The sequence below is a fragment of the Mesorhizobium sp. 01N446 genome (assembly GCF_056399285.1).
Genome location: NZ_JBFTRA010000002.1, coordinates 780847 through 894493 on the forward strand (window position 1 = coordinate 780847; position 113647 = coordinate 894493).

The following is a 113647-nucleotide window of genomic DNA, read 5'->3' on the forward strand; positions in this document are numbered from 1 at the left end:
CGGCGCTTGGCCGGAAAATGTTCTTCGACCCGGCGCTGTCGGCTTCGGGCAAGCAGGCCTGCTCGTCCTGCCATGACCCGCACCACGCCTTCGGTCCGGCCTCTGCCTCGCCGGTCGAAATGGGCGGTCCAAACCTCGACCGGCCGGGCGTGCGCGCCGTGCCGTCGCTGCGCTATCTCCAGGCAGCGCCCGCCTTCACCGAGCATTTCCACGATTCCGAGGACGAGGGCGACGAGAGCGTCGACAATGGCCCGACCGGCGGCCTGACCTGGGACGGCCGCGCCGACCATGGCAAGGACCAGGCGAAAATCCCCCTGCTCTCGCCCTTCGAGATGGCCAACAAGGATGAGGCCGCCGTCACATCAGCCTTGCGCAAATCAGCCTATGCCGGCGAGTTCAAGGCAGCCTTCGGCGACGACGTGTTCGACCACGAGAGCGATGCCTTCGACGCCGCCGCCGAGGCGCTCGGCACGTTCGAGCAGAGTGCCGCCGACTTCTATCCCTATTCCAGCCGCTACGACGCCTTCCTCGCCGGCAAGGCTGAACTGACGGCGCAGGAACTGCGCGGCCGGGCGCTGTTCGAGGAAGCGGCCAAGGGCAATTGCGCCAGCTGCCACTTGAGCGAACCCGCCAATGACGGCGAGCCGCCGCAATTCACCGATTTCGGCCTGATCGCCATCGCGGTGCCGCGCAATGCTTCCATTCCAGCCAATGCCGATCCGGCTTATGTCGATCTCGGCCTCTGCGGCCCTCTGCGCATCGACTTCAAGGGACGGTCCGAATATTGCGGCCTGTTCAAGACCCCGACCCTGCGCAACGTCGCGCTGCGCAAGAGCTTCTTCCACAATGGCGCCTTCCACACGCTGCGCGACGCGGTCGCCTTCTACGCCAGCCGCGACACCGATCCCGGCCGCTGGTACCCCAGGAATGCCGACGGCACGGTCAGGCAATATGACGATCTGCCAAAGGCTTACTGGGGAAACTTGAATCAGGATCCACCCTTCAACGGCAAAAAGCCGGGCGACAGACCGGCGCTCAGCGATGCCGAGATCGACGATATCGTTGCCTTCCTGGGCACGCTTACCGACGCCGACCAGCAGCCGCTGCCCGCGAACTGACCTCCTCGCGCCTTGCTCGGCCCCCGGCCTGTCCGCCCGCGAAAAAAGGGTGTCTGGGTCTTGCCGGATCTGATGCGCGGCAGCGCGCGGAAGTCGTAAGAAACGACCAATTCAATTAGCGCTTCCTAAACCACCGTACGGTATCCCTTGCCACTCGAGGGTGGACGCAGATGAACGCATTCAGGCGAGCGGCCGGATTTGTTGTGATCCTGTTGACCGGCGCGGCGACGCTGGCGGCGTTGCATATCGATGCCCAGCGAAACTTCGCGCTGGCCAAGGAGCGCTATCTCGAGAATTCCCAGGCAGCTTCCAGAGCGACGGCCAAGACCGTCGAAGACGCCTTGCGGGCCGTATATGAAAATGTGCGGACCTTGACCTATCTACCAAGCGTGCGAAACCTCGACCGGTACGGCACAAATCTGGGCGCCGAGGGTCGTGCGACAATCCAGCAGATCTACAACAACCTCGCCAGCAACGTCTCCATTTCCGAGGTTTACTTCCTGCCGCTGGATTTCAACCCGGACCGCTTCGATGCGGTGACCGGCAAGCTCGAGGAGCCGATCCTCCAGTTCGACCAGTTGATCGTGAACGCCAAAGCAAGATCCGATACCGTTGGCGATGCCAAACGCGCGAAACTGGACGAGAATGCGCTGACCCGCCCTCCCGAGGAGATCGAGACCTATGAATACCACGAGTTGGCCAAACAGCTCGCCTGGTTGAAGGCGAACTATCCAAATTCGAGCGCCATCGACGGGCTCAATGTGCCGGTCATCGGCACGAAGGAGCTCATCACCTGCGACAACACCGATTTCATCCACACCGGCAATGACGCTGATCGATCAGGCTTCATCCTTTCGGTCCCGGTGTTCGGCGCGGATGGCAGCTTGCGCGGCTCCGTGTCGGCGATCATGCTTACCTCGGCGCTGCGCAAACTGTTGCCGAGCAGCGACTATGTCATCGTCAATTCAGGCTACGGGTTTGAATCCGACCAGCACAAGATGTCGACGGCAGTGGCGGCCGATTCCCGTGCCTTCACGGCGGCCGACCCCAATTTGATCTATTCCGAAGTCATCCCGCTCTCGCTCAACGACCCCAGGAGCGCATGGCGTCTCTGGGCCGGTTTCCCCAACAGCCGGTTCGACGGCAACATGGATGTCCAGTCCGTGCGTCAATTCGAACTGGCCGGTTATGCGGCGGTCGCGGTGGTCACGCTGCTGGCGCTGGCCTGCTGGTACGCGATCGGGCGGACGATGACGATGCAGGTCGAGGCTGCCGAGACCCTCGAGCGGCGGGTCGAGGAACGCACCGCACAGATCCAGCATCTCGCCACGCATGACATTCTCACCGGCCTGCCTAACCGGGGCCTCCTGGCCGAAACGATGGACGAGGCATTGAGAAGCCTCAGGGACGGCGAGAAGCTGGCTGTCCATTGCGTCGATCTCGATCGTTTCAAGCCGGTCAACGACACGCTCGGCCATCCGGTCGGCGACGAGTTGCTCGGGGCCGTGGCGAAGCGGTTGAAACAGCATGCCGGCGAAACCGCCATGGTGGCCAGAATTGGCGGGGACGAGTTCGTCATCCTTCAGCTCCTGCTTGACGGCAACGACGAGGCCGGCGTGCTGGCARGCCGCGTCATTCATGCCTTGTCCGACGAATTCTCCGTCCAGGGCCACAAGATCAACATCGGCGGCAGCATCGGCATCGCCGTCTTCCCCGACGACGGACAACGCTCGGAAACCCTTATCCGCAATGCCGACCTGGCCTTGTACAAGGCCAAGATGGAGGGCCGTGGCACCTGCAGGTCGTTCGAGCCGGGAATGGACGCGAGACTGCAGGAGCGGCGCCAACTCGAATCCGAACTGGCGCTCGGCGTGAAAAAGGAACAGTTCGTCCTGCACTATCAACCGCTGCACGACGCAAAGACCTCCAAACTCACTGGCTTCGAAGCATTGGTGCGATGGAACCATCCGCGCCTCGGCCTGCTGCCGCCGTCGGAGTTCATCCAATTGGCCGAGGAGACCGGCGTCATCGACGCGCTTGGCGAGTGGATCATGCGGCGTGCCTGCGCCGACGCCGTGAAATGGCCCCTGCCCGTCAAGGTCGCCGTCAATCTCTCGCCGGCCCAGTTCAAACAACAGGGGCTGCCGCTTCAGGTCGCCGCGGCGCTCGCGGCTTCGGACCTGCTGCCGTCACGGCTCGAGCTGGAGATCACCGAGTCGGTGCTGCTGGCGAACAACGAAAACACCCTAAACACGCTGCACAGCCTGCGCGACCTCGGCATCTCCATAGCCATGGACGATTTCGGCACCGGCTACTCCTCGCTGAGCTATCTCAGATCGTTCCCGTTCAACCGCATCAAGATCGACCGCAGCTTCGTCAGCCTGATGTGCGAGAGCAGCGAAAGCCGGGCGATCGTCAAGGCCGTCGCCGAGCTCGGCACCACGCTCGGCATGACGACGACAGCCGAAGGCGTCGAGACCGAAGACCAGTACAGGCTGGTCAGGGAGAATGGCTGCACGGATGTCCAGGGCTGGCTGTTTGGCCGGCCAATGCCGGTCTCCGAGCTTTATACGCTCTTCGAACAGCCAGAGGCCCTGACCGCGTAACCCCCATGATCGTGGGGGCCAGGAACCCAAGCCCGGTCGGCGCCTCACAGCGCCCGGATAACGCCTCCGTCCACGCGGATGTTCTGGCCAGTTATATAGCCTGCGCCTTCCGACGCCAGGAACGCAATCGTCGCCGCCACCTCCTCGCTCGTGCCGTAGCGCTGCATAGGCACGTTGTCGCGGCGCTCTTCGGTCGCCGGCAGGCTGTCGATCCAGCCGGGCAGCACATTGTTCATGCGCACATTGTCGGCCGCGTAGGTGTTGGAGAAGATCTTGGTGTAGGCGGTCAATCCGGCGCGGAACACGGCTGAGGTCGGGAACATCGCGTTCGGCTCGGCGACCCAGGCGGTCGAGATGTTGATGATGGCGCCGCCCTTCTGCTTGACCATTTGCGGCGCGACGATGCGCACCGGCCGGATGACGTTCATCAGATAGACGTCCATGCCGGTGTGCCACTGCTCGTCCGTGATCTCCAGGATCGGCGCGCGCGGCCCGTGACCGCCGCTGTTGACCAGCACGTCGATGCGGCCGAAACGCTCCAGCGTCAGGTCGGCGAGGCGCTGCAGGTCGTCATTCGACTGGTTGGAGCCGGTGACGCCGATCCCGCCCAACGCCTTGGCCAACGCCTCGCCCTTACCCGACGAGGACAGGATGGCGACCTTGAACCCATCCGCGGCCAGCCGTTTGGCCGCCGCCGCTCCCATGCCGCTGCCACCAGCCACGACAACAGCCACTTTTTCTACACTCATTGGATTTTCCTCTCAGGGTTGGCGGGCACCGCAGGCGGTGTTTTCGGGATTTGAACGGTGATATAGCTGGTTTTGCCGCTTGGTTCGAACCAGAATGCCTGAAATCAACCAGTAGAAAAACTCCTGCATGCCCGAAGCCTTTCTCAGCCTGCCGCCGCTGAATGCGCTGCGCGCCTTCGAGGCCTCGGCGCGCCATCTCAACTTCCGCATCGCCGCGGAGGAACTGAACGTCACCCAGGGTGCGGTGGCCCAGCACATTCGCGGCCTGGAGAGCCATCTCGGCACGAAACTGTTCGAGCGGCTGCCGCGCGGCCTGGCGCTGACCGATCAGGGGCGCGCCTATGTGCCCAACATCCGCCGCGCCTTCGACCTGATCTCGGAGGCGACGCTGCTGCTGCGCCCAGAGCCGGCGCGGCTGACGATCAGTGTGACGCCGAGCTTCGCCACCAAATGGCTGATCCCAAGGCTGCAGGATTTCATGGCCGACAACCCGCTGGTCGACCTGCGCGTGCTGGCCAGCGAAAGCCTGTCGAGCTTCCAGGCCGACGGCGTCGACATTGCGGTCAGGCAAGGCCGCCCGCCCTTCGGCGCCGGCCTGGTCGTCGACCTGCTGTTTCCCCAGCAGATCGTCGCCATCTGCAGCCCGGCCCTGCTGCCGGCCGGCGCAACCGAAATCGCCGCGGCCGAAATCCAGCATCACGTCCTGCTACACGACGCGCACAATCTGTGGCCGGAATTCATGGAAAAAGCCGTCGGCCTGAAGATGACGGCTGAGCTCAAACGCATGCGCTTCAACCAGACCAGCCTCGCCATCGACGCGGCCATCGCCGGCCAGGGCATAGCGCTGGCCAGCCGCTTCCTCGTCGCCGCCGACCTTGCCGCCGGCCGCCTCGTCCAGCCGGTTAGTGGCGAAATGCGCGGCACGCAGGATTTCCATGTCGTGATGCCGAGGAAGCAGCGCCATCCCGAACCGACACAGGCCGTGCGGCAATGGCTGCTGGATGCCGGGGAACGGCCGCCGGTCTAATGCATGTCGCCCAAAAGTGACCTCGGTTTTGGGGGAACGACATGCATAAAAAACAAAGATCTAAAGCGCGTCGCGTGACGCGCTTTAGATCGGCAGCAACGCGTCCGGCTTCACATTGGCGATCGAGGCGTAGGTATGCGTCTCCCTGACGCCGGGCAGCGGCAGGATCACCCGCTGCAGGAAATCCTGGAACATCGCCATGTCGGCGATGCGCGCCTTGACCAGGTAATCGAAGCCGCCAACCACCATGTGGCATTCGATGATCTCGGGCGCCCGCAGGACCGCCTCGGCGAAGCGGTCGAAGACATGCGGGGCCGTATGATCGAGCCGCACTTCGATGAAGACGAGTTGTGCCTGCCCGATCCGGGCCGGGTCGAGAACGGCCCGCACCGCCCGGATGAAGCCTTCGGAAAACAGCCGCTTGATGCGCTGCGCCGCCCCGGTCGGCGACAGGCCGACGCGGCGGGCCAGATCGAGCGTCGTGCGGCGGCCATCCTCCTGCAGCAAGCGCAACAGCGAGCGATCGATACGGTCAAGATCGTCCATTCGGAATTCACGCTTTCTGGCCACCGATAGCGCGATTATCACGCCAAAATCGTGAAAACAGCATATTTCATCACGCTGTCGAGTGGCAATACCGTTGGCGGGCAACGCAACCCGACCGAGGCAATTCCCATGACATCAGCCACACCGACCTCCCGCAATGCCCTTACCAAGGGCGACATACCTGTGCTCATCCTGAGCGAGGCCGAGGTGAAAACATGCATCGACCCGCGCCAGCTTCTCGATGCGCTGGCAGAGGGCTTCAAGGCATTGTCCGGCGGCAAGATCGTCAATCCGGCGCGGCCGCAGCTCGACATTCCCCAGGCCGGCTATTCGCTGGCGATGCCGGCCTGGATGGCGGGCATGCATTTGACGGTGAAGATCGTCAACGTCTTCGAAGGCAATATCGCCCGGGCGATCCCCAGCCATCTCGCAACCATCCATCTGTTCGACCCCGAAACGGGCATGCCGGTCTGCGTCATGGACGGCACCTACATCACCGCAGCGCGCACCTCCGGCTCGGCCGTGCTCTCGGTGCGCGAACTCGCCCGCCGCGACGCCAGGGTCGCGACGGTGGTCGGCGCCGGCGTGCAGGCCGGACAGCATTTGCACCTTTTGCCGCTGGTGCGGGACTTCACCGAAATCCGCGTCTTCTCGAAAGAATTCGCGGACGCGCAGGCACTGGCCGCACGGCATCCGGGTGTCGTCGCCGTCAGCGATGTCGAGGCCGCGGTGCGCTCGTCGGATGTCGTGTGCCTGGCAACGCATTCCTACCAGCCGGTGATTTCGGCCGAGTGGGTGCGGCCCGGCACGCATGTCTCGTCGGTGGGCGTCGCCCCGCCCGGCGGCGAATTGCCGGTAGAGCTTGTCGGCGTAGCCAGCCTGTTCGTCGAGACCAGGGACGCCTTCGCCCCGACGCCGGTCGGCTCCTGCGAACTCAATGGCATCGATCCGCAAACCGGAACCGAGCTCGGCGAGATGCTGCTTGGGCAGCGGCCGGGAAGGACCGGCCCCGGCCAGGTCACCGTCTACAAGGCCATGGGCGTCGCCATGGAGGACATGGTGGCGGCCGACCTTGCCTATCGCGAGGCAGTTCGGCGGGGATTGGGGCGGACCGTGGCCCTGTAGAAGCGGTCGCGCCGTTTGACTGGATACGAAATCATTTTTAGGAGTGCTGGATGCTTTCGAATCCTCCCCAAAAAATCGTCGTCATCGGTGGTGGCATTGCCGGTCTGTCGGTGGCCGCCGCCATGCGGGATTGGGCCTCCGTTACCGTCCTCGAGCGCGAGCCGCATCTTGGCTACCACGCTAGCGGCCGCTCCGCCGCCTTGTTCACCGAGACCTATGGAAACCGGCTGGTGCGCGCTCTGACGCTGGCCAGCCGGCAGGCGATCATCGAGGGCGGCTTTGCTGCCCATCGGCGCGGCGCGCTGCATGTCGGCTGGAAAGGCGACGGCGCCGCGATCGACAAGCTGGCCGGCGAATTGCAGGCGCTGGTGCCCAGCGTGCGCCGCCTGTCGGCGGCCGAGCTCCACGTTATGGTTCCCGTCATTGCCACTGAAGCCACTTGCGGCGGCGCCTATGAGCCGGACGCGGTGGATGTCGACACCGACAAGATGCTGGCGGCCTGTGCCTCGGCGCTAAAGGCTGGCGGCGGCCTGATCCGCACCGGCGAGGAAGTGCGCGCCATCTCGCGCGACGGCGGCGGCCTGCGGGTGGAGACGAGCGCCGGTGTCTATTCAGCCGACATCGTCGTCAACGCCGCCGGCGCCTGGGTCGATGTCGTCGCTGGCCTGGCCGGGCTTTCCGGCCTCGGCTTCCAGCCCAAGCGGCGCACCGCCTTCCTGTTCGACCCGCCTGCGGGCACCGACATTGCCGGCTGGCCGCTGGTGGTCGACTTGCACGAACAGTTCTATTTCAAACCCGACGCCGGCAGGCTGATCGGCTCGCTCGCCGACGAGACCGACTCCGAGCCTTGCGACGCGTATCCGGAAGACCTCGACGTCGCCATCGCCGTCGACCGCATCGAGCAGGCGACGTCGATGCGCATCGGCCGGCCGTCGACGCCATGGGCAGGCTTGCGCACCTTCGCGCCCGATCGCACGCCGGTCGCCGGCTTCGACCCCCGCCTGCCCGGCTTCTTCTGGCTCGGCGGTCAGGGCGGCTACGGTTTTCAGGTGTCGCTGAGCTTGGCCAGGCTGAGCGCGGCGCTGATGCGAGGCGAGCCCCTGCCGGAAGATGTCGTGGCGCTCGGCGTCACCGCCGCGGCGCTGTCGCCCGACCGTTTCCTGGTCCCGGCGATGACGCCATGAAACCCACACTGCCGCTGCTGCTCAGCCTGGGACGGGAAACCAGCTAAACAGCCTCAATCTTCGTCCGTCCAGATCAGGCGCAGCAGGCGCAGCAGCGTCGCACGCTCCTTCTTCGTCAGCCTTTGCAGAAACCTGTCTTCGTGCCGGCGAACCTGTCGCCGCCAGCCCGGCATCGCCTGCCTGGCCGCCGGCGTCAGCGTCAGCACCCGCACGCGCCTGTCCTCGGCATGGTCGTCGCGCTCGACCAGCCCGCGCTCTTCCAGCTCGGCCAGCAGCGGCGCCATGTTGGCGCTCTTCATCCCGAGCAGACGGCACAGTTCCGCGGCGCGGATGCCTGGCCGCTCATCGATCAGCGCCAGCATGCCATAGGTGACCGGGCGCAGGCCCGCATCGGTCAGCTCGACCGCGAAATCATTGAGCGCGAAGGCCGAGGCGCGCTTGAGATTGTAGCCGATCTGCGCATCGAGCCCGTCTTCGGACATCATGTCTGGCCCGGGGTGAAGCTGGGTTTCGTCCATGCCAACCGATCGCCGCGATGCCGGCCCTTGTCAAGCGAAAAAGACTATGCGACATAGCAATCGAGATAGCTATGCTCCATAGCAATTTCCAAATGGAACGGGAGGATGCCGACCATGACCGATGAGACCGTTGCCTTCGACGTCGAGAACGGCATCGCCTGGGTGCGCTTCAACCGGCCGGACAAGCGAAATTGCATGAACCCGGCGCTCAACCGGCGCATGATGGAGGTCCTCGACGAACTCGAATACCGCGCCGATGTGGGCGTGCTGGTGCTGTCGGGCGAAGGCAGCGCCTGGTCGGCGGGCATGGACCTCAAGGAGTATTTCCGCGAGACCGAAGCCAAGGGTCTCGGCGCCGTGCGCAAGGCGCAAGCGGAAGCCTATGGCTGGTGGCGGCGCCTGCGCTGGTATGGCAAGCCGACCATCGCCATGGTCAATGGCTGGTGTTTCGGCGGCGGCTATGGCCCGCTTTTCGCTTGCGACCTCGCCTTCGCCGCCGACGAGGCGCAGTTCGCTTTGTCCGAGATCAACTGGGGCATCCTGCCCGGCGGCGGCGCCACCAAGGTGGTGGTCGACCTCCTGTCGATGCGCGACGCCATGTATCACGCGCTGACCGGCGAACTCATCGACGGCCGGAAGGCCGCCGCCTGGAAGCTGGTCAATGAAAGCCTGCCGCTGGCCGAGCTGAAGGCGAGGGTCACCGAGGTCGCCAACATCCTGTTGAAGAAGAACCCGATCGCGCTGAAGGCGACCAAGGACGCCATCCGCCGCGTCGGCGAAATGACCTACGACAATGCCGAGGATTATCTGGTGCGGGCGCAGGAGGCAGCCAACTCGCACGACAATGAGGGCCGCAAGGAAGGCATCCGACAGTTCATCGACGAAAAGAGCTACAAGCCCGGCCTCGGCGCCTACGACAAGGCCAGATGACGCGATAAGCCAACGACGCGAGCCACCGACGCAATCTGGGAGGAGATGCGCATGCCGGCCTTGACGACTTCAGATCCGGTGGCCCTGCATGCCGGTGCCCAGCCGGACCGCGTTGCCTGCGTCGACCTCGCCTCCGGCCGGCGCTGGACCTATGCCGCGCTTGACGAGGCCATCCAGCGCGCTGTGCGCGTTCTCGAAAGCGGCTACGGCGTCAGGCCCGGGCAGCGGATCGCAACGCTTGCCCGCAACAGCGCCGACCTCCTGATCCTGCAGCAGGCCGCAATGCGGCTCGGCGCCATCTTCGTGCCGGTCAACTGGCGGCTCGCCGGTGCCGAACAGCAGGCGATCCTCGCCGATTGCGATCCGGCGCTGCTGCTGCATGACGCCGCCTTGCACGCGGTGTTGCCGGGGCGCTGCATCCCTGTCGATGTCGGCACCTTCGCGGCAGCGGTGGAGGCCGAGGCGCCGGCGCCGCGCCGTCCCCTGCCCGCCGACGATGCGCCCTCGATCATCCTCTACACGTCCGGCACGTCGGGCCGGCCAAAGGGGGTCATCGTCACCGAGCGCAACGCCTTTGCCACGGCGGTCAATTTCGGCGTGCTGGGCCGTGTCGGCAATGCCAGCATCTTCCTCTGCGACGCGCCGATGTTCCATGTCATCGGCCTCATCACCAATCTGCGCCCGCCGCTGCTTCACGGCGGCACGGTGCTGATCTCGCCCGGTTTCGATGCCGGCGCCACCAATCGCCGCCTCGCCGATCCGGCGCTTGGCGTTACCCACTATTTCTGTGTGCCGCAGATGGCCAGGATGCTGCGCGACCACCCCGACTTCACGCCGACGCGCTGGACCTCGCTCACCGCCATCTTCACCGGCGGCGCGCCCAACCCGGCCGCCGAGATCAACTGGTGGCTGGCGCAAGGCGTGTGCATGGCCGACGGCTTCGGCATGACCGAGGCAGGCACGGTGCTTGGCATGCCGGTCGAGGCCGGCCGCATCGCCGGCAAGGCAGGCGCGGCCGGCCTGCCGGCGCCAACGATCGGCCTGCGCATCGTCGACGATAATGGCCGCGACGTCGCGGCCGGCGAACCTGGCGAGATATGGCTGTCCGGGCCCTCGATCACGCCAGGCTACTGGAACCGGCCGGAGGAGACGGAGCGCGCCTTCACCGCCGATGGCTGGTTCCGCACCGGCGACATCGCGCGGCGCGACGAGGACGGTTTTGTCACCCTCGTCGACCGTCGCAAGGACATGTTCATTTCCGGTGGAGAAAACGTCTATCCCGTCGAAATCGAGACCGTTCTGCTCGACCATCCCGGCATCGCCGAAGCCGCCGTGATCGGCGTCGCCGACGCGCGCTGGGGCGAAGTCGGGCGCGCCTTCGTCGTGGTGAAGCCCGGATGCATCGTCGATCCGGCCGATCTGGCAAGCCATTGCGGCGCCCGCATCGCCCGCTACAAGGTGCCGAGAGAATTCCTGCTCACCGACGCGCTGCCGCGCACCGCATCCGGCAAGATCCAGAAACACATTTTGCGCACTTGGACAGCACCCGCCGGTGGGCAGGACTGAGCCCTTCAGCCGCCCGACCGGAAAATAGCGACGGCCGCGGCCACGATCTCCGCATTGTCCTTCGCCACTCTGCCATCGGCCAGCATCTTGCCGTCCTCCAGCCCGACCCTCGTCGACCAGCGCTTGCTGCGCGCCAGATCGACGAACGGCCAGACAGTGGCGTCGGCGCCGTGCAGCAGGATTGGCCGCCGCACATCGGCGCGATCGAGCACGGCGGCGATGCCGTGTGCCTCGTCGAGCGCCTTGGACAAATCCTGGATATCGATCTCGATCAGGATGCGCAGCACCTGGTTGTGGCCGGCAAGGCCGACGAACCGCTCGGCATCGGCAACGGTGGCGAGCCCGGCCTCGATGCCGACGCCGCGTTGCCGCAACAGCTCCATCACGGCGGGCGCGTCGGCCTCCGACAGGTTGACCGAGGCATAGTCGGGCAGTTCGCGCCAGCCGGCGATCGCCGCGCGGGTGCGCGCGACATCGTTCTCGATCCAGGCGCCGGTCGACACGCCTGTCAACGTGCCCGGGCAGATCAGGCGCACCGCCAGCACCGTCGCGTCGACGGCGGCCAGGCTTTCGCGCCCGTCGGCGCCACGCGGATGGATGTGCAGCTCGCCAGCACCGGCCGCGACACAGGCTGCTGCATCGCTGGCCATGGCCTTTGCATCGAGCGGCAGCTTCGGGTGGAAATCGTACGGACGCGCGCCATTGATGCAGGCCTGGACGATCATGCATGTCACCTCTGACAAGGGAGGCGGCAGTCTAGCCGTGTCGCAAGGCATGGCAAAGAGTGGGAGACTTCACTCCTGACAGCGTGGCCAGTGAAGCAGGCGATCTCCCCCCTTGTGGGGGAGATTGGCAGTCCCACCGCCGCTCCCTCTTCGGCGCCATTTCGCGGCATTTGAATAAAAACCGCCTGTGGATATTTACCCGACATTCCGCCGGGCCGGCCAAGATACATTAGGGCGGGATCATGGAGGGAACCATTGACCAGCGATTTTTCAGCCGCCCGCATCCATCTCGAACGCGCCTATCACTATCTGCGCGGCAGTGACGAGACCAGCCGTGCGGCATGCGAGGCGCTCGACCTGCTGATCGAGATGGTGGCGGAAGCACAATACAGGCGGCCCGACGCCGGGGTGCTGGACTTTCCGCAAGCGGCGGCGCGGCACTCAGCCTGATTGAAGCGCGTCGACGCGCTTCAAGTCTTTGCCTTGTGCATGTCGTTTATCCCAAAACCGCTACGCACTTTTGGGCGACATGCATCAGGACGCCTTGCGGGCTTGTGCTCCGCTTGCCGGCCCGGTCGCGCGCGCCACGATCTGCTCCAGCGGTTCGGGCCGGTGGAGCAGGAAACCCTGGCCGAAATCGACGCCCATCGCCTGCAGGATACCGAGCGTCTCGGCTTGCTCGATCTTCTCGGCCACGACGGCGCAGCCGACGCTGCGGGCAATGCCTGATATGGCCGAGACGATCTCGCGGTCGAAGCGGCTCTCGGCCATGTGCTCGATGAAGGAACCGTCGATCTTGATGGCATCGACCGGAAAGCGCCTGAGATATTCGAACGAACTCATGCCGGCGCCGAAATCGTCGAGGCTGACCTTGCAGCGCCGCTCGCGCGCCTTGCGCACGAATGTCTCGGCGGCGTCGAAATTGGTGACGGCGGCGGTTTCGGTGATCTCGAAGCCGATGCCGGAATGCGGCGCCCCGGTCTCCTCGATGATGCTGTCGACGAAGTCCCACAGTCCGGGGTCGCTCAGCGTCTGCGCCGACAGGTTGAAGCCGAGCGTGATCGCGCCGGACTTCATCGCCGCGCCATGCCGCGACAGCGCGGTGCGGATGATCCAGCGATCGAGCCTGGCGGCTATGCCGAAGCGCTCCGCCGCCGGGATGAATTCGCTGGGCGGGATCAGCTTGCCGCCGCGCCCGGCAAGACGTGCCAGCACCTCGACATGGCGGCTTTCCTGCCAGGGCCGGCCAAGCCGGTGGATCTCCTGGCCGAACAGTTTCAGCCTTCCGTCCTCCATGGCGTCGACCGTGTCGGCGGCGAGCCGCGCCGCGTTGAGTCCGCCGGAATTGGCCTCGGCCGAAAACACCGCGAAGCGGTCGCGCCCTGCGGCCTTGGCGGCATAGCAGGCGTCGTCGGCGCAGGCCAGCGCATCGGCGACCGTGGTTGCCCGGTCGTTGACGATGGCGATGCCGATGCTTGCCGCGAGCCGGCGCGCCGTCGCGGCAAGGCCGAGATCGGCGCCGCGCACGGCCGCCAGTATGGCCCCGGCCAGCCGCTCGGCCTGCGCGGCGTCGCAATGCGGCACCAAAAGGGCGAACTCGTCGCCGCCGAGCCGCGCCGCATGCGCCGAAGGCGGCAGGCAGCGGCCAATGCCCGCCGCCACGCTCTTCAGCGCCAGGTCGCCGGCGGCATGGCCGGCGAAGTCGTTGAGCGCCTTGAAGTAGTCGAGATCGACATAGAACACCGCCAGCGGCACGCCCGTGGCAATGTGGTCGGCAAGCAGCCTGTCGAAGGCGGCGCGGTTCCACAGGCCGGTCAGCGCGTCGTGGCGGGCGGCAAACGCAAGCTCCTGCTCGCGCAGCTTGTCCTCGGTGATATCGCGCACCGTGCCGAGAACCTGGCCGGCAGCACCCGCCGCGGCGACGTAACGCACCAGCGACTCGACATGGCGGATCTCGCCGTCGCGCTTGATGATGCGATATTGCGAAGCGGTGACCGCGTCCGAGCCGGGGGTCGGCAAATGCGCCCGCTCGGTGGCTTCCTTGTCGTCCGGGTGCAGAAAGCTGTGCCAAAGATCGGCGGTCACCTCGTCGGTGTCGGCAACGAGGCCGAATATGTCCCGGGTGCGAGCGTCCCAATAGCTTTTGTGGGTGGCGATGTCGTGGTGCCAGATGCCGGTGCCGCTGGCGGCGAGTGCCAGGCGGAAACGCACATTGACCTGTTCGAGCGCGGCTTCCGCCGCCTTCTGCTTCGAAATGTCGGTCTGCACGCCCATCAGCCGCAGCGGATGCCCGTCCGCGCCGCGCTCGACGATGCCGCCGCGGTCGAGCACCCAGACCCAGTGGCCCTGCTTGTGCTTCAGCCGCAATTCCGTCTCGATGGCATCGGTCAGCCCGGCAATGTGGCGGTCGCCGCTGGCCAGCGCCCGCTCGCGATCGTCTGGATGGGTAAGCCGCAGCCACAAATCGCTGGTGTTGGCGAGTTCATCCTCCTCATAGCCCAGCATTCGCGCCCAGGTCGGCGAATAGAAGCAATCGCCGGTGCGAAGATCCCAGTCCCAGACGCCAAGATGCGCGCGCTCCAGGGCCTTGGCCCAGAACGCTCCATTGCGACTTTTCTTGCCTTGACGCGCCATCGTCTGTTTTCGCCTGCTCCACCCGCGGGCAATCTGCGGCAAAACCAGAGAAGAAACAGTTACCGGGACGCGGCATGCATGCCTTCTCGCCTGCATCATTTCGGGCGCCCCGTCTTTCGATTGGCCGGCAAGAACCGGAGTTTTGCGCTCTCCCGATGGTCCTAGGGATGCCTCAGGTCACCGGCGCGACCGATGCACCGATGACCCCAGCCAAACATGAAAGGACCTCCCAATGACCAAACAGGAAGACAACAAGGCCGTCGTCGTCAGATGGTTCACCGACTTCTGGGGTGAAACCTGCGATCTGTCCGTCGTCGACGACATCGCCGCGCCCGAGATGTTGCTCAAATATTCGCTGCACGAGCCGCGCCGGGGCCGCGACGACATCAAGGCCTTCATGACCGATTTCCGCGCCGCCTTCCCGGATCTCAACTTCTGGGCCACCGATCTCATCGCCGAGGGCGATTATGTCGTCGGCCAGTGGGAGGGTGGCGGCACGCATACCGGCGCGGCTTTCGGCGATTTCCTCGTCGGTTCGCTGCCCGCCGCCACCGGCCGCGTCATGCGGTTCACCGGCACTACGGTGCTGAAGGTGATCGACGGCAGGATCGTCGAGGAGATCGGCCTCGACGACGGCGTCGCGGCGCTGACCCAGCTCGGCCTGATCAAGGCCGCCTGATCCGCGGGCCATCGCCGACCAGGCGATGGCCCGCTTCGATTACGATCGAAGCCCGGTAACCCTTCGGGTTTGGAAACCGCTCCGGCGCAGACACTACTTCTGCATTCAGCCATGACATCTTCGTCAACGAACCGTTGACGAAACAAGAGTAATTATAAACATCCAATATTTGTATTTCTCCATCCTCAAAGTGTAATTGAATAGTAATACTTCATCGGCGAAATACCCCCCGTTAATGCTTGGGCAGCTGGCGGGGTTTTCCTCAATGAGTGCGCACACCGCGCAGCGGAACGGCGAACGCCGGCCGCTTGCCGTTTTCGACCTGGACATCGCTGCGACCAGGAGCGGTTGGATGCTGACCGCCCTATGCCTGGCCTATGCGCTGGCCGCGCTTTGCATGCAGCCAAGCCGCTATCTGCACCTGGCGCAATCTTATGCCGAGCCGTTCGTCTTCTTCCTGCCCGCGCTTCTTGCCGCCGGCCTCGGCGTCGTGGCGCTGACATTTGCCAGGCATAGCCCGACAAGGTTCATGTTCGATATGCTCAGGCAGCGCTGGCTGGGCGCCGCGCCAGTTATCCTTCTGTTCTTTCTCGGCATCACCGCCTTCACCACCTTCAAGATCGCCATCCCGGAGATCGTGCCATTCTATGCCGACCGCATGCTGGCGGAACTTGATGTCGCACTGCATGGCGCCGATCCCTGGACATGGACACACCGCGTCGTTCCCCAACCCATCTCGGCCGTCATTTTCATCGGTTACGGATATGGCTGGCACTTGCAATGGTTCGGCACTTTGCTGTTCGTCGCCTTCTGGAACAACCCGGCGGCGCGTTTGCGTTATCTGTGGGCGCTCGCGCTGACCACGATCCTGTGCGGTACCGTTCTGGCCATGGCGCTGTCGTCCGCCGGCCCGATATTCCATGACCAGTTCTACGGCGGCGACCGGTTTGCCGCCTTGCAGACCTCCCTGGCGCGCAACAGCTACGCCGCGCCGGTCCATATGTATGCCAGCTATCTGCTCACAGCCTACACAAGCGGCCACCCCGAACTGGGCGGCGGCATCTCCGCCATGCCGAGCATGCATGTCGCCTTCGTCACGCTCAACGCGTTCTTCCTGAGCGGTTTCGGGCGCCGCTGGGCCGTGACCGGCTGGTCCTTCGCGGCGCTCATCCTGTTCGGCTCGGTCTACACCGGCTGGCACTATGCCGTTGACGGCTATCTTTCGATCCTTGTCGTGTCCGCGATCTGGTACCTGATCGGGCGTTTCGTTCTGCCGCAAGCGAGCCGCGACACCGCCCGGATACGCCTGCCGCTGCCCGAACCGGCGCCGCAATAACCGGGACTGCCTGAGGCCCGCCGAACCACTCCACTACCTTTCGCAAGAGGCCAGGCGGCCGTCAACGCCGCCTGGCCTCCTTGCCTACTGGCTCGGCGCCATTATGTGTTCGCACGACACTTTCGGGTTCATGTCGGCGAATGTGCCGGTCGGGTTGCCCTTCCAGGCCCAGACATGCAGCTCGTAGAATTCACCCAGGCCGTAGCGGTTGGGGGCGCTGTTGAAGTTGAACAACTGTCCATCCAGCGACGCCGGCCCCTTCGAGGTGATGTATTCGACCGCCACCAGCTTGAGCCGGCCGTCGGCCATCGGTTCGTACATCACGGCCTCGGGACGGGCGATGTCGATCTTGTCGTCCTTCAGGTACTGGCCGTTGACGTAGTGGATGCCCATGGCGCCGCCGGTGATGCCGCTGGCGCAGGGAATGGGTGCATAGCCCTCTTCTGTCGCCGCCTTGACGTCGAGAAACCGGCTGTTGGCCGCCCGCACCTTGTCGGCCAGTGGATTGGGCCCGGACGYGGCTTCGGCCGCTTCCTGATGCGCCTGTGCGAGGGGGGCGCAGACGGCCAGCATGGCCCCCGCCATGACCAGCCTGTTGCGAAGATTTGATATCATGTCCATTCCATTCTGCTTGAAAAAGCACAGCTGGCTGGCCGCCGAAAATACGGAGGCCCGGCAGGCAAGCGCTGTGACTGTTGTTGCTTGGAGATCCCGGGAACGTCGCGGCGAATGCCGGTCATCCCTTCGGCAGATACGGGATCGTTCCGGCCAGATCGGTGTCGTCGATCAGCTGGAAGCGGCTGTCGCTGCCGCCCTGACGCGCCGAAACGAAAGGCGCATAGGCCGGATCGTTGGTGAAGGCGCGCGCCGCCGCTTCCGACGGAAACGCCATCAGGGCGATCAGCGTGGTGTCGAGCGGCTTGCCTTCAAGCGTCTTCACATTGCCGCTGCGCGACAGATATTTGCCGCCATGCTTGTGGACGATGTCGTGCACCGAGGCCGCGTATTCCGGCACCCATTTCGGGTCCTTCATCTTGATGTCGGCGATTACGTAAGCAGTCATGGTCGTCTCCTGGTTGCGGCGCACAGGGGTATCCCGTGCAACCGGCCGAAGGGCTCGCATGGCCGGCCCCTCGCCAACCAGTCCGCGATCTGTACTGGGGTGGTACAGTTTCCGTACTGGCCGCTTCATTCATGAAGGCCTAATGTTCGGCCGGCTTCGAGGGAGGAGCACCAATCATGACCCAGCACGGATACAAGCAGTTCTGTCCGCTATCGATGGCCGCCGAGGTGCTGTGCACCCGCTGGACGATGGTGCTGATGCGCGAATTGGTGGCGGGTTCGACCCGCTTCAACGATCTGCGCCGCGGCGTCCCCAAAATGTCGCCGACCCTTCTGTCGCAACGGCTGAAGGAGCTGGAGCTGGCGGGGATCGTGGAGCGCAAGGAGATCCCTGGCGAGAAGGGAATCTTCGACTACCGGCTGACCGAGGCCGGCCGTGATTTGCGCCCCGTCGTCGAGGCGATGGGGTTCTGGGGGCAGAAATGGGTCGAGTCCCGGCTGTCGCTCAAGAACCTCGATCCGTCGCTGCTGATGTGGGACATGCGGCGCAATCTGAACCCCTCGCCGCTCCCCGAAGGGCGCACGGTGATACAATTCCTGTATCAGGACCTGCCGGCGTCCAAACGCTCATGGTGGCTGATCGTCGAAAAGCACGGCGAGGTCGACCTGTGCTGGTACGATCCGGGCTTCGATGTCGACCTCTACGTCTCGACCGACCTGCACACGATGACGGCAATCTGGATGGGGTTGCTGACCGTCGAGAAGGCGGGCGCGAAGGTTTCGCTGACCGGCGACCAGGCCATCGGCAGGAAGATGCAGACATGGCTCGGGCTGAGCCCGTTCGCGGTGGAACCCAAGCGCGCGGCGTAGGAGAACCAGGAATGTCGCTCCCAAAACGCGCATCGACTTTGGGTGGCATGCCGCGAAAACAAGGGCTTACAGCGAGTCTTTGAATCCGGTTGGATGCAACCCGTCGACGGGAGCGGATGCTTCGATCGGGGAGTGCTTGTTCTCGTAAGCCTCTATCAGGGTCGCGAGAACATCGAAGCGGTCACCGTCGACAGAGCCGACTTCCGGCTCATTCTCGAAATATCCGGTGATTTCGGCGATCGCCCAATCGTAATCGGCTTCGGTCTTAAGGGGTCGAATGTTTTCCATCACACCTTCTCCGGATCAATCCGGCCACATTCTTTGTTGGCAGGAAACGGGTGGCGAGGCCGGCTTCCAGCGGTTTCTATATGACCATGTTCATCACTCTGGCCAGAGACCTGAAATCCACGCCGCTGCCGGTCACCGACGATCCGCGCTGGGCGCGCATCGTGGCGCGCGACAAATCGGCGGACGGGCAATTCTGGTATTCGGTGGCGACGACCGGCGTTTACTGCCGGCCCTCCTGCCCGTCGCGGCGTGCCAATCCCGGGAATGTGCAACTGCACGACACGCTGGCTCAGGCGAAGGCGACCGGTTTTCGCGCCTGCAGGCGCTGCAACCCGGATGGTCCCTCGCTCGAGGCCGGCAACGCCGCGATGGTCGCCGACGCCTGCCGCAGGATCGAACAGAGCGAAGAGGAACCCTCGCTCGCCGAACTCGCTGATGCCGCCGGCCGCAGCGCCGGCTATTTCCACCGCGTCTTCAAGGCGATCACCGGGCTGACGCCGAAGGATTATGCCGCCGCGCACCGTGCCGCCCGGGTCCGCCAGGGTCTCGAGGACGGCGCCAGCGTGACGACGGCAATCTACGATGCCGGCTTCAATTCGAGCGGACGTTTCTACGAGAAATCCACCGGCATGCTCGGCATGACGCCGACGCGCTACCGTGCCGGCGGCGCCAATGAAGACATACGCTTTGCCGTCGGCGAATCCTCGCTCGGCGCCATACTGGTCGCGTCAAGCCGCAAGGGCGTCGCCTCGATCCTGCTCGGTGACGATCCGGACGCGCTGGTGCGCGACCTGCAGGACCGTTTCCCCAAGGCGCGGCTGATCGGCGGCGACCGCGACTACGAGGCGCTGGTCGCCCGCGTCGTCGGCTTCGTCGAGGCGCCACAGCTTGGTCTCGACCTGCCGCTCGACGTGCGCGGCACCGCCTTCCAGCAGCGCGTCTGGCAGGCCTTGCGGGGCATCCCGGTCGGTGGCACGGTTTCCTATGCCGAGATCGCCGGGCGCATCGGCGCGCCCAGGGCGACCCGCGCCATCGCCGCCGCCTGCGCCGCCAATGCGCACGCGGTCGCGATTCCCTGCCACCGCGTGATCCGCAAGGACGGCGCCCTCTCGGGTTACGCCTGGGGCGCCGAGCGCAAGCGCGCGCTGCTTGACCGCGAGGCCCAAGGGTCGACGAAGGCCTACCGGTCTTCGCGGGCCTGACGAGGACCGGCGATGCGCACGATGGCCAGGCCTTCCGCCGCCAGAGCGCAGAGCCAGAATGCCAACGGTGCCGCCATCGACGCGAAGTCACAGGTCTTGGCCGCCATCGGCGAGCTGGTTGATAGTGGCAAGGCCGAGTGGAGCCGCACCGCGACGGGCGAGGTTGAGTTGCGGCTGTTGTCGGGTGAGGTTTTCCTGTTCGGCGAGGTCGCTGTCACGCGTGTCGCCTGACATCACGCACGAAGTGCGGACGGTCCAAGTCAGCGCCGTAGGGCGCTAACCCCCGGCATCCTTCATCCTCAAGCCATGCAACTTGAATTTGAAAGCAAGCATCGGAGTGAGAGGCAGCCTGCACCCGGCTAGGGTTCAGTCACAACAAGGAGTGAAGCCAATGAACCTCATGCAAACCCATATGCCGGCGACAGCCCGCAACACCGCCGCCCTCGACACCCTCACTTACGCCATCGGCCAGTCCGCGATCGGCGCCATCCTGGCCGCGCGCAGCCCCGTCGGCGTCTGCGCCATCCTGATCGGCTCCGACGCCGACGCACTGGAACAGGACCTCGCCGACCGCTTCCCCGGCAAGATACTGGTCGAAGACAAGGTCACCCTGCGCGGCGATCTCGCGGCGATAGCCCGCTTCATCGAAACGCCCGGTACCGGCCTCGACCTGCCGCTCGACATGCGCCACGGCACGCCGTTCCAGCAGCGCGTTTGGGAAGTGCTGCGCGCCATTCCCTGCGGCGCCACCATCACCTACACCGCGCTTGCCCGGCGCCTTGGCAGGCCCACCGGCGCGCGCGCCGTGGCGACCGCCTGTGCCGCCAACGCCATCGCGCTCGGCATTCCCTGCCACCGCGTTGTCAGAGCCGACGGCACGCCGTCGGGCTACCGCTGGGGCATCGAGCGCAAGCGCGCGCTGCTCGACAAGGAGGCCGCGATATGAACGCTTACGCCAAGGTTGCCACGGCGGCGGTGGAAGCCGCCGAGACACGCATCGCCGCTTACGACTGGCCGGCGCTGGCCGCCGAACTCGACGGCTTCGGCTGCGCGGTGATGGAAAAGCTGCTCTCGCCCGAAGAGTGCCGGCAGATCGCCGGCCTCTACCCCGAGGAAAAGCATTTCCGCAGCCACATCCACATGGCCAGGCACGGCTTCGGCAAGGGCGAGTACCGCTACTTCCGCTATCCCTTGCCGGATCTGCTCGGCGGGTTGCGTAGCGCACTCTATCCCAGGCTGGCCGAGGTCGCCACCCGCTGGAACGAACGCATGGGCATCGCCCTGCGCTACCCCGCCACGCATGCCGAATTTCTCGACCAATGCCACGCCGCCGGCCAGGTCAGGCCGACGCCCCTTCTGCTGCAATATGTCCCCGGCGACTTCAACTGCCTGCACCAGGACCTCTATGGCGACCTCGCCTTTCCCCTGCAGGTGGCGATCCTGCTGTCCGAGCCGGGCGAGGATTTCACCGGTGGCGAATTCGCGCTGACCGAACAGCGGCCGCGCATGCAGAGCCGGGTCGAGGTGGTGCCTTTGCGCCAGGGCGACGCGGTGGCCTTCGCCGTACACAACCGGCCGGTGCAGGGAACCAGGGGCAACTACCGCGTCAACCTGCGCCACGGCGTCAGCCGCCTGCGCTCAGGCATGCGCCACACGGTCGGTATTATTTTTCATGATGCGAAGTGAGCGTTTCTTCCTTCTCCCCTTGCGGTAGAAGGAAATGCCGCGATTCATTCCGCGTCGGCAGCGACCATCTCCAGGATCCAGGGGCACGCATAATAGTCGGCGATGCGGTCGATGACGCCGCCATCGGCGTGGATCCGCACGAAATACGCCGGCCGCCATTCCTCGCCACGCAGCCTGTCGACGACCAGCACCGCCTCGCCTTCGATCGCATCTGGCCGCATGCGCCAGGGCTCGCCGCGCTCATATTCGACGAAATAGGGCGACTCGGAGAGCAGGCCATTGTAGCAGTCCGAAACCCGCAGCCGGGCGTCGGCGCTGGTCAGTGCCCGCACCCCGTCCCAATCCCTGGCATTGAAGAGTTCGACATAGCGGTTGAGCAGCCTTTCCAGTTCCGGGTCGTGCGCGGGCGCCGCGACCGGTTGCGCCGGCAAGGCGGCGAGCTTGGCCCGGCCGCGATTGAGCGCCGACTTGACGCCGCCCGATGTCGAGCCGACCAGCTCGGCGATCTCGTCGAGCGAATGGTCGAAGACATCCTTGAGCAGCACGCAGGCGCGCTCCTTCGGCGGCAGGTGCACCACCAGCCGCTCTATAGCGTGGCCGGCGCCCGGGCCGGCGGGCTCGACGGGCAGCACGATCTCATCCCCGGCGTATCCGGCTTCGGCCTTGAGCCGCGTGCGACGGTTGCGGATGAAGTCGATGCACCTGTTATGGGCGATGCGGAACAGCCACGGCCGCAGCGCCTGTGTGTCGTCGAGCTGCCCGATCTTGCGATAGGCCTCGAACAGCGCCTCCTGCATGATGTCTTCGCCGTCGAGGGCCGAGCCGGTCATGCGCGCGCAATAGCGGTGGAGACGGACGCGCAGATGCGAGACCGTCTCCAGGAACGCCCGGTAGCGCAGGTCGAACAGGCCTTCGGGGTCGAGGCGCGGCTCGATGCCTTGCCTCGTCTCACGGAAATTGCGGATCTGCTGGTTCATCGCGGCACGTCGCTCGGCCTCTCCGCAGCATCGCGCAGGCGCCGTGCATCCACAAGCACCAAGTGCGACCCGATCGGCCCGCCCATCCCTACGCCGCCTTGCCGCCGGCAATTTTGTCGCTGACGTCACCGGCATCCGGCAGCCCAAGCCTCGGCCGCACCCAGGCGGCGAGGCGGCCGATCGCGTCGTCGGCCTCCGGCGCCTTGCCGGCCATCATCTGGAAGGAGTGCAGCATGTCGTCGAAGACGTCGAGACGCGCCTCGACGCCAGCCTGCCGCGCGCGCTCGGCGAACATGCGGCTTTCGTCGACCAGCGTCTCGTCGGCCCCGGCCTGCAGAAAGACGGGCGGAAAGCCCCGCAAATCGGCATAGAGCGGGCTGACCTCCGGATCGAGCCGGTCGCGGTCGCCGATGAAGTTGGTCACCAGCCAGTCGACGCCCCCCTTGGCGAAGAAAGGGTCCTTTTCGCGGTTGGTTTCGTAGCTTGCGGCGGTCAGCGCCATGTCGAACCAGCCGGAGATGATCAGCGTTGCGGCCGGCAGCGGCCGCTCCTGCGCGCGCAGCCGCTGCAGGACGCCATAGGTCAGTATCGCGCCGCAGGAATCCGCGGCAAGCGCGATCCGCCTGGTGTCGACGCCCTGGTCGGCGAGCCAGTCCCAGGCTGCCATCGCCGCCTCAAGCTGGGCCGGAAACTTGCCCTGGCTCGCCAGCGGATAGCCATAAAGCAAGGCCCGGCAGCCGACGGCCTTGGCCAGGTGGCCGACCAGCTTGCGGTGGGTGTAGATCGAGCCGCCAAGGAAGCCGCCGCCATGCGCATAAAACAGCACGCGCTCCTCGTCCGCGCCCTTCGGCACGATCCATAGCGCCGGCACGCCGCCGGCATCCACCTCGATATAGTCGACGCCGCCGGGTTCACCGGTCAGCGCCGTCCAACTTGTATCGTTGAAGTCGACGAATGCCTGCGGGCTCATTTTGCCGGCATTGGCGCCGATCGTCGCGTAGTGGTTCCTGTTTGCTTCGCTCTCGATGCTCGCCATGATGCTCTCCTGGTTACCGATCGCGGACCGCGCGACCTTTCGAGAAGCAGAGACGGATGGGCTGACAAAAAGGATACGTCGCCCGCGCATGATTCTTCCCGGATCCGGCTAACCCTCGCCCCGAAACATCGCGGCGTGGCGTTGGGCGAATTCGAGGAACGGCGTCGGCCGCACGCCGAACATGTCATGCGTCTTGAGATGCACCCGCGATTTCGGCCGTCGCAACCGTTCGGCCAGCTGTTCGTCCAGCGCATCGGCGAAGATCGCCGGAATGCCGCTGGCCAGCAGGTTGCGCCGCCGCTCTTCGGGGCTGACATCGACATAGCGGACCGGCTTGCCGATCGCCTGCGATATCAGCGCCGCGATAGCGCTCATCGTCAGCGCCTGCGGCCCGGTCATATCGAGGCTCTCGCCTTCATGGCCGCCGTCGCGCAGCAGCCGGAAGGCCACCTTGGCGATATCCTCGACATCGACCGGCGACAGTTCGGTCTCGCCGAGCGCGAGATAGAATGCGCCATCGGCGGCAATGGTCGGCGCGTCGCGCAGGTAGACCTGCATGAACTGGCTGGGGCGCAGATGCGTCCATGCCATGCCGGCCCCTTCCAGATAGCGCTCGACCTCCTCATGCATGCGGGTGAAGCGGAACTTCGTCGCGTCATAGCCGATGTTGGATTCGGCGCCGGAGAATTTTATCACATGCGCGACACCGGCCTGCCTGCAGGCATCGATGAAACGGCACTGCGTTTGCGTCATGTCTTCGGCTGCGGTCGAAATCATCAGCACGCGCTCGATGCCGTCGAGTGCCGCGCCAAGTGTGTCCGCCCGGCGCATGTCGCCGGCGACCAGTTCGACGCCGGCAAGGCCGCCGAGCCCAGCCGCTGATGCCCGGCCGGGATCGCGCACCAGCGCCCTCACCTTATGCTTCTGCCGCGCGAACTCGCGCACGATCGCTTTGCCGTTCAGGCCGGCGGCCCCTGTCACCAGGATCATCGTCTTTCTCCGTCTCGGGATTGATGCGAGCCGCCCTGCCGGCGACCGCACCTTGAAGACGAAGAAACGAAGGCAAAGGATTCCGCCCAAACATCTTTTATCAGCAGGACGCTTTCGCCGTGCCGCGATCACCGCGCCGGGGCGTAGCGGTTCACCACCATGCCGCAGGCATAGGCCTTCGAGCCGAGCAGACGCAGTTTTCCAAAGCCGCCCTGGTCGAAGATGCGCAGGCCGGCGCCCAGCGCGGCCGGATTGATGAACAGCTGGAACTCGTCGACCAGCCCGGCCGCGATCAGCGACGAGGCGAAGCCCGCGCCGCCGAAGACGGCGATGTCGCCGCCCTCGCTCGCCTTCAGCGCCTCGACCTCGCGCGGCAGGTCGCCGCTCACCACCGTCGTGCGCTCCCACCGCGAGGTTTTCAGCCTGTCGCTCGGCACCACCTTCCGGGCGTCCACGATACGCTGGGCGAAGGCATAGAACGGATCACGTGGAAACTTCTTCGCCGCATTGCCCCAATGGCTGAGATAGCCCTCCTCGGCCATCTTGCGGCTGAGCAGGATGGTGTCGATACCGGTGAGGACGGCGTTGAAATCGCGCTTCAGCTCCTCGTCCCAGCCGATGTCGTCGCCCCATTCCCAGAGTTGCCAGCGATGGTCGTCATTGGCGCCGACAAAACCGTCGACCGATATCTGCATCTGAAGGATCAGCTTTTTCACGGTCGTCTCCTCGTTTGTCCGGCTCAAGCGAAATTGCTTTACTTTTGGAACCATTGACGTATGGGAAAAATGATGTCAAGAATAAAGTGATGTACAAATGGAACCATAGACATGTCGACGCGCGAAAGATCCGGCTGCCCGATCAGCCTGTCGCTGGAACAGCTTGGCGACCGCTGGACGCTGCTCATCATCCGCGACCTGGTCTTCGCCGGGAAAAAGCATTTTCGCGAGTTCCTGCAGTCGGACGAAGGCATCTCCTCACGCACGCTGGCCGAGCGGCTGCAGACGCTGCAGGATGAAGGCATCCTCACCCGCAGCGACGATCCGAGCCACGGGCTGAAGGCGATCTACCGGCTGACGGAAGCCGGCATCGACCTTCTGCCGGTGCTGGCCACGCTCGGCGCCTGGGGCAGCAAGCACCGCAAGGCCGACGACAAGCTGGCCCGCATCGCCGACGAACTAGCGGCCGGCGGCGAACCGGCGCTGGAACGGATCAAGGCAGCGCTGCGGGCCGAGCATCTGGCGAAAACATGATCGTGCCCCGAGCCGGGGCGTGCCCAACTGCGCGGCGGATCGTCAGCGATCGTCATACTGATCGTGAAGGCGGACCCAATCGCCCAGCGTATGGGATGGCCCATTTTCATTGCGGCCCATGGGAGTGAGGTCGAGATAGCTGTAGGTACCGATCAGGTTCTCGCCGCCCCGGCCCCGCACCTGGAACGTGCAGTAGATCGTGCCATCGTCATCCCTGTAGAAAACCGTCGCGCCGCCGCGATCCCTGCCCGTCATCGCGACCTCTTCGAAATTGAACAGCACCTTACCCGAACGGATCTGGTCCTCGGTGAACGACACCTGGAAGTCGAAATTGAAATCGCTCCCGTATGACGAAACCCAATCGAACTGCCAATTCATCCGCGCCTTGAAATCCATGAGCTCGGCCAGGGGCGCGCGGGCGCAGACGACCAGGGAGACATCGTGATGCCTGAGATGCTGGTTGGCGGCGTCGATGTGGTCGCAAAGGAATGAACAGCCGGTGCAGCGATAGTCCGCATTGGGCGGAAACATGAAGTGATAGACGATCAACTGGCTGCGGCCCTTGAAGAGGTCGGCCAGAGATTTCTTTCCCTGGATGGTGTCGAACGCGTAGGGCTTGTCGATCCGCAGCCACGGCAGTGCCCGCCGCTCCGCCGCGAGTTGCTGGCGCTGGCGCGTCAACGCCTTCTCTTTTTCGAGATGCGCCTTGTGCGCTTCAAACCAGTCCGAGTAAGGCGCGATGATGTGGTCGGTCATGTCGTTCTCCTTCCGCACTCAGGCGTATGATGGCAGCCTCGTTGCCTGTCTTTAAGACGTCGTCGAAGACCGCGCTCCGACAATGGCGGCGCAATTTTCGCGGGAAGAGCGCCGATGACACAGCCGGACGCGGACATGGCGCTTGACAGCCATACACGTTTTGTTCTCTATTCGTTCCAATCCATCAGCAACCATGGATATGCAGCCGGATGGAAACGACAGCCACCATCCTGCATGCCGATCTCGATGCCTTTTATGCCTCGGTCGAGCAGCTGCTCGACCCGTCGCTGCGCGGCAAGCCGATCGCTGTCGGCGGCGGTGTGGTGCTGGCGGCTTCCTATGAAGCGCGCGCCTTCGGCGTGCGCGGCGGCATGCCGGGGCGCAAGGCACGCGAGCTTTGCCCGCAGCTGATCTTCGTCGGCGGGAATTTCAGCCACTACCAGCGGCTGGGTGACGCGGCGATAAAGGTGCTCGACGATTTCACGCCGGTGGTCGAACGCATTTCCATCGACGAGGCCTTTGCCGATGTCGCCGGCTGCACGCATCTGTTCGGCTCGCCGCGGGAGATCGCCACGGCGATCCGCCGCCGGGTGCGGGCCGAACTCGGCCTGCCGATCTCGATCGGCGTGGCCCGCACCAAGCATCTGGCCAAGATCGCCTCGCAGGTCGCCAAGCCCGACGGGCTGGTGGTGGTCGATCCCGGCACCGAGCTCGCCTTCCTGCACGATCTGCCGGTCTCTCTGATGTGGGGCGTCGGCCCGGCGACCAAGGCGAGGCTGGCCGAAATCGGCATCCAGACCATCGGCGAGCTGGCGAGGACGCATAGCGGCGCCCTGACGCGGCTGCTCGGCCCCGCCGCCGGCGAAAAGCTCGCCGCTCTCGCGTGGAACCGCGACCCGCGGAAACTGGATACTAGGCGCCGGGCGCACTCGGCCGGCGCGCAATCGGCCCTCGGCCGGAAGCCCGCCGTGGCGCGGGTGATCGTGCCCACCTTGCTGCATCTTGCGGACCGCGTCGCCAGCCGGCTGCGCGCCAAGGCGCGGCCCGGCCGCACGGTGACGGTGCGCGTGCGCTTTGCCGATCTCAGCGCCGTCACGCGCTCGATCACGCTGGATCAGCCGATCTCGGCGACCACCATGCTGGCCGAGATCGCCGGCGACCTGGTGCGCGGCGTGCTCGCCGACCATCCCCGGGAAAAGACCATCTCGCTGCTGGCGATCTCGGTCTCGCACCTGGAGGAGAGCGCGGAGTTGCAGCTCGACCTGCCGCTTGGCCTCGCCGACGAGAAGCGCCGCCCCGGCAGCCAAAAAGGCCTCGCCCGCTTCGGCGCCGACCGCGCCATCGACAAGATCCGCGAACGTTTCGGCAAGCAGGCCGTCGGCTACGGCACGGTGGCGCTGGAAGCGGCACGCTCGGTGCCCGACGAATTCAGGGAACTGGCGGAAAAGGAACTGTGAGAACTACCTGCCGGTGCGCCAATAGCGATGCACCTTGACGCCGCTGCCGCTTCCCCCGTGCCAGGGTTCGCAGGCGATACCGTCCTTGTCGGCATCATGTGTCGGCCAATAGCCCGGCTGCCCCCGATATGCGGGCGCAAGCTCGACGGCGCGGGCGGCTGCACAGTTCGGGAACGCGGCGAAGTGCCTTAAGGCGGCGAGCGGCGAGTCGATCTGGATGCCGACAAAGCCATAGGCGATGTAGCCGGACAGGAGGATGAACGGCGCGAAAAGAGCCAGGTATTTCAGCCTGCCGTGGCGACGAGTTGCAGGCCAATGCAAGAATGGCAGAAGCATTCCCGAGGTGCCCCCTGCTCAGACCCCGGCACGAATCTATCTTCACCGGGCCGTCGCGACAACCGGCACGCTTGCCAAACCCCGCCGTGCCGCCCATACAGCGGCGTGGGCGGCTCGTTCTGTCCGAGAGATCCGCGCCTCTCCTATCTTTCCCGAGGATACTGTCCGATGTCAGCGACGCCGTGCCCTTGGTCGAAGCCTTGACGGCCTCCTCCCCCTCCCTCGTCAACCTTGGATGGTCGGAGTTTTTCGGCGATCAACTTGAACCGGGCGACGCAGACCTCATCCCGACCCGCATTGCCATGGTCCATCGAGACCGGCTGAGCGGCCTGTCCCTCAAAGGGCAAGTGGATCTGACGCTGCCGCCGCAAGCCACCACCGGCGACTATGCCGTCGGCGACTGGGTGCTGGTCGAGCCGCATGGGCACCTCGTGCGGCGTCGCCTGACCCGCAAGACGGTTCTGGAACGCCGCGTCCAGGGCGGCAGGGGGCCTCAGTTGGCCGCGGCCAATGTCGACACGCTGTTCATCGTCACCTCGTGCAATGCCGACTTCAACATCGCCCGGCTCGAACGCTATCTGGCGCTGGCCAACGAGGCCGGAACGACACCCGTCATCCTGTTGACCAAGGCCGATACGGCTGAGGACGCCGACGTGTACCGAAGCCAGGCCGCCGCGCTGCAGCGCGGATTGGCGGTGGTGACGCTGAACCCGCGCATAGCGGGCGCCGCGAGCGCACTCGCTGCCTGGTGCGGCACGGGGCAGACGGTGGCGCTGATCGGTTCCTCCGGCGTCGGCAAATCGACGCTGGTCAATACGCTGGCCGGATCGGCGCAGCAATCGCCGCAGCAGACTGGCGCCATCCGCGAACACGATGCCAAGGGCCGCCACACCACGACGGCGCGGTCCCTGCATGCCATTGCCGGTGGCGGCTGGGTGATCGACACGCCGGGCATGCGCACGCTGCAGGTCAGCGACGTCGCCTACGGCATCGACACGCTGTTCGCCGAAATCACCGAGTTGGCGCCGCTCTGCAAATTCCGCGACTGCACGCATGTCCACGAACCGGGCTGCGCGGTGCAGGCCGCCTTGAAGGCCGGCACGCTCGATCCGGAACGCCTTGCCCGCTGGCGCAAACTGTCCGAAGAAAACCAGAACAACACGCCGGTGCAGAGCGGCCCGCGCGGAGCCAAGTCACCCGTCGGTCGCGGCAAGAGGCGCTGAACGACCGCCCTACTGCCCTACTGCCCTACTGCCCTACTGCCCTACTGCCCTACTGCCCTACTGCCCTCAAAGCCGCGCCGTGCCGAAAATCCGGTCCCACAACAGCGACGTCACGCCGAAATTGGCGTTGTCGTCGATATGGTGGTGCACCGCGTGGCGGCGCTTGAGCGTGTAGAGGTAGCTGGGATGGGCGGGGTGCCAGTGATGGATCATGTGGTGGACGCTGATGTACCAGAGATAGCCCAGCATCAGCCCACAGGCGACCGCGCTGGCGGTCGCGAAATCCGAAACCAACCAGACGGGCAGCGCGATCAGCGCATGCACGCCAAGACTGAGCCAGGTCGGTGTGCCCACCGGGCTGCGCTCATCGTCGTGATGGCGGTCGTGCAGGTCCCTGATGTAGGGAACGTGATGAAGGACGAACCGGTGCAGGACGTATTCAATCAACGTCCACAGGCCGAGACAGATCACCACCGTACCGATCCAGTCCGGCGCGCTCTCTTCCCCGGCCTCGATCAGCCCGGCCACGCCCAGGAGGGCGATCGCCAAGGGATAGACCACGAAATCGCTGTAGTAGCCGATCAGACCGAGTTGCATTCGATGCCCCCAACTGATTTTCGACGCCGCCCCACAAAGGACGCTATCAGATTGCCGAACTCGCGGGTGAGGTGCAATCCGGATGTATCTGACATAGCGTCGCAATTTCCCGGTGCAAGTTCAGCACATAGGATCGACTGAAGAATCGGCCGACCTCGCACCGACGCCGCAAACGGACATGCAATAATGGCAAAACGCAGTGCGGGCCTGCTGATTTATCGTCGAAGCGATGGCGATATCCGCGTGCTGCTGGTTCACCCCGGCGGCCCGTTCTGGGCAAGGAAGGATGACGGCGCCTGGTCGATCCCGAAAGGCCTCGTCGATGAGAACGAGGACGAACTGGCGGCCGCGCAACGCGAGACCCAGGAAGAGCTCGGCATCACGGTCGACGGCCCCTTCGAGCGCCTCGGCGACTACAAGCAGCCGGGCGGCAAGGTCGTCATCGCCTGGTCCGTCGAGGCCGCCATCGAGATCGATGTGGCCACGATCAAGAGCAACAGCTTCACCATGGAATGGCCGCCGCGCTCCGGGTCGATGAAGGCGTTTCCGGAGGTCGACAGAGCCGGCTGGTTCAGCCTGCCCGAAGCCGAGGTAAAAATTCTACAGGGGCAGCGCCCGATGCTGTCGGATCTGGCGAAGCGGCTGGGATAGAGTGATTGCCGGTGGCAAAGCTGCAACCTCCCCCCTCGTGGGGGAGATTGGCTAACTTCCAAACCGCGCCGCCGTCCACGCCCCGCCCGCCGCGTTCGACGCCACCGCCGCGGCGACAAACTTCACGCCGCGCGCGCCGTCGACCACATCGGGCACCTGCGCCGCGCGCGCCGGATCGACCGTGCCCCCGGAGCGATGCGCGCGGATGATATCGGCGGCGTCGCGGTAGAAATTGGCGAAGGCCTCGATATAGCCTTCCGGATGCGCTGCCGGCATGCGCGACACGCGCCGGCTCTCGGCGGTCGAACCATGGCCGCCACGCACCAGCGTGCGGGTTTCCTCGCCATAGGGCGAGAAGCGCAGTTCCTCCGGCCGCCCGCCCGACYATTCGAGCCCGGCTTTGTCGCCATAGATGCGCACGGATAGATCGTTGTAGTGGCCGGGCGAGGTCTGGCTGGCCAGGATCGTGCCGCGTGCGCCATCCGTCCAGCGCACCATCACATGCGCATTGTCGTCGAGCCGGCGTCCGGGCACGGCGGTGAACAGGTCCGCCGATACCGCCTCGGCCTCGCGGCCGGAAATATAGCTTGCCAGATTGAAGGCATGCACGCCGATATCGGCCAGCACCGCCGACTGCCCAGCGCGTGCCGGATCGGTGCGCCATTCCGCCTGCTTCTGGCCTTCGGCGTCGATCGGTTTGGTCAGCCAGTCCTGGATATAGGCGCCATGCACGGAGACGATGCGGCCAAGCGCGCCAGCCATGACCATTTCGCGCGCCTGGCGGACCATGGCGTAGCCGGTGTTGTTCAGCGTGACGACGAAGCGGCGGTTTTTGGCGCGGGCCAGCGTCACCAGCGCTTCGGCGTCGCTGAGCGTGGTCGACAGCGGCTTGTCGCAGATCACGTCGATGCCGGCCTCGAGGAAGGCCGTGGCGATCGGCGCGTGCAGATGGTTGGGCGTGACGATGACCACCGCCTCGATGCCGTCAGGCCGCGCGGCTTCCGCCAACGCCATCGCATGATAATCGGCATAGCTGCGCTCCGGTGCGATGCCGATCTCGGCGGCGGAAGCGGCCGCATTTTCAGCGTCGGATGACAGCGCGCCAGCCACTAGCGCGATCTGGTCGTCAAGACGCATGGCCAGCCGATGCACCGCGCCGATGAAGGCATTGCGTCCGCCGCCGACCATGCCGACCCTCAGGCGCTTGCCCGCCGACCCATCCGATGTTGCATAGACCATGTTTTCTCCTCCGGGTAGATCATTGGCGACGCGCCAAGCCCCGGCTACCACTTTCGAACACAATTTCCAATTTCCGTATTGTAATACGATTGTGCCACGCTAGCCTGAGATGATGAGTGGGGCGGGCAAATCTTCGCGACGATCTCTCAGCGACGAAGCGGCGACGCGCAAGCGCGGGCGCTCTCTTGCCGCGTTGGGCTATATCCAGCCGCAGACCTATGAGGAACTGCGCGCCGTGCTCTCTTCCGGCACCGTGCATTTCCCCAAGCGGCTGCGTCAGGTGGCGATCTTCATGTGGCAGCATCCGAGCGACGTCGCGCTCGGCACCATCGCGCAGGTGGCCGCGCAGGCGGGCGTACAGCCCTCGACGCTGGTGCGTTTCGCCCAGATCTTCGGCTATTCCGGCTTTTCCGATTTCCAGGGCCTGTTCAAGGAGCACGTCAAGGGCTCCTGGCCGGAAGCGCGCGGCGAGCCGCGCCCCGAGGCCGAGCCCAATGCCGCCATGCATTTCCTGCACGGCATGGTCGGCGCCTCGCAGGCTTCGCTCGGCCGCATCGAGGCCGGCTTCGACGTCCAGAGCTTCGAGACGATGGTGACGCTGCTGGCGGCAGCCGACCTGATCTATGTCATCGGCTCCAAGCGCGCCTTCCCGGTCACCGCCTATCTGTCGCTGACCTTGTCTCAGCAAGGCGTGCGCAACGTGCTGGTCGACAATGTCGGCTCCTCCGCGCTCGACCAGGTCGGCTGCATCGGCGGCCGGGACGCGGTGCTGGCGGTCTCCTTCAGCCCCTACAATTCGATCACGCCCGACCTGGTCGCGGTGGCGCATGAGCGCAAGGCCCGCATCGTCACCATCACCGACAGCACCTTCAGCCCGCTCATCCCCCTGTCGGACAGCTGGCTGGAAGTGGTGGAATCCGACTTCGCCGGCTTCCGCTCGCTGGCAGCCTCGCTGGCGGTCGGCATGGCGCTGGTCCAAGGCGTTGCCGCGCGGCGCGGCACATAAGGCGCCACCGGCACAATTGACTATCGGGAATTGCCGTTCCATATTTTGAAAAATAGAAACTTTGTTCCGGGAGGAGGAATGGAGCTTCATCTCCAAGGCAAGGTCGTGCTGGTCACCGGCGCGACGCAAGGCATCGGCCGCGCCATCGCCGATGCGCTGGCGCGTTCCGGCGCCGGCGGCCTGCTGATCACCGGACGCGACGGCAAACGCGGCGACGCCGTGGCGGCGGAACTGTCGGCCGCCGGCACGCCGACCGTCTTCGTCGCCGCCGACCTCGGAGACGCGAAAACCCCTGCTTTGCTGGCGCAGGCCTGCATCGACCGCTTCGGCCGCATCGACGGCCTCGTCAACGCCGCGGGGCTGACCGACCGCGCCTCCTTCCTCGATGCCGGCCTCGACGACTGGGCGTCGCTGTTCGCGGTCAATGCGCGCGCGCCGTTCTTCCTGATGCAGGCGGCGATCGCCGACATGCGGAAGCGCGGGGAGCCCGGCGCCATCGTCAACATCCTGTCGATCAACGCCCATTGCGGCTCGCCGGAACTCGCCGTCTACTCCGCCACCAAGGGCGCGCTGGCAACGTTGACCAAGAACGCCGCCAACGCCCACCGCTTCGACCGCATCCGCGTCAACGGCATCAATGTCGGCTGGACCGACACGCCGGCCGAACGCGTCATGCAGGCCGAGACGCTGGGCCATGGCCCCGGCTGGCTCGACGCCGCCAACGCCGCGCAGCCTTTCGGCAGGCTGCTCAAGCCGGACGACATCGCCAACCTTGCGGTCTTCCTGCTTTCCGACGCGGCCGGGCCGATGACCGGCGCCGTGATCGACCAGGAACAGTCGGTGATCGGGGCGAACCGGTGAACGCTGCTTCGACATCGCCGGAAACACTGGGGCCGGCCTTGCTGGACCGGCTTCCGGCCGCGGTGCAGACGCCTGGATATGACCGGACAACCCTGGCGCCCGGCATGGCGCATCTCGGCGTCGGCGCCTTCCACCGCAGCCATCAGGCCGAATACACCGATGATTTGCTGGCGCGCCAGTTCGACCGCTGGGGCGTCGTCGGCATCAACATCCGCCCACCCACCCTTGCCGACACCCTCGGCCGCCAAGGCGGGCTCTACACAAGGCTGATCCGCGAAAACAGCCACATCGAGGCGCGTATCATCGGCAGCATCGTCCGCGTGGTGGACAGCCAGGACAGCGCCGCACCGGCGCTCGGCGTGCTCTCCTCATCCGATATCGAACTGGTGACGATGACGGTGACGGAGAAAGGCTATTGCCACATCCCGTCGAGCGGCGCGCTCGATCTCGACCATCCCGACATCGTCCATGATCTCGCCAACCCTCATGCGCCGCGCAGCGTGCCCGGCATCCTTGCGCGGGCGCTGGAAATGCGCCGGGCCACGCATGGCCGGCCGCTGACGCTGCTCTCCTGCGACAACATCCCGGCAAATGGCGTCATCCTGGAAACTGTCGTACGGAGCTTTGCCGAACGGCGCAGCAACGGTCTTGCCGACTGGATCGTGGCCAATGCCGGCTTCCCTTCCGCCATGGTCGACCGCATCGCACCGGCGGTGACGCAGGATGACATCGACAGCGTCGAACAATGGTTCGGCTACCGCGATGCGGCCGTCGCCGTCTGCGAGCCGTTCCGGCAATGGGTGATCGAGCAGAAATTCGCCGGCCGCGTGCCGCGCTGGGACCTGGTCGGCGCAACCTTCGTCGACGACGTCACGCCGTTCGAGCATCTCAAGATGCGGGTGCTGAACGGCGCCCAGACGACGCTCGCCACGCTCGGCGTGCTGGCCGGGCTGGAACATACATCGGATGCCATCGCCCACCCGCTGCTGTCGGCCTTCGTCAGGCGCATGCTGGTCGAGGAGACGCTGCCGACGCTGATGCCGGTGCCCGGCATGGACCCATCGGCCTATATCGAGCAGAGCCTCGGCCGGCTGAAGAACACGGCGATCCGCCACCGCAACCACCAGATCGCCACCGACGGTTCGCAAAAGATCGTCCAGCGCCTGCTCAACCCGATCCGCGACCGCTTGAGCCAGGGCGCCAGCATCGGCCTGCTGTCGGTGCCGGTCGCCGGCTGGATGGCCTATCTCATCCAGGCCTCTGACCGCTTCGGCAAACGCTGGCCGGTGTCGGATCCCTATGCCGGCAAGGTCGCTGATATCGCCGACGCGACCGGGCGCGATGCGCCGGCGCTGGCCTCCGGCATCCTCGCCAGCGACACGATTTTCGACCCAGGTCTCGCCGCGAACCCTGCGTTTCGCGCGGCCGTGACTTCATCGCTGGACGAGCTGCTTTCGGACGATCCGATCGCGGCTGTCCGGCACAGTCTGGAACAAGATGAGATCGCAAGGTTGAAACGATCCAAACAATCGTCATTATGAACATCGGCGGTGAAGACACGGCCAGGGGAGGCACTATGAAACTTGGACTGCTCACCGCGCCATTCGCGGAGACGCCGCTTGGCGAGGTTGCCAACTGGGCAAGCTCGGCCGGCTTCGAGGCGCTGGAAATCGCCTGCTGGCCGAAAACGTCCGGCGCGACCCGCCGCTATGCCGGCACCAGCCATATCGACGCTGCTTCCACCTCGCCCGCGCAGGCCAAGGAAATCGTCGCCTCGCTGGCGGAGAAGAAACTCACCGTTTCCGGCCTCGGATACTACCCGAACCCGCTGCATCCCGATCCGGCCCACCGCGAGGCGGTTATCGGCCATCTGAAGAAGGTGATCGTGCTGGCCGCCAATATGGGACTGCCGGTCGTCAACACCTTCTTCGGCGGCGATGCCGCGAAGCCCGTCGACGTCAACTGGCAGGACGCGCTGAAGGTCTGGCCCGAAATCGTCGCTTTTGCGCGGGGCCACGGCGTGAAGCTTGCCTTCGAGAACTGCCCGATGATCTTCAGCTATGACGAATGGCCGGGCGGGCACAACATCGCCTATTCGCCGCAGGTCTGGCGCCGCATCCTGGAGAGCTGGGGCGGCGATGTCGGCATGAATTTCGACCCCTCGCATCTGGTCTGGCAGATGATCGACCAGGCCCGCTTCATCAGGGAGTTCGGCCCCTACATGCTGCATGTCCACGCCAAGGACCTGATGATTGATCATGATGGTTTGTACGAGCGCGGAATCCTTTCGGCCGGGATAGGCTGGCAGGTGCCGCGCATGCCGGGGCTGGGCGATGTCGACTGGGGCGGCTTCTTCTCCGGCCTCTACCGCGCCGGCTATGACGGATCGGTCATCATCGAACATGAGGACAGGCGGTTTGAAGGCAGCGACGAGCAGGTCAAACGGGGTTTTCTGCTCGCCCGCGACGTTCTGCGGCCCTACGTCAAGTGAGGAAAGCATATCGCCCAAAACTGTCTCGCGGTTTTGGGGCAACGACATGCGGAGGACAACGAGTTGAGCCGCGTGTCTCTCTTTCTGAGCGACTTGGTTCAACGACTTGGAACTGAAACTGAAAAACAATGTGGAGGAAGACTGAAATGAAGAAAATTCTGACCATGGTGCCGCTGCTTGCGGGCGCAGCCTTGCTGGCCTCGGTGGGCGTCTCGTCGGCCGCCGGCAAATACACGATCGGCATTTCCAACACCGTGCAGGGCAATGGCTGGCGCGAGGAAATGGTCTGCGCCATGAAGGCGCAGGCGCTGGCTTCCGGCGAGGTGGCAAAACTCAACATCGCCCACCGCAACACCGATGCCGCCGGCCAGTTGGAGGACATCCGCAACCTGATCAGCGCCAAGGTCGACGCCATCGTCGTCAACCCGGCCGATCCGGCCGGCATCAAGGCGGGCCTGGAGGAAGCCACCAAGGCCGGCATCGTCGTCGTCGCCGTCGACCAGGCGGTCACCGAACCGTCGGCCTACATCATCTCCAACAACCAGGAGGAGTACGCCTATCTCGGCGCCAAATGGCTGTTCCAGCAGATGGGCGGCAAGGGCGAGGTGTTTTACATGCGCGGCGCGGCCGGCGCTTCGGCCGACTCTGATCGTGACAAAGGCTTCAAGAAGGCGCTGGCCGAATTCCCCGACGTGAAGGTGGCGCAGGAAGTCTTCACCGGCTGGCAGCAGGACCAGGCCAAGCAGCAGATCCTCTCCTTCCTGTCGACGGGAACGCCGATCAACGGCATCTGGACGTCCGGCATCGACAACGTCATCGTCGACGCGCTGGTGGAATCGCAGGCGCCGCTGGTGCCGATCGTCGGCGCCGACAATGCCGGCTTCGTCGGCCAGCTGAGCTCGGTCAAGGGCCTGGTGGGTGCTGCCGTCACCAACCCCGGTTCGATCGGCGGCGCGGGCGTCACGCTCGCCCTGCAGATCCTCGACGGCAAGAAGCCGGCGCAGCAGACCGTGCTGGTGCAGCCGCAGCTCTGGGAAAACGCCACCGAGGAAGGCAAGGCCAAGCTGAAGGCCGCCGCCGACCCGTCGCTCAGCCCGGAATGGCCGGTCTCGATCTCGATCCCCGACTGGACGACGTACACGAAGGAGCAGATCGTGGCGTGCAAGGGGCCCGGCGAGTAAGGGCGGGGCTTTCGCTAGCGGACCATCCGTCAGCGCCGCCCCTCACCTGCCTGCCGGCATCCTCTCCCCGTATAGTGACGGGGAGAGGGACGCTGTCGTCGCCGATTTCGCCAATCTTCAACGTTGCAGACCGGCGCCGCAACCAGCTTCTCTCTCCCCGTTTACGGGGGAGAGATGTCCGGCAGGACAGTGAGGGGCGGCGCCGACGTTCGAAATGATTTGAGCACATAAATCGAGACCCAAACCATTTGAGCACCAGCCCCCTCCTCGACGCCACCGGCGTCGCCAAGAACTACGGCGCGGTTGCAGCGCTCCGCAACGCGTCGCTTTCCGTGCTGCCCGGCGAGGTACACGCGCTGATGGGCGCCAATGGCGCGGGCAAGTCGACGCTGGTGAAGATCCTGACCGGGGCGATCTCGGCGAACTCCGGGCGCATCCTGATCCGTGGCGAGGCGCGTGACATACGCTCGCCCGCCGCCGCGCGCCGCGCTGGCCTGCTGCCCGTCTACCAGGAGCCGTCGCTGATCCCCGATCTCGACGTGCTGTCCAATCTCAGGCTGACCGGCACGCCGGTCGAGCCGTTCCGCGCCTGGGTGCGCGAGCTCGGCATTGCCGATCTCGATCTGCGCGACACCGCGCGCGACATTCCACTGGCCGTGCTGCGTGTGCTCGACCTCGCCCGCGCACTGGCCGTCGAGCCCGACGTGCTTTTGCTCGACGAGATGACGGCGGCGCTCCCCGCCAACCTCGCCGAAAAAGTGCTGGAAGTGGTGCGCCGCCAGGGCGATGCGGGGCGCGCCGTGATCTTCATTTCGCACCGTTTCGTCGAGATCTCGGCGCTCTGCGACCGCGCCACCGTGCTGCGCGACGGCGAGACCGTCGGCGTCGTCGACATCGTGCCGGGCGTCGAGGAAAAGATCGTCGAGCTGATGCTCGGCACCCGCATCGTGAAAACACATGTCGCCGCCCGCAGCGCCGCCGAGAAGGCAGCGCCCGCCCCTGCACGTCCACGTCTTTCCGTGCACAATCTGCGCGCCGGCAGCAAGCTCAACGACGTCTCCTTCGATCTCAGGGACGGCGAGGTCGCCGGCGTCGTTGCGCTCGAAGGCCAAGGCCAGGACGAGTTGTTTTCAGCCCTTGCCGGCTCGATCCGCCCTTCGGGCGGCACGATCGAGATCGACGGTTCTCAGGTGAAATTTTCGCACCCGATCGACGCCATCCGTGCCGGCATCGCCTATGTGCCGGGCGACCGTTCGGAAGCGCTCGCCATGCAGCGCTCGGTGCGCGAGAACATCGCCCTGCCCTTTAGTGCGGCGCTGCGCAACTGGGGGCCTATCCCCATGCGCCGCGAGCGCGACACGGTGCTCAGCGCTATCAAGCGCCTGCAGATCGACACCCGCGCCCAAGGCGAGGTGCAGCGCCTGTCCGGCGGCAACCAGCAGAAGGTGACGATCGCCCGCTGGATCGCGGCGGATGCCCGCACCATCCTGTGCTTCGACCCGACGCGCGGCATCGATGTCGGCACCAAGCAGGAGATCTATCATCTGATGCGCGAGCTCGCCGGCAACGGCAAGTCGGTGCTGTTCTACACTTCGGAACTGGAAGAGGTGCAGCGCGTCTGCGACCGCGTCATCGTCATCTTCGGCGGCCGCCTCGTCGACATCTTTCCGGTCGAGGAGGCCGACGAGCCGGCGCTGATGCGCGCCGCCTACGGCCTGCCGCGCGGCACCAAGGCCGATATCGGCATTCTGGCCGACCCCTCGTCGAATTCAACGAATTCGACGGAGGCGAATCCATGAACCACTTCCTGCGCCGCCAAGGCTGGGTCATCGGCCTGTTCGCCCTGCTCATCGTCCTGTTCATCGCCACCAAGATGATCCAGCCCGGCTATGGCAGCGGCGATTTCGGCTCGCTGGCGCGGGCAGTCTTGCCGTATGCCTTCGCGGTGGCAGCCCAAACGGTGGTGGTCATCGCCGGCGGCATCGACCTGTCGGTCGCCGCCATGATGGCGCTGACCAGCGTCACCGCCGCCTCGATGATGGCGGGCGCCTCGGAAGAATACGCGCTGTTCGTCGTGCCCTTCGTGCTCGCCATGGGTCTTGTCCTCGGCGCGCTCAACGGCCTGTTGATCGTCGTCACCCGCGTGCCCGACATCGTCGTGACGCTCGCCATGCTGTTCGTGCTGCAGGGCGCGGCCCTGCTGGTGCTGGACGCGCCGGGCGGTGCGGCCGCCGAATGGCTGAAGGCGCTGATCTCGGGCACGGTGCCGATTTCAGGCCTGCCCGACGCCATCGATGCCTGGGTGCCCAAGGCGCTGCTGGTGCTGATCGTCTGCCTCTGCGTGATCTGGATGCCGCTCAGGCGCTCGCGCCTTGGCCTCTCCATCTACGCCATCGGCTCCAGCGAACTGGCGGCGTTCCGCTCAGGCGTGCCGGTCAAGCGCACCCGCATCATCGCCTATGCGCTGTCTGGCCTGTTCGCCGCCTTTGGCGGCCTGGCGCTGACCATGAGCACCGGCATCGGCGCCCCCATCCCCGGCCCCTATCTGCTGGCCAGCGTCGCCGCGGTGGTGCTGGGCGGCGTCGCCCTCGGCGGCGGCAAGGGCGGCCTGCTCGGCCCCATCGTCGCCGTCTTCGTGCTGCGCCTGGTGCGCACCGACCTGACCCTGCTCGCCATCGACCCCAACGTCACCGCCATCATCGAAGGCGCCATCATGGTGGCGGTGGTGATGTTCGGCGCGTTCATCACGATGCGGGGGCGGCAATGATGGGGAGGCATCGGCGCGCCTTTCTTCCTTCTCCCCTTGTGGGGCCCGAAGGGCGGGCGAGACCGTTGGCTCGCCCCGGGGGTGGCCTCGCGAAGCGAGGTCGGATGAGGGGTGCTCCAGGGAACGCCAACGTTGCATTCCGTCACCCACCCCTCATCCGTCTCGGCGCTGCGCGCCGATCCACCTTCTCCCACAAGGGGAGAAGGGAGAGACGCCCCGCGCCACCCCAATCGCGAGCCACCCCATGAGCACGTCAGCGATCACCCCCGTCCCCTTCGGCCGCCGCATAAAGCGCTTCATGGCCGACCGGCCGCTCGTCCCGCTGATCATCCTGCTCGTCATCCTGGTGGTGAGCCTGCAATTCCTGCGGCCCGGCATCGTCAACGAGCGCTGGATCGCCAACACGATAAAGTTCGCCATTCCGCTGGCGATCCTGGCCGGCTGCCAGACCATGACCATGCTGACCGGCGGCATCGACCTCTCGGTCGGCACGGTGGCGACGATGAGCGCCTTCATCATGGCCACGCAAATCGTCAGCCAGGACCCTTCTATCGCTTTCCTGCTGGCGATGATGCCGGCGGTGCTGATCGGCCTGGTCAACGGCATCGGCGTCGGCGTCTTCCGCGTCCACCCGCTGATCATGACGCTGGGCACAAGCCTGATCGGCACCGGCTGCCTGCAGGTCTACCAGCGCACGGTGATCGCCTCGGGCGCGAAGATCCCCGACTTCCTCGCCTGGCTCGGCACCGGCGTCACCTGGGGCTTTCCCAACGCCCTGTTGCTGTTCATACCGCTGGCCGCACTGATCGTCTTCACGCTGGCCCGCACCGGCTTCGGCCGCCTGCTCTACGCCGTCGGCGACAATGAGCGCGCGACACGCCTGTCGGGCGTGCAGTACTGGCAGGTCATCACCGCGCTCTACGTCACCTCGAGCCTGCTCGCCGGCATAACCGGCCTGCTCTATATCGGCTTGATCAAGGCCCCATCGCTCTCGCTCGCCGAGCCCCTCGTCCTGCCCTCGGTCGCCGCTGCCGTCATCGGCGGCACCTCCATCTTCGGCGGCCGCGGCGGCTACACCGGCACCATCATCGGCGCCCTGATCCTGACCGTGCTGACGACGCTGCTGACGATCTTGCAGATGCCGGAGGGGGCGCGGCGGATATTGTTCGGGCTGATCGTGCTGTTCGTGACGGCGGCTTATCTGAGGATTGTGGAGGAGCGGTAGTTGATGGGTTGACCGGCCGCTTTAGGCCGTCTGCATCGAGAAGCCAGGCTCACTGCGATGTCCCTGCGGTAAGGGTGCTCGCCTGCGCCGGCGGCTTGCCCGGCAGCAATGTCTTCGCGTCAGGTTCGAGGTAGTCCTGTGACAGATCCAACGGATTCCAGTGCACGGAATCGGAGAACAACCCAAAGATATCGCCGCTGGTGAATTGCACCGGGTGGGACGTCGCGGCGAAGAGCGACTCGTCGTATTCGGACGCGATGTCGGCGGGACTGTATCCCATCAGCTCCAGCACGGTAGGAACGATCTGGAAATGGCTCGCCTTGCCGCGATTGGCCGCGGCGCCGGCCGCGAAACGCGCCCTCAGCGCCGGATCGGCGGCATAGGCCATCAACGGAACCAGACCCACGCGCGGATCGGGATTGAAGATGGTGCAGTGGGTCGATTCGCCGACTTTCAGCAGCTGCCCGTGGTCGGAAGTATAGAGCATCGCGGTATTCGAAAGATCGGCTCTCTCGAACAGTTCTTGCATGAAATAATCGACCGACCAGCGGATTGCGTTGCGGTAGGATGCCATGCGTGTCGCAACCGTATCATGGCCGGCCGACGCCACTGTGGGGCCGTAGACCGCTTCCGATGGAGGATATGACCAGTCATAGGGAAAATGCGCGCCGTTCTTGTTGGCGTAGATGAAGACGGGCTGGCTGCCGGCCAGCTCGCCGCGCAGGATCTCAATCAAACGGAGATCGGCGTGGTCCATCGCTACATCGTCTATGAGATAGGTCTTGTCGATGTCATGCTTTTCTCGCGCCGTCATGAAGTTCGTGTTCCCCAGGACGACGACTGCCTTGGCGGTCGACTGCGCGTCGATATACACCGTCCGGTATCCGGCCTTCTTGGCGTACTGCCAGATCGTCGGGTTGGTATTGACGGAATGGGCCAGGTCGCGACGCGACGCCGCGAGGCGCAGTATGGCGTTCGAATAGACGCTGCAATCGCCGCCGGACACGGCGGGACCGAAATTGACGAATTTGCCCGCGAGGGCGGCGATGCGGGGCGTGTGCGAATTGCCAGGCGTCAGATCGACGAAATCCCCGCGAACGCTTTCGTCGATCATCATGACGATGTCGCGGGGCCTGTTCTGCGCTGTGGCGTTCCATGCGACGGAGCGGCGCTCTGGAGCACCTTGTGTCATGATCCGCTCCGCGGCCATCGCGGAAAGAGCCAGCGGAGCGAATTGTTTCGGCATGCCCGAGGAGCCCCCGCCGTCCTTGGCGTAAACCACGGCGGCAATAATCAGGATCGGCAACACGGGCAGCCAGGCCATGCGCCCCATCCATCTCGATAGCCGGGCGCCTTTCGCTGCTGGCGGAACCGAAAGCGACGCCACGCCAAAGGCCATGATCGCGGCGGCGGGCCAGATCAGCCGATCGTAGAAACTGGCGGCCTCGCCGACGGAATTGCGGCTCGCCCAAAGGGAAAGAATATCGAAGACCGACAGATCGGCGTTACTTGCCTTGAAATAGAGCCAGGCTGCCGCGCTCGACAGGGCAAGCGGCACGGCCCAGAGGAGACGTGTGACGAGCCGGGGCTGAAATGCTGCAAACAACAACGCCACTATCGCCAGTCCCCAGATTGCGAGGAATGAGGCCAGCGTGGTGAAGCGCCCGTTGGCAACGAGATTCCCGACCCGATCCCAGAAGTCGAAACTGGTGATCGCCACGAAACCGGCGATCATGATCAATTTGACACATAGGGCGACCACGCCCCAGCGGCTGTGATGTTCGGCCGGAGCCTGATCGGCGCGTTCACCTGCGGCCGGCATGGCGACGCCCCGGGTCTTGGGATGAGTTGACGACAAAGATGCGGCGACCGTTACGTCGGACGTGCATCCGCCTCGAAGACGAACCGCGGACAAGCCACTCGCCCGCCCCTGGAAGAATGCCGTTCAGACGGAGGTCCGGTGACAGACCACCGCTGCGCGTCGGTGCATGGTCTGGTGACCGGTGGTGGGCGACGCGTTCGCAGGCACGGCTTGGTCCGTGCGCCGGCCACTGGCCTGGCATGCCCTGCAGTTCCTGGAACTCCAGCCCTAAAAAGCACCGCCATGTCACACCGGTCGCTTGGTGTCGCATCAGTATTTCACGAGTTCTGACGTTAGCTCTTGATCGGCTCGCAAGGTTGGTCGTCCGCTATGCCCCATTCTCCGCCAGGAAATCATGGTCTTCACCACCTGCCACATGTATGCGGTTGTCCAGCGGCTACGCTACAGGGAGTGAGCTTTGAGAAGCCTAGCCAGCCTGTGATGGCTCAAAGGCCTCTCAGCTTGCCGCTAGCATCTGCTCATATGAAATCCACGGCTTCATTCATTTGAAGGAGACCAGCGTGCATTGGTCTTCGCGATAGCGCATTGCCGGTCACCGTAATTTCTGTCGTCCGGCCCAAGTCGTGCTCACAACTGATGTGTCTCAGCCCGGGCCTGCAGCTTGTCTCCCGCAGCGAGCCAAGCGTCGGTTGATGCCCGGTCTTGCTGCAATACTGGCAGGTCATCACGGCGCTCTGCGTCACCTTGAGCCCGCTCGCCGGCGCCTGCGCGATATCGGCCTGATCAAGGTCCCGTCCTTCGCCGAACCCCTGGTCCTGCCCTCGGTAGCGGCAGCCGTCATCGGCATCTTCGGCGGCCGCGGCGGCTACACCGGCACCGGCGCCCTGACCGTGATGACGACGCTGCTGACGATCCTGCAGATGCCGGAGGGGGCAAGGCGGATTTTGTTCGGGCTGATCGTGCTGTTTGTCACGGCGGCTTATTTGAGGATTGTGGAGGAGCGGTAGAGTGTGGCTGCCTGTGTCCTGAAACGGTCTCCAAACCGTCGCGGAGTGTAGGCTCTGCGCGTGAATCTCCCGACCTACTTCAGAAAGTTTTCGGTGACGCCAATCCCGTTGTGAGCTTTACAAAAGCCTCGTTGGCAATAGGATACAAAATTTTGTATGTTTCTGAAACTCGTCGGCCTAGCTGGCTGAGCAGGGTAAGGGGATGTCGGTGAATGCAAGTTCAACTGAAACAGCTAAACGGATGCTGGAACCTAGGATACGCGCTGCACAAACACACTCTTTCAAGTGTCTATTTGGGCGACGACATATACGGGCATCCTCAGTTCGACACGACGCGGTCTGAACCAGGCGAGGCCCTCTTTAAGCTCAAGTATCGCAGTGATTGGTCGCAGGTCGGCCTGATCGCTGGGCAAATCCAAACCTCGTTGCTGCCGCTTTTCCAGAATGTCGGGCTAATCATTCCTATGCCTGCATCGACTGTCCGGGTTCGCCAGCCGGTCAATGAAATTGCCAACGAGCTCGGGCGACTCACGAATATTCCTGTCTTCGACACCATCGTCGTAAAGGCCGACCCGCCGGAGGGAAGCCCACAGCTCAAGAACATGAATACCAGGGCGGAAAAGGACGCGGCCTTGCAAGGACGGTTTTCTATAAATCCCAGCATAACAAACGAAGGCAGTTGGAACGCTTTGCTGCTCGACGACTTATTTGACACTGGCGCAACTATGGATGCTGTGTGTCAGGCCCTTCGGGCCTACCCAAAAATCGATCAAATCTACACCGCCGCCGTTACATGGAAATAAGCCCATGACCACTGTATTTATCGCAGGATCGATCGCCATCAGCAGACTTCATGAGAGGGTCAAAGCGCGGATCGAGAAAATCGTCGCATCTGACCTAAACGTTGTAGTCGGTGACGCTGACGGCGCAGATTCGTCTATCCAAGAATGCCTTCTTGGATATGGGGCCAAGCGAGTTAAGGTTTATTGCAGCGGCGATCGCCCCCGCAATAATCTTGCCGGGTGGCCTGTTAATAATGTTTATCCAAAGGCACCACCGGGTAGCAGAGCGTTCTATACAGCAAAAGATTTGGAAATGGCTCATGATAGCAATTACGGCCTCATGATTTGGGATTGTAAAAGCACAGGGACGTTGAGCAACGTTATAGAACTAATCAAGGAAGAGAAAAAATCCGTCGTCTTCGTCAACAAAAATAAGGAATTTCTTACTGTAGCTGACGTTGATGGGTTGAGTCATTTGCTCTCATTTATGTCGGACCATGCTCGCGCAAAGGCCGAGGAAAAAATTGGGCTTTCCTCGAAAATCGCAGCCATTTCACAACAGCAGCTCTCTCTGGTGACTAAGGAAGATCAATCCAAGCAAAAGTCGAGTGAGACCATTGTGCCTGTAGCGGAAAATTCAGATTCGGCCCACGCAGCAAACATGAAGCTAAGGTCTACTTTGATGGAGGCCATCGAAAAACATGTTAAGGCGCAGGGATGGACGCAAGCAGAGGCTGCACGCAGGCTAGGCGTTACACAGCCGCGCATTTCCGACCTCTTGCGTCACAAGACTGGAGTATTTGGTCTCGATTCGCTTGTTAACATGGTGGCCGCAGCTGGCCTGCACATCGAAGTGCGCGTGGCCGCATGACCCAATTCCTGCTGCTGAAATAGCGGAGCGAAGCAGCTTGGCGACCAGGCGACCGTCTGCATCTCGCTCTCGTCACATCAGCGCACCTGCACGTCACAGATGACAGACCGCTATTGTCGTCACTGGTCATGCGTCCGACCATTGGAGCGATGAATTTCATGTCGCAATGATCGCGCTAACTTCAGCCAACAGAAGCGGCGAGAGGCCAAGACTATCAGGTGGTCGGGTCCTTAACCATTGAAGGGCGGTTGCGACGTCGAGATCCTTCCTGGCAGAAAGCTCGTTGAGCTTCATCGCGGTAACTCGTGATAGCCCGAGCGCAATGAAGCTGATCATTGTTTTGTCGGATGCTCCGACTTCTAAATAGAGAGGAAGCGACGGTATACTCGCTACGAGGTCGACCATTCCTGCGCTGTCGAGCGCATATACTAGGAGAGCGCTGTAGCAGCCAAACAAGCGAACCGCCTGAAACCGAATTTCGGTTTCGATCAGATCGAGCGTGTTGCGAATGATGGTCTGCGGGGCCTTCCTGGTGTCACGTTTGATTTGTTCATCGATGATCTGCGGAAGGGCTAATCCTCGCATCCATTTGAGCGCCATAAGAGCGTGAAAACGGTGTAAACCTTTTGACGTGTCGATACCAAGAATGATCTCATGGCAAAGTTCCAGAATATCCGCGTATGACTGGAACGCTTCGCTTTCACGCGGATGTCGCGGAATGAGAGTCTTCGCCGCGTCGACGCCTTGGCCAATAATCACCTTGAGACGGTTAAAGAGACGCTGCTGTTTGTGCGCCGAAATGTTGGGCGTCCGGCGCAATATCTCGGCCGGAATGGACACCATCGCTTCGGCCGCGACTAGCGCGGCTGACAAGACTTGAGCCTCAGGACCGTCTGCGGCAATTCCAATTCGTGCAAACGTGGTCGAAAGTTCGCCGCGCTTGTGATCGAAATAGAGGCGACCGAAGGCCGTCTCAAGATCGGGCTGATCTCTCAGACCGGCTGCTACCTGATCGACAATGACAGTGACGAGCTGCGCCTCATGCTCCCTCACGCTGGTCTCAATAGCTGGGACGACGATGGAATCCTTCGGACCGTCTAGAGGTTTCTTTTTCCAATTGGCGTAGTCGATGAGAAAGATATTGCCTTGGAATTCGCGTCGCAGCCTACCGGCACGGCCGGAGAGGTTCCAAAAATCGGTGGATTCAAGTGCGTTGGTACGCCCTTTCTCTGGCGCATACATGAAAATGTTCTTGGCAGGCAGATTGACGCCTTGAAGGAGCGTACTTGTGCATACGAGATAGTCGATGTGACCCGAAGAAACAGCCGCTTCCACGGCTCGGCGAAGCTGGGTCGGGATGTTCGAATAGTGGAAAGCGATGCCCCGTTTGACGCATTCCACGAGGACATAATTCGGGTGAACCGCCTCTTTGGCAAGCTCGGCCAAAGCTAGTTGTTCCTCGGTGGGCTCCCGATCGGAGAAAAGGTCCGCCAGCTGAATCGCTATCTTCTCTGCTTCTGCGGCACCATTCGCATAAACGATGTTCGATTGGCCGAGTCCAAGCCGAGCGGCAACGTGGACCAGTTTCTCCACGCGACTCGCAATCGTTTGATCCAGCTGGAGACTGATTACTTCGACAGGCGCTGCAGACCCGTCGCCGACGGTATGGATAACTATCCGGCCCTTGGTCACAGAGTCGATTTTCAAAGTGAGAAAATTCTGCGCAACAGTGGGTTCAACCGACGCGAACTCGACCACGTTTGGCAGACCAAACAGTCGAGCGAAGACCCCAAGGTTTCGAATGCTGGGGCTAGCAAAAAGGATCTGGGTCTCAGGATTGCGCGAGAGTAAGTCGTCAATGACCCATTGAAGGAGCACCCCGCGAGCTCCGTCGGCGATGGAGTGAGCCTCATCGACCACCACCACATGCATATTGAAATCCGGGTGGGCCGCAAGCGCGAGCTGAACGCGCTCCTGCGTCATGACGTAAATCGCCCGAGTTGGAAGTGCAGTTTCCGCGTCGATCGGGATAGTGACGATGTCCGGAATGTGGCCGGCGAAGCCTTTGAATTGAGCAGTCAGATCCTCTGCGACTTGGCCGATCAGTGCGCGCGTGGGCACGAGATACACAATGGATTGAGGGCGGACCGCAGCGAAAAGCGATGTCAGGTAATTTTGTAGGACAAAGGATTTTCCGGCCGACGTCGGTGCGGCCAATGCAATCCGTCTTCTGGTTACAAGGCTAGTCCATAACTCGTGCTGAAAATCCGTGAGGTAGATCTTCTGCTGATTGACGGCGATTCTGCGCCCATCGGCAGAGGCAATCTCTTCGGTGACTAGAACCAGTGGCAGTGACGCTTGGGCACCAGCAACTTCCGAACGCGTGCTGAACGACGGAAAATTCCCAAGCCGCGCTAGGACAACACGGAGCGCTTGGTCCAATGGGAGTTTCGACGCGCCAAAAAGCTCATACGTGCAGGTCGCCACGCGGAATGCTGCCTTTCGATGCCGCTGGTCGCTCGAGCAAGCAAGAATCGCAGCTGCGCGAATAAGCTTGCTCGCTTCGTCCGCGGTGACCGCGATCTCTTCCGTCCCTAGTTCTTTGCGTAGCCACGCTAACTCTATGCGGCGCGATGCCTCGTGAAATTTCGCGTTGGCCCAAACCTTCTCGATCAGCTCCAAGGTCATGACTTCCAGCCGATCTTTGCTTGAAACAGATCACGCAGTTCCTGGACAGAAGGCACTGGGAAGAAGAAAATCTCTATGGGGCGGTTGGCGAGGTTTGCTGCCGTGATGGTCCCTGCCAGCTTGGGCGCCAACTCCTTCAACTTCGCTTCTGCGAGTTTTATGAACTCCGCGTCGACCTTCTCGGGTTGCGTCGACGCCAGTGCGTGAAAAGCATCAAAATTGAAACCAAGCAGACAGGTCGTCACGTCATGGCGTTCATTGTATGCGTCGTCGTAAGGATCAAGGTACTTCAGGACGGCCGATTTGCTTGTGTCATCAAGACCGGAAAAATCGATATAACGCTGCACAAGTTCAATCTCGTGCTGCAGCTTAGCAGGCTCCAACGCTTCTGCTATAGATGAAATTGCTGCAGTAATCGCGTCGCCAACGTCGGAGTAGAGTTTCGACTCGCCCCAATACAAGAGCAGCCGTGATTGCTCGGCGGAATAGCGCACGTGGATACCATCCGAACCATGGATAGGCATCTCTCGGTTGGTCTTTAGGGACATTTTCGCAACCAACTGCGGTGCGTCCAAAATCCACTCAGTCAAGAGGTACAAGAGCAGTTCGCCGGCTTCGCCGTTTCGGTTGGTCGCTTCATTGGCGCGTTTGAAAAGAGCCTTGGCGGATTCCGAAAGCTGCGAGACTTTGAGTTTGAAATCGTCCACACTCACCTTGCCGTAGAGGTCATCGACGGCCTTAACATCGGATCGCGGCAGCGCGAACGATGTTAGAAAGTGAGCGACAGCATCAACGAGTTCATGAATGGTAGCCTTTCCTTGCCGCAACGCTGGAAAATGCAATCTCAGGACTACACCTTCACATTCGCATTTGACTGTGTGATCAAGTGCCCGAAGGCGTGGCAATAATTTCGAGTAATCACGCCGCAGACCTGCAAGAGCGACCTCCAAATCCAACGCCTCATACTCTGCATTCTTGCCTAGCGTCACGTCGTCCCGCATATCAATTTAATGAATTCGCGCACGTTGGGGCCTAGTTAACACCAAAGGCAAGTGGGCGACGTCAATTTAATGTTGCATAAAGGTCAAGATCCGGCCACGTCACGATGACAGCATAGGTTTTGAAAATTGGATGCTTTGGTCTGCCGAGTCTATCCCGGTCAGCGATCACCTTGCTAAACTGCCGCGAAAGCAGGATGGCGGCGAATGAGGCGACACCCCACCCTCACCCACCCCTCACCATCCCCCCAATCCCCTCCAGTAGCACCCCCTGCTCCCCCACCCAGAACCAGTGGTCCTCCCCCTCCACCTCGACAAACCGCGCCCCCGCTATCCGCGCCGCCAGGTACCGCCCGGCCTCCACCCGCACCGCCCGGTCACCCCGGCGGTGCAGCACCAGCGTTGGCGCCCTGACTTTTGACAGCAGCGGGCGGACGTCGGCGTCGCGCAGTGCCTGCAGCAGGCCGGCGACGGCGCCGGGGCTGGAGGCGGCCCTGAGCAGGCCGGCCCACCAGGCGCGGGCATGGCGGTCGGAGGCGAGGCTGGGCGCGAAGGTTTCGATTTCGGCCGGGCCGCCCCAGCCGGCGAGCAGGCGCTGTTGCCACAGGTCATATTGCGCCGCTGTCAGCGCGAAGGGATAGTCGGGCGCGCGGCTGCCCTTGGCGAGCGAGCCCCAGAGCACCAGGCCGGTCAGGCGGCCAGGGTGGTCGACGGCAAAGCGGATGCAGCCCGGCCCGCCTTCCGAGGCGCCGACCAGCAGGGCTTTGCGGCTGCCGGCCGCATCCATCACCGCCAGAATGTCACGCGCGGTGGCCTCGACGGTCGGGCGGGCGCCGACGCGGTCGGACAGGCCCATGCCGCGCCGGTCGAACAGGATCAGCCGGCCGAGCCGCGACGCGGCATTGAGCCAGGCGCGGCAGCTCCTGTCTTCCCAGATGCGCTCGACATGCGAGATGAAGCCGGGCACCAGCACTATGTCGGCCGGGCCGCTGCCTATGGTCTGGTAGGCGATATGGATGCCGTCCACGGCGACATAGCGGGTTCTGGGCATCTCCGGTTCGGCATTGCCCGCGCGCAGCAACGCCAGCGTGGCGGGGTCCGGCGCCACGCCAAGCTCCTCGCGCAGCAGCCGCACGCAGATCTCGCCCTGGCGCTCGGCCGCCGCCCGGTCGCCGGCGGCGAGATGGGCGCGGATCAGGTGGCGGTGCGCGCTTTCGCTCAACGGGTCGAGGGCGGCAAGGCGCGTGGCGTGCAGCACGGCGCCGCGCGCATCGCCCCCGGCGATCCTGGCTTCCACCAGCCGCTCCAGCGCCTGCACCAGCCGGCTGCGCAAGGCCTCGCGGCGGAAGAACACCCATTCCTCGAATTCGGGACAATCCGGCAGCGCGAAGCCGGCGAGATAGTCGCCGGTGTAGAGGCCGGCGGCCTCGTCGAGAAGCCCGGCATCGCAGGCATGCTCGAAGGCGATTGCGTCGGCCTCGACCAGGAGCCCCGGGCGCAGGCTGAGCGATGCCGCGCTGGCTGAAACGACCTCCTCGCCGAACGCGATGCGGATCTTGTAGAGCGTGCGCCGCAGGCGGGCGCGGGCGGCTTCCGCGTCGGCCTCGGGCCACAGCAGCGTGGCGGCGACGTCGCGCGCTACGGGTCCGCCGGCCTCGGCCAGGTAGATGACAAGCGCCGCCGCCTTGCGCAAGGCAAGCTCTATGCGCCGCCCGTCCAGCCGGAACTCCGGAAAACCCAGAAGCCTGAGTTGTATCAGTTCCATCGATCCGCACGCGGCCGCGCAAGGAGAGGACGTTGAGGGGACGCCGGCCTTCTATCCATCCCCCCGGTTTCGCGCCGATCCGGCCCGATCAACTCCCTTGGAGCGAGAAATGTCACCGGTCAATACATCAAGCCATCGCACACCAGAACGGCTCACCTTGGGCGCCAGCACCCGGCATGGAGGCTGAACCATGTGCCAGACCTGCCTTTCCTGGTATGCGCGCTGCGTCGCCCCCTATTTCGTCCATGCCGGCTGTTCGGCCGGCGCCTTCACGCAAATGCGCAGGCGCCTCATCCCGAGGGCTGAAGGTGTCGTCGTCGAGGTCGGCTTCGGCTCCGGCCTCAACCTGCCCTATTACGACGCCGCCCGGGTCGAGCGGCTGGTCGGCATCGACCCCGACGGCACCATGCTCGGCCTCGCCGCGCCGAAGAGCAGCACCTCGCCATTCCCGGTCGAATGCATCCGCGCCGGCGGCGAAAGCCTGCCTTTGGCCGACGGCATCGCCGACACGGTGGTCGTCACCTATGCCTTCTGCACCATTCCGGACCCCGAGGCGGCGCTGAGCGAAATCCGCCGCGTCCTGAAGGCGACGGGCCGGCTCATCTTCATCGAGCACGGCCAGGCCGAGGGGCCGCGCCACCGGCGCTGGCAGGAGCGGCTGAACCGGCTGTGGGGATCGATTGCCGGCGGCTGCCACCTCAACCGCGATCCGCTGCGCCTGATCGGTAGCGCAGGCTTTCGCCTGCTCGAGGTGCAGCACAGCCGCTTCCCCCTGCCCCTGTGGCAGTTGGGCAGCCACCACGCCGGCATCGCGGCGGCTGGCTGACGGGGGCGTTTGCCCGTGCGTCGACGTCGCGCCCGGAGCTGCGAGCGTCTAGCCGCTCACAGCGCCAGGCTCCCCTGCTCCGCCTCCTCGGCATTGGGATCGCCGGGGGCCGTGGCCCAGGCGAGTTCGACCAGCGTCACGGTGCGCTTTCCCGTGCCGTCGATCTGGCACACGATGAGGCCTTGTTCCTCGATATAGGTCAGGAGACGGCGCGCGCGGCGCAGCGAGTGCGAACCGTAGGCGCGGGCGATCGCGGCATCGCTCGGACACGGCCAGCCTTCCTTGGCGGCACGCGCGATCATCATGAACACGCCCTGCATGTCGTCGGGCAGCAGCGAGGCGCGCACGGAAACATCGCGCCACGCATCGTCCTGCGTGGTTTCGGAGCCGAGGCCGGCGCGGGCGCGCGTCAGCATGCGGCGGAATTCGGCGAGGTCCGGCACCACCGAGGCCAGGCCCTCGATGCGGCAGCGCACCACGAACTCCTGGTAGAGCACGCCGATGACGCGGAAACCCGCGTCGGGCTGCGCCAGGATGGCGCGCAGCACGCGGTCGACCCGCTCGCGCCGCTCCGCCAAATCCTCGGCGCTGATTTGCGGTTCCGGCGGTTCGGGGCGGATTTCCAGCGCCGCAGACTTTGCCGCCATCAGCTGGTCGAGCAGGTCCGGCGAGGCCACCCGGCGCGGCGTGCGCACCGTCTCGGGCGGCGGCGCCGCCAGGATGATCGCGCGGGCATCCTCAAGTGCGGCCTCCGGCATCGCCATCAGCCGTGGCGTGCCGTTGCGCGGGCTGGTGTCGGTCGGGCCGATGCGTAGGCCGAGCGGCCGGCGCGACAGCGCCGGTCCCAGCGCCATGAACTGCCCCCGCTCCAGATCGCGGAACGCTTCCGCCTGCCGCCGCTCCATGCCGAGCAGATCGGCGGCGCGCGCCATGTCGATGTCGAGGAAGGTGCGGCCCATGAGGAAATTCGAGGCTTCCGCCGCGACATTCTTGGCGAGCTTGGCCAGACGCTGCGTGGCGATGATGCCGGCCAGCCCCCGCTTGCGGCCGCGGCACATCAGGTTGGTCATGGCGCCGAGCGAGAGTTTGCGCGCCTCGTCGGAAACCTCGCCGGCCACCGCCGGCGCGAACAGCTGCGCCTCGTCCACCACCACCAGCATCGGGTACCAGTGGTCGCGGGCGACCTCGAACAGCCCGCCGAGGAAGGCCGCGGCGCGCCGCATCTGGTTCTCGGCGTCGAGCCCTTCGAGGTTCAGCACGGTGGAGACGCGGTGGATGCGCGCCCGCTCGCCGGCCGCCTGCAGGCCGCGCTCGGTATGCTCCTCGGCATCGATCACCAGATGGCCGTAGCGCTCGCCGAGCGAGACGAAGTCGCCTTCGGGGTCGATGATGGTCTGCTGCACCCAGGGCGCGCTCTGCTCGAGCAGGCGGCGCAACAGATGCGACTTGCCGGATCCCGAATTGCCCTGCACCAGAAGGCGGGTCGCCAGCAGTTCCTCGAGATCGAGGTTTGCTGGGGCGCCCGCCGTGGTGTGTCCCATCTCGATCGCAACGGTCATGTCTCGACTCAAAAAGGTCTCCTGCGCGGCATGGGGCTTAGCAACCCAGGTGCTGCCCGTCGAGCACCGATGGCCGGCCGGCGGGTGTTGCGCACAGTTGTGAAGGACGGTGAAGGGGCCGCGAGAGCCGCCGCCCCTGTGGATAGTAACTTGTTGTTCACCATGGGCCGGCGTTGCGGTTGCGGATGCCGGCCATCCGCTTAGCCTGACCTTGCATCACGCCCCAACGGGATGCACCCCAACGCCCCCAAATGGCGGCCGGCGTCTTCAAGTTTCGTTTCTGTATGCGCCGGTCGTCAGTTTTTTCCGTTACAGCGTCGCGCTTTGCGGCGGCACCGGCGCCAGGGGCGGCGCATCCAGCCCCTCGAACGGGTCGCGCCACGCGTCGATGGCTTCGAGCCGGCGATACCAGCTGAAGAGCGCGGGATAGTCGCCGAGCGGCAGGCGGGCGGCATCGTTGAAGGGCAGGAAAGCCGCCATGCGGAAATCGGCATAGGAAAGCGACGTCCCGACCAGCCATTGCCGGTCGGCCAGCTCCGCCTCCAGGATCGCGGCCCCCTTGTGGAACTCTTCCAGCCCCTCGCGGACCTTTTCCTCGTCGATCGGCCCGATGCCATAGCGCTGCTTGGTGCCGCGCTCGAAATGCACGGCGTCGCAGGCCCGCATGAAATTCTCCTTGCCCCAACTCAGCCAGCGGATCATGTCGGGTTCGTCCTCGCCGCTGCGCCAGAAGTCGGAACGCGCCGTGCGCGACAGGAGGCAGGCAATGGCGTCGGCCTCCCACAGGCTGCCGCCCGGCCATGCGAGGATGGGAATGGAAAGGTTGGGGTTGAGCGCCCGGAATCGCTCCGCTTGCCCCGGCGCAAAGGGTGACGCGAATTCGAAAGTCACCGGCGCATCGAGGTGACGCGCCACCGCGACCGCCAGGCGCGGATTGGGATTGCGGCTGAAATACAGTTTCATTCCGCCCGCGGCCGCCTCGACCTTGTCATTCATGAATGCCTCTCTCCTCGTCCTGGCGAACATGCCAGATCAAGGGCGCGGCCGGCAGGTGCAATCCGACAAAGTGTGGGTTGACCACCATCGATGGCGAGGCGACACTTCATCTCGCACCAAGGCAGGAGGAATTGCGATGGACGAGCCCGAACGGTGGCGCCACATGTCGACGGCGCCCAAGGACGGCAGCCGGATCCTGGTCACGGTCCGTCCCTCCGAACAGGGGCCGGCCGAAGTCGACCTCGCCTACTGGTCGCGCGGCGACCAGTTCGCCGGTGAAGGCTGGCGCGCGTCCGACTCCTCGCCCGGCCGCGTCGTCGAATATGCCGAGCCGGAGCTGAAATGCTGGATGCCCCTGCCCTCGGCCAACCTCAGCCGCGGCGGCTCGATGCCGGCGCCGTGGGAAGGCGACGACGCCCAGCAACTGGATGGGTCCGGGATTTAGCGGCGCCACAAGCCACTTTAGTGCAACATCTTACGGCTGCCGGAGTTTCCGGCCGCTGCGGCGCGGTTCGGCCTCAATGGTCGTGACGCGGCGATGGGACGGCGGAAGTGAAGCGGCCCGCCCGCACGACACGTGCGACCAGCGCGCACCAGCGGATCGCCGTTTCCCCGGGATCGAACCGGTGGACCGCCGATGCCCGCCAGGCCTGCTGCCTCTCAAGATAATGCGCGAGCGCAAGATCATGCCGCAGCGGCGCTACCTCGCCGGAATTTTCCCTGGGTTCATCGTGCCAGGTGGGCCAGTCGGTCGCATTTAGGGGCAGCATGACATCCTCCCGATACAAGGCTGTTGATCCCCAGCCTTCTCCTCCACCGCCGTGAGATACGCGTTGGAACAAGCGTGATGGATTCGTGAAAAGCGCCGCGTCGGCAAAATCCCGGTTGAAATGGGGGCAGCTACGGGAAAGGATCATCGCAAAGTTGTGGCGGATCCGATGGCGCACCATCACCTCAACCTGCTCGGTGGTTTCGACTTTGCCGGCGATGCGCGGGCAGTGCCGGTTCTCAGCCGCAAGGCGCGCGCCATGGTGGCCTATCTCGCCTTGCAGTCGCGACATTCGCAGTCACGCGAGAAGCTTGCGACACTGCTTTGGGGCGTCAACAGCGAGGCACAGGCCAGAACGAGCCTCAGGCAGGCGGTGTCGGCCGTGAGGAAGGCCATGCAGGCGTCCGGCGGTCGCTTCCTTACCGACGGTGACAACGTCGCCCTCCATCTCGATGAACTTGATTTCGATGTCGCCCGGTTCGAGGCATTGGCCGCCAGTTCAATGGCTGACGATCTCGAACAGGCGCTTCTCGTCTATCGAGGCGACCTGCTCGAAGGCTTCGGGCTGAAGGAAGAGCCCTTCGAAGATTGGCTGCGGGTCGAGCGCGAACGCCTGAGGGCGATAGCGGTCGCGGCGCTGGACAGGCTCGTTGCGCATTACTCGGCGGTCGATCCGGCATCCTGCGTCCGCGCGGCGACGCGTCTGCTGACCATGGAGCCCCTGCGGGAAGACATCCACCGCGCTCTCATGCGAGCCTTTGCGGCCCAGGGCCGGATCAATCTTGCGCTGAGGCAATATGAAAATTGCCGTGGCGTGCTGCAGCGCGGGCTCAACCTGCAGCCCGAGCCCGAAACCCGTTCCCTCTACGAAGAGTTGCGAACGCGCCGCATGGCGCCGCAAGCGCGGTCCAAGACGGCAGGCCCGGCCCCTCCTGTCGGAGCGATATCACCACCAGCGCCAGCCCATGCCGGCGAGCGGCAGCAGGCTTCGACCCACTATGTCAAATCGGCGGGGACCAACATCGCCTATCAGGTAACCGGCGATGGAGCGATCGACCTGATCTATGTTCCTGGATGGGTTTCCAACCTCGATCTTGCCTGGTCGTCGCGGCGGCTTTCGCATCTGCTTCATCGTCTCGGCACCTTTTCGCGCCTGATCCGCATGGATAAGCGCGGCACAGGGTTGTCAGACCGCAGCGTTGGTTTGCCGACCCTTGAGGAACGAATGGAAGACATGCGGGCGGTGCTGGATGCGGTCGGCTCGAAGCGTACGGTTCTGTTCGGCAGCTCCGAAGGCGGCCCCATGTGCATGCTGTTCGCGGCGACCTATCCCGAGCGCACCGCGGCACTTGTGCTCAACGGAACCTATGCCAGGGGCAGGTGGTCGAAGGATTACCCATGGGCAAGGACAAGCCAGCAGGTGGAAGAAGACCTGGCCGCCGTCGAGAGACAATGGGGCGAGCCTGCGGACATGAGCAATGCGGCACCCAGCCTGATGAATGACAGCTACGAGAGAGAATGGTTCGCAGCCTACCTCAGGAATTCGGCCTCGCCCGCCGAAGCCATCGCGCTCTGGCGCTGGGGCACGGAAATCGACATCCGTGACATTCTGCCTACCATTCATGTTCCCGCACTGATCGTGCAGACGAGCGGCGACCGCTGGGTAAAACCTGAAGAAGGGCGCTACCTGGCGACGCACATCGAAGGCGCCAGATACATCGAACTCGCCGGACGCGACCATGTGATCTGGGGCGAGAATTCCGATCGTCTCGTCGACGAGATCCAATCCTTCGTTACCGGCGCCCTGCCGGTGGCACCAGGCGAACGGGTCCTGGTGTCGGTTCTGCTGCTGGAGATGGGTAACCCGCCCTCCTGTGGCGGCGCGGATACTGCCGAACGCCAGGCTGAAGAGATCCGCGCCGAATTGCTCACTGCCGAAGGCAGGCAGATCAGGCACTCGGAAAATGGATTTCTCGCCGTGTTCCAGAGGCCGACCCGGTCGATCCAGTGCGCCGTCGCGATCCGTCATCGCCTGCGGCGATCCGGTATCGATGTCCGCTGCGCGGTCCATACCGGTGAATGCGAAGAGCGCGGCGACGATCTGACCGGGATCGCGATCGAGCTCGCGGCGCGGCTGCTCGATCACGCCGAACCGGGCGACATCATCGCGTCGCGAACCGTGCGCGATCTCGTCGTCGGCTCCAGCCTGATATTCCAGGAGCGGGGCGAGATGGAAGCGAGCGGCATGCCGGGCGCGCTTTCGTTCTACAGGGTCAGCGAATCGCCTTCAGATCCCGGGGGAGAACATGCCCTCCCCCGGTGGGAGAGGGCACGCGACCCTTAGAACAGGAACGACGCCGTGGCCGGGTTCGGGCCGTCGCGGCCGTCGGCCGAATCCATGCCGGCGATCGTCTTCAGGTCCTGCGCGTCCAGTTCGAAATCGAAGACGTCGAAATTGGCCGCGATGCGGTCCTGGCGCACCGACTTGGGGATGACGATCAGCCCTTGCTGGAGGTGCCAGCGGATGATCGTCTGCGCCGCGGATTTGCCGTGCTTGCGGGCAATGCCGGCGATCGTCGGGTCGCCGAGCAGCCGGCCGCTGCCCAGCGGGCTCCAGCTTTCGGTTTGGATATTGTGCGTGGCATGAAATTCCCTGAGCGCGCTTTGCTGGAAGCGCGGATGCAGCTCGATCTGGTTGGCCACCGGGACCACGCCGGTCTCGCCGATGATGCGCTCCAGATGGTCCCTGTTGAAATTCGAAACGCCGATCGACTTGATGCGGCCGGCCTGCTTCAGCTCGATCAGCGTCTTCCAGGCCTCGACATATTTGTCGCGGCTGGGCACCGGCCAGTGGATCAGGAACAGGTCGATCTGCTCGATGCCGAGTTTTTCCATCGTGTCGTCGAAAGCGCGCCTCGCCGCGTCGCGTTCATGAGCGCCGTTGCGCAGTTTCGAGGTGATGTACAGCGCGCTTCGCGGCACATCGGCGGCGCGGATCGCCTCGCCGACGCCCTCCTCGTTCTGGTAGCCCTGCGCGGTGTCGATCAGCCGGTAGCCGGCCTTGATCGCCCAGCCCACCACATCGGCGGTGATGCCGTGATCGACCTGCCACACGCCAAGGCCAAGCTGCGGAATGGTGGTGCCGTCGTTCAACGTGATCTGTTCGGCCATGGTCGGGTCCTTTGCGAAGAGATGTCCGGGCGGTCGCCCAACCCAGCCTATCTAGGCACGCGCCGGGGCGACGGCCAGCCGCCTGCGGATAATTTCGCCGGCGACTTCCTGGACCTGATGTCTTCGTTAGAGGAGCCCGCTCATTTCGGCCGGCGCACCGCCCGCACCACTGGGGTGGATGTGCTGCCGCAATAGAGGCGGTCGCCGCCATCGGATTCCAGCCCCGAGACGGTCATGCCGGCCGGCAGGTCGAGCCGCTCCAGGAGCTTGCCGGTCTTGGGGTCGACGCGGCGCAGATCGCTCTCGTCGCCTTCCCAGGTGCCGTGCCACAACTCGCCATCCACCCAGGTCACGCCGGTGACGAAGCGGCTGGATTCGACGGTGCGCAGGATTTTCCCGGTCACGGGATCGATCTGGTGGATCTTGCGCTCGCGGTACTGCCCCACCCAGAGCGTGCCTTCGGCCCAGGTCAGCCCGGAATCGCGGCCGCCGCCGGGCGCCGGGATCGTGGCGAGGACCGCGCCGGTATCGGGATCGATCTTCTGGATCCGATCATTGGCGAGCTGGAAGAAATGCCGGCCGTCAAAGGCGGTTCCGGCATGTGCCGCGACATCGATCGAACGCAGCGCCTGCCCGCTTTGCGGATCGAAGGCGTTCAGCCGGTCGCCAGAGGCAAACCAGACGTTCTCGCCGTCAAAGCTCACCCCATGGATCCGCTCCACGCCGGGAAAAGGGCCATATTCGCGCAGGATTTCGGCCGGTGAATGTTTCATGTCTTGATCCTCGATTGTGGTCATCCACCCTTCCTAACTGCTTGGCAGCGGCGCCGGGAGTAACAAGGTGGTCGTGAATCCGGCCACCGGCGGCGTCATCCAGCGGCGCGCCCGGCCGTGGCCGAAAGACTGCACCTTGCCGGCCTCGGCGAGCGGCTCAAGCGCCCGCTGCACGCTGCGCTGGCCGGTTCCGAGCGCCAGCGCGAGCGCCGAGCTCGACCAGGCTTCGCCGTCCGCCAGCAAGGCCAGTACGGCGGCATGGCGTTCCTCGATCGGCCGCGCCAGCACCATCACCGCACGCGCCTGGCGCGGCGCCAGCGTGAAGCCGCGCTTGGTGGCGCTGATGTCGGCCAGCGCGGCGAGCTCGGCGCGCAGCCGGCCGATCTCGACGCGCAGCCGCGCCCGGTGCGATTCATCGGCATGCTTGCCGCCAAAGGCCCGCGCCACGAGCTCCTCGCGCGAGACATCCCCGGGCCAGGCTTCAGCGAGCGCCCGCGCCAGCGCGAACAGCACCGGCCGGCTCGCCAGCGAGACAGTCCTGTCCCCGGCACGCACCGTGTAGCGAAAGGCATCGACGACCAGCGCCGGCGATGCCTGCAGCGCCTCCACCTCTTCGAGCAGCAGCGGCCGCTCCGTGCCTTGCGTGATCAGACGCGCCGCCGGCGTCTCCAGCGCGAGCGATGCGGTGGCGACCTCCGCCATGAGGCCTGGAATGCCCGCCTGCCGGGCGGCGTTGCGCGCCCATTCCAGTGCTGCGCGCGCCGGCCGGGTCCTGAGCCGCCGCATGGCGATGCCGGCCACGGCGAGCTCATGCGCGGCCCGCGCGGCCGGCGGCAGCGGCGTAGGGTCGAGCCCGGTCAGCACATGCTCTGCCTCGTCGAGCCTGCCGATCAGCAGCAGGCGCCGCACCTTGAGGTGGCCGGCATGCGCCGCGTTCAGCCGGTCGCCATGCTTTTCCAGCGTCGTGCGCGCCGCGTCGAGCGCCTTGGCCGGCCAGCCCAGATCCCGCGAGACCAGCGCGATCTCGGCCTCGGCGACGACGCATCTGGCGCGCGCGACAGCCTCTTTCGGGCTGAACGCGCGGGCCGCCCGCCGCAAGAGCAACTTGGCGCGATCGAAATCGCCGAGCTGCGCCATGGCGATGCCGCGCAGCGCCAGCGCCGGCGCGTCCTCGCGCAGAGCGACACGATCGAGCGCGCCCAGCGGATCGCCCGCCGCCAGCGCCAGCGCCGCCGCGGTGATCAGCGAGTCCATTCAAATCCCGTCACACTTGTAACTCCCACCCCGGCACATCAGCGCCCTAACTTAAATCACCATCGCCGGTCAGCAAGCCGCGATGGCCCGATGGCGACCTAGCCATGTGGCTGAGGCCGCCATCGGCACCGTTGACGCCAATTCCGGCGCTCGCTAGCCTGAGCATCTCAGGTATTAATAGTAAGCATCTCATTAGGGATAGTTGAAAATGCCTGCAACCGACAATCTCGAACACATCGCACGGCTCCGCCACCCCTGCTGCGCCGGGCCGGACGATTCAAATCCCGTCGCAGATGTAACTCACGCCTCCCCGCTTCACCGCACTAGCCTGGCTCCCAAGGCGATCACAGGCCGCGTCGGCAGCATGACTGAAAAAGGAGAAGACCAATGACCAAGCACATGACGATGAAGACCCCGCCGGTCGTTTCCCGGCAGGAATGGGACGCCGCCCGCGAAAAGATGCTGGTGAAGGAAAAGGCGACGCTGCGCGCCAAGGACGCGCTCGCCGCCGAACGCCGGCGCATGCCGTGGATGGAAGTGGACAAGGCCTATGAGTTCGAAGGCCCCAACGGCAAGGCAAGCCTGCTCGACCTGTTCGAAGGCCGCCGCCAGCTGATCGTCTACCGCGCCTTCTTCGAGCCGGGCGTCTATGGCTGGCCCGACCATGCCTGCCGCGGCTGCTCGCTCGGCGCCGACCAGGTCGGCCACCTCGCCCATCTCAACGCCCGCAACACCACGCTCGCCTACGCCTCGCGCGCACCCCAGGACGACATTGTCAGGCTGAAGGCACGGATGGGCTGGGAGATGCCCTGGTATACGATCACCGACAGCTTCGACAAGGATTTCGGCGTCGACGAATGGCATGGCCACAATGTCTTCATCCATGACGGCGATCGCGTCTTCCGCACCTATCTGATCAACAGCCGCGGCGACGAGGCGATGGGTACGGTCTGGAGCTATCTCGACGCCACCCCGCTCGGCCGCCAGGAGATCTGGGAGGATTCGCCCGAAGGCTATCCCCAGACGCCGCTCTACAGCTGGTGGAACTGGCACGACAACTACGAAGCCGGAGCCGACAAGAAATGGGCGGAAGTGGCCGCCGCCGGCGAAGCCGCCTTCCGCGACAAGGGCGAGTAGCAAGAGCCATCCAGCTTGGGTTCCTCTCCCTCGCGAAGTGGGGAGAGGAAACCAAGTCCTGACGGGTCGCAGCCATCAAGGGACACGAACCATGAGCGACATCCACACACGCGTGGGCGGCAACGTCCCCGACAATACGGGAACTCGCGCCCTTGGCATCGCCGACTGGCTGTGCCTCGCCGCAGCACCGACTTTTGCGGTGATGGCGCTGCTCTCCTGCCTTCAGGGCAGTGATGCATCCATGATGTGCATGGGTGTGTCGCCGCTCACCGGCCCATCTTTAACCGGGATGCCAGCCATGTACCTGCTGATGAGCGCCTTCCATCTCGCACCCTGGCTGAGGGTGATCTCAGGCCGGCCGTTCCGATAGATCCAAGCCGTCCTAACCACATCACTCCCCACATTTCGGAGAAGACAATGAAGCTCGTCAGGCTGAGGGCGCCGGGTGGCTTGGACAGGCTCGACCTGGTCGAGGAAGATCCGCCCCGGCCGGGACCCGGTGACGTCCTGGTCAGGATCCGCGCCTGCTCGTTGAACATGCGCGATGATTTCGCCGTGCAGGGCAAGACGCCGCTGGCCGATGGCCGCGTGCCGCTGTCCGACGGCGCCGGTGAAGTGATCGCTGTCGGCGGCAATGTCGATGCGCTCAAGCCCGGCGACAGCGTCGTCAGCGTCTTCTATCCCTGGTGGCTGGACGGCGACATGACGCCCGCCACAAGGCGCGACATTCCAGGAGAAAGTTTCGACGGCTTCGCCAGCGAATATGTCTGCATGCCCGCTCACGCCTTCACCAAAGCCCCGGCGGGCTATACGCACGCCGAGGCCTCGGCGCTTACCTGCACCGGGGTCACCGCCTGGCGAGGCCTGGTCGTATCCGGCAAGGTCAAGCCCGGCGACACGGTGCTGGTCCTTGGCACCGGCAGCGTATCGCTGTTTGCGCTGCAATTCGCCAAGGCCGCCGGCGCCAGGGTCATCGCCACTTCGTCCGACGAGGAAAAGCTGGAGCGGCTGAGCCGCCTCGGCGCCGACGCCGTCGTCAACTACAATTCCGTGCCGGACTGGGGCCGCAAGGCCAGGGAACTGACCGGCGGACGCGGCGTCGATCACGTGATCGAGGTCGGCGGCCCCGCCACGCTGGCGCAATCGATAACCGCCTGCCGCACAGGCGGCCACATCGCCCTGATCGGCGTGCTGACCGGCTTTGCAGCTGACGTCTCGATCCCGGCCGTGTTCTCGAACCAGATCCGCATCAGCGGCATTTCTATCGGCAGCCGGGCGGACCAACAGGACATGATCCGCGCGATCGAGGTCAACGGCATCAAGCCGGTCGTCGACCGCCGCTTCCCGCTGCGCGACATCGCCGCCGCCTTCACTCACTACGGGGCGCAAAAGCATTTCGGCAAGGTTTGCCTGGAGGTCTAGAACTACATGAGCAATAGCTAATTGACAGTCGATGGGAAACGGAGCTCAGTTCCTTGCACAGGTGGATCGCAGCATAGGCGGGCGATATCGGCCGCCGGCGTCACCTTGGGGAGGATGCCATGCCAACAGTCATTGGCCATCACGACATTTCGAAAGACAGCAAGCACTGGCTCGGTTCACCCAAGCGCAAGGAGCTTTTCGGCTCGCTGGGGATCACCAACATCCGCACCTTCGTCGATCCGCAGAACCCGAAACGGGTGGCGGTGATGATGGACGTGCCGGATATGGATAAGATGGCCGCGCTGATGCAGAGCAAGGCGGCCGCCGACGCCATGGCGCATGATGGCGTGGTACCGGAATCGCTGGTGATCCTCGTCGAGGCGAAAGCGTAGAAGCGCCAACCAGGCACTTCACGTTGCGATATCGTTGACCGGCAGCAAGGGCTTCGGCAGGTCGGTCTCGCCGAGGCCCGCGCGCAGTTCGATCTCGATGTCGCGGCAGATCTGCGAGATCGGAACGTCGTTGGCATTGCCTTCGAACGGGTTTGCGCTGCTCTCGCCGACCTGGTCGAGAGACATGTAGGCCCAGCCCAGCAGCGTGCTGAACGGGATGGTCAGCCAGATGCCGAACGTGGCGAGCACGCCGCCAAGCTTGCCCATATCCGCGAAGACCGGAACCACGCCGAACGGCAGCAGCGTGCAGAAGATCATGACGAACATGGAACTGACGATGGCGTATTGGCGCGGATAGGGATTGTTCTTGATGCGATCGCAGCGCGCTTGCTGGTCGTGGAAGTCGCGGATCAGCTTCGTCAATTCGACGTAGATCTGCGCGGGGATCTTGGCGTCCTTGAACAGCGCGTTGACCTGGACCGATTGCATTTCGAGCAGGGCCAGGGCCGGCTGCGGCGATTTCAGCACCTTGTCGGCCTGTTCCGACAGCAGCGGCGGCAATTCTTCTGCGAGCGAGCCCTTGTCCTCCCGGATGCGGTAACGCCGCATGTATTCGATATTGGCCGCCTTCCCCATCGATTCCCACGGCATCGGCCGCCGCAGCGAAAAGCGCAGCGCCGTCATCCAGGCGATATGGCGGTAGATGAGTTGCCTGGCTGTCGGCGCGTCGAGGAAATCCCTGCAGAAATTCGACCACATCCGGCTGCTGGCGATGATTTGCGTGAACGCCTGCAGCGCCTCGCCGCTGCGCGTGAGCACCTGCGAATTCTTGAAGCCGGCCACCAGCGACACCGTGGTGCCGAGCACGAGTACGACCGACCACGGCACCGAGAAGCCGGCAATGCCGGGAAGACGGTAGGCCGCGACGGCCAGTCCGCTCACCACCACCATGTAGATGACGCTGCGCCGCGACCACAGCGCGAAATCGATCAGTTTGTAGGAACGGCCTACATACATCGCATGCCCTCGAAACGTGGATATCAGGCTACTCTGCTGTGACGCCTAGCATGCCCCGCGCTCGGGATGAATGGCCGTTTTGGCTACCATGGGCGCGGGGTTTTCCCGCGCCCATGCCGCTACCTCAATTGCACTTCGGCTTGGCGCTGTTGCAGGCGTCGACCAGTTCGGCCGGCGGATCCTTGTGGAAGACGGTCTTGAAGGATTCCAGCACGTTGGACTGCACCACCGGCAGCGACTGCACGCCGACCCAGGCGGGCGTGGGTTGCCCGATCAGCGCCTTCATCATCGCCAGCGCCTCGGCCACCCCCTGGTCATAGGGGCGCTGCGAGCCGGTCGCCTTGAGCGGTCCGCCCTTGGCGATCTCGATCGCCGACTGCAGGCCGAGATCGACGGTGGCGATCGGAATGTCGATGCCTTGCGCGCGCATCGACGACAGCGTGTCGAGCGCCGGCTGGTCCCAAACGGCGAACAGGCCTTTCACATCGGGATTGCCGGTGAGGAAGTCGCCGGCGATCTGCGAGACTTTCGAGGGATCGGTGAAGTCGACCTGCTTCATGATGATGTCGGGACGGTTCTTCTTCATCCACTCGCTGACGCCCTTGGTGCGCTCATTGGTGCTGAAATAGTCGACGCCGAAATTCACCAGCCCGATCGTGCCGCCCTTGGGCATGCAGGAGGCCAGGATCGTCGCAGCGATCTGGCCGTTGCCCTGGCTGTCGGCCGAGATCATCGAGGCAAAATCCTTGGGCGATTCAAGGCCGACCGGAATAGAGTCCATGAACACCAGCTTGATGCCGGCTTCACCCACCTTCTTGTAGGTCGGCGCCGTCGCGGTGAAATCGACGGGGATGGAGATGATGCCGTCCGGGTGCTGCTGGATGGTGTTCTCGATATCGGCGATCTGCTTGTCGACCTGATATTCGGCCGACGCCACGCCGGTGACGGTGACGCCGTATTTGGCCAGCGTTTCGCTGATGCCTTGCACCTGCAATTGCGACCAGTCGAGGTTCACCGTCTGCATGGAAATGCCGACCTTGAACTTGCCGGCCTTGACCTTGGCGGCTTCCTCGTCGGTCAGTTTCAGCTCGTCGGGCGAGGCCGCCTTTTCACCATGCGGGCCCTGGCCGACAATGCCCTTGGGGCCGAGCGTGGCCATGTCGACGCCGGTGACGCAGGTGTCCGGTGTTTGCGCGAGACCGAGCGACGTCGACAGCGCGAAGGCGCTGGCGGCGAGGCTCAATGTGCTGAACAGGATTCTTGCCGATTGTTTCATGACTTCCTCCGTTGATTTCTGACGTCTGTTTGCCGTTTGGAGCCGGCGGTTTCTGCTGATGTCCGTGGATGCGCGCCTTACCTCCTCGTGAACGCGACCGCGGCGACGATGATTGCTCCCTTGATGACGAGTTGCAGTGACGAGCTGACGCCGAGCAGCACCAGCCCGTTGTTGAGCGTGCCGATGATCAGGCTGCCGAGCAGCGTGCCGAGCACGAAGCCGCGGCCGCCGAACAGGCTGCAGCCGCCGAGGATGACGGAGGCGATGACGTCGAGCTCCATGCCTTGCACCACGTCGGGCCGCGCCGCGTGCGAGCGCGCCGACAGGATCAGCGATGCGAGGCCCGCGAGCGTCCCGGTCAGCACGAAGGCGAGCGTCGTGACCTGCTTGATATGGACGCCGGAATAGAGCGCGGCCGTCGGATTGCCGCCGGCAGCGTAGACCCGGCGCCCATAGACGCTGTAATGCAGCAGCAATATGCCTGATGTGGTGACGCCGAGCGTCCACAGGATCGGCGCCGGGATGCCGAGCACCGAGCCTTCGCCGAAGATCGCGAAATAATGCTCGTTGGTGATGATGACCGGCTTGGTGTTGGTGACCATCAGCGCCAGTCCGCGCGCGCCGCTCAGCGTCCCCAACGTCACCAGGAAAGAAGGGATTTCCAGACGCGTGGTCAAGACACCGTTGAGCAGCCCGATCAGCGCCCCGGTGCCCAGCCCCGCCACGGCACCGACGACCCAGCTGTTGGCGACGAAAGCCATGGCCAGCGATGCGCTCATGCCCGAAAGCGCCAGCGTCGAGGCGACCGACAGGTCGATCTGCCGGGAGATGATGACGAATGTCATGCCGACAGCGATGATCGAGACCAGCGTCGTCTGCCGGCCGATGTTGAGAAAATTGTCGATCGACAGGAACCAGGGCGACGCCAGGCTGAAGACGATCAGCATGACGACGAAGGCGACGTAGAGCATGTAGGGACGCTCGCCCTGGAGCAGATGCCGTAGGGCCGAGCGTCCGCTCGGCTGGCTGGCGGCGGCCTTTGCCGGGTTTTGCGTATTGGTCATGCCGCGTGCTCTTCCGATGGCTGCGAAATCTGAATGAGGTGATGCAGGTCCTCGGCGCTGCCGAAGTCCGGCCGCGCGATCGTCCGGGTGATGCGGCCATCGACGACGATGGAAATGCGGTCGCAGAGCTGCAACAGTTCGGAGAGATCCGACGACACCAGCAGAACCCCGCTTCCGGCCGTTGCCGCGGCGCGAATGACACCGTAAATCTCCTCGCGCGCGCCGACATCGACACCGACCGTCGGCTCGTCGAGCAAAAGCACGCGCGGCCGCGGCTCGTTCCACTTGCCGAACACCACCTTCTGCTGGTTACCGCCCGACAGGTTCTTCACCGTGGTCGACGCGCTTGGCGCCTTCACGGCCAGCCTGCGCATCGCGGCGTTGGCGTGTTCGCTCGCCGGCCGCCGCTGCAGCCAGCCAAGGCGCGAAAAATAAGGCAGGCGCGGCAAGGTCAGATTGCGCTCGATCGAATGTTCGAGGACAAGGCCCTGGACGTGCCGGTCCTCCGGCACCAGCGCGATTCCTCGCCGTATCGCCGCCGCCGGATCGGTGTCTTTCAACGAGACGCCGTCCAGCGTGGCCTCGCCCGACTGGACGGGCCGCAGGCCGAAGATGGTCTGCAGGATCTCGGTGCGTCCGCTGCCGATAAGCCCGGCAAGGCCGTGGATTTCGCCGGCGCGCAATTCGAGACTGGCCCCGTCGAGCCGGTCATTGCTGACGCCCTTCAGTTCGAGCACGGGCTTTTCAGAGGAAACGGCTGATGGCGCCATGCCTTGCCCAGATGCAGCGCCATCTGCTTTCAGCACAGCGTGATCCGGCCCGACGATCGCGCCGACCAATTGCCGCATATTGGTTTGCGCCGTGACGAAAGTGCCGGCGTTCTGCCCGTCGCGGAACACGGTCACCCGGTTCGAGATGCGGAACACTTCGTTGAGGCGATGGGTGACGTAGATCACCCCGACGCCACGTGCCGCGACCGCCCGGATCGCCTCGAACAGGATTTTTTCCTCATCGTCGGTCAGCGCCGAGGTCGGTTCGTCCAGAATGAGCAGGCGCACATCGCCCATCAGCGCCTTGGCGATCTCGGTCATCTGGCGATAGGCGAAGGGCAGCGACCCGACCATGGCGCGGGCATCGAGCGGGATGTTCTGCGATTTGAGGAAGGCTTCGGCCTGCGCCACCAGCTGGCGCTTTTTCAGGAAGCCGAGCCGCGTCTTCGGCTCTCGCCCCAGAAGCAGATTGTCGGCGACCGAGAGCGACTCGACCAGGCTCAGATCCTGATAGACGACCGCCACGCCGGCATCGCGCGATTGCGCGGGCGAAGAAAACGAAACAGGCTTGCCGTCGATCTCGATCGAGCCACCATCGTGCTCGTGCACACCGCTGAGTATCTTGATCAGCGTCGACTTGCCGGCGCCATTTTCGCCAAGCAGCGCATGCACTTCACCGGACAGGATTTCGAGACTGACGCCGCGCAGCGCATTGACGCCGCCGAACCGCTTCCTGACGCCTTCGACGCGCAGCAAGGGGGTCCCGGAATATGGCGCAGTCGAACCCTGTTCGATCATGACGCCCGCACTTCCTCCCGTTGACGCGTCCCCTACCCTTGTCGAGTCTCTTTTGAGACTTCTCTTACTTTTTTTGTGACTTTTCCATCACGTTGGGGAAATGTCAAACGGAGTCAGGCCGACGGCCGGAATGAATCCGGCCCGACCTCGCCATGCTCGGTGATCACCGCGTCGAAACCATCCATCGCCGAGAAGAAGGCGCGCTTGAGCTTGCCGATCTTGCTGGAGTCGATGACCAGGTAATTTTCGCGCGCCAGGCTCATCACCTTCTGCTTCACCACCGCCTCGTGGAAATGCTCGCAGGTGGCGCCGCGCTTGGCATCGACGCCGGCGGCCGACAGGAAGGCGGCGTTGATGCCGACGCTCTTCAAAATGTCGAAATCATGCGTGCCCGAGAAAGACGCCGACGCCGGATGATAGACGCCGCCCAGCATGATGATGGTGACATTGGGTTTGCGGCTCAGGCGCTCCGCGACATTCATGGCATAACATATTGCCGTTATTTGATAATTGTCGGGGATGAGATCGATCAGATGGATCAGCGTCGTGCCGCAGTCGATGAAGATCGTCTCGTCGGGCCGTATCTTGCGCACCGCGTGCGCGCAGGCTTCGCGCTTGGCCGCCGCATGGCTGTCGGCTGCGGTCGCCAGCTCGTAGGGAATGTCGGCCTCGATCTCGGCCGCCGCCAATATGTGCCCTCCGAGATAGGCGATCTGTCCCTGGTTGGTGGCGATGTCGCGCCGTACCGTCATCTCCGAGACGCCAAGCAGCGCTGCCGCCTCGCTGAGATGGATGACCCTCCGCTGCGACAGCAGATCGATCAGCCGTGCCGTCCTTTGCGCTTTTCGAACAGTCATGCGTTGGGCCTGTGCATCCCTGAAATGTGAGGATGTTAACAACCGCTCGCATTCGGATGCAAGCGCTGGATGCGGATTCGCCCTGCCATGGCTAATGGATGCGCTGGTTACAAAATTTCGCTTAGGCGGATTTCCCTGCCCCGAACCGCAAACCGTCCATCAACAGCTTGACCAGCCGCCGCGAGCGGTCGCGCCACTCCGGCGTATCGGGCGCGGAATAGATGCCGCCGAGCGCATGCAGCACGTCGGAAGCGTCGACATCGCCGCGGATGGTGCCGTCGGCCACCGCCGCCTCGACCAGTTGCCGCAGGGCCTGCGACACCCTGCCCGACGTGTCGGAAAACAGTGTCGAATTGGTGGTGAGCAGGATGCGCAGGCTGGTCGCCAGGCCGCGCTTGGTGGCGATGTAGTCGACGAAGCGCCGCATCCATTCCTCCAGGGCGATATCGGAGAGATGTTTTTGGGCTAGCTCGCCGGCGGCCGCGCACAGCGCCTCGACCTCGCGGCGGTAGACCACCTCGACCAGATGCTCGCGCGTCGGGAAATGCCGGTAGAGCGTGCCGATGCCGACGCCGGCGCGGCGCGCGATATCCTCCAGCGAGGCATCGATGCCGCGTTCGGCGAACACGACCGCCGCCACCTCGACCAGCCGGTCGCGGTTGCGCTGCGCGTCGGCGCGCAGCGGTTTTTCCTCTGCGGCCTTCTGTTCGGCAATGTTGGCTGCGGCCAATTTTTTCTCCACGGACGAAATATGGGGCCTTGAACCCGACCGGGCCAGCCCCCACGTAATAAACGGAGGCGCCTCCGTTTAAGTGGAGTGCTTTCATCATATAGGCAGGGAACCCCGTATGTCACGTCTTTCGAAGGTACAAGGTCACTGCAGACTGGCGAAGGCCGCGAAGCGCGTTATCTCCCCCCTCGAGGGGGAGATGGCCGGCAGGCCAGAGGGGGTCGTCGCGCGTAGAGCGCCAACCTCCATCCGCCGCAGGAGGTCGCATCCAGTCGAACCGACCCCCTCTGCCCTGCCGGGCATCTCCCCCTCAAGGGGGGAGATTAGCCATCGCCTCGCCACCTCTTCCCATCAGCGTCAAGCAACTGGAGCCAGACGCCCATGACCAAAATCCCCGTCCATCTCGATATCAACGGCCAGCGTCACGAGTTGCAGCTCGAACCGCGCGTCACGCTGCTCGATGCCTTGCGCGAGCGGCTCGGCCTGACCGGCACCAAGAAAGGCTGCGACCATGGCCAGTGCGGCGCCTGCACCGTGCACATGGACGGCGAGCGAGTGCTGGCGTGCCTGACGCTTGCCGCGCAAGCCGAAGGCCGCACCATCACCACCATAGAGGGGCTTGCACGGGAGGGTGACCTGCATCCCGTGCAGGCTGCCTTCCTCGAGCAGGACGCCTTCCAGTGCGGCTATTGCACATCAGGCCAGATCATGTCGGCGGTCGCCTGTATCCGCGAAGGCCGTGCCGGCTCGGATGAGGAAATCCGCGAATACATGGCCGGCAATCTCTGCCGCTGCGGCGCCTATCCGCACATTGTCGCCGCCGTGCGCCAGGCGGCCCAGGAGTTCACATCGTGAGGGACTTTTCCTATCTGCGCGCCACATCGACCGACGCCGCACGCCAGGCGGCCGCGCTGCCCGGCGCCATGCTGCTCGCCGGCGGCACCACGCTGATCGACCTCGCCAAATGCGGCGTCGCCGAGCCTGAGACGCTGGTCGACATCACCCATCTCGAAGGGCTCGACCGGATCGACGTGAACGAGCAAGGCGCCACCATCGGCGCGCTCGCCAGAATGAGCCATGTCGCCGACCATGCCGACATCAAGAGCCGCTTCCCCGCCATCTCGGAAGCGCTCTGGCAGGCGGCATCCGCCCAGATCCGCAACATGGCGACCATCGGCGGCAATCTGATGCAGCGCACGCGCTGCCCCTATTTCCGCGACCCCGCGAATTTCTCGGCCTGCAACAAGCGTGAGCCGGGCAGCGGCTGTTCGGCCATTGGCGGCGTCACCAGGGGACACGCCGTGCTCGGCACCAGCGAAACCTGCATCGCCATGTATCCCGGCGACCTCGCCACCGCTTTGGTCGCCTTCGACGCTGTCGTTCATCTCGGCGAGCGCAAGCTTCTGGTGGATGACTTCTTCCTGCTGCCCGGCACCACGCCGGACAGGGAACACGCCATCGAACCGGGCGAGATGATAACCGCCATCGAAATCCCCGGCTCCGCCGCCGCCCGCCGTTCGACCTATCTGAAGATCCGCGACCGGCAGTCCTATGAATTCGCGGCGGCAAGTGCGGCGGTCGGCATCGAATTCGAGGCCGATGGCCGCACCATCCGCGACCTGCGTGTCGCGCTCGGCGGCATCGCCACCAAACCGTGGCGTGCGCGGGCCGTCGAAGAGGCTTTGAGGGGCAAGGTGCTGGAGTCGGAAACCGTCCGCGCCGCCAGCCTGCTCGCCGTCGAAGGCGCCGTCGACCATGGCGCCAACCACTACAAGATCGAGCTCGCGCCGCGCGTCGTCGCCAGGGCCATCCTCAAATTGGGAGAGACGGCATGACCGTTCACAACATCAGAGTTGGTGAATCAAAACGGGGCGACGCCTCCGACGGCGCGCTGACGGAAGCCCTTGGCGGCCGGCTGTCGCGCGTCGACGGCCCGGCCAAGATAACGGGTGCGGCGAAATACGCCGTCGAGCAGCAGCTCGAAGGCCTCGCCTATGCCGTGCTGGTCGAAAGCACGATCGCGTCAGGCAAGGTGCGCGCGATCGATGCCACGAAAGCTCAGGCAGCGCCCGGCGTGCTGCAAGTGCTCACCCCTGACACCATCATCAGCCTCAAAACCGCATCGGACTGGCTTGGCACGCCGCCGCCCGACAAGCCCTATTGCCCGCTGGCCCGCGACATCACCTTCTCCGGCCAGCATATCGCGGCTGTCGTGGCCGAGACCTTCGAGCAGGCGGTGGCCGCGGTGGCACTGGTCAAGGTCAGCTATGACGAGACGCCTGCCATCGTCGATCTCAGCGACGGCAAGGCCGGCGACGGCATTCCGATCGACGCCATGACCAAGGAATGGGGCGATGCGCCGGCCGCCTTCGCCGCTGCGCCGGTGCGCATTTGCGCCGCCTACAACACGCCGCGCGAATACCAGGCGCCGATGGAGCCGCATGGCCTGGTCGCGCGCTGGGAAGGCGATCATCTGACCGTCTGGGAGCCGAGCCAATGGCTCGACGGCATGGCCCGCACCTATGCCGAATGGTTTGAAGTGCCATTCGAGAATGTGCGGCTGGTCTCGCCCTATGTCGGCGGCGGCTTCGGCTCCAAGGCGCTGGCGCTCAGCCACGGCGCGGTGGCCGCGAGTGCCGCCAAAATGCTGAGCCGGCCGGTGAAGCTGGTGATGACGCGGCCGCAGACCTTCACCGGCTATGGCGGCCGCGCCGCGACGCGCCAGACGGTGACGATCGGCGCCGACCGTGACGGCATGATCCAGTCGATCGTGCATCGCGGCGTCAATGAAACCTCGATCGACGGCATGTGGGTCGAGCCACTGGGCTCGGTCACCTCGATCATGTACGCGACGCCGAATTTTTCGTCGAAGCAGAATGTCGTGCGGGTGAACTCGGTAGTGCCGGGCGCCATGCGCGCGCCGGGCGAAAACCCGTCGGCCTTCGGCATCGAAAGCGCCATCGACGAGCTCGCCTACGAGGTCGGCATCGATCCGCTGGAGATCCGGCTGCGCAACTATGCCGAACAGGATCCGCACGCCAAAAAAGCCTGGTCGACCAGGCAGTTGCGCGAGGCTTTTGCCGCGGGCGCCGAGCGCTTCGGCTGGTCCAGGCGTTCGCCAGAGCCGCGCTCGATGCGCGATGGCAACCAGCTGATCGGCTGGGGCGTGGCGGCCGGCACCTATCCGGTGCGGCGCGCCTATGGCGAGGCTGTCGTGCGCATCCTCGCCGACGGTTCGGTCGAGGTCGAAAGCTCCTCGATCGACATGGGCCAGGGCACCTACACCATCCTGGCGCAGACCGCCGCCGAGACGGTCGGCGTGCCGGCCGATGACGTGGTGGTGAAGCTTGGCGATTCCCGCTTTGCCCGCGCCGGCGTCAGTGGCGGCTCGCGGCTGGCCGGCGTGATGACGGGAGCCGTCTACAAGGCCGCGACCTCGGCGCTCGATCAGCTGGTGGGCTTGGCGATCAACGATCCGCGCTCGCCCTTCCACGCGCTGCAGGCCAACACTTTGGTGGTCGCCAATGGCCGCATCGGCTCGCCGCGCGGCGATGGCCCCGATGTCTCGATCGCCGAACTGCTCAAGAGCGTCGGCCGCGACCGCATAGAAGCCACCGGCGACACCATGCCGGCCAATTCGACGGCCGAGGACCGCTACAAGAACTACACCACAATCGCCATGGCGCTGCCGCACACCGAGGGCGACTATTCGCGCCACTCCTGGTGCGCGCATTTCGTCGAGGTGCGCGTCGATGAGGATTTCGGGACGGTGCGCGTATCGCGCGTGGTGTCGGCGCTGGATTCGGGTCGGCTCTACAACCCCAAGCTCGCCGAAAGCCAGTGGAAGGGCGGCATCATCATGGGCATCGGCCAGGCGTTGCTCGAGGAAGGCCTCATGGATCGCCGCCATGGCCGCATCGTCAACAACAACCTCGCCGACTATCTCGTGCCGACCAATGCCGACATCCCGGATATCGAGGTGATCTCGGTCGGCATTCCCGATCCGCATTCCTCGGCGCTCGGCGGCAAGGGTGTGGGTGAGCTTGGCATAGTCGGTGTCGCCCCCGCGATCGCCAACGCGGTGTTCCACGCGACGGGAAAGAGGGTGCGCGATCTGCCGATCACGCTGGAGAAGTTGATCTAGCTAGGGAGCAATTCCAGGAAAGTGGGAGCGGTTTTCAAGGGAAAAGCGCATAGCGCTTTCCCTTGGGAATTACGTCCAAACACAATTGTATTCCGTGACCCGCTCCTAGCAAAGTTCCGGTTAATGGCGAGGACAGGAGTGGCGTGATACGCCCAGTAACATGGGCAGCACTTTGATGAAGAGTGATCGTATCGTCAGACCAGCCAAACGCATGCATCAATCGACCAGTGCCGGAAGGCGGAGCCCTGCAGAGACCTTGGTGTGCTCCACGTGGAGCCCGGACCGCCGCAGTGTTGGGAAAAGTTGCTGTATAATCCATCACACTTTCGAGAGAAAACGGGTTATCGGCCTAAGTATCGAAGATTCTTCTTGACTCTACAAAAATAGAGATGCCCGATAAGGCAGGACGGGGGAATAGAAAATGTTGCCGCTCACGCATCTTAAAAGATGCCGAGGCGCAGCCGTTAGAGTCACGCGCGCGTTTTCGGCGTTTTGTCTTGCAACAATTGTCGGTTTTTTTGCCATCTTGGCAACAGGCTGTACGCCTTTTCTTCAAGGCCCACAGCGCCTTTACGATATTGGCACTGAGTCGGCTCAGATAAAATCTCAAATCGGGCCACCCGACTTCAGTTATTACAAGTCGAGATCATTGGAGGAGCGACGCGCCTACCGAAATAATTATATAACTGTTAGAATGTATGCGATCGACCTCGCATACACTGACTATGAGACGTCCCTGACCGCGGGCCGTCAGGGTGCCGCTTTTCTTGCCACGACGGCAAACATCGCCCTGAATACGACGTCGACACTGGTATCTCCTCCTGGTACAAAAGATATTCTATCCGGCGTTGCAGCTGGTTTGACTGGAGCAAAATCGGCATACAACGATGAAGTTCTCTTAAAAAGCACGATACAGCTGCTTCAGACTCAGATGAGAACAAATCGGGCGATAGTCGCCTCGCGTATTTTGAAGCGGCTTGGCGACGACGACGCCTCTTATCCACTCGCCTTGGCGCTTTCAGATCTTGAAGACTACTACCGCGCAGGAACACTGACCGGCGCCATGATCAAGGCACAGGCAGGTGTAAGCGCCGATGAGCAAGCGGCGCAAGCCGCCAAGCAAAGTGTTATTTCCTACAATGTGAGCACCAGCCCGGGGCAAGTTGCGTTGGCGAATGCGCTGACAGCCGGCGGGCAAGTTGATCGCGCGCTTTTGGCGCGCGTGGAAGCCAAATCGAACGGGGTGACCGTCGGAAGGTTAGTCACCGATCCTCAATATGCGAGCTTGGCTGACAAGATTGCCAGAGATCTTGGATACCTCAAGTAGAAGGACTGAGGGCATCATGAAGACTCCTGTGGTTGTTCACAATCTGACTGCGGCGCAGGCGCAGCAGATGAAGCTGCTTTTCGAGATCGACGCGTCCGTCGTCCTGGTGCCGGACGAGGATGGCACATTCACGCTCGTGGCAACTTATCCAGACGATGCCGGCGAGATTCCAGCGCCCCCTCCGGCAGCGCCTCCGCCGCCACCCCCACCAGCAGCGCCTCCACCGGCGGCCAAACCTGCGGCGCCCCCGCCAACGGCGCCGGGTGGCCCCTCGCCCTTCGTCAATTCCCTGCTGGCTATTTGCTCGCAGGAATGGGGATATTTCGGCCGGCAGGAATACGACATCAACGGAACCGCCATAGTCGTCGGGCACAAGGAACAGCAGCCGGGTTACGCTTCGCGGATAGGGACATATTGGAAGGTCGGTACTAACACGGACGGCATTGACGGCACAAAGACCGACTGGCCTTGGTCGGCGGCCTTCATCTCATGGGCAATGAAGACTGCCGGCGCCGGTGACAGGTTCAGGTATTCGACCAAACATTCGGTCTACATAGCCCAGGCTATCCGTGACCGCATATCCGGTCGGCAGGAAGCTGGCTATTGGTGCCAGAGGTTGAATGAGTATCAGCCGCAGCCTGGTGATGTGATGTGCTGGGCGCGGGAGCCCGGCATCGACTACGACAATCAAAAACAGGGCTGGTACGACGGGCATTGCGACATCATTGTCCAGGTCACTAAAGACCACGTTTGGGTCATTGGCGGCAATATCGGGAACTCAGTAACCAAACGGCCATTCGCAAGGGGGGCGGATGGCTTCCTGTCTCCCATTGTCGTGAATGGAGAAAACCTGTTCGGCATCATGCAATGCCGCATCGACCAGGCTGCGAAAGCAGCAGGTGATGTTGGCCTGCCCGCCATGCAGGACGCAGCCGGGCAACACACGATAGCCTGGGGCAAGGTGCTGAGCCCGCAGCTCAAGAGCGCCGTCATCGGTCTCGCAACTAAGTTGGGTTGCGACCCAAGCCATTTGACCGCCTGCATGGCGTTCGAAACCGGAGAGACATTCTCGCCCACTAAGCAGAACCCGCTGAGCCAGGCTACGGGCCTCATCCAATTCATGCCCGCGACGGCTCTGTCGCTTGGAACTTCGATTAATCAGCTCCTAGGGATGAGCGCCGTTCAGCAAATGGCCTATGTCGAGAAGTATTTCCTGCCCTATGCGGGCCGTCTCAATGGTTTGTCTGATGTCTACATGGCCATACTTTGGCCCGCGGCTGTCGGAAAGAACGACGCGTCTGCCTTGTTTGTGCAAGGAACCAAATATTACTCGCAAAATTCCGGGCTAGACGTCAATAATGACGGCGTGGTGACCAAGGGAGAGGCTGCTTCGAAGCCACAGGGCAAACTCGACAAAGGTCTCATGCAGGGTCTGATCGGATAGCGTCTGACGGGGGTTCTGATGCCTACTTTCGTTGCCTTTACCGCGCAGGACAATGTTGGCTTGGACACGAAAGGTGCAGAAGCGGCTGGTCCGCCAGGCCAGGCTGCAGCCAGCAACGCCGGTGGTGAAACAATAGAAGGCGCCATCCAGCCAAATAATGTTCCAGCGGAGGCCGGTGGGGCAAGCATAAAGAACAGCGATGCTGGAATGGCGGCTAATGCTGGCTCAAGTGGCGCGAAAGCTGGAGATGCAGCAGGCAGCAATGGAGCCATCGAGACGTCGAGCAGCGCCGACAATGCGGCAGGCAGCACGAAAACGGTCGACCAAGGTATAGACCCGCCACAAGTTGAAACTAAGCCGGCCACAGACAATGAGGTTCTCCAGGCATTAAGGACGCGGGAGGACTTCCATTTCAAGGTCAGCACCGTAAAGTGGTTCGGAATTCTTTGCGCGGCCGTTATCGTGGCGATGATAGGGCTAGGCTTCCTTTATCTTGGTAAGATTGTCGATGCTTCCCAGGCACTTCAATCAGATATGAACTTCAGCAAGATCCTAGAGGTTTCTCCGACCGATTCGCAGGTGGTGTTGCTTGGGCTTGAGCATGACGGCCTCGGCATGCGCAACAAGCGATCGATCTCCGCGCTGTACATGCGGGTATATACGCAGTTTCTTGCCATCATTGCCGGAACGGTCCTGGCACTTCTAGGTGCCATTTTCGTGCTGGCGCGCGTCGACAGTGTGGAGACGCGCGGCAATGGCACCTGGGGCGGGATAACCCTCGCGCTTTCTTCAAGCTCGCCAGGGGTGGTCGTGGCAATTGTCGGTACACTTTTGGTGGGCGGCGTCGTCTACCTGACAAGTGACGCCGTCCAGGTAACCGACGCGCCGATATTTCTCACCCGAGGTACGTTGGATAGCGTTTCAACAGATAAAACCGCCGTCTCGTTGCCCTCGGATCAGCAGAGGAATGACCGTCTCAAGGACCTTAGATGAGGGAACACTGGCATGATACGAAAATTATTGATCGCATCGGTGATTATTGTGGTGAACCCAGTCTCGGCTTATGCGGACAAGTTGGACGATGCCTATAACCGCGGGTTTGAGGATGGTCATCAAAAGGGGTTCGACGAGGGTGTGAAGGCCGGCCGCGACCAGCAGACGGCGGAGTGGTTGAGCGGAGGCAAGACCTTGCTGAATGGACCTGATTTCAAGGCCATCATTGCGCCAAAGGCCGGAACAAACCTCCAAGTAGGCGAGGACAGCACCGTCGCCATCATCCCGAAGGATGCTGTTACTCAGTTCAAGGACAAGCTCGGCAAAGACTTTATATATGACAACAAAATACTGATGAACGACGCAGCCGCCCCTGCCCAATAGCGTTATGCTCCGCAATCAGTACAAAAGCGCAGCTTAGTCCCCATGATCGGATCAAGGGAGTCGCCTGCGTGATGCCGACATCCTCGACAGTAAGCGCCCTCCCGGATCTGCACTCCCTCGGCGCTCGGCGGCGAGGGTGTCGGTGAGCTAGGCATCGTCGGTGTCACGCTCGCGATTGCCGACGCGGTATTCCATGCGACAGGCAAGAGGATAAGGGACCTTCCGATCACGCTGGGAGAAGCTGATCTGAGGGGCGGGCCATCTCCTCCCGCGAGGGGGAGATGACCTAGCCCTACCACTCCAACCCGAACACCAGCTTGCCGAAATGCAGGCCGCCGGCGGCCATGCGGGTGTAGGCTTCGGCCGCCTCGTCAGGTGAAAACACCTTGTCGACGACCGGCTCGATCCCGGCAGCGCCGATGGCGCGGGCGGCATCGCGAAGGTCGGACACCGACCCGGTGTTGTTGCCGATCACCTTCAGCGCCTTGATGATGATCGGCAGCAGGTTGACCGTGGCCTCGGCGCCGGTGACGAAACCGATGGTGAACAGCGTGCCGCCGGGCGCGGTGGCGTTGATGGCGCGCGCGAAGGTGGCGGTGCCGCCGGTCTCGACGACGAGGTCGGCGCCGAGCCCGCCGGTCAGTTCCAGCACCTTGCCGTCCCAGTCCGGTGTCGCGCGGTAGTTGATGAGATGATCGGCGCCCAGCGCCTTGGCCCGCTCCAGCTTCTCGTCCGACGACGAGGTGATGATGACGGTGGCGCCGGCGACTTTCGCCAGCTGCAGGGTGAAGATCGAGACGTTGCCGGTGCCGAGCAGCACGACCACCGAACCCGGCCCGATATTGGCGGCGCGGATGGCGTTCCATGCGGTGGTGCCGGCGATCGGCAATGTCGAGGCCGCCTCGAAGGAGAGATGCGCCGGGACCGGCACGATCGAATTGGCCGGCAGCGCGACATATTCGGCCAGCGACCCCGGCAGCGAGATGCCGCGCATCTGCGTCATCTCATGGGGCCGCGGCCGGCCGCCGATCCAGCGCGGCTTGGCATGGGCGACGACGCGATCGCCCGTGCTGAAATTCGCAACGCCCTCGCCCAGCGCGACGATCTCGCCGGCGCCGTCGGCGACGGGGATGAGCGGAAAGCTGGGACCTGGATAATTGCCGCTCGCCACCGCGACATCGACGAAATTGAGGCTTGCCGCACGCTGGCGGATCAGCACTTCGCCGCGCTGCGGTTCGGGGGTGGCGACAGTGGCGGCGCGGAAGGCGTCGAGCCTGGGTTGGCTCAGTTCGATGGCTTTCATGGTTTCACTCCGGTTGGATGATTGATGGTTGAGTGAACCTATCTGCTGCGCTATTCTTGGATAATCGCTCCATTTTGAATTTGAGTAATGCGAAACGCGCAGCAATCCCACGAACCGGCGGCGCTTGCCGAAATGGCGGCCTTCGCGGCCATCGCCGAGGCGCGCTCCTTCACCAGGGCGGCGGCGCGTGTCGGGCGCGACGCGACCATCCTGTCGCGGCGCCTGCAATCGCTGGAGGAGCGGCTGGGGGTCAGGCTGCTGCATCGCACGACGCGCAGCGTGTCGCTGACCGAGGCGGGCGCCGAATTCCTGCTGCGCGTGCGCGCCATCCTCGCCTCCGTCGACGAGGCCGAGGCCGCCGCGTCGGCGCATGCCGGCGGCGGCCCCCGCGGCCTGCTGAGGCTGGCGCTGCCTGGCACGTTCGGGCGCATGTGGATCGGACCGCTGCTGCCGCAATTCCTTGCCGAATTTCCCGATATCCGCATCGAAGCCGAATTCTCCAACCGTTTCGTCGATCTGGTCGCCGAGAATTTCGACGTCGCCGTGCGGCTCGGCGCGCTGGAGGATTCGCGCCTTGTGGCACGCAAGGTGGCGACGCGGCGCCGGCTGCTGTGCGCCGCCCCCGCCTATCTCGCCCGAACCGGCAGGCCGCGGACACCGCAGGCGCTGCTCGAACATTCCTGCCTGGGCTTCAGCGGCTTCCAGACCTTTCCGGTCTGGGAGATGACCGACCGCGAGGGCCGGCGCGCGCGCGTCGAGGTTTCAGGGCCGTTGGTCAGCGACGATGCCGAGGTGTTGGTCGAGGCCGCCGTGCAGGGCCTCGGCCTGATGATGAGCACCGACTGGCTGATCGGCCGCGAACTCGCCGACGGACGGCTGGTGCCTGTCCTGGAGGAGTGGACGCTGGCCGACGAAGGCGCGGTCTATGTCGTCGTGCCCTCGGCCAAGGGACAAGCCGCCAAGACCCGCGCCTTCGCCGACTGGATCAGCAAGCGCTTCGCGCCGGAGCCGCCGTGGCGGGTGTGAAGGTGCTGATCTCCCCCCTTGAGGGGGGAGATTACGCACTCTTCCCCTGCCCGTTCATGAACTGGCTGAGCAGATCCACCGGCAGCGGGAACACCACAGTGGACGAGCGCTCGCCGGCGATGTCGTGCAGGGCCTCGAAATAGCGCAGTTGCATGGCCTGCGGTTCGGCCGCCAGCATGCGGCCCGCCTCGACCAGTTTCGCCGCCGCCTGCTGTTCGCCATCGGCGTTGATCACCTTGGCGCGCCGCAGCCGCTCGGCCTCGGCCTGCTTGGCGATGGCGCGGATCATGCTTTCGTTCAGGTCGACATGCTTGATCTCGACATTGGAAACCTTGATGCCCCAGGCATCGGTGCGCTGGTCGAGTATCTCCTGGATGTCGCTGTTGAGCTTGTCGCGCTCGGCCAGCATCTCGTCGAGCTCGTGCTTGCCGAGCACCGAGCGCAGCTGGCGCGACATAGCCGATGACGGACACCGGCGAAGCCAGGATGTGGTGCTTTGGCGAAGTCCAATGGGCAGCCGACGTCAGCGATTTGCAGACGTGGCCAGGCACGCAATCTTCCCTCTCGAGGGGAAAATCCGCGGCTTCGGCGGTCAGAATTTATAGGCGATGCCGATGCGGATATCGTGCGTCGTCAGTTCGATGGCATCCGAATTGAAGGGAGCCCCATCGAAAGTCGAGTGGCGCACGGAGGTGTGGCGGCCGAAATCGGCAAACCGGTATTCGCCGCGGACCAGCCAATTGTCGGTGACCGCATATTCCGCGCCGGCGCCCAGCGTATAGCCCGCTATCGTACCCTTGGCGTCGGCATAGGCAACGCCGCTGGGAAGATCCACCGTGGCGTGCTTGTAGGACCCCACTGCCAGGCCTGCGGTAACAAACGGCAGCCACCGATCCATCGCGTAGCCGGCCCGCAGGCGAACGGATCCGACGGAATCCAGCTTCAGCACGCCGCCAAAGGTAGGATCATCGACGCCGAGGGCTCGATACAGCGTGGTGTCCTTCACCCTTGCGAAGCTGTAGTCACCCTCGACGCCAAGAACCAGCCCGCCCTCGAACTGATGGTTGAAGCCGGCATACAGGCCGCCAAACCCGCCAGACGGACTGTAAGCCCAGCCGTAGTCGTCGAAGCTGCCCGGCGCGAAGGTCTGCCCGACCCGCGCGTTTCCCCAGGCATAGCCGGCTTGCGCGCCGATATAGGCGCCGGACCAGGTGTAGGTGGCGGCAACCGGCATGACCTCATTGCTATCCGCCGCGCAAGCCGTGGCGATCGGTGCAAGGATTAGGGCCGTCGCGAGAAGAATGGTTTTCATCGTTTGTCTGCTGTTCCGAAATATTGCGTTTCCCCGCGCGGCAAAGGCGCGCGGGGGTGTTCGGCCTGGCGGCTCAGAACTTGTAGCTGAGGCCGACCCGCACATCGTGCGTCCGCAGATCGACATGCGTTTCCGTGAGCAGACCGGCTGCTATCGAGAGGTCCTTGCTGCCGAAGTCGGAGTAGCGATATTCGGCCCGCGCGATCCACCGGTCGGTGAAGGCGTGCTCGATGCCGGCGCCAACGGTCCAGCCGACATGGGTCTCATCATGGAATGGTATTTGGATGGCGCCGCTGCTGCCAATCGCAGTCACTTCATACTTTGCCGCGGCCACGCCGGCAGCGATGTAGGGCAAAGTCCGATCGAAAGCGTAGCCCGCTCGCAGCCGCGCCGCGCCCGACCACTTAAGTTCGCTCTTAAGCAATGTGCTGAAACCACCGCCACTAGCATCGAGGGGCGTTATCGCGTCGGCATTGCTGTAGGCAATGTCAGCCTCGGCGCCGATCACGAAACGGTTCTCCATCTGGTAATTGGCGCCGATATGAATGCCGCCAATAAAACCGTCTGGATCGAGGGGAAGGTTAAGGTCCGAGGCCCCACCGAAGCCGCCGCCGGCGACGAAGAAATTGGATTTTCCGGCCATGTAACCGATGTCGACGCCGGCATAGAGGCCGGACCAGTCGTAGCCGGAAACTGGCGAAACCTCATTGATATCAGCCGCGCACGCCATGCCGATCGGCGCGAGGATGAAGGCCGTAGCGAGTAGGATCGTTTTCATTGTTTGTCTGCCGCCCCAGGGGTTGTGGTTCCCCGCCGCGAAAAATGCTCCGCGGCGATCGAGCACCCGGTGTTGCATTGTCCGCCGGCCGCGTCTTGGGCTGGGCCGCACTGGAATTGTCCTGGAACGCGCCGCTGCACTTTCCCGAGCGCTGTGGCCGATCAGCCGCAGCCAATCGGCGCGTCAGCAAGCTGCCGATTCCCCGGCAAGGCGGAGATTGGCAACCTCAGCCGGCCCGCACTATGATCCAGGAGCCGCAACGGGCGTGCCAATATCCGAAATGAGTTTGACCAGATCGGCCTGGCGGCGCGTGCCGGTCTTGGCGAAGATGCGGTTGAGGTGGGTCTTCAGCGTGTTCTCGCCGATGCCGAGCGACAAGGCGCTTCTGGACGCCGGCAAGCCGCTGCCGATGCGCAGCAGAACCCGCGCCTCCGCCGGCGTGAGATCGAACAGCGTGGTCAGAACGGCCTCCGGCAGTGGCGAAGAGGATGTCGTGGTCGAGACGAAGACAGCGGCACAGGCGGGCCGGAAAGCCGCGCGCGCTGTGCCCTCGGTCAATGGCAGCACATAGGCGACGGCGGGCGGCTGACCCGGGGCCGAAATCGGCAGGCCGATGCCGCGTGACCCAAGCGAGCCGTCCGCGTCCGCGGCGCCGGCGATCGCTTCCAGCAGGGCGCGGGCGACCGCGGGGTTCTCCGTCTGGAGCACGCCGTTCCTGGAAAGTATCGGACCATGCCCCGAGAGCATCAGCTCGGCGGCTCCATTGGCATGGAGGATCGCGCCGTTGGCGCCGGTCAGAACGACAGGGACGGCCAGATGGTCGAGCGCCGCGCGATAAAGATTGGCGGCCACGCGGGCCTGATCGAGCAGATCGCCGATCAGCGAGGCACGGCGCAGATGCGGCGACAGCAATGCCAGGAACCGCTGCTCCTCGGCCGAAATCACCTCCCTGCTCGCCCGCGTGGTGCAACCCATGAGCCCGATACGGTCCGGTGTATGAACGAATTTGGTGATGCAGCCTTCACGCAATCCCTGCGGTTTGGCCCAATTCTGAAAAAACGGCGTCCGCTGAAGATCGGCTTCGCTCATATGCGACAGTGTCGCGACGGGCGTGTCGATATCGCCGACGACCGCGGCCTTCAATCCGGGAATCGCGTCGAAGTCATAATCTTCCTGGAGCACGCGCATCTGCTCGGGATTCCAGGGCGATTGGGCCGCGAAGCGGCCATGATTGCCGGCGGTGCTGGCAAGCGCGATGGTGGTATAGGCCGCGTCCATGGTTTCGGTGATGCGGATCATCACCCCGGTCCACCCGTCGGGGTTCAGCACGCAATCATAGATATCGCCGACAATCGAAAGAAGGACTTCGCTGCTAAGCCTTTCCACCGTTTCTCCTACATCCCGGCATGCCCACCTCTCGCATGAGGGATGGCGGGCACGAGATGAAACCAGCAATTCTGAGCGGCGGGGTCGGCGCAAGGACGCCAATCCCACCTGGACGATTTTGCTGGCGTCATACTTTCGGGTGACGCCAAGCGTGGTTGAGCTCGACTAAGGGTTCAACTCGATCCGTTGAACGCTTGGCGACCTATGTCGCTGGTTATTCCCGGAATGGAAAGCGCCGCGTTCGATTTTTTTGAGACTGCGGGTTCAGCGGGGGCGCTTCCTTGTCACGAAAGACGGTGTTTTCATCGGTTGATTTGCCGGAGCATCTTGGCGCTTCGATCGCGGCTTCGAAAGGCAGTTCTTCCGAAAGGCCGTATTCCTCTGAGGGATGCTTGCACAGGATTATCTACAATTCCAGCGACCTGATCGGCGGCGAACAAATCCAGAAAGAGCAATGGATCTCATCGCTGACATCCGGTTATGCCCGTCTGCGTGCAGATCCGGCCATCGGCAGGTCGTTCGAAGGCGAGCTGAGGATTGTTCGAGCTCGCGACGTTTCGGTCGGTACGATCCACGGCACTGTCAAATCGATATCGAGAACCACTGAAGACATTGCGGCCCAGGGCACCAACAATGTCGTGTTGCTTCTCAATGCCGGACACTCCCCGCTCAGCGTTGACCAGTCGGGAAGGAGCGTCGACCTCAGTCAAGGCGCGTCCGTTCTTGTCGAGCAGAGCGCTCCCTCAATCATCCGTGTGAGCGACGGGCAATGCTGCCTGATCGCCGTGCAGACCGATCGAGAACGCGTGCGTGAGCGATATGCGGGGTTTGAGGATCGCCTGATGACCGTCGTGTCTGGCTCCATGATGATCAACGCCCTTGTTCGTGCCTATGTCGGTGTTCTGGCCGATGAGAAAGAAGCCGAGTCTCAACCGACCATGCAGTTCGTGGCCGATCATATTGCCGATCTGATCGCCGCCACCGCTTCCATTGCCGCACCTGTGACGGCGCACGACAACGCGGATGCGCGAGGTCTACGTGCGGTACGCACGCAGGCGATTCTGACTAGAATTCGCGGAGGCTTCGCCAATCCCGGCATCTCCGCGCAAGGCGTGGCCAAAGAGCTCGGGCTGTCGGCGCGCTATGTCCAGGACCTGCTCCAGGAGACAGGCATCAGCTTCTCCGAACGTGTTCTCGAACAGCGCCTGCAGGGAGCACGCAAGATGCTCTCGCAACGGCACAATGACGCCATGCGCATCAGCGAAATCGCGCTGATGAACGGGTTCAGCGATGTGTCCTACTTCAACCGCTGTTTCCGCCGCCGCTTCGGCCAAACGCCGACAAGCGTGCGATAGATCCGGAAGGTTCCGCTGCCGGACGGGCGGCGCAATTTCCCCCTCCCTTCGAGACGGAGGTCGGTCCTCCAGCCGCACCCGAGAGGCCCGATGGTGCCAAACCATCACAGTGCGCGGAAAAGCCGCCGCACCTCGCTCCAGTCCAATTCCGGTGCGGCCCTGCCCAAGACAACAGCCCGACGCCGATGACATGTCGGGTCAGGGCGAAACGACCGCCACATCAGGGGATTGCATGCCGCAGCACGAATTTGGAGGCCGCAAGGCGAAGGCGTTGAAGCATCTCATGCTGACGTCGACTGCGCTGGTCTGGCTTGGCCAGCCAATCACTGCCTCGGCTGCCGATAACTGGACCGGTGCCGCCTCCACCGACTGGTTCACCGTCGGAAACTGGAACCCCGCCGCTGTCCCCACCTCGGGCGACGACGTTACGCTCAATGCGACATTCCCGAATCCGACCGTGATAGACGGGGCAAATGCGGCCGCGCACTATCTGTTTCTCGGCACCATTGCGAGCCACACCGGCTCGCTGACGATCAAAAACGGCGGCACGCTCGGCAGCACTGCCGCCTTTCTGGGCTATCTTTCGGACACGAACGGCGTCGTGACGGTGACCGGAGCAGGCTCGGCCTGGAACAACAGTTCGGACCTTTTCCTTGCCGCCAGTCCGAGCAGCACCGGCACCTTGACGATCTCGAACGGCGGCGCCGTCAGCAACACCGTGGGTCATGTCGGCTCCGGCGGCACCGGCACCGCGACCGTCGACGGAATCGGCTCGACCTGGACCAACAGCGGCGACCTGTACGTAGCCGAACATGGCACGGGCACGCTTGTTATCACCAAGGGCGGCGCGGTCAGCAATGCCGTCGGCACCATCGCCTGGCATGCGGGCTCCAACGGCACGGTGACGGTCGACGGTGCGGGTTCGACCTGGACAAGCAGCTCGGACCTATATGTCGGCAACTCCGGCAACGGGACATTGAACGTTCTGAAGGGCGGCGCGGTCAGCACTGGCGGCGCCGCTGCGCTCGGCTATGTCGGAGGCTCCACCGGCGCCGTGACGGTTGACGGTGCGGGATCCAATTGGACCGTCGCCTCCAGCCTGTATGTCGGCTTCAACGGCACCGGCATCCTGAACATCACGAATGGCGGCACGGTCGGCAATGTTGATGGAACCGTGGGCGAGTACTCCAGTTCCAGCGGCGCTGCGATGGTCTCGGGCGCGGGCTCGGCCTGGACCAACAGCGGGAATCTGACTGTCGGCGACAACGGCACCGGCTTGCTGACCGTGACCAAGGGCGGTGCGGTCAGCAACGCCACGGGCACCATAGGTTCGTATGCAGACTCCAACGGCATGGTGTCCGTCGACGGCGTCGGCTCGACTTGGACCAACAGTTCCAATCTGCTCGTCGGCAATCATGGCACGGGAATGTTGACGGTCTCCAAAGGTGGTGCCGTCAGCAACAGCGCGGCCCAGATCGGCAACTTGGCTGGCTCGACCGGCATGGTGTTCGTCGACGGTGCCGGCTCGACCTGGACCAACAGTTCCAACCTGGCTGTTGGCGATTTCGGCGCGGGCACTCTGGCGATCACCAATGGCGGCAAGGTCAGCAACGCCACGGCCTATATCGGCAATTCGGCTGGCTCGACCGGCACGGTGTCCGTCGCGAATGCCGGCTCGACCTGGACCAGCGCGGACATGTATGTCGGCGGCCTCAGCACGGGCACGCTGTCGATCTCGAACGGCGGCGTCGTCAGCAGCGCCTCGACCACCATCGGCTATGGTGCCGCCTCGACCGGCACGGTGTTCGTCGACGGCGCCGGCTCGACCTGGACCAACAGCGGCAGTCTCTTCGTTGTCGGCCGGAGCGGCACCGCGACGATGACCATTTCAAACGGCGGCACCGTCAACAGCGTTCTGAGCTATCTCGGCAACTACTCCGCCGGCACCGCGGTGGTCACCGGCGCGGGCTCGACATGGAACAGCAGTTCAGGTCTCTATCTCGGCGTCAGCGGCGGCGGTGTCGGCACGCTGACCATCCAGGGCGGCGGCACCGTGAAAAACACCGTCGGCCACCTGGGGAAATCGCTGGGCTCAACCGGCACGGCGACCGTCGACGGCGCCGGCTCGAGTTGGATCAACAGCTCGGCGCTGTTCGTCGGCACGGTGGGCACCGGCACGCTGACCATCTCGAACGGCGGCACCGTCAAGAGCGTGGGCGGCACCGTTGGCAATGGCGGTACGGGTAAGGGCGTCGTGACCGTAAGCGATGCCAACTCTGCCTGGGCCAACAGCGGCGACCTCTATATCGGCAACCTCGGAACCGCTGAACTGAACGTCTTGAAGGGCGGCGCGGTCAGCAATGCCTGGGGCTATGTCGGCTTCAATCCAGGCTCGACCAGCATGGCGACGGTCGACGGCGCAGGCTCGACCTGGACCAGCAGCGCGGGCCTTATTGTTGGCCTCGACGGATCGGGCACACTGACGATTTCGAACGGCGGCACGGTTTCGGCGGGCGGCATCGTCACCATTGCCAGCCACGCGGGTTCCACCGGCACGCTCAACATCGGCGCCGCGGCAGGTTCCGCGGCCACAGGCGCCGGCGTTTTCGGCCCGGCCGCGCTGCAGTTCGGCAGTGGCGTCGGCACGCTCAATTTCAATCACACCGGAGCCAACTACGCGTTCGGCGCCACGATCAGCGGGCTGGGGACGATCAACCAGATCGCCGGCACGACGAACCTGACCGCCGATTCGAGCGGCTTCACCGGCGCCACCAATGTGAGCGGCGGACGCCTGGCCGTGAATGGTTCGCTGGCCGGTTCGCTGGTGACGATCTCGGGCGGCACGCTGGGCGGCAACGGTACGGTGGGCGGCATCGTCGCCCAGTCGGGCGGCATCATCGCACCGGGCAATTCGATCGGCACCCTCAAGGTCGCCGGCGACATCGACCAGGCAGTGGGCTCGGTCTACCAGGTCGAGCTCACCACCGCCGGCCAGTCCGATCTTATCCAGGCGACGGGCACGGCGACGATCGCCGCCGGCGCTGTCCTCGACGTGGTCAAGACGGATGCCGCGCCTTACGTGCTGGGCACGCATTACACGGTCCTGCAAGCCGATACGGGCGTCATCGGCACCTACACGCTCACCGGGGCTGGTCCGTTCGTCGGCCTTGTCGCCAATTACGACGCGACGCATGTCTATCTCGATGTGGTGCAGGCCAAGTCCTTCGCCGAGGTCGGCCTGACCCCCAACCAGATCGCCACCGGCGGCGGCGCCGAAAGCCTGGGGGCCGGCAATCCGCTCTTTGATGCCATCATGGGCCTGCCGAGCGAAGCAGCCGCCCAGAACGCCTTCGACCAGCTCTCGGGCGAAATCCATGCCTCGGCCAAGGGCATGCTGCTCGAGGACTCCCGCTTCGTTCGCGACGCCGCCACCAACCGCATCGCTTCAGCTTTCGGCGATGGCAGCACGGCAGCGCTGCCGGTCATGGCCTATGGCGAAGGCGGTCCCGAAATGGTCGCCGCCGACACTGATCGCTTTGCCGTCTGGGGCCAGGCTTTTGGCTCCTGGGGCAATGCGGACAGCGACGGCAACGCCGCCGCCTTCGACCGCTCGACCGGCGGCTTGCTGGCCGGCGCCGACACGCTGGTCGGAGGCTGGCGCGTCGGTGTTCTGGGCGGCTACAGCCATTCGAGCTTCGATGCCGACGATCGCAATTCCTCCGGCAAGAGCGACAGCTACCATCTCGGCCTCTATGGCGGCACCAATTGGGGGGCCATCGCCTTCCGCACTGGTGCGGCCTACAGCTGGAGCAGCCTTTCGACACATCGCTCCGTCGCCTTCAACGGCTTCACGGATGCGCTGTCGGCCGATTACGACGCCGGCGCCGCGCAGATGTTCGGCGAACTTGCCTACAAGGCCGATGCCGGACAATTCAAGTTCGAGCCCTTCGCCAATCTCGCCTATGTCAGCGTGCACACGGACGGCTTCAGCGAAACCGGCGGTGCGGCGGCCTTGACCAGCGCCGGCACCAGTACCGACGCCACCTTCACCACACTCGGCCTGCGCGGCTCGACCGATTTCGCGCTCGGCGGCGTCATGGCCACCGCACGCGCCATGCTCGGCTGGCGCCACGCTTTCGGCGATGTCACGCCGAGCTCAAGCTTCGCCTTCGCCGGCGGCGACGCCTTCACCATCGCCGGCGTGCCGATCGCCAGGGATGCGGCGGTCATCGAGGCCGGCTTCGACATGAAAATGTCGGCCAATGCGACGCTTGGCCTGTCCTATACCGGGCAGTTCGGCAGCGGCGCGGCGGACAACGGCGCCAAGGCCAACCTTAGCGTCAAGTTCTGACGACAGCAGGCCGCCGGTTCACGCCAATTGACGTCGTGCGGTCCGTGTTCTGGCGTCCCCCTACTCCGGCGAAGGCACCGGCGGCTTCGAGGTCAGCGCCGTGCCGGCGGCCGCGACGATGACGGCGGCGATGCCGGCGAGCTGCGGCGGGGTCAGGCTCTCGTGCAGGAACAGAAAGCCGGCCAGCGCGCCGAGCCCCGGCTCCAGGCAGGTCAGCGTGCCGTAGATGCGGGCCGGCATGCGGGTCAGCGCCACCATCTCCAGGAAGAACGGCAATGCGCTGGAAAACAGGCCGACGAGCAGCGCGCTGACCAGGATCGACGGCGCCAGCAGCCCGGTTCCCGCCTGCGCGACGCCGAAGGGCACCACCAGAACGGCGGCGATCGCCATGCCATAGGCGGTGGTGCGGGTGCCGAGCTCCGCACCCGCCTTCTGCGCCAGCACGATGTAGAGCGCCCAGAAGCCCCCGGCCGCCAGCGCCAGCATCACCCCGGTCGGATCGAGCGGCTGCAGCGAGTGGATGAAGGGCGACAACAGGATGATGCCGGCCAGCGCAAGCGCGATCCAGGCAAAATCGCTGGCGCGCCGCGAGGTCAGCGTCGCCACCAGCAGCGGCCCGGAAAATTCGAGCGCCACCGCAACGCCGAGCGGGATTCTGGCAAGGGCTGCGTAGAATAAGAGGTTGAGCGCGCAGAGTGTCACCCCATAGGCGACCAGCCACGGCATGGTGGCGCGCGACGGCCGCATCTGCCAGGGCCGCAGCACCGCGATCAGCATCAGCGCTCCGATGACCAGCCGCAGCGTCGTCGTGCCTTGCGCGCCGATCACCGGGAACAGGGTCTTGGCGAAGGTGGCGCCGATCTGGATCGACACCATGGCCCCCATCAGCGCCGCGACCGGCAAGGGCGCCGCTTCGCGACTGGCAATTGGCATCGATGTCACTTCTGTTTCACCCTTCCCTGCCATGCCGGGCATCCGCCCGACCCACGGCATGGCTGGCAGCTATGGCCTCCCCGGGCAGGCCTGTCGTGAGGCACGGGAAGACAGTCGGCTGGGGCAAGCGCTGGAACGGGTCCGGAAGTCGGGAACACCCTTCCGGCCATTCACGGCATGGTTGGAGCTGCCTGCCTAAGCGGCGGCGGCAACGGAGCGCTTGAAGACGATGGTCACCCGCGTGCCCTCGCTGGCGCTCGAATTCACGTCGAATTCCGCCTTGGCATTCTCGGTCAGCGAACGCGCGATCAGCGCGCCTAGCTTGCCGGGCTTGGGCCAGGTCTCGCCTTCGGGCAGGCCGATGCCGTCGTCGGCAATGACAATACGGCAGCCATCGCCGTTCACGATACTATGCAGCGTGATCGTGCCGCCGTCGCGCCCTTTGAAGGCATGCTTGAGCGCATTGGTCAAAAGCTCGTTCACCACCAGCCCGGTCGGCATGGCGACGTTGATCGACACCGGATACGTATCGACCTTCATGTCGAGGCGAATGCCCTCGACCGCATGCGAGTTCATCACCGCCGACGCGATCTGGCTGAGATAGACGCCGAGATCGACCTCGTCCTTGTGATCGTCGCCCGACAGCGTCTGGTAAAGGATCGCCAGCGCGTCGACGCGGCCGGCCAGCCTCTCGAACCGCTTCTGGTCCGGCTCCATCGCGTTGCGCGTCTCCAGCCGGATCAGCGCGGTGATCATCTGCAGATTGTTTTTCACCCGGTGCTGCAGTTCGCGCAGCAGCGTGTCCTTCTCGCGCACGCGTTCCTCGACCGAAGCTGCATCCTCGGTCTCGCCATGCGCCGAGACGTCGACCAGCGCCACCAGCCGGAAGCAGACCTTGCCATTGTCGTCCTCGATGACATTGGAATAGGCGTCGACGATCGCCGGCGTATGCTCGGCCCGCTCCAGCCGGAACGTACCGACAAAATCGGTCTCCTCGACCAACGCCTCGAACAGCGCGCGGTCCTTCTGCCGGTGCAGGCCAGTGCCGGAAAGTGCCGCCCAGTGCTTCTGGGCCAGCCTGGCCGCCTTCAGGCCCGACAGTTTCTCGAATTCCGGATTGGCATAGACGACGCGCTCCTTCGCGCCGAGGTCCGAGACGGCAATGGCGATCGGCACCTGGTCGAGGAATTTCTTGAACTGTTCGCTCTCCAGCGCGCTGGCAAGGTCTGGCGTATCGAGCAACTGCTCGACCGCTTCGGCCTTCTGTGTGTCGGATGTCATCTGCGGCGCCTGTGCTGTGTGTGAGCGCCATCAGTATCAGCGATAGGGCGGGCCTGCCATCACAATACAGGAGGATGCTGGCACATGCCTCCACGTCAAGGCGCCAAATCGGTTTCGCTCGCCCTAGGCCGCCAAGTCGCCCGCCCCCGGGTCAGCCGCTGAACGACACGCCCCTGAGGCGCATGCCCGCCTGCACACCGCGCACGATCAGCCGCGACAGCAATTCCATGTCCCAGGGCATGCCCCGACGCCAGACATCGAGCAGCAAGGCGATGCGCGCTTCGTCGGCATTGTTCATCACCTCGTGCGGGTAGGTGTCGTCCCACAGCATGCCTTCGCCGTCGGTGATGCGTTTCTCCTGACGGTCGATCATCATGATGGTTGCCGGGCGGCCATCGGCCTGTCGCGGAATGACCAGGCCCAGGTGAAACCGCATGATGCCGCGGAATGGCCCGCGATGACTGGGTATGTGCTTGCGCGGCGCGAGGAACGAGACAGCCGCCGATTTGACCTCCGGGCATTCGGCCAGCAGGCGGCTGAGAACCGGCATCCGCGCCAGGTTCTCCGGCACCACCACGTCATAGGCCTTGAGCACGAACATGCGCCAGTCGAGGCCGTCATTGGCCGATATCTCGGCCTGCTCGGGCATGATGTCGTGGAAGCGCGGGACCTTGCCCAGATGCACGCCAAGCGCTTCGTCGCGGAGGTCGCGCCAGGCAGCGGTGAATTTCGCCGCGTTCGGAAATTCCGTGGCGGTATCGAGGATTGCCGGCGCGTCTATCCGTCTTTCATAGACACGCCGGACCACATCGGATGCAAGATCGTAGGTGCGCGACATCGGATGGCCTCCATCGCACCATAAGCGGACGGCCCCCGATTTTGGTTACACATTTGTTCACGACGCCGTGCGCTGCACCGCCAGCCGTGGGCCGGTCTTGACGTCGGCGATCTCGGGTTTCGTGCTGTCGAACGCACCGCCCGAGCCGCCACTGAGTCCCTTGTTGAGGGCGATGCAGTCGGTCGCCAAAAGCACGCGGCTTCGCAGCAGTGACTCCTCGGCCGGATAGAGCGAACGCTGCGCGTCGAGCACGTCGGGCAGGCTGGTCTCGGAGAGCGTGCTTTCGAGGCTCGACGCCTCGCCACCATGCTGCACCGCAGAAAGCCAATGATTCCAATTCATTCGCCGGGCAGTTCCGAATGATCGCAATAGATAAAATGTAGATTTCTCAAATTTCGAGATTTTTTTACAAAGATTCGAACGCCTCCTGCCCCCAGGGCAGAAATGCTTCCGATCAACCAAGGCGGGCATATAGACACCAACTCGAACCAAAAGGTTGAATTCCTGTCAAAGATCGCAAGAAGCCGGAAAATGGCAGCTTTTTGCCGATTTATAGCCTTTCTCACACAAGTATTTCAGCTTGCTAAATTTTTTGTGTTGCACTGCACAATGCCGTGACCGAACCATCACCTGGGGGACTCGTTTGCGACTGGACATACGCCGTGGAGGATTCCGCCAGCTTGACGAACTTGAGCTGTCCATCCGTCGAATTCGTTCCTGGCTCGGATGGACTCGCAGGGCTCGGGTTTGACGGTACCGGGCCGAGGGCAGGTATCGTTCGTCTTGACCTGCGGCTCGAAGCAGCCAGGCGGCACGGACATCACATGGGCGCAAGCTGATGGCAAACGCCCGCGACATCCAGCTGGATGCACTGAGGGCCATCGCAGTGACGATGGTGTTGTACTCTCATTTCTTCGCGGCGGGAGGATCTTCCTTCTGGGGCCATATCGGCGTGCGGCTGTTCTTCGTGCTGAGCGGCTTCCTGATCACGCGCCTGCTTCTGGAAGCGCGTTCGGCCGCCGCGTTCAAGACCGGCCCCGCGCTGCGGTCCTTCTATATCAGGCGGGCGCTGCGGATATTCCCGCCCTATTTTGCCGTGCTGGGTTTCGTCTGGCTGGTCGACCTGGAACAGTCCAAGGGATCGCTGCTCTGGCATGCGCTCTATCTGTCGAATTTCTGGTATGCGCTGCGCAATGACTGGAACCCCTGGGTGCTGTGCCATTTCTGGAGCCTGAGCATCGAGGAGCAGTTCTATCTCGCCTGGCCGCTGGTCGTCCTGCTCGCCCCACGGCGTCGCTTCGAAACGATCTGCATCGGCGTCATCGCGCTGTCGCTGGCCTATCGCTTCTACTGGCCGGTGACCGCCACCCCGGCGCTGGCGCGCGACCTGCTGCCGCCGGCTTCGATGGACGCGCTGGCGTCGGGCGCGCTGCTGGCCTGCTGGCGGTCGAGGGGCGACGGCCTGCCGCAATGGATGCGGCTGGGCTGGCCGGCCTTCGCGGCCGCGTTCCTTATCATCGAGTGGTTTGTCCCGGCACCTCCCGATCCGACGCTGGAATGGGCCCGCTGGCTGCTGCTGCAGATCCTGCCCCTGGTGCCGCTGGTGGCCATCGTCGCCGCCTGTTCGCGCGGGCTCGGCGGCACGCTTGGCAGGTTTGCGGAACTGCCGCCGCTGCTGGCGCTGGGCCGTATCAGCTACGGCGTCTATCTCTATCATCCGATCTTGCTGTCGCTCGCCGTCAAGTCGCAGCCCTGGATTCCGCTCAATGTCTCGCAGCAAGGGCCGGGACGGTTCCTGGTCGCAAGCACCGCCACGATTGTCGTGGCCTCGATTTCCTGGCTGGTTTTCGAAAGGCCGCTCAACAGCCTCAAGCGCCACTTCCCGTATGTCCGGCGAGCCCAGGCCGGTCATGCCGGTTGGTTTGCGAGGCCGGTGGAAGCCTATGCCGGCGGATCGCCCGATGGCCGCACGCCATCCCTCGACCTCCCGCGAACGGATGCAAGACCATGACCGCCGCGCCGCTCGTCTCCGTCCTGCTGCCGGTCTACAATGCCGGCCCCTATCTCGTCGCGGCACTGGGAAGCATCCTGCGGCAGGATTACCGCCGCCTGGAGGTCATCGCGATCGATGACGGCTCGAGCGACAATTCGCTCGATATCCTCGAGCGATACCGGCAGGCCGACAGCCGCGTCTCGATCATCTCGCGCGAAAATCGCGGCCTCGTCGCGACGCTCAACGAAGGGCTGGCGGTCGCGCGGGGCGAACTCGTCGCGCGGATGGACGCCGACGACATCGCCTATCCCTGGCGCCTGTCGCGCCAGGTGGCGCTGTTCGAACAGCGGCCCGAGCTCGGCTTTTGCGGCGCCGGCGTCGACATGCTGATCCGCGGCCGTATCGCCAGGGGCAAGCCAGATCCGGTGTTCCAGTTCGGCCGCATGCCCATATTGGCGATGTTCTTCACCATCTTCATGCACCCGACGGTCGTCTACAACAGGGAGGTCATCGAGGACGCGGCTCTCCACTACGACCCGACCTACCGGCACGCCGAGGATTTCGATCTCTTCCGGCGGCTGGCCGCTCGTTACCCGGCAGCCATGATGCCCGAAAACCTGCTCGTCTACCGGATCCATCAGGGGAGCGTGACCCACCGGCACAGCAAGGAGATGCGCAGGACGCATTTGCGCATCGTGGCCGAGAACCTCGAGCGCGAGGGCCTTGCCGGGACCACGCGCGACCTGCGCGACATCGGCGAAGCCGTCAGCCACGACACGGTTGCCCGCGCGGCCGACTTCATTCTGGCGCTGGAGGAGCGGATCTGCCCGCTGCCGGACGAGACGCGGCCGAGCTTCGAGGCCGGCGCGCTCAACCTGTTCTATTTCCTCTACCAGCTCGTCGCCGACGAAAGGCAGCCGCCGCTGACGCATGAACTGCTGACACGGACCGCGAAGTGGAACGCCATCCGCCGCCGCGAGAAATATGCGTTGCGGCCCGGCGCCTGGGCGCCCTGGCTCAGCCGCGCCTCGCTGTCGGCCGGCAAGCAGGCGGACGCCGTGGAATACTTCTTCAAATCCGCGCCCGCCGCAGCGGTTCTGGCATCGCATCGGGTGGGCTAGAGGCATGACCATCAACGCCCACCAACCTCTGCAACGCGACCGTTCGACGGCGCTTGGCGGCGCGCCGGCCGGCCTGCGGGCAGAGCGACCAGGCCCGGAAGTCAGCTTCATCATCTGCACGCGCAACCGCGTCACCGTGCTCGAGGCCTGCATCAAGTCGGTGCAGGCCGCGTGCCGTGCCCATGCCGGCTTCGCGGCCGAGCTCGTGGTCGTCGACAATGGCTCGAGCGACCGCACGGCGGAACGCCTGGCCAGCATCGCCGCCATGTCGGACATTCCATTCACGCCCGTTTGCGAGCCACGCCCCGGACTGGCCGCTGCCCGTAACGCCGGGTTGAGGCGCGCGCGGGGTCGCGTGCTGGTCTTCGTCGATGACGATTGCGCGGTGCATCGCGACTATCTCGCCGACCTGGAACGACATTACTCTTCCGGGGAACAGGGGCTTATCCGCGGAGGCCGTGTCGAGCTTGGCGATCCCAGGGACCTGCCTTTCACGATCAAGCGATCGCGGGTGCGCGAGCGGCTGACGCCCGATATCCATCCCGGCGGCTTCGTGCTGGGCTGCAACATGACGATGCACCGCGATGTCGCGGCCCGCATCGGCTATTTCGACGAACGCTTCGGCGCGGGCGGACCATTGCGGTCGGCGGAGGATACCGACTACCTCGTGCGGGCGGTGCGGCTCGGCATCGCGGTCGAGTATGTGCCCGACATGACGATATTCCACCACCATGGCCGGCGCGATCGCAAAGCCATCGAAAAGCTCCACCGCGACTACAGCCTGGGCAATGGCGGGCTCTGCCTGAAACATCTCCGCCATGCGCCCTGGCTGCTCCGCCATTTCTACTGGGCCGTGAGAGGGGCTTTCCGGGAATTGGCGGGCGGGCCCGCCTTCGATCGCGAACTCAATCTGTCGCACTGGCCGATCGTCGGTATGAACGTGCTCGGCGCGGCCAGATACGCGTTGCTTCTGCTGGCGGGACGGCCGCAGGCCGAGCCGGTGCGGCAGGACCAACAAGCCAATGCCGAGGCGCCGCTCTGATGCCATTGCTCCCGCCTGGCCTGCCGATGCTGTTCCGCGCCTTCGGAAAGCGGCAACTGCGCCTGGTTCCGGCCGTGGTGGTCCTCGGCCTGGTCAGCGCCGCCCTCGAAGGGTTCGGCATCGGCCTGATCATCCCCCTGCTGGGCATCATCATGGGACATGGCGATGCGGCGGGGATGGCCGGCTTCTCCGCTGTGCTCCAGCAGGTCGGATCGGGCTTCAGCGAGCGCGACCGGCTTTTCGTCATTTCGGCCGCCATTCTCGGCTCGATCCTCCTGAAGAACGTCTTCGCCTTCGCCAACACGCTGCTGACGTCCTTCATCTCCGGCAAGGCCAGTCATTCGATCCGCAGCGCTTTGTCGGAGCAGCTCCTGCGGGTCGGCTATCCCTTCTTCCTGCGGCAGAGCCCCGGGCGGCTGCTCAACATCATCTCCAACGAATCCTGGCGGGCGTCCGATGCCATCCAGATCATGCTGTCGGCGATCGTCAGCGCATCGGCCGCCATCATCCTCCTGGCCTTTCTGCTGCTGCTGTCATGGCGCATGACGCTGCTGGTCACGCTCGGACTGGCGCTCGTCCAGATCGCGCACGCCATCCTCTCGGCCAACCTGAAAGGCCCCAGCCGCAGCGTCGCTTCGCGCAACAGCCACCTCGCCTCGCAAATGCTGCATCTGGTGCATGCCGGACGCCTGATACGCATCTTCGGCCAGGAGACCCGGGAAAAGGCGATATTCGATACCGCGTCCGACGCGGTTCGCCGCGCCTCCTTCATCCTGCAGGTCCGCCAGGGTGCATTGCCGCCGCTGACGGAGGTTCTCCACGCCATGCTGTTCCTGGCGGTGGTGATCGGCGCCTGGCTGGCGCAAGTGAGTTTCCCGCTGATYATCGCCTTCGTCATCCTGCTCTACAGGCTGCAGCCGCATATGCGGGCGCTGCAGGGGTCGTGGAGCCAGTTGCAGGGCCTGAGCGGATCGCTGGAAGAGGTGACATGGATGCTGGACCCCGCGGGCAAGCCCAGGTCGCCGCAAGGCGACGGGCCGTTCCACGGTTTGCGCCAAGGCATCAAGTTCGAGGAAGTGACGTTCACCTATTCCGGCACCGACCGGCGTGAGGTGGTGCTGCATGCGGCGACGTTCACAATCAACAGCGACCGCTCGACGGCGCTGATCGGCCGCTCCGGCGCCGGCAAGACGACGATCGTCAATCTTCTGTGCCGCTTCGTCGAACCGGACAGCGGCAGGATCCTCGTCGACGGATCACCGCTCGACGGGATCGATGCCAGCCAGTGGCGGCGCCACATCGCGCTGGCCAGCCAGGAGCTGGAACTGGTCGACGGCACCATTTTCGAGAACATAGTCTATGGGCAGGATGCGGCCACGGCCGGCGACGCCGAACGCGCCGCGAGACTGGCCGAGGCGCATGAATTCATCGAACGGCTGCCGCAGGGCTACGAGACGCTCGTCGGCTACAGGGGCGTCAACCTGTCGGCGGGACAGAGGCAGCGCATCGCGTTGGCCAGGGCGCTGGTGCGCGATCCCGATCTGCTGATCCTCGACGAAGCCACCAATGCGGTCGACGGGCTGTCGGAGGCGGCGATCGTCGAGACCCTGAAGTCGAGGGCGGGACGGCGCACGACCATCGTCATCAGCCATCACCACAGCACCATCTCGTTCTGCGACGACGTGGTGATCCTGAGCGACGGCCGGGTGAAGAAACAGGCCCCATTCGGCGCCCTGGCATCGCTCTCCATGGACGAGCTTTACCAGCACGAACCGCTCGACTGACATGGGCCGGGGCAGCGCTTCCCAATGCCCTCACCGGTGGTCCGAATCAATGACTGATGACTTGCCGCCGGCACCCTGCGCGATCGCACCAATGCCATGCGGTGCCCGGACTCGCTACCGTTCCTTCGCGGCGGACCTGTCGATCCGCCCGGGCCGGTGCCCATCGCTTACTCTCCAGATGCGGCGCCGGCCCTCCTCTTGTTCTGGGCCGCCTCGCGCAAACGGTGGCGTGAAGGGCTATAGGAGACTGGCAACGTCGGCGGGACGGCCCCCCTCTGCCCTGCCGGGCATCTCCCCCTCGAGGGGGGAGATCAGATGCCGGCCGGCTTTCGCCAACCACCAACGTCTCAAGGAGTGAGCTGTCGCGGAAACTGCCAATCTCCCCCCTTGAGGGGGAGATGTCCGGCAGGACAGAGGGGGGCGCCTCGCGCCAGTCTTCGGAGTATAGGCCTGGCAGCATCGCGCAGACCCCGCTGCTTCGCAGCGACTCTCCCCACAAGGGGGAGAGTGAAGATTACCCCGCGATCGCCATCGGCACGGCGCTCTTGTTGGGGATCTGGATATCGATCTCCAGCGTCGACATGGTCTCGCCGCGGTCCATCGAGACCTGCAAATAATCCTGGTCGATCTGCACATGCTTGGCGATCACGGCCATGATCTCCTCGCGCAGGATGGAGACGAGGTCGGGCTGGCTGCGGTTGCGGCGCTCATAGGCGAGCAGCACTTGCAGCCGCTCGCGCGCCACCGGCGCGCTGGAGCGCCGCCTGAAAAGGTCGAACACGTTCATGCCGCCCTCCTTCCCAACAGACGGTCGAGGAAACCTTTGCGCTCGAAGGGGACGACGACCGGCAGATCCTCGCCTTCCAGCCGCCTTGCGGCGTCGATATAGGCCTTGGCAGCCGTGTTGAGCGGCTCCGACAGCGTCACCGGCGCACCGAGGTTGGACGCGCGCAGCACATCCTGGCTTTCCGGGATGATGCCGAGCAGCGGCACCGACAGGATTTCCAGCACATCGTCGATGCTGAGCATTTCGCCGCGCGCGGCGCGCCCCGCGTCATAGCGGGTGACCAGCACGTGCTTGGCGATCTGCTCGCCCTGTTCGGCGCGCATGGTGCGGGCGTCGAGCAGGCCGATGATGCGGTCGGAATCGCGCACCGACGACACTTCCGGATTGGTGACGATGACCGCCTCGTCGGCAAAGCGCATGGCGAGCTGCGCACCGCGCTCGATGCCGGCCGGGCTGTCGCAGAAGACATAGTCGAACACCGAGCGCAGCTTGTCGATGACTTCGCCGACGCCCTCTTCCGTCAGCGCGTCCTTGTCGCGCGTCTGCGAGGCCGGCAGCAGGAACAGCGTGTCGACCCGCTTGTCGCGGATCAGCGCCTGCGAAAGCTTTGCCGTGCCCTGGATGACGTTGACGAGGTCGAACACCACGCGGCGTTCCGCGCCCATGATCAGGTCGAGATTCCTGAGGCCGACGTCGAAATCGACCAGCGCCACCTTCTTGCCGGTCTTGGCCACGGCGGCACCGAGCGCCGCCGTCGAGGTGGTCTTGCCGACGCCCCCCTTGCCCGAAGTGACCACCACTACCTTGCCCATGGAAAAAGCCTCCGTTGTTATCCGTTGTCCCGGGCCGGCTTGCCGGCCTTCAGTCGGCCGCACCGGCCAGTTTTCTCAGTCGGCCGCCCTGACGGCCGTTCTCAACTCAAAGTCTCGACGCGCAGGCCATCGCCGTCGAGGAAGGCCTGCACCGGCTTGCCGCGCGACACCCCTTCCATCTCCTCGGCGGTGATGTACCAGCCGTCGACCGACAGAAGCTCCGCCTCGTTGCGGCGGCAGAAGATGCGCGCACTGGTGTTGCCCAGCGCACCCGCCGAAGCCCGCCCGCGCAGCGTGCCGTAGACATGGATCGAGCCGGCGGCGACGATCTCCGAACCGGACGCGACCGAGCCGAGCACGATGACATCGCCATGCGCATGCATGATCGCCTGGCCGGAGCGGATCGGCGCCTTGATCATCAGCGTGCCCGAATCGTAGTGCGAAACCTGCGGCTCGCTTTCCCCGGTCTTGCTTGCGCCAGCCTTGCCCTTGGCAACGCCGGCGTCCGCCCGTGCGTCCATGCCGTGGTCCCTGCCCTCGGCGGCCTTGCCTTCCCTGCCGGAACCCTCTTGCCCGCCCTTGCGGCCAGGCAGCAGCCCCTCCGTCGTCGCCTCCTTGGCGCCGACCAGCAGAGGCGGCAGCTCGGGCCCGAGCGCAGCCCCTTCCAGCTCGATGGCATAGATGCGGATGCCGCGCGTAAAAAGCTCCGCCACAAGTGCCGCGATCTCGCTCGTCTGCGGCTTCAGCACATTCAGATCGAGCAGCACCGGCCGCCCGGCAAAATAGCCCGGCGAGTTGCCGATCCAGTGATCCAGCCCCTGCAGCCACTCCACCATGGGCGCTTCCGGGGTCAATGTGAAAGCGACGAAAGAACGGGCACGAAAGCGAATGGATTTGGCCTCGAGGGGAGCGGCAAAGGTCACGGCTGGCGAATCCTTACTGAGAGGTAAACGCTAGCGAGGGAATGGTTAACGAATGGTTAACGAGGGGTGGGCAACCGGGCAGTCTTCGCGAAATTGGAAGGTCGGTCAAACGCCAGTTGCGGCCGCTGCCAGCGACACTTTGAATGTCCTAATAGAGGCCGAAAGCAGGCCGTCCGGTATCCGACTGCACCCGGAGACAAGCTGCCGTTTAGCTTGTGGCCCTATAACAAACGTTGGAGCACTGTTGAATTACCGCGTCAGACGTGGGCTCTGGTGAGGCGTTGCAATACCGCAGACAAGCTCAGATTCGTGCCTTAGCCCGCACGCCTCCACCATTCGACGGGATGGTAAGTTCGTTGGTGAGATAAGCTCGTAGACGTGGGTCGCGTTGAGATCGCGGAATACGCTGACAATCATACGCGCGTTGACATAGCTGCCCAGCCCTTTACCCCGCTGCGCTTCCGCCACAGCAACAAGCCCGCCCCAAGCATATTGGTGATAGGGGCTGAAGGAGTTGTGTGGCAGGTAGCCGTGAGCCGCTGCCACTACAGTGCCGTCCTTTTCACCAATCGTCACAGTGGATGCGGGCCCCACGCCGCCCGTCAGCATTGAGCCTGAAAACGGCACCACGCCCGCATCATTCATAAGGGTCTGAATTCTAGCCATTTCCCTACCCTGCGGGTCGGCCGGCCGCTCAAGTTCCCTAAATTCGTCCGGTAGACCATGTGACAGGATTGCCTCCGAAGCTGCGAGAGCGGAATGGCGATCAGCGAGGAAAACGTCCCATCTATCGAAGCGGAAACCCTGCGCTTCCAAATGGGACTGTAGCTTGTCCGCATTGCTGGATGGGATAGAAGCCACAGACGCCGTCGCGATCGAGAAATTCAGCAATCCGTGCCCAGCCCAGTCGCTCGGGGTCGTCGCAGCCCATGGTACGCCCTGTCTGGCAGGCACCGGCTGTTACGTTGATGAACTCAGCACTCGCCTCCGCCTGGGCCTGCAGGCGCTGCTGTATCGGCGTGCCGAAATAGCCTGTCATGATTGTTCCCTCCGAGGGGTTCAACCTACCCAGAGAGAAATAACTTGCCAAGCAACCGTCGCCACGAACGCTAGCCGTCCCATCGCAAACATGCGGAGCCATACGTATGGCCACGGCGCCTCAGCCGTCCCGTCGGTTCGGTAATTGGCACGGCCACCGGTTTCATCACGATGTATTGTGTCCGATCTAATCGGACACGCTATGGTCCACAAGCTAGGATCGCATCGAAATTTGCAATCAACGAGTCGGCGACGCGGTCGAGGCGGCAGGAGTTGTCAGCGTTGGCGACGGTGCAGCCCTCGTCGCCGGCGCAAAGCCGCCATGTACCAATTAGAATCAAGATTAAATGGGTCATGCAAGCCTACGGCACCTCGCCATCGCGATCGTCAAAGGCAAGCACCTGCCCCTCACCGCCGCTTGAAATACTGCACCTCCCGCTCATGCTTCTCCGCCGCTTCCCGCGTCTCGAACGTCCCCAAATTCCGCCTCTTCCCGGTCTTCTCGTCCTTCTTGCGGGAATAAAGCCGGTATTTGCCGTCCTTGAGTTTGCGGATCATCTCAGCCCTCCCTGATCAGGATTTCCGTTTGCTCCTTATGTTCCGCGCGTGCTCCACCGCCGCGCGGTCGGTGCCCAGGCGGTCGAGCAGCGCTTGCGCTTCGTCGCCCGAAATGCCGGTGCGGATGGCCAGTTCCTCGACCTCCAGCACGTCGGTGCTGGCGATCTCGCGCGGCAGCGCGTCGTCGGCTGTCGGGGCGGCTTCCCTGTCGATCTCGGCCTCGGCCCGGTGCCAATGATGCTCGGGATCTCCGCCGCCTTCGCGCTCCCAGATCTGGTATGCGCGCTTCTGGATCTTCTCATGCCGTTCGTCGCCCATCGTCGTTCCTCCTTCGTGTCGGGGAGGAACGCCGAGCTTGCGCGAATGATCCAAAAAATTTGCGTGATCGCTGGTCCGGGTGAAACGGCAAGGTTTGTACCCTACGGCGCCCCCTCTGGCCTGCCGGGCGTTCGTCGTTCGGAAAGCCAAGCAATTGGCTTTCCGTCCGCTACGCGGACCACTTCTCACCCCCTTGTGGGGAGATTGGCTGTCACATCGGCTTTCGCCAATCTCCAGGACTGGCGGTAAGATGCACCAGTCAGCACACAAGATGATCCAGGCGGCGCCCGCCGCCTGGATGCCGGCCGTGCTGGACGGCCTTGATATCAGTGGCCCCAGATGCCCTGGCCGTATTCGGCCGGCATGTCGAGGTTCGACTGTCCCGCCGCGCCGCCGGTGATGCTCTGCGTGACGCTCGGGTCGACCGCCTTGGAAGACATCATCGAATGGGTGGTCGGGTAGCTGCCGGCGGCCGGAACGAAGTCCGAGCCGAAATGGTCGCTGCCGGCAAAAGCCATGCCGGAGGCGAACAGGAACGCAGCAGCAGTCAGAATGATCTTCTTCATTTCAAGTCTCCATCTCTTACAAGTTGACATCGGCCTCGACGCGCCGCCCGCATCGCGTTCATGAGGCTGTATGTTCATGGTTCCGGGCGAAACCGGCCAACCGCGACCCTCACCGGATCCCTGCGGTTGCAGGTTTCAGCGCACTCGGTTTGTGTTGCGCTGTTGGCGGTTTCAATAAGGGGCTGGTGTTTGAGCCAGCGTGGGTGCCGGCGTGGTAAGACCCGCCGAAAGAGTGGAATTTTGCGTGGAATGCGGCAGCAAAGCGCTGTGCGCGGCGCCTATTATTCGCACTGGCGCCTGGGTCCGCCGGAATAGGGCTGGTAGCTGTTGTCTTCGGGACGGTAGGAGCGGTAGCGGCTGAAGCAGGATTGGACGTGGTCGTCCGAAAGGTCGGCTGAGGCAACCAGGGGCGCGGCGCCGCCCTCGACATAGCTGACTTCGGTGGGCTGCTGCGCGGCCTGTTCGGCGGCGGCGGTCGTGTCGAGATAGGGCGAGACGCAAGGGCGCTGCTGGCCGCTGTAGGACATGTAGCTGTTGTCGTCGGGATTGTAGGAGCGATAGCGGTCCGCGCACCAGCTGACATGGGCAGCCGGCAGCCTGGCCTGTTGTTCACGCGCGCCGGGCGCCGCGCCTGCATTGGTCGGCTCTAGCGATGCCGCCTGCACCCTGGCTCCGGCGTCGGGTGCTGCGGGCTGCGCGGCGGCCACCCGCTCCAGGCCCAGCGAAGCCTTGTCGACAGGCTGTGCGTCCTTGGTCCACAGCTGCGAGACGCTGTCGGCGGGCCTGGCCTCATGCACGGGCTTGGCGACAATCACCCAGGCGGCAAAGGCCAGCCCGCTGGCGAAGACCGCAAGGGTCAGGACAAAGCCTGCGACCAGTGCCAAAACCGCTTTCATCACACACTCCTTGAGCCCCAGCTAATAGAATGCGGAGCACCGGGACTGGTTCCAGCGGGCGAGCATTTGGCTCGGCCAGCCAACCGGAGCGGCACGCCGATGCGCAAGGCAGGCCTTGCCGCCTCAAACCGGCAGCCGCACATCCACGGAGAATTCGTTCTCAACGGCCAGCAACGCCTTGACCATCTCCTTGTCGCGCAGGCGCTTTTGCAGGGTGCGGGCGAGCAGCCAGTCCAGCGAGATCCGGCCGGCGCCAACGGCGGCCAGCACGAACATGCCGCCTGCGATCGCCAGATCCTTTTCGAAGTGCAGCAGCTCGTTCTGGCTGGCGAAGTTGGTGTGAAACAGCAAGGCCGTGGCCAGGCAGAACAGGCCGAGCCCGATGCCGCCCAGCCGCGTCAGCATGCCTGATGCCACCGAGAGCCCCGCCCCCAATTGCAGGGCGATGGTGGCGACGAACAGCGGCAGGCCGACGCCTTGCGCCGCCATCGCTCTGGCGGCGCCGTCGAAATGGGTGGCCAGCGTCACGCCCTCATGCAGGAAGATGAAGGACATAAGCAGGCGGCCGACAAGCAGGGTCACGTCCCTGATGTGGTATTTCGTGGCGAGGCCGGTGAGCTTCGCGGCGACTTCGTTCGGTGTCATGGGTCAGGCTCCGATTTTTTGAGACAGGCAGGCGCCGCGCTCGCCGTGCTGGGGCGGCGCCTGCCCGATGTGATCTTTGAAAAGGCCGGAGCCGGCTCGAGGGAGAGCGCCGGCTCCGGCAATGGGCGCCAGCCACGAGCGCCCAAACTGGTGGGATAGGTCTGTGCCAAGGCCCCCTCATCCGGCCGCTTCGCGTCCACCTTTGCCGGGGCGAGTCGCGGGCCTCGCCCGTCCTTCGGACCCCCTGTGGGGGAGAAGAAACGAGCATCGACGCCGGCGCCCTCGTCTCCCCTCGGGGAGAGGTCGGATTGCCCCGAATTGCCCTTCGCAATTCGGTCTTGGCAATCCGGGTGAGGGGGACCCTACTGCGTCACCTTGGTGTCGATGGCCTTCTGCAGGTCGGAAAGCTCCTCGCAGCCGGCGGGGCAGAGTTTCTGCAGCGAGGCCAGCTGCTCCTTGGCCTTGTTCATGTCGCCGGTCTCGACATAGAGCTCGCCCAGATATTCGCGGGCGGCCTTGTGGTCGGGCTTCAGCTCCAGCGCCTTGTTGTAGTAGGTCAGCGCAGTGGTGAAATCGCCGGTCTTGCGCAGCGTGAAGCCGAGCAGATTGTAGACGTCGGCCTGCTGGTTGTCCTGCGCGAGGTCGCGCAGATCGGCCAGCGCGCCCTTGTAGTCCTTGGCGGCGATCTTGGCCTGGACGGCGGTGAGGTCGGGTGCGTCGGCGCCCTCGATATCATCCACCGCATAGGCCGGCATGATCGTTGCGACGGGAACGACGGTCAGCACGGCAATGGCGCCGAGCAGGCCGAACAGGGCGTTTCTGCCCAAGAGAAGCTGTTTCATTGTCTTACTCGCTTGGTTTGGGTTGCCGCGTTCAAACTTGAACCGGCGTGAAGCCGTAGGCATTGCCGTCCTTGACGAAGACGCCGGTGCCGGGGAACGGGAAGTGCGACCCGGAAATGCGGATATTGTCCGCTATCACCCGGTCGATGATCTTGTGGCGCGTGGCAATCGCGGTCGGCCCGTCCTGGTCGTAGGCGCCCTGCCACTCCGGATGCGGCGCCAGAAGTGCGGGCACATACATGGTGTCGGCCGAGATCATCAGCTGCTCCTTGCCGGAATTGGCGAGGTACACCGAATGTCCGGGCGTGTGGCCGGGGGCGGCGATGATCTGGATGCCGGGCGCCACTTCCGCGCCGTCCTCGACCAGCTTCCAGTTCTTCCATTTCGGAAAATTCTCGGCGATGCGCTTGCCCGCCGGCTTGCGGCCCTCGGGCAGCTTGGCCAGCCGGCTTGGATCGGTCCACCAATTGTACTCGGTGGCGTTGACGATCAGCTCGGCATTGGGGAACACCGGCGTGTTGGTGCCTTTCTCCATCAGGCCCCAGACATGGTCCGGGTGGAAATGCGAGATCATGATGGTGTCGATCGCATGGTAGTCGATGCCGGCGGCGGCCATGTTGGCCGGCAGGTGCGTGGCGTTGGCCTGCCACTGGCCGACGCCCGAGCCCGCATCCATCATGATCAGCTTGCCGCCCATCTTCAGCACGACCACGGTGAGCGGAATGGGCATGAAGTCGGTGGTCAGCCCCGCCTTGGCGAGTGCGGCCTTGGTGTCTTCGACCGAGACATCCTTGATGAAGGCGGGGTCGTGCGGCTTCTTCCAGATGCCGTCATAGATGGCGGTCACCTCGATGTCGCCGACCGTGTATTTGTAGAAACCGACGGTCGGCTCCACCGGGGTCTCGGCAAAAGCGGGGCGGGTGAATTCGAGCTTGCCGGCAAGGCCTAATGCGGCAGCGGCGGCGGCGGATTGAAGCACTGTGCGGCGTGTCATGCTGAACATTGTGTGGTCTCCTGTGGGTTGCGGTGGCGGCAAGAAAATCGCGGAAGGAGCGACGGAGGGCCACGCCACATGGCCCCCCGTCCTGATCGCGGGCCGGGTCGGGACCTCGAGGATGCCCCGCCCTGAACTCAGCGGCCCCAGATGCCCTGGCCGGGTTCGCCCGCATCAGTTTTGGTCGCCGGCCGGCCCGGTCCGGTCGTCACCCTGGTGTCGACGGGGGCCGTGTAGGGGATCGACGCGGTGGCATTGGTGTCGACGGAAGCGGCAGGCTGGTTGGCAGCGTCGGCGCCGAAATGGTCGCTGCCGGCAAAGGCGGCACTCGAGGCAAGCAACATCGCAGCCACGCTGAGAGCGAGCTTGGTCATTTGATAAATCCTTGTTTCGTTTCTTCGGGTCGCGGGCCGGATTGGCCCCGCTGAGATGAAGACCCGGCAGGGCGTCGCTTTATTCCCGGGGGGTGCGAGATTTTTTTGGAAGGTGGCCAGCAGTCGATCATCAGACCAATCGTCGAAGTCGGCGCTGCCCCTCACCTGCCTGCCGGGATCCTCTCCCCGTATAGTGACGGGGAGAGGGACGCTGCCATCGATGGTTTCGCCAATCACCAGCGTTGCAAGAGGACGCCGGCGTCGCTGCCTTCTCCCTTCTCCCCGTCACTATACGGGGAGAAGGTGCCGGCAGGCGGATGAGGGGCGGCGCCGGCATCTGGTAAATTCCCGGCTCACCCCAGCACACAAAAACAAAAAAGGCGCCGGCGCAGCGCGCCGACGCCTTCAACAATGCACCTGCCCTACCCGCCTACGGACAGGTCTTCTTGCCGCACACCGCGATGCAGATCGCCGGGTTCGAACAGGTGTAAGTCTTCTTGGAGCTGCTGCCTGACGATGAGCTGCCGCCGCCGGAGGCGGCGAGCTTGCCGGACCCGTCCAGCGCCTTCATGTCGCGATTGCTCGCGCTGATCTTGCCGCAGATCTCGGCGCCGCAGACCGCCTTGCAGATCGCCGGGTTCCAGCATTTGTAGGCCGCGAAGACCTCGGTTGGAAGAAGGGCGCAGAAGACCGAGATGCCCAGGATCCATCTTTTCGCCGCACGCATTGTTGCCTCCACTGGCCAGTTTCCGATGTCACGGAGACCCGGCCCCCCAGCCTCCGTTCCCGCACATGCCTCATGCAGCGCGTCCGCCGGCGCGACTATGCGGATGCCAGGGCATGGGCGTATCGCGCTGGCGGCACAGGCGCATGGCACTGGCGGAACAGGCGCCTCACTGCGCCAGGCCGGCGCGCACCTCGGAAGGCGTCATGCGATAGCGCGAGCGGAACTGCCGGTAGAAGGTCGACGGCTCGACCAGCCCCGCCTCGAAGGCGAGATCGGCGATCGGCCGTGCCGCGAAAAGCGGGCTGGCAAGCTGCCGGTGGATGCGTTCCAGCCGCCTTTGCATGACATAGTCGGAAAAGCCCTGCCCCTCCTCGGCGAAAAGCCGCCTGATGTAGCGCGGGCTGATACCAAGGCTCCGGCCGGCCATCTCCGCCGACAGCCGCGCCTTGTGCAGATTCTCCTTGATGTAGGCTTTGATCGCTTGCATGCGCGCGGCGCGGACGCCGCGCCCGGCGACCACCTCACCCGCCTCGCGGCTGGCGCCGACCGCGGCCGCGAACAGATCGGCAATGTGCTGGGCCGCCAGCGGCGAGAGTGCAGCACTCATCCCGCCCTGCGCCACCGCCCTGACATAGGCCAGGAGAAGCCGCGCCTCCGGCGTGGCGGGGTTGATCGCATCGGGCGCGAGATCGCCGACATGGCGCACCAGCGGCTCGAGCGTCGACCTGTCGAAGCGGGCGCAAATGGTCCACTCGCCGTTCGGCGCCCTGGCGCGCCAGCGCCCGTCCATCGGCATGATGCAGGGCGCGCCGGCCAGTGTCTCCACCGTTCCATGGCTTGGTGTATCAAACCCCCAGCCGCCGGCGATCCAGGACACGACGAGGTCGTCATTGGCGTCCTGCCGCAGGGCTGCCGTGCGCTCCCAGGCCATCGGCGCGACCTTGCCCTCGGCCACGCTCACTCCCGGCAGCAACAGCGTGGTGGCGCTCAGATGCAGCGCGCCGCCCTGCAGCGGGGCAAGGTCCAGGCGCATGCAGATGCGGCCATAGAATTCGCGCACCGCCTCTTCGCGCTCGCGGTCGGCAATCTCGTCCGTGGACAGGACGATGACATTGTCCGGGCTGGACACCTGCGTTCGATCCCCGTTCTTCCCTGCGGTTTTCGTGCGGGCGGCAGGGACAGTTCAAGCCCTGCATGGACGCGCCGCGCGAAAGTGGCGGCATGCGCAAGGAATGTGGCCCCTGGTGCAAGATCAGCCTCGAATGTCTGCGGGTCCGGGTTCAGCGAAGCTCGCGGATCCACTGCCACAGTGTGCGGTCCGCGCCATGCTCGCGGGTCAGGCTTCGGCCTTGCGCTGCAAGCGCGCGCATTTCGCGCGGCGTCATGTCGAAGCAACGCCGGAAGGCGCGGACAAAACTCTTGCGGTGGCCGAAGCCGTAGCGGCCGGCGATGTCGCCAATGGCTTCGTGCCGGTGGCCGGGATCGACGAGTTCGGCGCGGCAGCGGCGCAGCCTCTCCTCCTGGATGTATCTGGAGAAGCCGCCATGCGGCTCGAAGAGGTAATAGAGCTTGCGCGTCGAGATGCCGAACAGCGCGGCGATTGTCTCGGCGCTGAGATCCCGGCCGGTTACATGCCTGTCGACATGGCGGCGGATTTCGCCGGTCAGTGCCAGTTGCACCGACGCGGCGTTCTCCTCCGCGACAGTCGAATTGATCGCCGCGGCGGCGAGTTCCAGCGTCGGCCTGGTCACCGCCTCGGCATTCCTGCCGCCCATGGCCGGCGCTGCCTGGTAGAGGCTGATGAGATGGCCACGCAACAGCGCCGTCAAAGGCGCATTGCCGGGGACGACGCGCAGATTGTGCTCGTCGGGCGCCTTCAGCAGCGGCGCCAGCAGGCGGCGCGGCATGGTCAGGTTGAGGCTGTCGATGCCGGACGTCCCTGTCGACTGGGCCTGCGCCAGGTCGGAGACGATCAGGTCGCCCGGGCAGGCCTTTTCGTCCGGCCCGCCATCGCGCCGGCCGTGGCTGCCCCGCAGGCAGAGCTGCACGGTGATCTGGTCGAGACCGTCGCGACCGATGCGGGCGCGCGAGCGGTCGAAATTCTGCGCGACGCAGCGGTAGGAACTGAGGGCGATCCCGCTGAAATGCAAGGCTTCCGCATGGAAATGGAAGCGGTCGTCGCCGCCATTGCGCAAGCGGACGTCGTAGAAGAAGCCCATGCTCTCCTGCCACAGCGCGACAGCCTGCCGGGGCGCCAGGCCCGCCGAATCCAGCACGGAACGCGGAACCCCGCGATCCGCGAGAGCCCTGCCCGGCTCCTGACCGTTGCCTGCCGCCGCCATCCGCCACGAGCCTCCGCGAACCACGCAGCATAGGCATGTCTGCCGGGCAGCGACAACACCGGCCTTGCGCGGCTCCTCCAGCCCGTTCGCACGGCCTCAGACACAATTCAGAAACAAGTTTCAACAGTTCGGAAAAACTGGCGAAAAGATCGGATGGCATAACCATCCCGCGGGGGACTGCGGATTCTTCCTTTTCGGAAGCCTCGGTTCTCCACCAACAAGGGTCAAATTGCAGCGGCTGCACAGCCGAAATGCCTGCTCGAACGGCGGCATGAACAGCCGGGCGATGCGCGGCCAGGACGAGAAAGTTTGGAAATGGATCACGGTGTCGATATCGCCGCACTCGACAGGGACACGGCAAGACTGGACGGAGAGTCCGAAACTGGTCTGGCCACGGATGGACTGGCCAAAAATAGGCTAGCAAGCGTCGATGCCCTGATGAAGGGTGCTCAGCGGCCCCTGGCCGCGCATGGCCAGATTCTGACCGGCGCCGATTTCGCCCGGGCAGGCCAGCCCGACGAGCGGCTCGATACGGTCTTCGAGCAGCTCGCCGACACATACGCCACCTTGCCGGCCGTGATCTCCGACGGACAAGTCTGGACCTATCGGCAGCTGGACAGCCGCGCCAACCAGTTCGCCCGTGTGCTGATCAAGCGCGGCGTGCGGCCGGGCCATCGGGTCGGGCTCATTCTCGACCGGTCGGCGGAAACCTATGTCGCCTTGCTCGCCGTCGTGAAGGCAGGCGCCGCCTTCGTGCCGCTGGCCACCGCCTTCCCGCAAGAACGCATGGCGCTCATCATCGAAGACGCCAGCGTCAGCCTGGTCGTCACCATCGCCAGCTATGCGTCGCGGGCCGACCAGCTGCCGGTACCCAATGTGCTGATCGACAGCGCCGCCGCCGAAATCTCCAAACAGTCCGCTGCGCCGCTGAAGCCGAACAAGACGACGGCCCCAACAGCCGTCGAGGACATCTGCTACATCCTCTACACGTCGGGCACGACCGGCAGGCCGAAGGGCGTGGCCATCCGGCACCAGAGCTTCGTCAACTTCATCCGCGTCGCCGCCGCATCCTACGGCTATGATCAGGGCGATCGCGTCTACCAGGGCATGACGATTGCCTTCGACTTCTCCTCCGAGGAGATCTGGGTGCCCTTCGTCGCCGGTGCGACCGTGGTGCCCGCGCCCGGCCAGATGCCGCTGGTCGGCGAGGAACTGGCGGATTTCCTGCGGTTCCATGAAATCACCTGCATGGCCTGCAGCCCGACGCTTCTGTCGTCGATGACATCGGATGTGCCTAGCCTGCGCACGCTGCTGGTCGGCGGCGAGGCCTGCCCGCACAATCTGGTGGTGCGCTGGTCGAAGCCGGGCCGGCAGATCCTCAACACCTATGGCCCGACCGAGGCGACCGTCACCGCAACGATGGGCGCGCTGACGCCGGACAGGCCCGTCACCATCGGCGCGCCGCTGCCCACCTACTCCATCGTCATTCTCGATCCTTCGCTGCCGCAACTTGCCGAGCCTGGCGAACTGGGCGAGATCGGCATCGCCGGCATCGGGCTCGCGGTCGGTTACCTCAACCGGCAGGACCTGACGGAACAGAAGTTCATCCCCGATTTCCTCGGCCTGCCGAACAACCCGTCCAAGCGCATCTACCGCACCGGCGATCTTGGCCGGATCAACGACGATGGCGAGATCGAGTATGCCGGGCGCATCGACACCCAGGTGAAGATCCGTGGCTATCGCATCGAGCTCGGCGAGATCGAGGCGGTGCTGCTGGACCAGCCCGAGATCGCGCAGGCTGCCGTCACCACCTGGGAGATCGAGCCCGGCCGCGTCGAACTCGTCGCCTACTACGCGCCCAAGGCTGGATCCCCGGCGCTCTCGCGGGCCGATCTCGCCCAGACGATGAAGCGGCGTCTGCCGGATTACATGGTCCCCTCCTATCTGGAGGAACTGCCGGCAATCCCGATGACGGTCTCCAACAAGGTGGACCTTCGCCAGCTGCCGAAGCCGACAAGCGTGCGGCTTTCCGCCAACCGGGAAATGGTTGCGCCCGGCAATGACGACGAGCGCTTCCTGGCCGAAGCCCTGGCCACGGTGCTGAAATTCGACGAAGTGTCGGTCGAGGACAATTTCTTCGACGATCTCGGCGCCAACTCGCTGCTGATGGCGCATTTCTGCGCCCGCGTGCGCACCCGCAAGGAATGGGCGACGACGTCCATGCGCGACATCTATCTCCATCCGACGGTGGCGCGCCTGGCCAAGCACCTCAGCGTCTCGCAAGAGATGACGGCCGCCACCAACGAGCCTGTCCTCACCCGCCAGGCATCGAACCTTGCCTACTGGACCTGCGGCATGGCGCAGTTGCTGTTCTACGGCGTCTACAGCTATG

Annotated in this window: 108 protein-coding genes and 2 pseudogenes (2 of these 110 running past the window's edge); 53 read left to right on the plus strand and 57 right to left on the minus strand. The window is 64.4% G+C overall.

Features of this window, described 5'->3' with window-relative positions; translation table 11 throughout:
• On the plus strand, positions 1–1118 hold the 3' portion of the coding sequence (locus AC1DPX_RS12115; RefSeq protein ID WP_477236824.1) for a cytochrome-c peroxidase. It extends 136 nt beyond the left edge of the window; 1118 of the gene's 1254 nt are visible here — the last part of the coding sequence; its start codon lies beyond the left edge, outside the window; it ends in the stop codon at positions 1116–1118.
• A gap of 170 nt (positions 1119–1288) precedes the next feature.
• Entirely contained in the window at positions 1289–3724 is a 2436-nt protein-coding gene (locus AC1DPX_RS12120; protein ID WP_477236826.1) for a putative bifunctional diguanylate cyclase/phosphodiesterase, read from the plus strand.
• A 44-nt stretch (positions 3725–3768) separates the two neighbouring features.
• Here AC1DPX_RS12120 and AC1DPX_RS12125 read toward each other — a convergent pair whose 3' ends face one another.
• Positions 3769–4473, minus strand: coding sequence for an SDR family oxidoreductase (locus tag AC1DPX_RS12125; protein WP_477236828.1), 705 nt, complete (start codon positions 4471–4473; stop codon positions 3769–3771).
• 127 nt (positions 4474–4600) lie between these two features.
• Here AC1DPX_RS12125 and gcvA point away from each other — a divergent pair, with 127 nt between their 5' ends.
• Entirely contained in the window at positions 4601–5500 is a 900-nt protein-coding gene (gcvA, locus tag AC1DPX_RS12130) for a transcriptional regulator GcvA (protein WP_477236830.1), read from the plus strand.
• 84 nt (positions 5501–5584) lie between these two features.
• Here gcvA and AC1DPX_RS12135 read toward each other — a convergent pair whose 3' ends face one another.
• A complete protein-coding gene (locus AC1DPX_RS12135; RefSeq protein ID WP_183461279.1) occupies positions 5585–6046 on the minus strand; it encodes an Lrp/AsnC ligand binding domain-containing protein in 462 nt (153 codons plus the stop codon).
• A gap of 129 nt (positions 6047–6175) precedes the next feature.
• Here AC1DPX_RS12135 and AC1DPX_RS12140 point away from each other — a divergent pair, with 129 nt between their 5' ends.
• Entirely contained in the window at positions 6176–7171 is a 996-nt protein-coding gene (locus AC1DPX_RS12140; protein ID WP_477236832.1) for an ornithine cyclodeaminase family protein, read from the plus strand.
• 50 nt (positions 7172–7221) lie between these two features.
• Positions 7222–8355, plus strand: a complete 1134-nt coding sequence (locus AC1DPX_RS12145) for an NAD(P)/FAD-dependent oxidoreductase (protein WP_477236834.1) — start codon at positions 7222–7224, stop codon at positions 8353–8355.
• Positions 8356–8408: 53 nt separating this feature from the next.
• Here the strand turns inward: AC1DPX_RS12145 and AC1DPX_RS12150 are convergent, their stop codons facing one another.
• A complete protein-coding gene (locus AC1DPX_RS12150) occupies positions 8409–8873 on the minus strand; it encodes a MarR family winged helix-turn-helix transcriptional regulator (protein WP_477236836.1) in 465 nt (154 codons plus the stop codon).
• A 114-nt stretch (positions 8874–8987) separates the two neighbouring features.
• Here AC1DPX_RS12150 and AC1DPX_RS12155 point away from each other — a divergent pair, with 114 nt between their 5' ends.
• Positions 8988–9803, plus strand: a complete 816-nt coding sequence (locus AC1DPX_RS12155) for a p-hydroxycinnamoyl CoA hydratase/lyase (RefSeq protein ID WP_477236838.1) — start codon at positions 8988–8990, stop codon at positions 9801–9803.
• Positions 9804–9848: 45 nt separating this feature from the next.
• Entirely contained in the window at positions 9849–11369 is a 1521-nt protein-coding gene (locus AC1DPX_RS12160; protein WP_477236839.1) for an AMP-binding protein, read from the plus strand.
• A 5-nt stretch (positions 11370–11374) separates the two neighbouring features.
• Here AC1DPX_RS12160 and AC1DPX_RS12165 read toward each other — a convergent pair whose 3' ends face one another.
• Complete coding sequence (locus AC1DPX_RS12165) at positions 11375–12094, minus strand: 3-keto-5-aminohexanoate cleavage protein (protein WP_477236841.1); 720 nt, start codon at positions 12092–12094, stop codon at positions 11375–11377.
• Positions 12095–12349: 255 nt separating this feature from the next.
• Here AC1DPX_RS12165 and AC1DPX_RS12170 point away from each other — a divergent pair, with 255 nt between their 5' ends.
• Positions 12350–12544: a hypothetical protein gene (locus tag AC1DPX_RS12170; protein WP_477236843.1), complete on the plus strand. Its 195-nt coding sequence runs from the start codon at positions 12350–12352 to the stop codon at positions 12542–12544.
• A gap of 84 nt (positions 12545–12628) precedes the next feature.
• Here AC1DPX_RS12170 and AC1DPX_RS12175 read toward each other — a convergent pair whose 3' ends face one another.
• A complete protein-coding gene (locus AC1DPX_RS12175) occupies positions 12629–14728 on the minus strand; it encodes an EAL domain-containing protein (protein ID WP_477236845.1) in 2100 nt (699 codons plus the stop codon).
• A 232-nt stretch (positions 14729–14960) separates the two neighbouring features.
• Between AC1DPX_RS12175 and AC1DPX_RS12180 the strand changes: the two genes are divergently transcribed.
• Positions 14961–15407 (plus strand): ester cyclase, encoded by a 447-nt coding sequence (locus tag AC1DPX_RS12180; protein ID WP_477236847.1) that lies wholly within the window; start codon positions 14961–14963, stop codon positions 15405–15407.
• 352 nt (positions 15408–15759) lie between these two features.
• Entirely contained in the window at positions 15760–16743 is a 984-nt protein-coding gene (locus AC1DPX_RS12185) for a phosphatase PAP2 family protein (protein WP_477236849.1), read from the plus strand.
• 84 nt (positions 16744–16827) lie between these two features.
• Here AC1DPX_RS12185 and AC1DPX_RS12190 read toward each other — a convergent pair whose 3' ends face one another.
• Both AC1DPX_RS12190 and AC1DPX_RS12195 read right to left on the minus strand, forming a co-directional pair.
• Positions 16828–17364: a hypothetical protein gene (locus AC1DPX_RS12190; RefSeq protein WP_477236851.1), complete on the minus strand. Its 537-nt coding sequence runs from the start codon at positions 17362–17364 to the stop codon at positions 16828–16830.
• Positions 17365–17479: 115 nt separating this feature from the next.
• The gene (locus AC1DPX_RS12195) at positions 17480–17806 is read right to left on the minus strand and encodes a DUF1330 domain-containing protein (RefSeq protein WP_183461306.1); all 327 of its coding nucleotides are present in this window, start codon (positions 17804–17806) and stop codon (positions 17480–17482) included.
• 176 nt (positions 17807–17982) lie between these two features.
• Between AC1DPX_RS12195 and AC1DPX_RS12200 the strand changes: the two genes are divergently transcribed.
• Complete coding sequence (locus AC1DPX_RS12200) at positions 17983–18675, plus strand: winged helix-turn-helix transcriptional regulator (RefSeq protein WP_477236853.1); 693 nt, start codon at positions 17983–17985, stop codon at positions 18673–18675.
• Between the two features lie 66 nt (positions 18676–18741).
• Here AC1DPX_RS12200 and AC1DPX_RS12205 read toward each other — a convergent pair whose 3' ends face one another.
• Positions 18742–18963 carry a helix-turn-helix domain-containing protein gene (locus tag AC1DPX_RS12205; RefSeq protein ID WP_202358810.1) on the minus strand — a complete coding sequence of 74 codons (222 nt, stop codon included), beginning with the start codon at positions 18961–18963 and terminating at the stop codon, positions 18742–18744.
• A gap of 86 nt (positions 18964–19049) precedes the next feature.
• Between AC1DPX_RS12205 and ada the strand changes: the two genes are divergently transcribed.
• From ada to AC1DPX_RS12225, 4 genes are all read left to right on the plus strand, one after another.
• Positions 19050–20165 (plus strand): bifunctional DNA-binding transcriptional regulator/O6-methylguanine-DNA methyltransferase Ada, encoded by a 1116-nt coding sequence (gene ada, locus AC1DPX_RS12210; RefSeq protein ID WP_202359370.1) that lies wholly within the window; start codon positions 19050–19052, stop codon positions 20163–20165.
• 21 nt (positions 20166–20186) lie between these two features.
• Positions 20187–20396: a hypothetical protein gene (locus AC1DPX_RS12215; protein ID WP_477236855.1), complete on the plus strand. Its 210-nt coding sequence runs from the start codon at positions 20187–20189 to the stop codon at positions 20394–20396.
• 160 nt (positions 20397–20556) lie between these two features.
• A complete protein-coding gene (locus AC1DPX_RS12220) occupies positions 20557–21111 on the plus strand; it encodes a methylated-DNA--[protein]-cysteine S-methyltransferase (protein WP_477236857.1) in 555 nt (184 codons plus the stop codon).
• Positions 21108–21851 carry a 2OG-Fe(II) oxygenase gene (locus AC1DPX_RS12225; RefSeq protein ID WP_477236859.1) on the plus strand — a complete coding sequence of 248 codons (744 nt, stop codon included), beginning with the start codon at positions 21108–21110 and terminating at the stop codon, positions 21849–21851. The genes AC1DPX_RS12220 and AC1DPX_RS12225 overlap by 4 nt, the downstream gene beginning before the upstream one ends.
• Before the next feature lie 44 nt (positions 21852–21895).
• Here the strand turns inward: AC1DPX_RS12225 and AC1DPX_RS12230 are convergent, their stop codons facing one another.
• From AC1DPX_RS12230 to AC1DPX_RS12245, 4 genes are all read right to left on the minus strand, one after another.
• Positions 21896–22828 (minus strand): sigma-70 family RNA polymerase sigma factor, encoded by a 933-nt coding sequence (locus AC1DPX_RS12230; protein WP_477236860.1) that lies wholly within the window; start codon positions 22826–22828, stop codon positions 21896–21898.
• A gap of 88 nt (positions 22829–22916) precedes the next feature.
• Complete coding sequence (locus AC1DPX_RS12235) at positions 22917–23864, minus strand: alpha/beta hydrolase (protein WP_477236862.1); 948 nt, start codon at positions 23862–23864, stop codon at positions 22917–22919.
• A 108-nt stretch (positions 23865–23972) separates the two neighbouring features.
• Positions 23973–24854: an SDR family oxidoreductase gene (locus AC1DPX_RS12240; protein WP_477236864.1), complete on the minus strand. Its 882-nt coding sequence runs from the start codon at positions 24852–24854 to the stop codon at positions 23973–23975.
• Positions 24855–24982: 128 nt separating this feature from the next.
• Positions 24983–25570, minus strand: coding sequence for a dihydrofolate reductase family protein (locus AC1DPX_RS12245; RefSeq protein ID WP_477236866.1), 588 nt, complete (start codon positions 25568–25570; stop codon positions 24983–24985).
• 111 nt (positions 25571–25681) lie between these two features.
• On the opposite strand from AC1DPX_RS12245, the gene AC1DPX_RS12250 reads away from it, so the two are divergent.
• Positions 25682–26104, plus strand: coding sequence for a winged helix-turn-helix transcriptional regulator (locus AC1DPX_RS12250; protein WP_477236868.1), 423 nt, complete (start codon positions 25682–25684; stop codon positions 26102–26104).
• A gap of 42 nt (positions 26105–26146) precedes the next feature.
• Here AC1DPX_RS12250 and AC1DPX_RS12255 read toward each other — a convergent pair whose 3' ends face one another.
• Entirely contained in the window at positions 26147–26860 is a 714-nt protein-coding gene (locus AC1DPX_RS12255) for a DUF899 domain-containing protein (protein ID WP_477236870.1), read from the minus strand.
• Positions 26861–27069: 209 nt separating this feature from the next.
• Here AC1DPX_RS12255 and dinB point away from each other — a divergent pair, with 209 nt between their 5' ends.
• Positions 27070–28317 (plus strand): DNA polymerase IV, encoded by a 1248-nt coding sequence (dinB, locus tag AC1DPX_RS12260; protein WP_477236872.1) that lies wholly within the window; start codon positions 27070–27072, stop codon positions 28315–28317.
• Between the two features lie 3 nt (positions 28318–28320).
• On the opposite strand, the gene AC1DPX_RS12265 is transcribed toward dinB, so the two are convergent.
• Positions 28321–28653 carry an excalibur calcium-binding domain-containing protein gene (locus AC1DPX_RS12265; protein WP_477236874.1) on the minus strand — a complete coding sequence of 111 codons (333 nt, stop codon included), beginning with the start codon at positions 28651–28653 and terminating at the stop codon, positions 28321–28323.
• 182 nt (positions 28654–28835) lie between these two features.
• Here AC1DPX_RS12265 and rsgA point away from each other — a divergent pair, with 182 nt between their 5' ends.
• The gene (gene rsgA / locus AC1DPX_RS12270; protein WP_477236876.1) at positions 28836–29876 is read left to right on the plus strand and encodes a ribosome small subunit-dependent GTPase A; all 1041 of its coding nucleotides are present in this window, start codon (positions 28836–28838) and stop codon (positions 29874–29876) included.
• A gap of 66 nt (positions 29877–29942) precedes the next feature.
• On the opposite strand, the gene AC1DPX_RS12275 is transcribed toward rsgA, so the two are convergent.
• Complete coding sequence (locus tag AC1DPX_RS12275; protein WP_477236878.1) at positions 29943–30473, minus strand: sterol desaturase family protein; 531 nt, start codon at positions 30471–30473, stop codon at positions 29943–29945.
• A gap of 186 nt (positions 30474–30659) precedes the next feature.
• Here AC1DPX_RS12275 and AC1DPX_RS12280 point away from each other — a divergent pair, with 186 nt between their 5' ends.
• Positions 30660–31124, plus strand: coding sequence for an NUDIX hydrolase (locus AC1DPX_RS12280; protein ID WP_477236880.1), 465 nt, complete (start codon positions 30660–30662; stop codon positions 31122–31124).
• A gap of 51 nt (positions 31125–31175) precedes the next feature.
• Here AC1DPX_RS12280 and AC1DPX_RS12285 read toward each other — a convergent pair whose 3' ends face one another.
• Positions 31176–32363 (minus strand): Gfo/Idh/MocA family protein, encoded by a 1188-nt coding sequence (locus AC1DPX_RS12285; RefSeq protein ID WP_477236882.1) that lies wholly within the window; start codon positions 32361–32363, stop codon positions 31176–31178.
• Positions 32364–32475: 112 nt separating this feature from the next.
• Between AC1DPX_RS12285 and AC1DPX_RS12290 the strand changes: the two genes are divergently transcribed.
• From AC1DPX_RS12290 to AC1DPX_RS12325, 8 genes are all read left to right on the plus strand, one after another.
• On the plus strand, positions 32476–33369 hold the full coding sequence (locus AC1DPX_RS12290; RefSeq protein WP_477237503.1) for a MurR/RpiR family transcriptional regulator: 894 nt from the start codon (positions 32476–32478) through the stop codon (positions 33367–33369).
• A gap of 78 nt (positions 33370–33447) precedes the next feature.
• Entirely contained in the window at positions 33448–34230 is a 783-nt protein-coding gene (locus tag AC1DPX_RS12295) for an SDR family oxidoreductase (protein ID WP_477236884.1), read from the plus strand.
• Entirely contained in the window at positions 34227–35771 is a 1545-nt protein-coding gene (locus AC1DPX_RS12300; protein WP_477236886.1) for a mannitol dehydrogenase family protein, read from the plus strand. Before AC1DPX_RS12295 ends, AC1DPX_RS12300 begins: the two co-directional genes overlap by 4 nt.
• Positions 35772–35806: 35 nt before the next feature.
• Positions 35807–36721, plus strand: a complete 915-nt coding sequence (locus AC1DPX_RS12305) for a sugar phosphate isomerase/epimerase family protein (protein WP_477236888.1) — start codon at positions 35807–35809, stop codon at positions 36719–36721.
• Between the two features lie 146 nt (positions 36722–36867).
• Positions 36868–37902 (plus strand): ABC transporter substrate-binding protein, encoded by a 1035-nt coding sequence (locus AC1DPX_RS12310; RefSeq protein WP_477236890.1) that lies wholly within the window; start codon positions 36868–36870, stop codon positions 37900–37902.
• A gap of 248 nt (positions 37903–38150) precedes the next feature.
• On the plus strand, positions 38151–39701 hold the full coding sequence (locus AC1DPX_RS12315) for a sugar ABC transporter ATP-binding protein (protein ID WP_477236892.1): 1551 nt from the start codon (positions 38151–38153) through the stop codon (positions 39699–39701).
• Positions 39698–40669 carry an ABC transporter permease gene (locus AC1DPX_RS12320; RefSeq protein ID WP_477236894.1) on the plus strand — a complete coding sequence of 324 codons (972 nt, stop codon included), beginning with the start codon at positions 39698–39700 and terminating at the stop codon, positions 40667–40669. Before AC1DPX_RS12315 ends, AC1DPX_RS12320 begins: the two co-directional genes overlap by 4 nt.
• Before the next feature lie 244 nt (positions 40670–40913).
• The gene (locus AC1DPX_RS12325; RefSeq protein WP_477236896.1) at positions 40914–41894 is read left to right on the plus strand and encodes an ABC transporter permease; all 981 of its coding nucleotides are present in this window, start codon (positions 40914–40916) and stop codon (positions 41892–41894) included.
• Between the two features lie 49 nt (positions 41895–41943).
• Here AC1DPX_RS12325 and AC1DPX_RS12330 read toward each other — a convergent pair whose 3' ends face one another.
• Positions 41944–43716 carry a sulfatase-like hydrolase/transferase gene (locus AC1DPX_RS12330; protein ID WP_477236898.1) on the minus strand — a complete coding sequence of 591 codons (1773 nt, stop codon included), beginning with the start codon at positions 43714–43716 and terminating at the stop codon, positions 41944–41946.
• 705 nt (positions 43717–44421) lie between these two features.
• On the opposite strand from AC1DPX_RS12330, the pseudogene AC1DPX_RS12335 reads away from it, so the two are divergent.
• The 3 genes and pseudogenes from AC1DPX_RS12335 to AC1DPX_RS12345 form a co-directional block, all read left to right on the plus strand.
• Positions 44422–44723 (plus strand): annotated as a pseudogene (locus AC1DPX_RS12335) (ABC transporter permease); the annotation flags it as partial.
• Between the two features lie 212 nt (positions 44724–44935).
• On the plus strand, positions 44936–45526 hold the full coding sequence (locus AC1DPX_RS12340; RefSeq protein WP_477236900.1) for a ComF family protein: 591 nt from the start codon (positions 44936–44938) through the stop codon (positions 45524–45526).
• Between the two features lie 4 nt (positions 45527–45530).
• Positions 45531–46376, plus strand: coding sequence for a helix-turn-helix domain-containing protein (locus tag AC1DPX_RS12345; RefSeq protein WP_477236902.1), 846 nt, complete (start codon positions 45531–45533; stop codon positions 46374–46376).
• 156 nt (positions 46377–46532) lie between these two features.
• Here AC1DPX_RS12345 and AC1DPX_RS12350 read toward each other — a convergent pair whose 3' ends face one another.
• From AC1DPX_RS12350 to AC1DPX_RS12360, 3 genes are all read right to left on the minus strand, one after another.
• On the minus strand, positions 46533–49064 hold the full coding sequence (locus AC1DPX_RS12350) for a DEAD/DEAH box helicase (protein WP_477236904.1): 2532 nt from the start codon (positions 49062–49064) through the stop codon (positions 46533–46535).
• The gene (locus AC1DPX_RS12355) at positions 49061–50065 is read right to left on the minus strand and encodes a HamA C-terminal domain-containing protein (protein WP_477236906.1); all 1005 of its coding nucleotides are present in this window, start codon (positions 50063–50065) and stop codon (positions 49061–49063) included. Before AC1DPX_RS12355 ends, AC1DPX_RS12350 begins: the two co-directional genes overlap by 4 nt.
• Positions 50066–50288: 223 nt before the next feature.
• On the minus strand, positions 50289–51827 hold the full coding sequence (locus tag AC1DPX_RS12360) for a bifunctional AfsR/SARP family transcriptional regulator/alpha/beta hydrolase (RefSeq protein WP_477236908.1): 1539 nt from the start codon (positions 51825–51827) through the stop codon (positions 50289–50291).
• A 190-nt stretch (positions 51828–52017) separates the two neighbouring features.
• On the opposite strand from AC1DPX_RS12360, the gene AC1DPX_RS12365 reads away from it, so the two are divergent.
• Positions 52018–52653 carry a class I SAM-dependent methyltransferase gene (locus AC1DPX_RS12365; RefSeq protein WP_477236910.1) on the plus strand — a complete coding sequence of 212 codons (636 nt, stop codon included), beginning with the start codon at positions 52018–52020 and terminating at the stop codon, positions 52651–52653.
• A 56-nt stretch (positions 52654–52709) separates the two neighbouring features.
• Here AC1DPX_RS12365 and AC1DPX_RS12370 read toward each other — a convergent pair whose 3' ends face one another.
• Both AC1DPX_RS12370 and AC1DPX_RS12375 read right to left on the minus strand, forming a co-directional pair.
• Positions 52710–54212 carry a helicase HerA domain-containing protein gene (locus AC1DPX_RS12370; RefSeq protein ID WP_477236912.1) on the minus strand — a complete coding sequence of 501 codons (1503 nt, stop codon included), beginning with the start codon at positions 54210–54212 and terminating at the stop codon, positions 52710–52712.
• A 309-nt stretch (positions 54213–54521) separates the two neighbouring features.
• Positions 54522–55175 carry a glutathione S-transferase family protein gene (locus AC1DPX_RS12375; protein WP_477237505.1) on the minus strand — a complete coding sequence of 218 codons (654 nt, stop codon included), beginning with the start codon at positions 55173–55175 and terminating at the stop codon, positions 54522–54524.
• A gap of 169 nt (positions 55176–55344) precedes the next feature.
• Here AC1DPX_RS12375 and AC1DPX_RS12380 point away from each other — a divergent pair, with 169 nt between their 5' ends.
• Positions 55345–55653: a hypothetical protein gene (locus tag AC1DPX_RS12380; protein ID WP_199641822.1), complete on the plus strand. Its 309-nt coding sequence runs from the start codon at positions 55345–55347 to the stop codon at positions 55651–55653.
• A gap of 73 nt (positions 55654–55726) precedes the next feature.
• On the opposite strand, the gene AC1DPX_RS12385 is transcribed toward AC1DPX_RS12380, so the two are convergent.
• A complete protein-coding gene (locus AC1DPX_RS12385; RefSeq protein ID WP_477236914.1) occupies positions 55727–56158 on the minus strand; it encodes a hypothetical protein in 432 nt (143 codons plus the stop codon).
• Here AC1DPX_RS12385 and AC1DPX_RS12390 point away from each other — a divergent pair.
• A complete protein-coding gene (locus AC1DPX_RS12390; RefSeq protein ID WP_477236916.1) occupies positions 56147–58321 on the plus strand; it encodes an alpha/beta fold hydrolase in 2175 nt (724 codons plus the stop codon). The two genes, AC1DPX_RS12385 and AC1DPX_RS12390, sit on opposite strands and share 12 nt — an antisense overlap.
• Here AC1DPX_RS12390 and AC1DPX_RS12395 read toward each other — a convergent pair.
• From AC1DPX_RS12395 to AC1DPX_RS12405, 3 genes are all read right to left on the minus strand, one after another.
• The gene (locus AC1DPX_RS12395) at positions 58318–59148 is read right to left on the minus strand and encodes an aldo/keto reductase (RefSeq protein ID WP_477236918.1); all 831 of its coding nucleotides are present in this window, start codon (positions 59146–59148) and stop codon (positions 58318–58320) included. The two genes, AC1DPX_RS12390 and AC1DPX_RS12395, sit on opposite strands and share 4 nt — an antisense overlap.
• Positions 59149–59288: 140 nt before the next feature.
• Positions 59289–59921, minus strand: a complete 633-nt coding sequence (locus AC1DPX_RS12400; protein ID WP_477236920.1) for a Vgb family protein — start codon at positions 59919–59921, stop codon at positions 59289–59291.
• A 33-nt stretch (positions 59922–59954) separates the two neighbouring features.
• A complete protein-coding gene (locus AC1DPX_RS12405) occupies positions 59955–61175 on the minus strand; it encodes a helix-turn-helix domain-containing protein (RefSeq protein WP_477236922.1) in 1221 nt (406 codons plus the stop codon).
• Between the two features lie 387 nt (positions 61176–61562).
• Here AC1DPX_RS12405 and AC1DPX_RS12410 point away from each other — a divergent pair, with 387 nt between their 5' ends.
• The 4 genes from AC1DPX_RS12410 to AC1DPX_RS12425 all read left to right on the plus strand — a co-directional run bounded on the left by AC1DPX_RS12410 (position 61563) and on the right by AC1DPX_RS12425 (position 64126).
• Positions 61563–62312, plus strand: coding sequence for a DUF899 domain-containing protein (locus tag AC1DPX_RS12410; protein ID WP_477236924.1), 750 nt, complete (start codon positions 61563–61565; stop codon positions 62310–62312).
• 91 nt (positions 62313–62403) lie between these two features.
• Positions 62404–62682 (plus strand): hypothetical protein, encoded by a 279-nt coding sequence (locus AC1DPX_RS12415; protein ID WP_477236926.1) that lies wholly within the window; start codon positions 62404–62406, stop codon positions 62680–62682.
• A gap of 47 nt (positions 62683–62729) precedes the next feature.
• Entirely contained in the window at positions 62730–63734 is a 1005-nt protein-coding gene (locus AC1DPX_RS12420) for a zinc-dependent alcohol dehydrogenase family protein (RefSeq protein WP_477236928.1), read from the plus strand.
• Positions 63735–63853: 119 nt separating this feature from the next.
• Positions 63854–64126, plus strand: coding sequence for a hypothetical protein (locus tag AC1DPX_RS12425; RefSeq protein WP_477236930.1), 273 nt, complete (start codon positions 63854–63856; stop codon positions 64124–64126).
• 18 nt (positions 64127–64144) lie between these two features.
• On the opposite strand, the gene AC1DPX_RS12430 is transcribed toward AC1DPX_RS12425, so the two are convergent.
• From AC1DPX_RS12430 to AC1DPX_RS12455, 6 genes are all read right to left on the minus strand, one after another.
• Positions 64145–65143, minus strand: coding sequence for a bestrophin family protein (locus tag AC1DPX_RS12430; RefSeq protein ID WP_477236932.1), 999 nt, complete (start codon positions 65141–65143; stop codon positions 64145–64147).
• Between the two features lie 124 nt (positions 65144–65267).
• Entirely contained in the window at positions 65268–66419 is a 1152-nt protein-coding gene (locus AC1DPX_RS12435; protein WP_202358769.1) for a substrate-binding domain-containing protein, read from the minus strand.
• A 77-nt stretch (positions 66420–66496) separates the two neighbouring features.
• A complete protein-coding gene (locus tag AC1DPX_RS12440) occupies positions 66497–67483 on the minus strand; it encodes an ABC transporter permease (RefSeq protein WP_477236934.1) in 987 nt (328 codons plus the stop codon).
• Complete coding sequence (locus AC1DPX_RS12445; protein ID WP_477236936.1) at positions 67480–69051, minus strand: sugar ABC transporter ATP-binding protein; 1572 nt, start codon at positions 69049–69051, stop codon at positions 67480–67482. Before AC1DPX_RS12445 ends, AC1DPX_RS12440 begins: the two co-directional genes overlap by 4 nt.
• A 113-nt stretch (positions 69052–69164) precedes the next feature.
• Positions 69165–69908, minus strand: a complete 744-nt coding sequence (locus tag AC1DPX_RS12450; RefSeq protein WP_477236937.1) for a DeoR family transcriptional regulator — start codon at positions 69906–69908, stop codon at positions 69165–69167.
• Between the two features lie 121 nt (positions 69909–70029).
• On the minus strand, positions 70030–70650 hold the full coding sequence (locus AC1DPX_RS12455) for a TetR/AcrR family transcriptional regulator (RefSeq protein ID WP_477236939.1): 621 nt from the start codon (positions 70648–70650) through the stop codon (positions 70030–70032).
• A 369-nt stretch (positions 70651–71019) separates the two neighbouring features.
• On the opposite strand from AC1DPX_RS12455, the gene AC1DPX_RS12460 reads away from it, so the two are divergent.
• The 8 genes and pseudogenes from AC1DPX_RS12460 to AC1DPX_RS12495 all read left to right on the plus strand — a co-directional run.
• Entirely contained in the window at positions 71020–71493 is a 474-nt protein-coding gene (locus AC1DPX_RS12460; protein WP_477236941.1) for a (2Fe-2S)-binding protein, read from the plus strand.
• The gene (locus AC1DPX_RS12465; RefSeq protein WP_477236943.1) at positions 71490–72473 is read left to right on the plus strand and encodes an FAD binding domain-containing protein; all 984 of its coding nucleotides are present in this window, start codon (positions 71490–71492) and stop codon (positions 72471–72473) included. Before AC1DPX_RS12460 ends, AC1DPX_RS12465 begins: the two co-directional genes overlap by 4 nt.
• Positions 72470–74782, plus strand: a complete 2313-nt coding sequence (locus AC1DPX_RS12470) for a xanthine dehydrogenase family protein molybdopterin-binding subunit (RefSeq protein WP_477236945.1) — start codon at positions 72470–72472, stop codon at positions 74780–74782. Before AC1DPX_RS12465 ends, AC1DPX_RS12470 begins: the two co-directional genes overlap by 4 nt.
• Before the next feature lie 421 nt (positions 74783–75203).
• Positions 75204–76109, plus strand: coding sequence for a hypothetical protein (locus tag AC1DPX_RS12475; RefSeq protein ID WP_477236947.1), 906 nt, complete (start codon positions 75204–75206; stop codon positions 76107–76109).
• 16 nt (positions 76110–76125) lie between these two features.
• Positions 76126–77553 (plus strand): DUF2272 domain-containing protein, encoded by a 1428-nt coding sequence (locus tag AC1DPX_RS12480; RefSeq protein WP_477236949.1) that lies wholly within the window; start codon positions 76126–76128, stop codon positions 77551–77553.
• Positions 77554–77571: 18 nt separating this feature from the next.
• On the plus strand, positions 77572–78546 hold the full coding sequence (locus AC1DPX_RS12485; protein WP_477236951.1) for a hypothetical protein: 975 nt from the start codon (positions 77572–77574) through the stop codon (positions 78544–78546).
• 12 nt (positions 78547–78558) lie between these two features.
• The gene (locus AC1DPX_RS12490; RefSeq protein ID WP_477236953.1) at positions 78559–78930 is read left to right on the plus strand and encodes a hypothetical protein; all 372 of its coding nucleotides are present in this window, start codon (positions 78559–78561) and stop codon (positions 78928–78930) included.
• Positions 78931–79028: 98 nt separating this feature from the next.
• Positions 79029–79215 (plus strand): annotated as a pseudogene (locus AC1DPX_RS12495) (hypothetical protein); the annotation flags it as partial.
• 7 nt (positions 79216–79222) lie between these two features.
• Here AC1DPX_RS12495 and AC1DPX_RS12500 read toward each other — a convergent pair.
• Complete coding sequence (locus AC1DPX_RS12500; RefSeq protein ID WP_477236955.1) at positions 79223–80233, minus strand: zinc-dependent alcohol dehydrogenase family protein; 1011 nt, start codon at positions 80231–80233, stop codon at positions 79223–79225.
• A gap of 87 nt (positions 80234–80320) precedes the next feature.
• Here AC1DPX_RS12500 and AC1DPX_RS12505 point away from each other — a divergent pair, with 87 nt between their 5' ends.
• A complete protein-coding gene (locus tag AC1DPX_RS12505) occupies positions 80321–81259 on the plus strand; it encodes a LysR family transcriptional regulator (RefSeq protein ID WP_477236957.1) in 939 nt (312 codons plus the stop codon).
• 31 nt (positions 81260–81290) lie between these two features.
• Here the strand turns inward: AC1DPX_RS12505 and AC1DPX_RS12510 are convergent, their stop codons facing one another.
• The 4 genes from AC1DPX_RS12510 to AC1DPX_RS12525 all read right to left on the minus strand — a co-directional run bounded on the left by AC1DPX_RS12510 (position 81291) and on the right by AC1DPX_RS12525 (position 84735).
• Positions 81291–81716 carry an SPFH domain-containing protein gene (locus AC1DPX_RS12510; RefSeq protein WP_477236959.1) on the minus strand — a complete coding sequence of 142 codons (426 nt, stop codon included), beginning with the start codon at positions 81714–81716 and terminating at the stop codon, positions 81291–81293.
• Positions 81717–81851: 135 nt separating this feature from the next.
• Positions 81852–82571 (minus strand): outer membrane protein, encoded by a 720-nt coding sequence (locus AC1DPX_RS12515; RefSeq protein WP_477236961.1) that lies wholly within the window; start codon positions 82569–82571, stop codon positions 81852–81854.
• A 73-nt stretch (positions 82572–82644) separates the two neighbouring features.
• A complete protein-coding gene (locus AC1DPX_RS12520; protein WP_202358754.1) occupies positions 82645–83349 on the minus strand; it encodes an outer membrane protein in 705 nt (234 codons plus the stop codon).
• A 240-nt stretch (positions 83350–83589) separates the two neighbouring features.
• A complete protein-coding gene (locus AC1DPX_RS12525; protein WP_202358753.1) occupies positions 83590–84735 on the minus strand; it encodes a helix-turn-helix transcriptional regulator in 1146 nt (381 codons plus the stop codon).
• Positions 84736–85016: 281 nt separating this feature from the next.
• On the opposite strand from AC1DPX_RS12525, the gene AC1DPX_RS12530 reads away from it, so the two are divergent.
• Entirely contained in the window at positions 85017–86090 is a 1074-nt protein-coding gene (locus AC1DPX_RS12530; RefSeq protein WP_477236963.1) for an AraC family transcriptional regulator, read from the plus strand.
• Between the two features lie 232 nt (positions 86091–86322).
• Positions 86323–90441 (plus strand): autotransporter outer membrane beta-barrel domain-containing protein, encoded by a 4119-nt coding sequence (locus AC1DPX_RS12535; protein ID WP_477236965.1) that lies wholly within the window; start codon positions 86323–86325, stop codon positions 90439–90441.
• Positions 90442–90501: 60 nt separating this feature from the next.
• Here the strand turns inward: AC1DPX_RS12535 and AC1DPX_RS12540 are convergent, their stop codons facing one another.
• From AC1DPX_RS12540 to AC1DPX_RS12555, 4 genes are all read right to left on the minus strand, one after another.
• The gene (locus AC1DPX_RS12540; RefSeq protein WP_477237507.1) at positions 90502–91383 is read right to left on the minus strand and encodes an EamA family transporter; all 882 of its coding nucleotides are present in this window, start codon (positions 91381–91383) and stop codon (positions 90502–90504) included.
• Positions 91384–91569: 186 nt separating this feature from the next.
• A complete protein-coding gene (locus tag AC1DPX_RS12545; RefSeq protein WP_477236967.1) occupies positions 91570–92655 on the minus strand; it encodes a histidine kinase dimerization/phosphoacceptor domain -containing protein in 1086 nt (361 codons plus the stop codon).
• Positions 92656–92806: 151 nt separating this feature from the next.
• On the minus strand, positions 92807–93493 hold the full coding sequence (locus tag AC1DPX_RS12550; protein WP_477236969.1) for an aspartyl/asparaginyl beta-hydroxylase domain-containing protein: 687 nt from the start codon (positions 93491–93493) through the stop codon (positions 92807–92809).
• 57 nt (positions 93494–93550) lie between these two features.
• Complete coding sequence (locus AC1DPX_RS12555; RefSeq protein ID WP_477236971.1) at positions 93551–93835, minus strand: hypothetical protein; 285 nt, start codon at positions 93833–93835, stop codon at positions 93551–93553.
• Positions 93836–94331: 496 nt separating this feature from the next.
• Here AC1DPX_RS12555 and AC1DPX_RS12560 point away from each other — a divergent pair, with 496 nt between their 5' ends.
• Genes AC1DPX_RS12560 through AC1DPX_RS12575 form a run of 4 tightly spaced genes read left to right on the plus strand, consistent with a single transcriptional unit; the run spans position 94332 to position 99433 of the window.
• Positions 94332–95504, plus strand: coding sequence for an acyltransferase family protein (locus AC1DPX_RS12560; RefSeq protein WP_477236973.1), 1173 nt, complete (start codon positions 94332–94334; stop codon positions 95502–95504).
• Positions 95501–96607, plus strand: coding sequence for a glycosyltransferase family 2 protein (locus tag AC1DPX_RS12565; RefSeq protein ID WP_477236975.1), 1107 nt, complete (start codon positions 95501–95503; stop codon positions 96605–96607). The genes AC1DPX_RS12560 and AC1DPX_RS12565 overlap by 4 nt, the downstream gene beginning before the upstream one ends.
• A 4-nt stretch (positions 96608–96611) precedes the next feature.
• On the plus strand, positions 96612–97649 hold the full coding sequence (locus tag AC1DPX_RS12570) for a glycosyltransferase family 2 protein (RefSeq protein WP_477236977.1): 1038 nt from the start codon (positions 96612–96614) through the stop codon (positions 97647–97649).
• Positions 97649–99433: an ABC transporter ATP-binding protein gene (locus tag AC1DPX_RS12575; RefSeq protein ID WP_477236979.1), complete on the plus strand. Its 1785-nt coding sequence runs from the start codon at positions 97649–97651 to the stop codon at positions 99431–99433. The genes AC1DPX_RS12570 and AC1DPX_RS12575 overlap by 1 nt, the downstream gene beginning before the upstream one ends.
• A 514-nt stretch (positions 99434–99947) precedes the next feature.
• On the opposite strand, the gene minE is transcribed toward AC1DPX_RS12575, so the two are convergent.
• The 16 genes from minE to AC1DPX_RS12655 form a co-directional block, all read right to left on the minus strand.
• A complete protein-coding gene (gene minE, locus AC1DPX_RS12580; RefSeq protein WP_056571260.1) occupies positions 99948–100220 on the minus strand; it encodes a cell division topological specificity factor MinE in 273 nt (90 codons plus the stop codon).
• Entirely contained in the window at positions 100217–101032 is an 816-nt protein-coding gene (gene minD, locus AC1DPX_RS12585) for a septum site-determining protein MinD (RefSeq protein ID WP_010910549.1), read from the minus strand. Before minD ends, minE begins: the two co-directional genes overlap by 4 nt.
• A 101-nt stretch (positions 101033–101133) precedes the next feature.
• Positions 101134–101955 carry a septum site-determining protein MinC gene (gene minC / locus AC1DPX_RS12590; protein WP_477236981.1) on the minus strand — a complete coding sequence of 274 codons (822 nt, stop codon included), beginning with the start codon at positions 101953–101955 and terminating at the stop codon, positions 101134–101136.
• A gap of 249 nt (positions 101956–102204) precedes the next feature.
• Entirely contained in the window at positions 102205–102621 is a 417-nt protein-coding gene (locus AC1DPX_RS12595; RefSeq protein ID WP_477236983.1) for a GNAT family N-acetyltransferase, read from the minus strand.
• A gap of 121 nt (positions 102622–102742) precedes the next feature.
• A complete protein-coding gene (locus tag AC1DPX_RS12600; RefSeq protein WP_477236985.1) occupies positions 102743–102994 on the minus strand; it encodes a hypothetical protein in 252 nt (83 codons plus the stop codon).
• 407 nt (positions 102995–103401) lie between these two features.
• Complete coding sequence (locus tag AC1DPX_RS12605; protein WP_477236987.1) at positions 103402–103551, minus strand: hypothetical protein; 150 nt, start codon at positions 103549–103551, stop codon at positions 103402–103404.
• 15 nt (positions 103552–103566) lie between these two features.
• The gene (locus AC1DPX_RS12610) at positions 103567–103869 is read right to left on the minus strand and encodes a DUF2934 domain-containing protein (protein ID WP_477236989.1); all 303 of its coding nucleotides are present in this window, start codon (positions 103867–103869) and stop codon (positions 103567–103569) included.
• A gap of 326 nt (positions 103870–104195) precedes the next feature.
• Positions 104196–104435 carry a DUF680 domain-containing protein gene (locus tag AC1DPX_RS12615; RefSeq protein ID WP_202358740.1) on the minus strand — a complete coding sequence of 80 codons (240 nt, stop codon included), beginning with the start codon at positions 104433–104435 and terminating at the stop codon, positions 104196–104198.
• 281 nt (positions 104436–104716) lie between these two features.
• On the minus strand, positions 104717–105334 hold the full coding sequence (locus AC1DPX_RS12620; RefSeq protein ID WP_477236991.1) for a BA14K family protein: 618 nt from the start codon (positions 105332–105334) through the stop codon (positions 104717–104719).
• 120 nt (positions 105335–105454) lie between these two features.
• Positions 105455–105976: a DoxX family protein gene (locus AC1DPX_RS12625; RefSeq protein WP_477236993.1), complete on the minus strand. Its 522-nt coding sequence runs from the start codon at positions 105974–105976 to the stop codon at positions 105455–105457.
• Positions 105977–106338: 362 nt separating this feature from the next.
• Positions 106339–106818 carry a tetratricopeptide repeat protein gene (locus AC1DPX_RS12630; RefSeq protein WP_199641706.1) on the minus strand — a complete coding sequence of 160 codons (480 nt, stop codon included), beginning with the start codon at positions 106816–106818 and terminating at the stop codon, positions 106339–106341.
• 31 nt (positions 106819–106849) lie between these two features.
• Positions 106850–107821, minus strand: coding sequence for an MBL fold metallo-hydrolase (locus AC1DPX_RS12635; RefSeq protein WP_477236995.1), 972 nt, complete (start codon positions 107819–107821; stop codon positions 106850–106852).
• A 128-nt stretch (positions 107822–107949) separates the two neighbouring features.
• Positions 107950–108186, minus strand: a complete 237-nt coding sequence (locus tag AC1DPX_RS12640) for a DUF680 domain-containing protein (protein ID WP_202358737.1) — start codon at positions 108184–108186, stop codon at positions 107950–107952.
• A 430-nt stretch (positions 108187–108616) separates the two neighbouring features.
• A complete protein-coding gene (locus AC1DPX_RS12645; protein ID WP_202358736.1) occupies positions 108617–108913 on the minus strand; it encodes a hypothetical protein in 297 nt (98 codons plus the stop codon).
• Between the two features lie 166 nt (positions 108914–109079).
• Positions 109080–110042 (minus strand): AraC family transcriptional regulator, encoded by a 963-nt coding sequence (locus AC1DPX_RS12650; RefSeq protein WP_477236997.1) that lies wholly within the window; start codon positions 110040–110042, stop codon positions 109080–109082.
• A 151-nt stretch (positions 110043–110193) separates the two neighbouring features.
• Positions 110194–111189: a helix-turn-helix domain-containing protein gene (locus AC1DPX_RS12655; RefSeq protein ID WP_477236999.1), complete on the minus strand. Its 996-nt coding sequence runs from the start codon at positions 111187–111189 to the stop codon at positions 110194–110196.
• 381 nt (positions 111190–111570) lie between these two features.
• Here AC1DPX_RS12655 and AC1DPX_RS12660 point away from each other — a divergent pair, with 381 nt between their 5' ends.
• A protein-coding gene (locus tag AC1DPX_RS12660; protein WP_477237001.1) for a Pls/PosA family non-ribosomal peptide synthetase crosses the window boundary here: on the plus strand, positions 111571–113647 show its beginning. Its footprint extends 2081 nt past the window's final position; 2077 of the gene's 4158 nt are visible here — the first part of the coding sequence; the start codon lies at positions 111571–111573; its stop codon lies off the right edge, out of view.

Coding starts and splice junctions, on each gene's coding strand:
- AC1DPX_RS12125 (WP_477236828.1), bottom strand. CDS start 4,473: ATGAGTGTAGAAAAAGTGGCTGTTGTCGTGGCTGGTGGCAGCGGCATG.
- gcvA (WP_477236830.1), top strand. CDS start 4,601: ATGCCCGAAGCCTTTCTCAGCCTGCCGCCGCTGAATGCGCTGCGCGCC.
- AC1DPX_RS12135 (WP_183461279.1), bottom strand. CDS start 6,046: ATGGACGATCTTGACCGTATCGATCGCTCGCTGTTGCGCTTGCTGCAG.
- AC1DPX_RS12140 (WP_477236832.1), top strand. CDS start 6,176: ATGACATCAGCCACACCGACCTCCCGCAATGCCCTTACCAAGGGCGAC.
- AC1DPX_RS12145 (WP_477236834.1), top strand. CDS start 7,222: ATGCTTTCGAATCCTCCCCAAAAAATCGTCGTCATCGGTGGTGGCATT.
- AC1DPX_RS12150 (WP_477236836.1), bottom strand. CDS start 8,873: ATGGACGAAACCCAGCTTCACCCCGGGCCAGACATGATGTCCGAAGAC.
- AC1DPX_RS12155 (WP_477236838.1), top strand. CDS start 8,988: ATGACCGATGAGACCGTTGCCTTCGACGTCGAGAACGGCATCGCCTGG.
- AC1DPX_RS12160 (WP_477236839.1), top strand. CDS start 9,849: ATGCGCATGCCGGCCTTGACGACTTCAGATCCGGTGGCCCTGCATGCC.
- AC1DPX_RS12165 (WP_477236841.1), bottom strand. CDS start 12,094: ATGATCGTCCAGGCCTGCATCAATGGCGCGCGTCCGTACGATTTCCAC.
- AC1DPX_RS12175 (WP_477236845.1), bottom strand. CDS start 14,728: ATGGCGCGTCAAGGCAAGAAAAGTCGCAATGGAGCGTTCTGGGCCAAG.
- AC1DPX_RS12180 (WP_477236847.1), top strand. CDS start 14,961: ATGACCAAACAGGAAGACAACAAGGCCGTCGTCGTCAGATGGTTCACC.
- AC1DPX_RS12185 (WP_477236849.1), top strand. CDS start 15,760: ATGCTGACCGCCCTATGCCTGGCCTATGCGCTGGCCGCGCTTTGCATG.
- AC1DPX_RS12195 (WP_183461306.1), bottom strand. CDS start 17,806: ATGACTGCTTACGTAATCGCCGACATCAAGATGAAGGACCCGAAATGG.
- AC1DPX_RS12200 (WP_477236853.1), top strand. CDS start 17,983: ATGACCCAGCACGGATACAAGCAGTTCTGTCCGCTATCGATGGCCGCC.
- AC1DPX_RS12205 (WP_202358810.1), bottom strand. CDS start 18,963: ATGGAAAACATTCGACCCCTTAAGACCGAAGCCGATTACGATTGGGCG.
- ada (WP_202359370.1), top strand. CDS start 19,050: ATGTTCATCACTCTGGCCAGAGACCTGAAATCCACGCCGCTGCCGGTC.
- AC1DPX_RS12215 (WP_477236855.1), top strand. CDS start 20,187: ATGGCCAGGCCTTCCGCCGCCAGAGCGCAGAGCCAGAATGCCAACGGT.
- AC1DPX_RS12220 (WP_477236857.1), top strand. CDS start 20,557: ATGAACCTCATGCAAACCCATATGCCGGCGACAGCCCGCAACACCGCC.
- AC1DPX_RS12225 (WP_477236859.1), top strand. CDS start 21,108: ATGAACGCTTACGCCAAGGTTGCCACGGCGGCGGTGGAAGCCGCCGAG.
- AC1DPX_RS12230 (WP_477236860.1), bottom strand. CDS start 22,828: ATGAACCAGCAGATCCGCAATTTCCGTGAGACGAGGCAAGGCATCGAG.
- AC1DPX_RS12235 (WP_477236862.1), bottom strand. CDS start 23,864: ATGGCGAGCATCGAGAGCGAAGCAAACAGGAACCACTACGCGACGATC.
- AC1DPX_RS12240 (WP_477236864.1), bottom strand. CDS start 24,854: ATGATCCTGGTGACAGGGGCCGCCGGCCTGAACGGCAAAGCGATCGTG.
- AC1DPX_RS12250 (WP_477236868.1), top strand. CDS start 25,682: ATGTCGACGCGCGAAAGATCCGGCTGCCCGATCAGCCTGTCGCTGGAA.
- AC1DPX_RS12255 (WP_477236870.1), bottom strand. CDS start 26,860: ATGACCGACCACATCATCGCGCCTTACTCGGACTGGTTTGAAGCGCAC.
- dinB (WP_477236872.1), top strand. CDS start 27,070: ATGGAAACGACAGCCACCATCCTGCATGCCGATCTCGATGCCTTTTAT.
- AC1DPX_RS12265 (WP_477236874.1), bottom strand. CDS start 28,653: ATGCTTCTGCCATTCTTGCATTGGCCTGCAACTCGTCGCCACGGCAGG.
- AC1DPX_RS12275 (WP_477236878.1), bottom strand. CDS start 30,473: ATGCAACTCGGTCTGATCGGCTACTACAGCGATTTCGTGGTCTATCCC.
- AC1DPX_RS12280 (WP_477236880.1), top strand. CDS start 30,660: ATGGCAAAACGCAGTGCGGGCCTGCTGATTTATCGTCGAAGCGATGGC.
- AC1DPX_RS12290 (WP_477237503.1), top strand. CDS start 32,476: ATGAGTGGGGCGGGCAAATCTTCGCGACGATCTCTCAGCGACGAAGCG.
- AC1DPX_RS12295 (WP_477236884.1), top strand. CDS start 33,448: ATGGAGCTTCATCTCCAAGGCAAGGTCGTGCTGGTCACCGGCGCGACG.
- AC1DPX_RS12305 (WP_477236888.1), top strand. CDS start 35,807: ATGAAACTTGGACTGCTCACCGCGCCATTCGCGGAGACGCCGCTTGGC.
- AC1DPX_RS12310 (WP_477236890.1), top strand. CDS start 36,868: ATGAAGAAAATTCTGACCATGGTGCCGCTGCTTGCGGGCGCAGCCTTG.
- AC1DPX_RS12320 (WP_477236894.1), top strand. CDS start 39,698: ATGAACCACTTCCTGCGCCGCCAAGGCTGGGTCATCGGCCTGTTCGCC.
- AC1DPX_RS12325 (WP_477236896.1), top strand. CDS start 40,914: ATGAGCACGTCAGCGATCACCCCCGTCCCCTTCGGCCGCCGCATAAAG.
- AC1DPX_RS12330 (WP_477236898.1), bottom strand. CDS start 43,716: ATGCCGGCCGCAGGTGAACGCGCCGATCAGGCTCCGGCCGAACATCAC.
- AC1DPX_RS12340 (WP_477236900.1), top strand. CDS start 44,936: ATGCAAGTTCAACTGAAACAGCTAAACGGATGCTGGAACCTAGGATAC.
- AC1DPX_RS12345 (WP_477236902.1), top strand. CDS start 45,531: ATGACCACTGTATTTATCGCAGGATCGATCGCCATCAGCAGACTTCAT.
- AC1DPX_RS12350 (WP_477236904.1), bottom strand. CDS start 49,064: ATGACCTTGGAGCTGATCGAGAAGGTTTGGGCCAACGCGAAATTTCAC.
- AC1DPX_RS12355 (WP_477236906.1), bottom strand. CDS start 50,065: ATGCGGGACGACGTGACGCTAGGCAAGAATGCAGAGTATGAGGCGTTG.
- AC1DPX_RS12360 (WP_477236908.1), bottom strand. CDS start 51,827: ATGGAACTGATACAACTCAGGCTTCTGGGTTTTCCGGAGTTCCGGCTG.
- AC1DPX_RS12365 (WP_477236910.1), top strand. CDS start 52,018: ATGTGCCAGACCTGCCTTTCCTGGTATGCGCGCTGCGTCGCCCCCTAT.
- AC1DPX_RS12370 (WP_477236912.1), bottom strand. CDS start 54,212: ATGACCGTTGCGATCGAGATGGGACACACCACGGCGGGCGCCCCAGCA.
- AC1DPX_RS12375 (WP_477237505.1), bottom strand. CDS start 55,175: ATGAAACTGTATTTCAGCCGCAATCCCAATCCGCGCCTGGCGGTCGCG.
- AC1DPX_RS12380 (WP_199641822.1), top strand. CDS start 55,345: ATGGACGAGCCCGAACGGTGGCGCCACATGTCGACGGCGCCCAAGGAC.
- AC1DPX_RS12390 (WP_477236916.1), top strand. CDS start 56,147: ATGGCGCACCATCACCTCAACCTGCTCGGTGGTTTCGACTTTGCCGGC.
- AC1DPX_RS12385 (WP_477236914.1), bottom strand. CDS start 56,158: ATGGTGCGCCATCGGATCCGCCACAACTTTGCGATGATCCTTTCCCGT.
- AC1DPX_RS12395 (WP_477236918.1), bottom strand. CDS start 59,148: ATGGCCGAACAGATCACGTTGAACGACGGCACCACCATTCCGCAGCTT.
- AC1DPX_RS12400 (WP_477236920.1), bottom strand. CDS start 59,921: ATGAAACATTCACCGGCCGAAATCCTGCGCGAATATGGCCCTTTTCCC.
- AC1DPX_RS12405 (WP_477236922.1), bottom strand. CDS start 61,175: ATGGACTCGCTGATCACCGCGGCGGCGCTGGCGCTGGCGGCGGGCGAT.
- AC1DPX_RS12410 (WP_477236924.1), top strand. CDS start 61,563: ATGACCAAGCACATGACGATGAAGACCCCGCCGGTCGTTTCCCGGCAG.
- AC1DPX_RS12415 (WP_477236926.1), top strand. CDS start 62,404: ATGAGCGACATCCACACACGCGTGGGCGGCAACGTCCCCGACAATACG.
- AC1DPX_RS12420 (WP_477236928.1), top strand. CDS start 62,730: ATGAAGCTCGTCAGGCTGAGGGCGCCGGGTGGCTTGGACAGGCTCGAC.
- AC1DPX_RS12425 (WP_477236930.1), top strand. CDS start 63,854: ATGCCAACAGTCATTGGCCATCACGACATTTCGAAAGACAGCAAGCAC.
- AC1DPX_RS12430 (WP_477236932.1), bottom strand. CDS start 65,143: ATGTATGTAGGCCGTTCCTACAAACTGATCGATTTCGCGCTGTGGTCG.
- AC1DPX_RS12435 (WP_202358769.1), bottom strand. CDS start 66,419: ATGAAACAATCGGCAAGAATCCTGTTCAGCACATTGAGCCTCGCCGCC.
- AC1DPX_RS12440 (WP_477236934.1), bottom strand. CDS start 67,483: ATGACCAATACGCAAAACCCGGCAAAGGCCGCCGCCAGCCAGCCGAGC.
- AC1DPX_RS12445 (WP_477236936.1), bottom strand. CDS start 69,051: ATGATCGAACAGGGTTCGACTGCGCCATATTCCGGGACCCCCTTGCTG.
- AC1DPX_RS12450 (WP_477236937.1), bottom strand. CDS start 69,908: ATGACTGTTCGAAAAGCGCAAAGGACGGCACGGCTGATCGATCTGCTG.
- AC1DPX_RS12460 (WP_477236941.1), top strand. CDS start 71,020: ATGACCAAAATCCCCGTCCATCTCGATATCAACGGCCAGCGTCACGAG.
- AC1DPX_RS12470 (WP_477236945.1), top strand. CDS start 72,470: ATGACCGTTCACAACATCAGAGTTGGTGAATCAAAACGGGGCGACGCC.
- AC1DPX_RS12475 (WP_477236947.1), top strand. CDS start 75,204: ATGTTGCCGCTCACGCATCTTAAAAGATGCCGAGGCGCAGCCGTTAGA.
- AC1DPX_RS12480 (WP_477236949.1), top strand. CDS start 76,126: ATGAAGACTCCTGTGGTTGTTCACAATCTGACTGCGGCGCAGGCGCAG.
- AC1DPX_RS12485 (WP_477236951.1), top strand. CDS start 77,572: ATGCCTACTTTCGTTGCCTTTACCGCGCAGGACAATGTTGGCTTGGAC.
- AC1DPX_RS12490 (WP_477236953.1), top strand. CDS start 78,559: ATGATACGAAAATTATTGATCGCATCGGTGATTATTGTGGTGAACCCA.
- AC1DPX_RS12500 (WP_477236955.1), bottom strand. CDS start 80,233: ATGAAAGCCATCGAACTGAGCCAACCCAGGCTCGACGCCTTCCGCGCC.
- AC1DPX_RS12505 (WP_477236957.1), top strand. CDS start 80,321: ATGCGAAACGCGCAGCAATCCCACGAACCGGCGGCGCTTGCCGAAATG.
- AC1DPX_RS12510 (WP_477236959.1), bottom strand. CDS start 81,716: ATGTCGCGCCAGCTGCGCTCGGTGCTCGGCAAGCACGAGCTCGACGAG.
- AC1DPX_RS12515 (WP_477236961.1), bottom strand. CDS start 82,571: ATGAAAACCATTCTTCTCGCGACGGCCCTAATCCTTGCACCGATCGCC.
- AC1DPX_RS12520 (WP_202358754.1), bottom strand. CDS start 83,349: ATGAAAACGATCCTACTCGCTACGGCCTTCATCCTCGCGCCGATCGGC.
- AC1DPX_RS12535 (WP_477236965.1), top strand. CDS start 86,323: ATGCCGCAGCACGAATTTGGAGGCCGCAAGGCGAAGGCGTTGAAGCAT.
- AC1DPX_RS12545 (WP_477236967.1), bottom strand. CDS start 92,655: ATGACATCCGACACACAGAAGGCCGAAGCGGTCGAGCAGTTGCTCGAT.
- AC1DPX_RS12550 (WP_477236969.1), bottom strand. CDS start 93,493: ATGTCGCGCACCTACGATCTTGCATCCGATGTGGTCCGGCGTGTCTAT.
- AC1DPX_RS12555 (WP_477236971.1), bottom strand. CDS start 93,835: ATGAATTGGAATCATTGGCTTTCTGCGGTGCAGCATGGTGGCGAGGCG.
- AC1DPX_RS12560 (WP_477236973.1), top strand. CDS start 94,332: ATGGCAAACGCCCGCGACATCCAGCTGGATGCACTGAGGGCCATCGCA.
- AC1DPX_RS12565 (WP_477236975.1), top strand. CDS start 95,501: ATGACCGCCGCGCCGCTCGTCTCCGTCCTGCTGCCGGTCTACAATGCC.
- AC1DPX_RS12570 (WP_477236977.1), top strand. CDS start 96,612: ATGACCATCAACGCCCACCAACCTCTGCAACGCGACCGTTCGACGGCG.
- minE (WP_056571260.1), bottom strand. CDS start 100,220: ATGAACGTGTTCGACCTTTTCAGGCGGCGCTCCAGCGCGCCGGTGGCG.
- minD (WP_010910549.1), bottom strand. CDS start 101,032: ATGGGCAAGGTAGTGGTGGTCACTTCGGGCAAGGGGGGCGTCGGCAAG.
- AC1DPX_RS12595 (WP_477236983.1), bottom strand. CDS start 102,621: ATGGCTAGAATTCAGACCCTTATGAATGATGCGGGCGTGGTGCCGTTT.
- AC1DPX_RS12600 (WP_477236985.1), bottom strand. CDS start 102,994: ATGACAGGCTATTTCGGCACGCCGATACAGCAGCGCCTGCAGGCCCAG.
- AC1DPX_RS12605 (WP_477236987.1), bottom strand. CDS start 103,551: ATGATCCGCAAACTCAAGGACGGCAAATACCGGCTTTATTCCCGCAAG.
- AC1DPX_RS12610 (WP_477236989.1), bottom strand. CDS start 103,869: ATGGGCGACGAACGGCATGAGAAGATCCAGAAGCGCGCATACCAGATC.
- AC1DPX_RS12615 (WP_202358740.1), bottom strand. CDS start 104,435: ATGAAGAAGATCATTCTGACTGCTGCTGCGTTCCTGTTCGCCTCCGGC.
- AC1DPX_RS12625 (WP_477236993.1), bottom strand. CDS start 105,976: ATGACACCGAACGAAGTCGCCGCGAAGCTCACCGGCCTCGCCACGAAA.
- AC1DPX_RS12630 (WP_199641706.1), bottom strand. CDS start 106,818: ATGAAACAGCTTCTCTTGGGCAGAAACGCCCTGTTCGGCCTGCTCGGC.
- AC1DPX_RS12635 (WP_477236995.1), bottom strand. CDS start 107,821: ATGTTCAGCATGACACGCCGCACAGTGCTTCAATCCGCCGCCGCCGCT.
- AC1DPX_RS12640 (WP_202358737.1), bottom strand. CDS start 108,186: ATGACCAAGCTCGCTCTCAGCGTGGCTGCGATGTTGCTTGCCTCGAGT.
- AC1DPX_RS12645 (WP_202358736.1), bottom strand. CDS start 108,913: ATGCGTGCGGCGAAAAGATGGATCCTGGGCATCTCGGTCTTCTGCGCC.